Origin of the sequence: Paenibacillus sp. NPDC057967, from assembly GCF_042887015.1 — a bacterium.
GTDB lineage: Bacteria > Bacillota > Bacilli > Paenibacillales > Paenibacillaceae > Pristimantibacillus.
Map to the genome: position 1 here is coordinate 115,344 of NZ_JBHVQB010000001.1, position 114,626 is coordinate 229,969.

Annotated in this window: 114 protein-coding genes and 5 tRNA genes (2 of these 119 cut by a window edge); 29 read left to right on the plus strand and 90 right to left on the minus strand. The window is 51.7% G+C overall.

The features are described from left to right. Positions 1-5 carry the 5' end (the start) of an iron-sulfur cluster insertion protein ErpA gene (gene erpA, locus ACFVSO_RS00525; RefSeq protein ID WP_387468984.1) on the minus strand. Its footprint begins 358 nt before the window's first position, so 5 of the gene's 363 nt are visible here — the first part of the coding sequence; the start codon lies at positions 3-5; the stop codon falls past the left edge of the window. A gap of 273 nt (positions 6-278) precedes the next feature. Here erpA and mqnE point away from each other — a divergent pair, with 273 nt between their 5' ends. Next, positions 279-1,382 carry an aminofutalosine synthase MqnE gene (gene mqnE / locus ACFVSO_RS00530; RefSeq protein ID WP_387468986.1) on the plus strand — a complete coding sequence of 368 codons (1,104 nt, stop codon included), beginning with the start codon at positions 279-281 and terminating at the stop codon, positions 1,380-1,382. 60 nt (positions 1,383-1,442) lie between these two features. Next, positions 1,443-2,510: an NAD(P)/FAD-dependent oxidoreductase gene (locus tag ACFVSO_RS00535; protein ID WP_387468988.1), complete on the plus strand. Its 1,068-nt coding sequence runs from the start codon at positions 1,443-1,445 to the stop codon at positions 2,508-2,510. Positions 2,511-2,519: 9 nt separating this feature from the next. Here ACFVSO_RS00535 and ACFVSO_RS00540 read toward each other — a convergent pair whose 3' ends face one another. Then, entirely contained in the window at positions 2,520-2,789 is a 270-nt protein-coding gene (locus ACFVSO_RS00540) for a YuzB family protein (protein ID WP_387470498.1), read from the minus strand. 96 nt (positions 2,790-2,885) lie between these two features. Between ACFVSO_RS00540 and ACFVSO_RS00545 the strand changes: the two genes are divergently transcribed. After that, positions 2,886-3,131, plus strand: a complete 246-nt coding sequence (locus ACFVSO_RS00545; RefSeq protein ID WP_387468990.1) for a NifU family protein — start codon at positions 2,886-2,888, stop codon at positions 3,129-3,131. 56 nt (positions 3,132-3,187) lie between these two features. Here ACFVSO_RS00545 and ACFVSO_RS00550 read toward each other — a convergent pair whose 3' ends face one another. From ACFVSO_RS00550 to ACFVSO_RS00625, 16 genes are all read right to left on the minus strand, one after another. Next, a complete protein-coding gene (locus ACFVSO_RS00550) occupies positions 3,188-3,964 on the minus strand; it encodes an SDR family oxidoreductase (protein WP_387470500.1) in 777 nt (258 codons plus the stop codon). A 27-nt stretch (positions 3,965-3,991) separates the two neighbouring features. Then, complete coding sequence (locus ACFVSO_RS00555; RefSeq protein WP_387468992.1) at positions 3,992-4,705, minus strand: Cthe_2314 family HEPN domain-containing protein; 714 nt, start codon at positions 4,703-4,705, stop codon at positions 3,992-3,994. 25 nt (positions 4,706-4,730) lie between these two features. Further along, the gene (locus ACFVSO_RS00560) at positions 4,731-6,494 is read right to left on the minus strand and encodes a UbiD family decarboxylase (RefSeq protein ID WP_387468994.1); all 1,764 of its coding nucleotides are present in this window, start codon (positions 6,492-6,494) and stop codon (positions 4,731-4,733) included. Then, positions 6,491-7,429 (minus strand): COX15/CtaA family protein, encoded by a 939-nt coding sequence (locus tag ACFVSO_RS00565; protein ID WP_387468996.1) that lies wholly within the window; start codon positions 7,427-7,429, stop codon positions 6,491-6,493. Before ACFVSO_RS00565 ends, ACFVSO_RS00560 begins: the two co-directional genes overlap by 4 nt. A 175-nt stretch (positions 7,430-7,604) precedes the next feature. Continuing rightward, positions 7,605-7,952, minus strand: a complete 348-nt coding sequence (locus ACFVSO_RS00570; RefSeq protein WP_387468998.1) for a thioredoxin family protein — start codon at positions 7,950-7,952, stop codon at positions 7,605-7,607. A 24-nt stretch (positions 7,953-7,976) separates the two neighbouring features. Beyond that, complete coding sequence (locus ACFVSO_RS00575) at positions 7,977-9,590, minus strand: copper amine oxidase N-terminal domain-containing protein (protein WP_387469000.1); 1,614 nt, start codon at positions 9,588-9,590, stop codon at positions 7,977-7,979. Positions 9,591-9,720: 130 nt separating this feature from the next. Continuing rightward, positions 9,721-11,400, minus strand: a complete 1,680-nt coding sequence (locus ACFVSO_RS00580) for a putative polysaccharide biosynthesis protein (RefSeq protein ID WP_387469001.1) — start codon at positions 11,398-11,400, stop codon at positions 9,721-9,723. An 18-nt stretch (positions 11,401-11,418) separates the two neighbouring features. After that, positions 11,419-12,144, minus strand: coding sequence for a ThuA domain-containing protein (locus ACFVSO_RS00585; protein ID WP_387469003.1), 726 nt, complete (start codon positions 12,142-12,144; stop codon positions 11,419-11,421). 46 nt (positions 12,145-12,190) lie between these two features. Then, entirely contained in the window at positions 12,191-12,676 is a 486-nt protein-coding gene (locus ACFVSO_RS00590) for a DUF456 domain-containing protein (RefSeq protein WP_387470502.1), read from the minus strand. 81 nt (positions 12,677-12,757) lie between these two features. Beyond that, positions 12,758-13,504 carry a Cof-type HAD-IIB family hydrolase gene (locus ACFVSO_RS00595; protein ID WP_387469005.1) on the minus strand — a complete coding sequence of 249 codons (747 nt, stop codon included), beginning with the start codon at positions 13,502-13,504 and terminating at the stop codon, positions 12,758-12,760. A gap of 133 nt (positions 13,505-13,637) precedes the next feature. Next, positions 13,638-14,522 (minus strand): metal ABC transporter permease, encoded by an 885-nt coding sequence (locus ACFVSO_RS00600; protein ID WP_387469007.1) that lies wholly within the window; start codon positions 14,520-14,522, stop codon positions 13,638-13,640. Then, on the minus strand, positions 14,519-15,457 hold the full coding sequence (locus ACFVSO_RS00605; protein WP_387469009.1) for a metal ABC transporter permease: 939 nt from the start codon (positions 15,455-15,457) through the stop codon (positions 14,519-14,521). Before ACFVSO_RS00605 ends, ACFVSO_RS00600 begins: the two co-directional genes overlap by 4 nt. Next, the gene (locus ACFVSO_RS00610) at positions 15,454-16,239 is read right to left on the minus strand and encodes a metal ABC transporter ATP-binding protein (protein ID WP_387469011.1); all 786 of its coding nucleotides are present in this window, start codon (positions 16,237-16,239) and stop codon (positions 15,454-15,456) included. The genes ACFVSO_RS00605 and ACFVSO_RS00610 overlap by 4 nt, the downstream gene beginning before the upstream one ends. A gap of 32 nt (positions 16,240-16,271) precedes the next feature. Further along, on the minus strand, positions 16,272-17,237 hold the full coding sequence (locus ACFVSO_RS00615) for a metal ABC transporter solute-binding protein, Zn/Mn family (RefSeq protein WP_387469013.1): 966 nt from the start codon (positions 17,235-17,237) through the stop codon (positions 16,272-16,274). A gap of 222 nt (positions 17,238-17,459) precedes the next feature. Next, positions 17,460-19,532: a peptidoglycan D,D-transpeptidase FtsI family protein gene (locus ACFVSO_RS00620; protein ID WP_387469015.1), complete on the minus strand. Its 2,073-nt coding sequence runs from the start codon at positions 19,530-19,532 to the stop codon at positions 17,460-17,462. 42 nt (positions 19,533-19,574) lie between these two features. After that, positions 19,575-20,024: a hypothetical protein gene (locus ACFVSO_RS00625; RefSeq protein ID WP_387469017.1), complete on the minus strand. Its 450-nt coding sequence runs from the start codon at positions 20,022-20,024 to the stop codon at positions 19,575-19,577. A gap of 161 nt (positions 20,025-20,185) precedes the next feature. Between ACFVSO_RS00625 and ACFVSO_RS00630 the strand changes: the two genes are divergently transcribed. Then, the gene (locus ACFVSO_RS00630) at positions 20,186-21,364 is read left to right on the plus strand and encodes an MFS transporter (RefSeq protein WP_387469019.1); all 1,179 of its coding nucleotides are present in this window, start codon (positions 20,186-20,188) and stop codon (positions 21,362-21,364) included. 332 nt (positions 21,365-21,696) lie between these two features. After that, positions 21,697-22,068: a toprim domain-containing protein gene (locus ACFVSO_RS00635; protein ID WP_387469021.1), complete on the plus strand. Its 372-nt coding sequence runs from the start codon at positions 21,697-21,699 to the stop codon at positions 22,066-22,068. Here the strand turns inward: ACFVSO_RS00635 and ACFVSO_RS00640 are convergent. Further along, positions 22,065-22,673, minus strand: coding sequence for an SCO family protein (locus ACFVSO_RS00640; RefSeq protein ID WP_387469023.1), 609 nt, complete (start codon positions 22,671-22,673; stop codon positions 22,065-22,067). The genes ACFVSO_RS00635 and ACFVSO_RS00640 overlap by 4 nt on opposite strands. A 47-nt stretch (positions 22,674-22,720) precedes the next feature. Then, positions 22,721-23,599 (minus strand): heme o synthase, encoded by an 879-nt coding sequence (gene cyoE, locus ACFVSO_RS00645; RefSeq protein WP_387470504.1) that lies wholly within the window; start codon positions 23,597-23,599, stop codon positions 22,721-22,723. Positions 23,600-23,833: 234 nt separating this feature from the next. On the opposite strand from cyoE, the gene ACFVSO_RS00650 reads away from it, so the two are divergent. Next, positions 23,834-24,256, plus strand: coding sequence for a cell wall hydrolase (locus ACFVSO_RS00650; protein WP_387469025.1), 423 nt, complete (start codon positions 23,834-23,836; stop codon positions 24,254-24,256). A gap of 49 nt (positions 24,257-24,305) precedes the next feature. After that, entirely contained in the window at positions 24,306-24,827 is a 522-nt protein-coding gene (gene gerQ / locus ACFVSO_RS00655) for a spore coat protein GerQ (RefSeq protein WP_387469027.1), read from the plus strand. A 12-nt stretch (positions 24,828-24,839) separates the two neighbouring features. Here gerQ and ACFVSO_RS00660 read toward each other — a convergent pair whose 3' ends face one another. Further along, positions 24,840-25,136, minus strand: coding sequence for a hypothetical protein (locus ACFVSO_RS00660; RefSeq protein ID WP_387469029.1), 297 nt, complete (start codon positions 25,134-25,136; stop codon positions 24,840-24,842). 93 nt (positions 25,137-25,229) lie between these two features. Between ACFVSO_RS00660 and ACFVSO_RS00665 the strand changes: the two genes are divergently transcribed. After that, positions 25,230-26,216, plus strand: a complete 987-nt coding sequence (locus ACFVSO_RS00665) for a metal-dependent hydrolase (protein ID WP_387469031.1) — start codon at positions 25,230-25,232, stop codon at positions 26,214-26,216. Between the two features lie 127 nt (positions 26,217-26,343). On the opposite strand, the gene ACFVSO_RS00670 is transcribed toward ACFVSO_RS00665, so the two are convergent. After that, positions 26,344-26,553, minus strand: a complete 210-nt coding sequence (locus ACFVSO_RS00670) for an alpha/beta-type small acid-soluble spore protein (RefSeq protein ID WP_387469033.1) — start codon at positions 26,551-26,553, stop codon at positions 26,344-26,346. Between the two features lie 140 nt (positions 26,554-26,693). Here ACFVSO_RS00670 and ACFVSO_RS00675 point away from each other — a divergent pair, with 140 nt between their 5' ends. Next, entirely contained in the window at positions 26,694-26,894 is a 201-nt protein-coding gene (locus tag ACFVSO_RS00675; protein WP_387469035.1) for a hypothetical protein, read from the plus strand. Between the two features lie 426 nt (positions 26,895-27,320). On the opposite strand, the gene ACFVSO_RS00680 is transcribed toward ACFVSO_RS00675, so the two are convergent. Then, complete coding sequence (locus ACFVSO_RS00680; RefSeq protein ID WP_387469037.1) at positions 27,321-27,734, minus strand: O-methyltransferase; 414 nt, start codon at positions 27,732-27,734, stop codon at positions 27,321-27,323. A gap of 269 nt (positions 27,735-28,003) precedes the next feature. On the opposite strand from ACFVSO_RS00680, the gene ACFVSO_RS00685 reads away from it, so the two are divergent. Together ACFVSO_RS00685 and ACFVSO_RS00690 are read left to right on the plus strand one after the other, a co-directional pair. Then, positions 28,004-29,266, plus strand: a complete 1,263-nt coding sequence (locus ACFVSO_RS00685) for a methyl-accepting chemotaxis protein (RefSeq protein ID WP_387470506.1) — start codon at positions 28,004-28,006, stop codon at positions 29,264-29,266. Positions 29,267-29,415: 149 nt separating this feature from the next. Beyond that, a complete protein-coding gene (locus ACFVSO_RS00690; RefSeq protein ID WP_387469039.1) occupies positions 29,416-30,363 on the plus strand; it encodes a polysaccharide deacetylase family protein in 948 nt (315 codons plus the stop codon). Positions 30,364-30,366: 3 nt separating this feature from the next. On the opposite strand, the gene ACFVSO_RS00695 is transcribed toward ACFVSO_RS00690, so the two are convergent. The 4 genes from ACFVSO_RS00695 to ACFVSO_RS00710 form a co-directional block, all read right to left on the minus strand. After that, positions 30,367-31,011: a 3D domain-containing protein gene (locus ACFVSO_RS00695; RefSeq protein ID WP_387469041.1), complete on the minus strand. Its 645-nt coding sequence runs from the start codon at positions 31,009-31,011 to the stop codon at positions 30,367-30,369. 88 nt (positions 31,012-31,099) lie between these two features. Further along, entirely contained in the window at positions 31,100-31,906 is an 807-nt protein-coding gene (locus tag ACFVSO_RS00700) for a CAP domain-containing protein (RefSeq protein WP_387469043.1), read from the minus strand. A gap of 245 nt (positions 31,907-32,151) precedes the next feature. Next, complete coding sequence (locus tag ACFVSO_RS00705) at positions 32,152-33,177, minus strand: Gfo/Idh/MocA family protein (RefSeq protein WP_387469045.1); 1,026 nt, start codon at positions 33,175-33,177, stop codon at positions 32,152-32,154. Between the two features lie 17 nt (positions 33,178-33,194). Next, entirely contained in the window at positions 33,195-33,971 is a 777-nt protein-coding gene (locus ACFVSO_RS00710) for a sugar phosphate isomerase/epimerase family protein (protein WP_387469047.1), read from the minus strand. Between the two features lie 379 nt (positions 33,972-34,350). Here ACFVSO_RS00710 and ACFVSO_RS00715 point away from each other — a divergent pair, with 379 nt between their 5' ends. Next, complete coding sequence (locus tag ACFVSO_RS00715) at positions 34,351-34,578, plus strand: 3-dehydroquinate dehydratase (RefSeq protein ID WP_387469049.1); 228 nt, start codon at positions 34,351-34,353, stop codon at positions 34,576-34,578. A 72-nt stretch (positions 34,579-34,650) separates the two neighbouring features. Here ACFVSO_RS00715 and ACFVSO_RS00720 read toward each other — a convergent pair whose 3' ends face one another. From ACFVSO_RS00720 to ACFVSO_RS00760, 9 genes are all read right to left on the minus strand, one after another. Further along, the gene (locus ACFVSO_RS00720; protein ID WP_387469050.1) at positions 34,651-35,925 is read right to left on the minus strand and encodes an MFS transporter; all 1,275 of its coding nucleotides are present in this window, start codon (positions 35,923-35,925) and stop codon (positions 34,651-34,653) included. 131 nt (positions 35,926-36,056) lie between these two features. Further along, entirely contained in the window at positions 36,057-36,626 is a 570-nt protein-coding gene (locus ACFVSO_RS00725; RefSeq protein ID WP_387469052.1) for a TetR/AcrR family transcriptional regulator, read from the minus strand. Next, positions 36,616-37,350 (minus strand): MBL fold metallo-hydrolase, encoded by a 735-nt coding sequence (locus ACFVSO_RS00730; RefSeq protein WP_387469055.1) that lies wholly within the window; start codon positions 37,348-37,350, stop codon positions 36,616-36,618. The genes ACFVSO_RS00725 and ACFVSO_RS00730 overlap by 11 nt, the downstream gene beginning before the upstream one ends. A 130-nt stretch (positions 37,351-37,480) precedes the next feature. Then, positions 37,481-38,254: a YheC/YheD family protein gene (locus ACFVSO_RS00735; protein WP_387469057.1), complete on the minus strand. Its 774-nt coding sequence runs from the start codon at positions 38,252-38,254 to the stop codon at positions 37,481-37,483. A gap of 111 nt (positions 38,255-38,365) precedes the next feature. After that, positions 38,366-39,232, minus strand: coding sequence for a protease modulator HflC (gene hflC, locus ACFVSO_RS00740; protein WP_387469059.1), 867 nt, complete (start codon positions 39,230-39,232; stop codon positions 38,366-38,368). Then, entirely contained in the window at positions 39,229-40,284 is a 1,056-nt protein-coding gene (gene hflK / locus ACFVSO_RS00745) for an FtsH protease activity modulator HflK (RefSeq protein WP_387470508.1), read from the minus strand. Before hflK ends, hflC begins: the two co-directional genes overlap by 4 nt. A gap of 222 nt (positions 40,285-40,506) precedes the next feature. After that, positions 40,507-41,436: an SPFH domain-containing protein gene (locus ACFVSO_RS00750; protein WP_387469061.1), complete on the minus strand. Its 930-nt coding sequence runs from the start codon at positions 41,434-41,436 to the stop codon at positions 40,507-40,509. A gap of 3 nt (positions 41,437-41,439) precedes the next feature. After that, the gene (locus tag ACFVSO_RS00755; protein WP_387469063.1) at positions 41,440-41,868 is read right to left on the minus strand and encodes an NfeD family protein; all 429 of its coding nucleotides are present in this window, start codon (positions 41,866-41,868) and stop codon (positions 41,440-41,442) included. A 115-nt stretch (positions 41,869-41,983) separates the two neighbouring features. Further along, positions 41,984-42,808: a MerR family transcriptional regulator gene (locus ACFVSO_RS00760; protein WP_387469065.1), complete on the minus strand. Its 825-nt coding sequence runs from the start codon at positions 42,806-42,808 to the stop codon at positions 41,984-41,986. 309 nt (positions 42,809-43,117) lie between these two features. Here ACFVSO_RS00760 and ACFVSO_RS00765 point away from each other — a divergent pair, with 309 nt between their 5' ends. Further along, positions 43,118-43,645 (plus strand): acetylglutamate kinase, encoded by a 528-nt coding sequence (locus ACFVSO_RS00765; RefSeq protein WP_387469067.1) that lies wholly within the window; start codon positions 43,118-43,120, stop codon positions 43,643-43,645. 366 nt (positions 43,646-44,011) lie between these two features. Here the strand turns inward: ACFVSO_RS00765 and ACFVSO_RS00770 are convergent, their stop codons facing one another. From ACFVSO_RS00770 to ACFVSO_RS00800, 7 genes are all read right to left on the minus strand, one after another. Next, positions 44,012-44,593, minus strand: a complete 582-nt coding sequence (locus ACFVSO_RS00770) for a GNAT family N-acetyltransferase (RefSeq protein WP_387469069.1) — start codon at positions 44,591-44,593, stop codon at positions 44,012-44,014. Between the two features lie 286 nt (positions 44,594-44,879). After that, positions 44,880-44,962 (minus strand) — tRNA-Leu (locus ACFVSO_RS00775). Positions 44,963-45,020: 58 nt separating this feature from the next. Further along, positions 45,021-45,096, minus strand: a tRNA-Lys gene (locus tag ACFVSO_RS00780). A gap of 45 nt (positions 45,097-45,141) precedes the next feature. Then, positions 45,142-45,216 (minus strand) — tRNA-Glu (locus tag ACFVSO_RS00785). 166 nt (positions 45,217-45,382) lie between these two features. Beyond that, a tRNA-Ser gene (locus tag ACFVSO_RS00790) sits at positions 45,383-45,473 on the minus strand. A gap of 6 nt (positions 45,474-45,479) precedes the next feature. Next, a tRNA-Asn gene (locus tag ACFVSO_RS00795) sits at positions 45,480-45,555 on the minus strand. A gap of 26 nt (positions 45,556-45,581) precedes the next feature. Further along, the gene (locus ACFVSO_RS00800; protein ID WP_387469071.1) at positions 45,582-46,061 is read right to left on the minus strand and encodes a SprT family protein; all 480 of its coding nucleotides are present in this window, start codon (positions 46,059-46,061) and stop codon (positions 45,582-45,584) included. A gap of 117 nt (positions 46,062-46,178) precedes the next feature. Here ACFVSO_RS00800 and ACFVSO_RS00805 point away from each other — a divergent pair, with 117 nt between their 5' ends. Both ACFVSO_RS00805 and cmpA read left to right on the plus strand, forming a co-directional pair. Continuing rightward, positions 46,179-46,541 carry a hydrolase/acyltransferase gene (locus ACFVSO_RS00805; protein ID WP_387469074.1) on the plus strand — a complete coding sequence of 121 codons (363 nt, stop codon included), beginning with the start codon at positions 46,179-46,181 and terminating at the stop codon, positions 46,539-46,541. Between the two features lie 82 nt (positions 46,542-46,623). Then, entirely contained in the window at positions 46,624-46,767 is a 144-nt protein-coding gene (cmpA, locus tag ACFVSO_RS00810; RefSeq protein ID WP_387469076.1) for a cortex morphogenetic protein CmpA, read from the plus strand. A 140-nt stretch (positions 46,768-46,907) separates the two neighbouring features. Here cmpA and ACFVSO_RS00815 read toward each other — a convergent pair whose 3' ends face one another. Beyond that, positions 46,908-47,561, minus strand: a complete 654-nt coding sequence (locus ACFVSO_RS00815) for a nitroreductase family protein (RefSeq protein ID WP_387469078.1) — start codon at positions 47,559-47,561, stop codon at positions 46,908-46,910. 233 nt (positions 47,562-47,794) lie between these two features. Between ACFVSO_RS00815 and ACFVSO_RS00820 the strand changes: the two genes are divergently transcribed. Beyond that, on the plus strand, positions 47,795-48,346 hold the full coding sequence (locus tag ACFVSO_RS00820; RefSeq protein ID WP_387469080.1) for a GNAT family N-acetyltransferase: 552 nt from the start codon (positions 47,795-47,797) through the stop codon (positions 48,344-48,346). 91 nt (positions 48,347-48,437) lie between these two features. Here the strand turns inward: ACFVSO_RS00820 and ACFVSO_RS00825 are convergent, their stop codons facing one another. The 4 genes from ACFVSO_RS00825 to ACFVSO_RS00840 all read right to left on the minus strand — a co-directional run bounded on the left by ACFVSO_RS00825 (position 48,438) and on the right by ACFVSO_RS00840 (position 52,652). Further along, complete coding sequence (locus ACFVSO_RS00825; protein ID WP_387469082.1) at positions 48,438-50,684, minus strand: Tex family protein; 2,247 nt, start codon at positions 50,682-50,684, stop codon at positions 48,438-48,440. Positions 50,685-50,771: 87 nt separating this feature from the next. Beyond that, a complete protein-coding gene (locus tag ACFVSO_RS00830) occupies positions 50,772-51,416 on the minus strand; it encodes an MBL fold metallo-hydrolase (RefSeq protein WP_387469084.1) in 645 nt (214 codons plus the stop codon). 3 nt (positions 51,417-51,419) lie between these two features. Beyond that, the gene (locus ACFVSO_RS00835; protein WP_387469086.1) at positions 51,420-51,986 is read right to left on the minus strand and encodes a thioredoxin family protein; all 567 of its coding nucleotides are present in this window, start codon (positions 51,984-51,986) and stop codon (positions 51,420-51,422) included. A gap of 57 nt (positions 51,987-52,043) precedes the next feature. After that, entirely contained in the window at positions 52,044-52,652 is a 609-nt protein-coding gene (locus ACFVSO_RS00840; RefSeq protein WP_119800626.1) for a DedA family protein, read from the minus strand. Positions 52,653-52,849: 197 nt separating this feature from the next. Between ACFVSO_RS00840 and ACFVSO_RS00845 the strand changes: the two genes are divergently transcribed. Beyond that, the gene (locus ACFVSO_RS00845) at positions 52,850-53,161 is read left to right on the plus strand and encodes a dehydrogenase (RefSeq protein ID WP_387469090.1); all 312 of its coding nucleotides are present in this window, start codon (positions 52,850-52,852) and stop codon (positions 53,159-53,161) included. Between the two features lie 72 nt (positions 53,162-53,233). On the opposite strand, the gene ACFVSO_RS00850 is transcribed toward ACFVSO_RS00845, so the two are convergent. From ACFVSO_RS00850 to cls, 3 genes are all read right to left on the minus strand, one after another. Beyond that, on the minus strand, positions 53,234-53,419 hold the full coding sequence (locus ACFVSO_RS00850; protein WP_387469092.1) for an H-type small acid-soluble spore protein: 186 nt from the start codon (positions 53,417-53,419) through the stop codon (positions 53,234-53,236). Next, a complete protein-coding gene (locus ACFVSO_RS00855) occupies positions 53,419-53,601 on the minus strand; it encodes a hypothetical protein (protein ID WP_387469094.1) in 183 nt (60 codons plus the stop codon). Before ACFVSO_RS00855 ends, ACFVSO_RS00850 begins: the two co-directional genes overlap by 1 nt. Before the next feature lie 81 nt (positions 53,602-53,682). Continuing rightward, complete coding sequence (cls, locus tag ACFVSO_RS00860; protein ID WP_387469096.1) at positions 53,683-55,101, minus strand: cardiolipin synthase; 1,419 nt, start codon at positions 55,099-55,101, stop codon at positions 53,683-53,685. Between the two features lie 301 nt (positions 55,102-55,402). Here cls and ACFVSO_RS00865 point away from each other — a divergent pair, with 301 nt between their 5' ends. After that, positions 55,403-56,449, plus strand: coding sequence for a M23 family metallopeptidase (locus ACFVSO_RS00865; protein WP_387469099.1), 1,047 nt, complete (start codon positions 55,403-55,405; stop codon positions 56,447-56,449). A 47-nt stretch (positions 56,450-56,496) separates the two neighbouring features. Beyond that, positions 56,497-56,931: a bactofilin family protein gene (locus ACFVSO_RS00870; RefSeq protein ID WP_387469101.1), complete on the plus strand. Its 435-nt coding sequence runs from the start codon at positions 56,497-56,499 to the stop codon at positions 56,929-56,931. 93 nt (positions 56,932-57,024) lie between these two features. Here ACFVSO_RS00870 and ACFVSO_RS00875 read toward each other — a convergent pair whose 3' ends face one another. The 5 genes from ACFVSO_RS00875 to gltB all read right to left on the minus strand — a co-directional run bounded on the left by ACFVSO_RS00875 (position 57,025) and on the right by gltB (position 64,592). Next, entirely contained in the window at positions 57,025-57,816 is a 792-nt protein-coding gene (locus ACFVSO_RS00875) for an ABC transporter permease (RefSeq protein ID WP_387469103.1), read from the minus strand. Continuing rightward, the gene (locus tag ACFVSO_RS00880) at positions 57,809-58,729 is read right to left on the minus strand and encodes an ABC transporter ATP-binding protein (RefSeq protein WP_387469106.1); all 921 of its coding nucleotides are present in this window, start codon (positions 58,727-58,729) and stop codon (positions 57,809-57,811) included. Before ACFVSO_RS00880 ends, ACFVSO_RS00875 begins: the two co-directional genes overlap by 8 nt. A gap of 113 nt (positions 58,730-58,842) precedes the next feature. Then, positions 58,843-59,673, minus strand: coding sequence for a sugar phosphate nucleotidyltransferase (locus tag ACFVSO_RS00885; protein ID WP_387469109.1), 831 nt, complete (start codon positions 59,671-59,673; stop codon positions 58,843-58,845). A 96-nt stretch (positions 59,674-59,769) separates the two neighbouring features. After that, positions 59,770-59,940 (minus strand): helix-turn-helix domain-containing protein, encoded by a 171-nt coding sequence (locus tag ACFVSO_RS00890; RefSeq protein ID WP_387470510.1) that lies wholly within the window; start codon positions 59,938-59,940, stop codon positions 59,770-59,772. A gap of 47 nt (positions 59,941-59,987) precedes the next feature. Then, positions 59,988-64,592 carry a glutamate synthase large subunit gene (gltB, locus tag ACFVSO_RS00895; RefSeq protein ID WP_387469111.1) on the minus strand — a complete coding sequence of 1,535 codons (4,605 nt, stop codon included), beginning with the start codon at positions 64,590-64,592 and terminating at the stop codon, positions 59,988-59,990. Positions 64,593-64,913: 321 nt separating this feature from the next. Here gltB and ACFVSO_RS00900 point away from each other — a divergent pair, with 321 nt between their 5' ends. Then, on the plus strand, positions 64,914-66,260 hold the full coding sequence (locus tag ACFVSO_RS00900; protein WP_387469113.1) for a stalk domain-containing protein: 1,347 nt from the start codon (positions 64,914-64,916) through the stop codon (positions 66,258-66,260). Here ACFVSO_RS00900 and kapB read toward each other — a convergent pair whose 3' ends face one another. After that, a complete protein-coding gene (gene kapB / locus ACFVSO_RS00905; RefSeq protein ID WP_387469115.1) occupies positions 66,261-66,653 on the minus strand; it encodes a kinase-associated lipoprotein KapB in 393 nt (130 codons plus the stop codon). Positions 66,654-66,820: 167 nt separating this feature from the next. Here kapB and ACFVSO_RS00910 point away from each other — a divergent pair, with 167 nt between their 5' ends. Together ACFVSO_RS00910 and ACFVSO_RS00915 are read left to right on the plus strand one after the other, a co-directional pair. Beyond that, positions 66,821-67,936, plus strand: a complete 1,116-nt coding sequence (locus ACFVSO_RS00910; RefSeq protein WP_387469117.1) for an MGDG synthase family glycosyltransferase — start codon at positions 66,821-66,823, stop codon at positions 67,934-67,936. Positions 67,937-68,027: 91 nt separating this feature from the next. Further along, entirely contained in the window at positions 68,028-69,443 is a 1,416-nt protein-coding gene (locus ACFVSO_RS00915) for an NAD-dependent malic enzyme (protein WP_387469119.1), read from the plus strand. Positions 69,444-70,025: 582 nt separating this feature from the next. Here the strand turns inward: ACFVSO_RS00915 and ACFVSO_RS00920 are convergent. Further along, a complete protein-coding gene (locus ACFVSO_RS00920; RefSeq protein ID WP_387469121.1) occupies positions 70,026-71,225 on the minus strand; it encodes an MFS transporter in 1,200 nt (399 codons plus the stop codon). A gap of 357 nt (positions 71,226-71,582) precedes the next feature. Between ACFVSO_RS00920 and ACFVSO_RS00925 the strand changes: the two genes are divergently transcribed. Further along, positions 71,583-72,263 (plus strand): YqaA family protein, encoded by a 681-nt coding sequence (locus tag ACFVSO_RS00925; protein WP_387469123.1) that lies wholly within the window; start codon positions 71,583-71,585, stop codon positions 72,261-72,263. A gap of 78 nt (positions 72,264-72,341) precedes the next feature. Here ACFVSO_RS00925 and ACFVSO_RS00930 read toward each other — a convergent pair whose 3' ends face one another. The 5 genes from ACFVSO_RS00930 to ACFVSO_RS00950 all read right to left on the minus strand — a co-directional run bounded on the left by ACFVSO_RS00930 (position 72,342) and on the right by ACFVSO_RS00950 (position 78,992). Beyond that, positions 72,342-73,427, minus strand: a complete 1,086-nt coding sequence (locus ACFVSO_RS00930) for a C40 family peptidase (RefSeq protein WP_387469125.1) — start codon at positions 73,425-73,427, stop codon at positions 72,342-72,344. 353 nt (positions 73,428-73,780) lie between these two features. After that, the gene (locus ACFVSO_RS00935) at positions 73,781-74,698 is read right to left on the minus strand and encodes a cation diffusion facilitator family transporter (RefSeq protein WP_387469127.1); all 918 of its coding nucleotides are present in this window, start codon (positions 74,696-74,698) and stop codon (positions 73,781-73,783) included. 267 nt (positions 74,699-74,965) lie between these two features. Beyond that, positions 74,966-76,585 carry an ABC-F family ATP-binding cassette domain-containing protein gene (locus ACFVSO_RS00940; RefSeq protein WP_387469129.1) on the minus strand — a complete coding sequence of 540 codons (1,620 nt, stop codon included), beginning with the start codon at positions 76,583-76,585 and terminating at the stop codon, positions 74,966-74,968. Positions 76,586-76,788: 203 nt separating this feature from the next. Continuing rightward, the gene (locus ACFVSO_RS00945; protein WP_387469132.1) at positions 76,789-77,850 is read right to left on the minus strand and encodes a Gfo/Idh/MocA family protein; all 1,062 of its coding nucleotides are present in this window, start codon (positions 77,848-77,850) and stop codon (positions 76,789-76,791) included. Positions 77,851-77,888: 38 nt separating this feature from the next. After that, positions 77,889-78,992 (minus strand): MBL fold metallo-hydrolase, encoded by a 1,104-nt coding sequence (locus ACFVSO_RS00950; RefSeq protein WP_387469135.1) that lies wholly within the window; start codon positions 78,990-78,992, stop codon positions 77,889-77,891. Between the two features lie 219 nt (positions 78,993-79,211). Here ACFVSO_RS00950 and ACFVSO_RS00955 point away from each other — a divergent pair, with 219 nt between their 5' ends. Then, the gene (locus tag ACFVSO_RS00955; RefSeq protein WP_387469137.1) at positions 79,212-80,360 is read left to right on the plus strand and encodes a virulence factor; all 1,149 of its coding nucleotides are present in this window, start codon (positions 79,212-79,214) and stop codon (positions 80,358-80,360) included. An 87-nt stretch (positions 80,361-80,447) separates the two neighbouring features. Here ACFVSO_RS00955 and ACFVSO_RS00960 read toward each other — a convergent pair whose 3' ends face one another. The 3 genes from ACFVSO_RS00960 to mutY all read right to left on the minus strand — a co-directional run bounded on the left by ACFVSO_RS00960 (position 80,448) and on the right by mutY (position 83,640). Beyond that, positions 80,448-81,638, minus strand: a complete 1,191-nt coding sequence (locus ACFVSO_RS00960; protein WP_387469139.1) for a transglutaminase domain-containing protein — start codon at positions 81,636-81,638, stop codon at positions 80,448-80,450. Between the two features lie 134 nt (positions 81,639-81,772). Continuing rightward, complete coding sequence (locus ACFVSO_RS00965; protein ID WP_387469141.1) at positions 81,773-82,408, minus strand: bifunctional 4-hydroxy-2-oxoglutarate aldolase/2-dehydro-3-deoxy-phosphogluconate aldolase; 636 nt, start codon at positions 82,406-82,408, stop codon at positions 81,773-81,775. Then, positions 82,405-83,640: an A/G-specific adenine glycosylase gene (gene mutY / locus ACFVSO_RS00970; protein WP_387470512.1), complete on the minus strand. Its 1,236-nt coding sequence runs from the start codon at positions 83,638-83,640 to the stop codon at positions 82,405-82,407. Before mutY ends, ACFVSO_RS00965 begins: the two co-directional genes overlap by 4 nt. Positions 83,641-83,763: 123 nt before the next feature. Between mutY and ACFVSO_RS00975 the strand changes: the two genes are divergently transcribed. Then, positions 83,764-84,141 carry a c-type cytochrome gene (locus ACFVSO_RS00975; protein WP_387469143.1) on the plus strand — a complete coding sequence of 126 codons (378 nt, stop codon included), beginning with the start codon at positions 83,764-83,766 and terminating at the stop codon, positions 84,139-84,141. 476 nt (positions 84,142-84,617) lie between these two features. Here ACFVSO_RS00975 and ACFVSO_RS00980 read toward each other — a convergent pair whose 3' ends face one another. From ACFVSO_RS00980 to ACFVSO_RS01025, 10 genes are all read right to left on the minus strand, one after another. Continuing rightward, a complete protein-coding gene (locus ACFVSO_RS00980; protein ID WP_387469145.1) occupies positions 84,618-84,845 on the minus strand; it encodes a hypothetical protein in 228 nt (75 codons plus the stop codon). 58 nt (positions 84,846-84,903) lie between these two features. Then, entirely contained in the window at positions 84,904-85,302 is a 399-nt protein-coding gene (acpS, locus tag ACFVSO_RS00985) for a holo-ACP synthase (protein WP_387469147.1), read from the minus strand. A gap of 53 nt (positions 85,303-85,355) precedes the next feature. Then, on the minus strand, positions 85,356-87,473 hold the full coding sequence (locus ACFVSO_RS00990) for a copper resistance protein CopC (RefSeq protein WP_387469149.1): 2,118 nt from the start codon (positions 87,471-87,473) through the stop codon (positions 85,356-85,358). A 3-nt stretch (positions 87,474-87,476) separates the two neighbouring features. Further along, positions 87,477-88,544 carry a DUF4198 domain-containing protein gene (locus ACFVSO_RS00995; protein WP_387469151.1) on the minus strand — a complete coding sequence of 356 codons (1,068 nt, stop codon included), beginning with the start codon at positions 88,542-88,544 and terminating at the stop codon, positions 87,477-87,479. 267 nt (positions 88,545-88,811) lie between these two features. After that, the gene (nadE, locus tag ACFVSO_RS01000; RefSeq protein WP_387469153.1) at positions 88,812-89,621 is read right to left on the minus strand and encodes an ammonia-dependent NAD(+) synthetase; all 810 of its coding nucleotides are present in this window, start codon (positions 89,619-89,621) and stop codon (positions 88,812-88,814) included. Between the two features lie 13 nt (positions 89,622-89,634). Beyond that, positions 89,635-90,069 carry a BrxA/BrxB family bacilliredoxin gene (locus ACFVSO_RS01005; RefSeq protein WP_387469156.1) on the minus strand — a complete coding sequence of 145 codons (435 nt, stop codon included), beginning with the start codon at positions 90,067-90,069 and terminating at the stop codon, positions 89,635-89,637. Positions 90,070-90,234: 165 nt separating this feature from the next. Beyond that, entirely contained in the window at positions 90,235-90,537 is a 303-nt protein-coding gene (locus ACFVSO_RS01010) for a DUF3905 domain-containing protein (RefSeq protein ID WP_387469158.1), read from the minus strand. 19 nt (positions 90,538-90,556) lie between these two features. Beyond that, entirely contained in the window at positions 90,557-90,697 is a 141-nt protein-coding gene (locus ACFVSO_RS01015) for a hypothetical protein (RefSeq protein ID WP_387469160.1), read from the minus strand. 55 nt (positions 90,698-90,752) lie between these two features. Continuing rightward, complete coding sequence (locus ACFVSO_RS01020) at positions 90,753-92,432, minus strand: two-component system sensor histidine kinase NtrB (protein ID WP_387469162.1); 1,680 nt, start codon at positions 92,430-92,432, stop codon at positions 90,753-90,755. 31 nt (positions 92,433-92,463) lie between these two features. Beyond that, entirely contained in the window at positions 92,464-93,309 is an 846-nt protein-coding gene (locus ACFVSO_RS01025; RefSeq protein ID WP_387469164.1) for an alpha/beta hydrolase, read from the minus strand. Positions 93,310-93,403: 94 nt separating this feature from the next. Between ACFVSO_RS01025 and ACFVSO_RS01030 the strand changes: the two genes are divergently transcribed. Further along, on the plus strand, positions 93,404-94,672 hold the full coding sequence (locus ACFVSO_RS01030) for a BaiN/RdsA family NAD(P)/FAD-dependent oxidoreductase (RefSeq protein ID WP_387469166.1): 1,269 nt from the start codon (positions 93,404-93,406) through the stop codon (positions 94,670-94,672). A gap of 61 nt (positions 94,673-94,733) precedes the next feature. Here ACFVSO_RS01030 and ACFVSO_RS01035 read toward each other — a convergent pair whose 3' ends face one another. The 5 genes from ACFVSO_RS01035 to ACFVSO_RS01055 all read right to left on the minus strand — a co-directional run bounded on the left by ACFVSO_RS01035 (position 94,734) and on the right by ACFVSO_RS01055 (position 100,361). Next, the gene (locus ACFVSO_RS01035; protein ID WP_387469168.1) at positions 94,734-95,132 is read right to left on the minus strand and encodes a hypothetical protein; all 399 of its coding nucleotides are present in this window, start codon (positions 95,130-95,132) and stop codon (positions 94,734-94,736) included. 92 nt (positions 95,133-95,224) lie between these two features. Beyond that, positions 95,225-96,484 carry an MFS transporter gene (locus tag ACFVSO_RS01040; protein WP_387469170.1) on the minus strand — a complete coding sequence of 420 codons (1,260 nt, stop codon included), beginning with the start codon at positions 96,482-96,484 and terminating at the stop codon, positions 95,225-95,227. Positions 96,485-96,525: 41 nt separating this feature from the next. Next, a complete protein-coding gene (locus ACFVSO_RS01045; protein WP_387469172.1) occupies positions 96,526-97,812 on the minus strand; it encodes a DUF2087 domain-containing protein in 1,287 nt (428 codons plus the stop codon). A 149-nt stretch (positions 97,813-97,961) separates the two neighbouring features. Beyond that, positions 97,962-99,134 carry an MFS transporter gene (locus ACFVSO_RS01050; RefSeq protein WP_387470514.1) on the minus strand — a complete coding sequence of 391 codons (1,173 nt, stop codon included), beginning with the start codon at positions 99,132-99,134 and terminating at the stop codon, positions 97,962-97,964. A gap of 138 nt (positions 99,135-99,272) precedes the next feature. After that, positions 99,273-100,361: a lactonase family protein gene (locus ACFVSO_RS01055; protein ID WP_387469174.1), complete on the minus strand. Its 1,089-nt coding sequence runs from the start codon at positions 100,359-100,361 to the stop codon at positions 99,273-99,275. Positions 100,362-100,526: 165 nt separating this feature from the next. On the opposite strand from ACFVSO_RS01055, the gene ACFVSO_RS01060 reads away from it, so the two are divergent. From ACFVSO_RS01060 to ACFVSO_RS01070, 3 genes are all read left to right on the plus strand, one after another. Beyond that, a complete protein-coding gene (locus ACFVSO_RS01060; RefSeq protein WP_387469176.1) occupies positions 100,527-100,859 on the plus strand; it encodes a LytTR family transcriptional regulator DNA-binding domain-containing protein in 333 nt (110 codons plus the stop codon). A 125-nt stretch (positions 100,860-100,984) separates the two neighbouring features. Further along, positions 100,985-101,992 (plus strand): aldose 1-epimerase, encoded by a 1,008-nt coding sequence (locus ACFVSO_RS01065; RefSeq protein ID WP_387469179.1) that lies wholly within the window; start codon positions 100,985-100,987, stop codon positions 101,990-101,992. Positions 101,993-102,193: 201 nt separating this feature from the next. Then, positions 102,194-102,721 carry an NAD(P)H-dependent oxidoreductase gene (locus tag ACFVSO_RS01070; RefSeq protein WP_387469181.1) on the plus strand — a complete coding sequence of 176 codons (528 nt, stop codon included), beginning with the start codon at positions 102,194-102,196 and terminating at the stop codon, positions 102,719-102,721. Here ACFVSO_RS01070 and ACFVSO_RS01075 read toward each other — a convergent pair. The 9 genes from ACFVSO_RS01075 to ACFVSO_RS01115 form a co-directional block, all read right to left on the minus strand. Beyond that, positions 102,712-103,071, minus strand: coding sequence for a winged helix-turn-helix transcriptional regulator (locus ACFVSO_RS01075; protein WP_387469183.1), 360 nt, complete (start codon positions 103,069-103,071; stop codon positions 102,712-102,714). The two genes, ACFVSO_RS01070 and ACFVSO_RS01075, sit on opposite strands and share 10 nt — an antisense overlap. A gap of 255 nt (positions 103,072-103,326) precedes the next feature. Continuing rightward, entirely contained in the window at positions 103,327-105,126 is a 1,800-nt protein-coding gene (locus tag ACFVSO_RS01080; RefSeq protein ID WP_387469185.1) for an ABC transporter ATP-binding protein, read from the minus strand. A 134-nt stretch (positions 105,127-105,260) separates the two neighbouring features. Next, on the minus strand, positions 105,261-106,367 hold the full coding sequence (locus ACFVSO_RS01085; protein WP_387469188.1) for a substrate-binding domain-containing protein: 1,107 nt from the start codon (positions 106,365-106,367) through the stop codon (positions 105,261-105,263). 71 nt (positions 106,368-106,438) lie between these two features. After that, the gene (locus tag ACFVSO_RS01090; protein WP_387469190.1) at positions 106,439-107,200 is read right to left on the minus strand and encodes an SDR family NAD(P)-dependent oxidoreductase; all 762 of its coding nucleotides are present in this window, start codon (positions 107,198-107,200) and stop codon (positions 106,439-106,441) included. A gap of 180 nt (positions 107,201-107,380) precedes the next feature. Then, entirely contained in the window at positions 107,381-108,253 is an 873-nt protein-coding gene (locus ACFVSO_RS01095; protein ID WP_120108980.1) for an ABC transporter ATP-binding protein, read from the minus strand. A gap of 3 nt (positions 108,254-108,256) precedes the next feature. Further along, positions 108,257-111,130 carry an ABC transporter permease gene (locus ACFVSO_RS01100; RefSeq protein WP_387469193.1) on the minus strand — a complete coding sequence of 958 codons (2,874 nt, stop codon included), beginning with the start codon at positions 111,128-111,130 and terminating at the stop codon, positions 108,257-108,259. 78 nt (positions 111,131-111,208) lie between these two features. Further along, positions 111,209-112,237: an efflux RND transporter periplasmic adaptor subunit gene (locus ACFVSO_RS01105; protein WP_387469195.1), complete on the minus strand. Its 1,029-nt coding sequence runs from the start codon at positions 112,235-112,237 to the stop codon at positions 111,209-111,211. Continuing rightward, positions 112,212-112,904, minus strand: coding sequence for an ABC transporter ATP-binding protein (locus ACFVSO_RS01110; RefSeq protein ID WP_387469198.1), 693 nt, complete (start codon positions 112,902-112,904; stop codon positions 112,212-112,214). Before ACFVSO_RS01110 ends, ACFVSO_RS01105 begins: the two co-directional genes overlap by 26 nt. 400 nt (positions 112,905-113,304) lie before the next feature. Further along, a protein-coding gene (locus ACFVSO_RS01115) for an ABC transporter ATP-binding protein (RefSeq protein WP_387469200.1) crosses the window boundary here: on the minus strand, positions 113,305-114,626 show its 3' portion. 511 nt of this gene lie beyond the right edge of the window; the window shows 1,322 of its 1,833 coding nt (coding positions 512-1,833); its start codon lies beyond the right edge, outside the window — the gene reads right to left on this strand; it ends in the stop codon at positions 113,305-113,307.

Below are 114,626 nucleotides of genomic sequence, written 5' to 3' on the forward strand. Positions count from 1 at the left end.
ATCATCCTACATCCCTCCATTCAAGTAACGAACCATTCCTCATCACTTACACTTACTTATCCATAGTATACCCCACATTGCGCCGTTGCTCAAGGGGATTGGCCCGTGCAAGCTCTCATCCACTTTGCCGCGTCACCGCCGTATTTGGGTAACAAGACAAGACTTTCTATTGCCCCTACTACGTGTGAGGTTTATAATGGTTACAGCTTATTAAACGTTTTTTCAAGTTATTTTTTTCACAAACTTAGCTGCTTACTATCTATAAAAGGAGGCCTTCCATGAACGTCATCATCCCCACACAAGAAAGCCAGATGGGCCATATTATCGAAAAAGTGCGTCACGGACAGCGTCTAACGCTTGAAGACGGCGTCTTCCTATACCAGTCCGAGGATTTGCTGACGATTGGCCAGCTCGCCAATGAAGTCGCGCTGCGCAAAAACGGGAAAAAAGTTTATTTTATCGAGAACATGAGCCTGTATTTCACGAATGTCTGCGAAGCGCATTGCGCATTCTGCAACTTCCGCAGAGATGAGGGCGCTCCTGGCGCCTATACGCTCTCCGGCGAGCAAATGATTGAATACGTCGAGCAGCATATCCATCCGGGCGTGCGCGAATTCCATATTGTTGGCGGACATAATCCGAATGTGCCGTTTCAATATTACGTTGACTCGCTTAAAGCATTAAAGGAGAAGTATCCTGAGGTTACGCTGAAAGCCTATACGGCTGCAGAGATTGATTTCTTCTCCCGCATCAGCGGTCTCAGCTACAAGGAAGTGCTGGAGGAACTAATGAAAGCCGGCCTTCAATCGCTGACAGGCGGCGGCGCAGAGATTCTGTCCGACCATTACCGCAAAAAAATGCGCGTGGATAAAGCGGATGTGTCGCAATATCTGGACGTTCACCGCACGGCGCATCAGCTCGGACTTCGCACGCATACGACGATGCTGTACGGCTCGATCGAATCAAAGGAAGACCGGATCAAGCATTTGATGCAAATCCGTGAGCTTCAGGATGAAACGAACGGCTTCCTGGTATTTATTCCGCTCTCGATGCAGCCCATCAATCCAAAAGCGGGAATCCGCAGACGGAATTCCGCATTCGAGGACTTGAAGACGATTGCGATCAGCCGCTTGATGCTGGACAACTTCCAGCATATCAAGGCGTACTTCATCAACATCGGCGTTCAATTGACGCAAGTCGCATTGACCATGGGCGCTTCGGATGCGCACGGCACCATCGTGAAAGAGAAGATCAGCCATGCGGCTGGCGCGCTTACACCGGAAGGCATTACGCGTGAGGATCTGATCTGGCTGATCAAAGGCGCCGGAAGAATACCTGTCGAGCGGGATACGTTCTATAACGAAATCAAAATTTATGAATGATTAAACAAGAGGTCGTAGGCATAACCTACAATCATCACGAATCGTGGAGCTGGGGAACTCATGAGAAAATTAGTCATCTTAGGCGGGGGTTACGGCGGCCTTGCCATTGCGAACGATCTGCTTGAGAAGCAACTGCCGTATGATGTATCCATTGTGTTAGTGGACCGTCAGCCCTTCCAAGGGCTGAAGACGGAATATTACGCGCTCGCTGCCGGTACGGCATCGGATCTGGAGATTCGGGTTAAATTCCCGTCTGATCCCAGACTGCAGCTGGCATTTGGCAACATTACGGATATCGACTTGGAGCAGCAGCTCGTTAGGGTGGAAGGTCACGATCCGATTGCTTACGATTGGCTGGTCCTTGGGCTTGGCTGTACGGACAAATATCATGGCATTGAAGGCGCAGAGCAATATTCAACAAGTATTCAATCCTTCTCCGCTACACGAAGAACCTATGCCTTGCTGAACGACATTAAGCCATATGGCCAAGTGTCGATCGTAGGGGGCGGCCTTAGCGGCGTGGAAGTGGCTTCCGAGCTGCGCGAGAGCAGACCTGATCTGAATATTCGGCTTCTGGACCGCGGACCGAAGGTATTGTCGGCGTTCCCGGGCAAGCTGCAGGACTTTGTGGCTGACTGGTTCATGGAGCATAATGTCGAGATGCGTGGCCATGTCTCACTCACTCGTCTGGAGCAAGGCATGCTATATGACTCCAACAGCGGCGAGGAAATTCGCACAGATGTAACGGTATGGACAGCTGGTATCCAGCCTGTGGAGCTCATCCAACGCTTAGCACTGCCGAAGGATTCGCAAGGACGGCTTATGATTAACGAATATCATCAGCTGCCGGATTATACGAATGTTTTCGTTGTAGGCGACTGCGCTTCCTTGCCTTATTCGCCAAGTGCGCAAGCGGCAGGCGGACAAGGCAAGCAAATTGCAGAAGTTCTGTACGCCATCTGGCATGATAAGACACCAAGACTAGGCAAGATCAAACTAAAGGGCGTACTCGGCTCACTAGGCAAAAAAAGCGGCTTCGGCATCATGGGCGGTACCCCGATCCTCGGCCGCGTGCCGCGTCTGGTCAAGAGCGGCGTATTGTGGAAGTCCAAGCGCCATCTTGGCTAACGCTATTCATTATAGATCATCCAGCAGCTTGTCCAGCGCATCTCGGTCGGCTTGCTGCTGATCGATCGCTTTCATAATAGCGTCGTATAATTCATCTACATCATCGACAGCCACAATCGTACCGTCGACAAGCGCATAAGGCTTTAAGTAGCATTCGCCGCAATTGCCCAGGCAGCCATATTCTATGACTTCATAGGAATCATCCTGCTCCAGCCGGTTCATGATTTCATCCGTTCCATGGTGCATATTGCTGGCGCAAAATTCGATCATCGTTTTCATCATCGTAGATCACCTTACTTTTCATGATTGCGGTTTGCGAACCATTTTCAATTGCTTCGCTTTGTACTATAATAGGGGAGAAAGGAGTTGATTGCAATGAGTGAACAAGTACAAGACACAATGTATGACGAAGTGCTGGACGTGCTTGATAAGCTTCGCCCGTTCCTGCAACGCGACGGCGGCGACGTGGAATTGGTCGATGTGGAAGGCGGCATTGTCAAGCTCCGCTTGATGGGTGCTTGCGGCAGCTGCCCAAGCTCCACGATTACGCTCAAGGCTGGTATCGAGCGCGCGCTGCTTGAAGAGGTAGATGGCGTCGTAGAAGTCGTACAAGTATTTTAATGCAAAGAGTCTTATCGCTGCGGCACCCTGCTGCAGGATAAGACTCTTTTTTTGTGCTAAAACATGCCTTTAATATTGGCTCTAATGGGATCGAATCCGCCGGTTACATCGATAACATTGCCGGTCAGGAAGCTGGACTTGTGCTGGCATAAGAAGAGGATGACGCGTGCGACGTCCTCTCCGACGCCCGGACGGCCCAGCGGAGATTCTGAATCATGCTCATTCTCCACTTCCTCGATGGACTTCTCTTTATTAGCGCCCCGTATATCTCCAGGACCAATCAGATTGACCGTAATGCCGAAGGGCGCTTCTTCAACGGCAAGCGACTTCGTAAAGGAAACCAGCCCCGTCTTCGCGGCGGCATATACGGCCCGATGAGGCCATGCGCGGGCTTCATTGGCATGACCGAAGCCGAAATGAATAATACGTCCCCACTTGTTCTCGCGCATGCGCGGCAGCAAGCGATGATCCAGCAGCATGACGCTAAGAAGATTGCCGTTCATCAGTCTGATGATCGTCTCCTCATCATACTCGCTGTACAGCCTTCTCTTGCGTACGAACGGCCCGGCATTGTTCACCAGAATATCGACGCCGCCGGCCCAGCGCTCCGCTTCGTCAGCCAGCTTATGCGCGCCATCCGTCGTAGCGATATCCGCTTGCACCGTGATGGCTTTTACGCCAAGCTGCTCAATGCTGCTCTTCACCTCATGCGCTTCCTGCTCGCTCTCCAAATAATTGATAATCAGATTGCAGCCCTGCTCGGCCAATTGCAGCGCCGTTCGCTTCCCGAGCCCTTTGGCGCTGCCTGTTACGAGCGCTGTTCTTCCCCTCAGCTCCACCTATATCACCCTCTCCCGGGATTATACGGACTTGCTGCGCAGAAGCGCGCAAGCATATTGGAACGTAAGCCTTAATGATTCTATAGACATATGCAAGCAATTCGTCAAATCTTCCGACTGCTGCGCGATATTTTCCAGCCGAGCTTCCTCGCCGTACATGCGCTGGCTCTGGATCAGATCGTCATGCATTTCCGAGTTCATATAATGGATTTCCGTATTTCTGCGCTTGCGCAACCGGTTCATTGAATCCTTATATTGTTCCTTCACATCATTCAGCTTCCAGGTCAAGCCGGGATGCGCTTTCCGCTCCCGCATATTCCGCAGTACCGTAAAATAGGAAAAATGAGGTTTGATCTTCTCCGTGCGCATCCCCAGCAATTCATTCAGCAGAGTGCCCATCTTATCCAATAAGGAAAAGACCCGTATAAAACTGTTTTTATCAAAATAAACATAGCGGTCATAATCCAGCTTTTCGTCTTTGGACATGTCGTCCACCGATCTTGAAGCGACCTTATCTTTGAAGCGGCTTGCCGCATAATGGCTCTGCTCCAGCTCAATGAGCGAGGAGCGCAAGCCTTTCGTCCATATTTCATATTTGCGCAGCTTCTGGTCCGTATCCTGTCCGCTCCGAATACGGCTTGCCACCATATCTACAAATTGATCCATCAGGACGAATGTTTCAGCTAACGCGCCGTCCGCTATTCTCTCCGGTTCGTCGAACATGAAATGTAGCATGACTAACGCCTCCTGCCGCAAGCAATTATAGTTTGTATTCGTTCCAGCGTGTATCAACCAGCTTCACAACATCTTCGCGCGGGAACAGCTCATCAGGATATCCTGGCTTCATACGCGCATCGATTACGATCGGCAGCTTGTAGCCGAAGTGATGTCTCCGTACGTCAGACAACGCGTAGATATCGTCAGCCGGATTGAAGCGAGTAAATACGGTCCATAGGAAAGCGGTTTGCCCCGTCACAATATTGGCGTCATCCGCCAATATAACAAGCGGCCAATCCGTTCCCTTCTCGCTCAGTCGTTCAAGCAGCCGCTCGGCGAGTGCCGGCTCCGCTTCATAGGAAGCGCCTGACACGACCAGACAGCCCGGGCAGTACACCTGTGCGTTGTTGATCTCACCTATTGCGCCTTCTGTATAAGTCCTTGGCAGCTTACGGACAGGCTCGCCTACGCCAAGCATAACCGCCTTGCTGCCGTGATTCAGCTTGCCGCTTGTATAATCCAGCGTATCATGTGATGTCTCATCGAATACGAACAGGTCTGTCGCGGGATTGAAGCGTTCCAGCACCGTCTCAAGCAGGACATCGAAGCGCGACAAGTCAATCGGCTGGTCCGTCAGCATGAGGAATTTGGTCAGCGTCAGCTGGCCCTGGCCCAAGATGCTGAATGCCGTAGAGAGCGCCTCTCGGGAATACGATTCTCTGACGACTGCCGCCGCAAGCGCATGTACGCCGGCCTCTGCATATGCCCATAGCTCCTTCACGCCTGGCATCACCATCGGGAACGCCGGCGCAAGCAGCCGCTGCAAGTATTCGCCCAAATAGTAGTCTTCCTGTCTAGGCTTGCCGACAATTGTAGCCGGATAGATGGCATCCTTACGATGCCACACATGGTCGACCTCAAATACAGGGAAATCGTGGATCAGGGAATAATAGCCGAAGTGGTCTCCGAATGGCCCCTCTGGCCTGCGCAGATGCGGAGGTACCTTGCCGCTGATCGCAAATTCCGCTTGCGCCGGGATGCGGTGGCCGCCTTGCGGATCTTGAACGACGGGAAGCTTCTCCCCAAGAATAAGCGAAGCCATCAGCAGCTCCGGCAAGTGCTCCGGCAGCGGAGCGATCGCCGAAGCGATCAAAGCCGGCGGCCCGCCCAGGAATACGGTTACAGGAAGCGCCTCGCCCCGCTGCTCCGCTTCGTAATAGTGGAAGCCGCCGCCTTTATGTATTTGCCAATGCATGCCGGTCGTGGAGTCGTCGAAAATCTGCATCCGATACATGCCGAGATTATGTTTCTTGCGTGAAGCCATGCTCTCCGTATAGACCAGCGGCAGCGTCACGAACGGCCCGCCGTCCTCCTGCCAGCTTGTGATGGCTGGCAATCCTGCCAGCGGGCGCTCCTTCTTGAGCGTACCCAGAATCGGCGCGGAAGAAGCCGGCACATCCTTCATGCCCACCTTCATCATATCCAGAATCAATTGCTTCTCGCCCCAGATGGCCTTCAGTGTCGGCGGCATGATTCTTTCTGTCGCGCCTACGATCTGCTTCATCAGCTCTTCTGGTCTTGGTCCGAAAGCAAGGTCAACCCTTCTGCTTGTCCCGAACAGATTCGTCACGACAGGGAAAGGGCTGCCCTTTACATTCGTAAAGAGCAGCGCCGGTCCTTCCTGTTCGATGACGCGACGATGAATTTCAGCTAGCTCCAGGTAAGGATCAACTGGAGCTTCGATGATTTTCAGATCGCCGTCCTTCTTCAGTACTTCCAGAAACTCGCGCAAATTCCCGAACGTCATAGCTTCCCACTTCCTTCCCGCTCCCTAAGCCGCCATGAACGAATGACAATGTCCATTAATATGCCGAATAGGCCTACGATAATCAAATTATGAATCAAGCTCGTAAAGATAAACCAGTTCTCGTCCCCGACTGTGGATGTCAGCCAAGCCCCGCTCATCACTTGAGCAACGATTAGCAGCAGCACCCAGCCAGCGGAGCTTGTCAGGCCTTCGCCGTCGGAACTAACCTTGCGCACATGATAATACAATCCGGCGATCATGAGCGCCAATATCAATGCGGCTACCCGGTGGATAAAGACGATGCCCGTAGCGCCCGTCATCTCCGGGATGACCTGGCCGTTACATAGCGGCCATCCTTCACAGCCGCCCGCCGTTTCGGTATGACGGATGAAAGCGCCAAGGTAGATCACGACATAACAATATACCGATGTAATCAAGGCGCGTGGAAGAATGGACCTCGGCACAACAAAGGTCTTTTGCGGCCCCTTGCGCACGCGATACGTCCAGATGACGAGCAGCATCGTAGCTGCAAAGGCAATAATGGATATGCCAAAATGAATAGCCATGATTGGCGGCGATTGCGGCCATAAGACGGCAGCTGCACCCATAAACGCCTGTATAACAGTGAACAAAAGCGCAAATCCCGCATAGTAATAAGGTTCTTTGTACACATCAGGATTACGTTTGTACATGCGATACGCGGCGATCGTAACGCCAAGAACAAGGATGCCCTCCAGGGCGCTGACAACACGATGGGAGTATTCCAGCATAGACTCGAATGTGTACGCAGGAATGAATTTGCCGTGACAGAGCGGCCAATCGTCGCCGCAGCCTCTGCCAGAACCGGTATTCGTGACCAAAGCCCCGGCTAAAAGTACAAGCAGCATTCCGATGCACGATGCGATAGCAAACGCGCGAAAACGGCCGGTTACCATAAAAAATCACCTATTTTCCGTAAGTTATGACCCTTCAATTATAGCGATAAGCTTGGGCAAAAGCCATGTTGAAAATGTGACGATTCGGCCTTTCATCCCATAAAAACAAAATCCGTATGAGGCGGCTTGCAATCGCGCCGCTCCCATACGGATTTAGTATGCCAATCCTTTAACTTTAGGCTTGTGCCAGATTATCGCTAACCGCAATCGCGCGATCCACGAACTCTTCGATTTCTTCGCGGGACTTGCGCAGCTTGCTGACGAAGCGGATCAATTCCTTGCCGTCCTTGAACGCAATAAAGCTCGGGATGCCCAGAATATTCAATTCCGAGCATAGATCAGGCAGATCGTCGCGGTCGATTTCGAAGAAACGCGCACGGCCCTCATACTGCTTCTCCACATCCGGCATAAAGGGATCAATAAAGTGGCAGTCTTTGCACCATACCGCTTTGAATACAGCAATAGTCAATTCTCCGCCCGAGACCGCTTCTCTGAACTCGGCTTCCGTCTTCAATTTGTTCATGGATGTACAACCTCCAGCCCTATTTTACAATTCGCGCTCGATGACGAGAACTTTGTCTCCATCCTCGTAGAACGTTTTCCACTCAATCGTTGCCCCTAATGCTTCAGCCAGCTTCCGTGCAGGCACATAAGTTGTGCCTTCGATTACGGTGGCCGGAAGCGGCCATACTTCCTTGACGCCGTTCACGATGACCTTGTCGCTGCCCGATTGGAACTGGATCTTCGTGTCCGTGCCGCGGTCTGCAACTGTAATGGTACGCGTCTTCGGATCGTAGGTGACCTCAGCGCCAAAATCTTCCGCAACGTCACGGACAGCTACCATTGTAATATAGCCCGGCATCACAATCGGCGGGTTATAGAACGATTCTGGAAATCCATAGTAAGCCTGATACGTAATGTGCATCTTGTTTTTCAACAGGTCATAAATAAACGAATCCTCTTCAAACAGCTTCACAACATCGTAGCCTTGCATATATTCCGCTTCTTCAAGCGTAATGGCATCTTCTGTAACCACAGGCGCTGCAGGCTTCACATCGCCATTCACATCCCACTGCTCGGTGTTAAGCTTCAGCGATAGTCCTGTGAAAGGCAATCCCATCTCTTGAACGGTGTCCGCAGACGTATAACTCAGGTCATATTGTGTCTTGCGAATATGAAGGCTGCTGTCCACGTAGACGTCTACATTCAGCTTAAGCGCTTCGTTAAAGAAGGCATCAAGGGACTCCTTGTCTTCCTTCTCCAAGGATTTCATTTCATCCCGCAGGTACACAAGCTCTTCCGTAAGCATCCCAGCCGCCTCTTCCGCCTGTTCCTCCAGCGTAGGCGCGTCCAGCGTGCCCGTGCCAAGCAGATCAGTCTCGCCAAGCGACTCCAGCAGCGCCTTGTTCGATTCGAACAATTCTAATATGCCCTTGACCATGGCTTGCAAGCCTTCACGGTCGGCAATGAGCGCATCCAGGTACGAGCCCGCCCAATCCCATAGTCCTTTGCTGTCCAGACTGAACTGAACATGCATCAGCCCTGTCTCAACGCCGTTGATCGGCTCCGATACAGGCGTAACCTTCAGGTCTTTCGGGTTAGGCAGGTTCGTTATGCCGTAATGAGAAACAATATCCATCATATCAAAGCCAAGCTTAGTCAGTGACTCCTCGGCGCCTTCAGGCAAGGCTGCTTCTTCAGCATCAATCCCGTTCAGCTCCAAATATGTCTCGCCTGTCAGATCGAAGGTGAACGGCTGTTTCGCACCTTCCAATTCGACCACTAGCGTCTTCTCATCCGCTTTCGCCGAGAAGCCTACCGATACCGGTTGCTCGCCAAGCGTCAGCTTGCCCTCAACGGACAGGCGGGTATGGCTTGCCTGCAATTGGTGAAGCTCCAGCTTTACATTCGAGAACAAGCGGATCAACGCAACATCTTCGTCTGTTGCTTCTTCATTTTCAATTGCATCCTTAATTGCTTTCTCATCCAGATTCAGCTTGAATTCAAGCGTGCTCTTGCTTTCGCTGGAAGTCGTCTTCAGCGAGTTCTTCAGCGTCTGGTTGAGATCCAGTCCCCCAACCGACTGACAGCCCGCCGCGATCAAAATCGTCATGGCGAGCAGCAGCATAGATAATCGTCTGGCATTCAGCCATTTCTTCATCCCTATCTCTCCCTCTTATGTACATATAAATGAACTGAATTCATTGTACTTGAGAGGTTTGAGGATTGTAAACGTCTGGAATGTATAATTTGGCGTTTATTTCTAATTCAAGCCTTTAAATTATGGCACATTAAGCTCCCGCACGTTGAAATACGCGGAGAAGCTTGTTGAACGGCCCTCTGAGCGGCCTTGGCAGCGCCGATACGTCCTCTGGCCTAATCACTCGCAGGATGAGCAGCAGCGCAACGTACAGCCCGCCCACTACTGCCGCGGCAGCTATAGCTGCAAGAAGATACGACAGCTTGTTAGACCAAGCGCTCGTCAGCGTCAAGACGCCAAGCTCAGCACCCCAACCTGCCAAAGCGGATAGCGCCACTGCAGCAATGTACGGCAGCCAGCGCGCGCCAAGCACTTGCAGCTTCACGATGCCGTTAATGCTTCTCAGATTAAGCATGGTAACTACGATAAAACATACGGCAGAGCCGATAATAAGTCCATAGATGCCAAGGAGCGGCCCTAGCGCAATGCTGACGGCAACCTTAAGGCCCAGTCCGATTAGCGTATGAGTCATGGACAGCCTTGGCTTGCCCATACCATAGATGATCGAATTGGAGGTCATCATCGTAATTTGCAGGATAGCTGCAGCCGACAACGCCGCTACAGGTCCGCTGCCGCTTGGCCCCGCGAACAGGAGGCCCGTGACGGAATAAGATGCTACCGCCAGTAGCAGGGCAACAGGCACGCCCGTGAAGCATACGATCCGCATCACCATGGATGCCTGGCGGCGCACCTCGTCCATATTTTTCAGAGAGAAGGCGGATGAGATAATCGGAATAATGGAAGATCCAAGCGCGATAGCCAGAATGGGCGGTATGCCCGCCAGGGAGATCGCTTTAATGCCATAGTCGGCGGCAACCGCCTTCGCTTCAACCATCGTATAGAAATTATTAGTCAGCCGGTTGAACAGCATCACGTCGAATAGAAGAACCAAATTGATTGACATCGACGTGACTAAGGACGGAATCGACATGCTCAGAATCTCTTTGTAGATTCCCCGATTGGTCAACGTACCGGACGGTGTCTTAGCAGATGGGGAGCTAAATGAAGGTCTAAGCGCAGCAGAGGCCTCCGCATTCATCCGGCGGGCAGGCTTTCTGGTGGAAGCGTCCTGCTTCTTCAGCTTGCGGGCGAATCTTAGCATCACGGCGAAAGCCGCGATGCCACCGAATACGCTGCCGAATGTAATGGCCGCTGCCGCCCAGCGGTCGCCCCAGCCCAGCTCCAGCACAAGCCAGCCGAGCAGCAAGCCCAGAATAACGCGCGCGAATTGCTCCACGATCTGGGAGGTGCCGCCGACGGACATCATCTGCCGTCCCTGGAAGTAGCCCCTCATCATCGCAACGAGAGGGAAGAACAAGAGTGCCGGCGCGATCGCGCGAATAGCCATGACGCTTCCCGGCTCCTTGGATATGGCGCCATACAGCGGCGCCAGCACGAACAGGGCGACAGCCAGCACGAAGCCCGCTATAAGTCCGAACAAGAGACCTGCGCGATAGATGCGCTGGGCCTCATCAGGTCTTCCCAGCGCATACCGCTCTGACACCATCTTGCTGATGGCGCTCGGAAAGCCTGCCGTTGCGATCATAAGTACGATCATATAGACCTGATTCGCATTCGTGAAGGCAATATTGCCTTCGTTCCCGAGCATATAGTCCAGCGGAATACGCTGGAACAAGCCGAGAAACCGGGCGACGAGCGCTGCCGCCGCCAGTATGATCGTGCCCTTTAATAGGGATTCTTTCTTCAGCATAACGGTCGGCTCGTCCCCTTACGATTGGTTTGAGATCGGTTCTAGCGGCTGATGGTTGCCGCGTACAGGAGCAGCTGCCAGAGAAGGCGCCGCCCAGCGAATGCCGTTCTGAATCACTTGCAGAACTTGCGGGTTGTAATAAGTCGGATAGGTCTCGTGGCCTGGACGGAAGTAGAAGATCTTGCCTTGTCCTCTGCTGAACGTGCAGCCGCTTCGGAATACTTCTCCGCCTTCGAACCAGCTGACGAAGATCAGCTCATCCGGCGCCGGAATGTCAAAGTGCTCGCCATACATCTCTTCGTTCTCAAGCGTAATATATTCAGGCAAGCCTGCTGCAATCGGATGCGCGGGATTAACGACCCACAGGCGCTCCTTCTCGCCTGCTTCTCTCCACTTCAGGTCGCAGCCTGTGCCCATCAGTTTTTTGAAAATTTTAGAGAAATGCCCGGAATGAAGGACGATTAGCCCCATGCCGTTCAGCACGCGCTGCTGCACCCGCTCCACGATGGCATCATCTACTTGGTCATGAGCCATATGGCCCCACCAGATCAGCACGTCCGTCTCGTTAAGGCGCTCTTCTGTCAAGCCGTGCTCCGGCTCTTCCAGCGTTGCGGTAGCGACCTGGATATCGCCTGCGGCGATGCCTTTGGCCAGCGCCTGATGAATGCCGTCCGGGTAGACTTTCTTCACTTCATCATGCTGTTTCTCATGCAGAAATTCATTCCATACCGTTACTTTTACCATATCCAATAACCGCCTTTAATGTAGTCTAGTTTCTCATGCCATCCACTTAGTTGAAGATCAGCCACAATACAAACAGAATGATCATGGCGCTTTGCAGAATCACTTTAACGATGACACTTGTAAATAATCCGACCAGCGAGCCCCAGCCTACCTTAAGCGATTTCTCGAAGTTGGCGCCTGCGATCAGCTCTCCGATGACAGCGCCCGCAAAGGGACCGATAATGAGACCAAAAGCCGGAATGACAAAAGGTCCCGCAATGAGTCCGATCGTGCTTCCGATCACCGAAGCCTTCGTTCCCCCAAACCGCTTGACCCCCCATGCGCTCACCGCATAATCCGCGATGAACAGCACGATAAAGATCAGCGACTGAATGATCCAGAAAAATACCCCAAACGGCTCAAACGAAAAAAACAGCCCGTACACAAAATAAGCCGCATATATGGCGATAGCCCCCGGCAGTATCGGATAAATCGTTCCCGCCATGCCGATGATGAACAGCAATACAATAAGCGTCCATCCCAAAATATCCAAAAACATGTTTCATCTCCCCTTAAGGTTATGAAGATTCGGCACAGGCATTATCCTTGTGTCTATTTAAGTATACGGATGTCGCTACAGAACGTAGCGCTTGATCAATTCTGCCACTCCATGCTCCTGATTGGTCAGCGTAACGACGTCAGCCGCTTCCTTCACGGCATCCTGCGCGTTGCCCATCGCAACCCCGAGGCCCGCTTCGCGGATCGCTGCAATATCGTTAAGGCTGTCTCCAGCCGCTACAACCTGTGACATATCAATATCCATCCACTCACACAGATCCTTAAGCGCGCTCGCCTTGGATACGCCCAGCGGATTCAGCTCGATATTTTGCAAGGAGGAATTCGTAATTTCCAGTCCGCCCCAGCTTTGCACTTCGGCCAGAATAAGCTCCCGCGCCCGGTCGTCTTCGGTATAGTAGCCGAACTTGAGCCAGTGGAAGGAATCGTAGTTATGAGTTGCGTCGAACCAGCGCTCCTTATTGTATATCTCACCTGTCGTATAGGCCCAGAACCACACTTCGGGATATTGCTGCGCCAGCTCATGCAGACGCTGTATGTAGACCGGGCTCAGCTCCGTCCGTTTGTACAGCACATGGGGCTCTGTCCAGATCTCGCCGCCGTTGACGGTAATCATCGGTGTCGTAAGCTTTAGCTGCTCCGCATATGGCAGCGCGCTGGCGAAACCTCTGCCTGTGGAGAAGCTGACCGTGATGCCAGCGTCAAGAGCACGCTGCACCCATTCAGCGTTCTCTCTGCTGACTTCGCTCTGCTCGTTCAATAGCGTTCCGTCCATATCCAGTGCAATCAATTTGTACTTCGTCATGGTGCCCATCTCCTTATCCGTTCCTAACGTACCAGCCTATTTTAACATATTAAGACCCGAAACAACCAAACGAAAAAGAGACCGTCCTGCCCGGCAAGTCCGGAGGACGGTCTCTTCGCTTCTATAACGATCGTCAGACATTCACCGATGAAGCCATCGAGCGCTGTCTCAGCTTCCGAATAACTAAACCATGAGACGGTGAGAACAAGAAGGCCAGCACGAAGAGCAAGCCTGCCGCACATACCATGCAGCCCGCAATCGAAGCGTCCAGCAATACCGATACGCCGTAACCCAAAAATGTGCTGGCTACGCCGACGGCAACACTGATCAGAATCATGACGCTGAGCCGGTCCGTCAGCAGATAAGCGGTGGATGCCGGAATAATTAGCAGACCTACGACGAGAATTGCGCCCACGCTCTCGAAGGAGCTGACCGTTGCCATGGAGACCAGCCCCATAAGCAGGTAGTGGAAGAACGCAACCGGAATACCGATCGCCGCAGCCAATGCCGGATCAAAGGAACATAGCTTGAACTGCTTGTAGAAGAAGTAGATCACTGCGATGATGACAGCAAGCGTAACACCGAGCAGCCATACCGCTTTCGGTCCCATGCTGACGCCGCCGATCTCCCACACATTCCAATGGACGAATGCAATCTCACCATACAGAATCGCATCCTGATCCAGATGCACCTGCCGTGCGAACAAGCTGACCAAGATGACACCGATGGCGAACAACGCAGTAAATACAACGCCAATCGAAGCATCGGATTGTATGCCGCTTCGCTGGAACATGCCGATTAAGAAGGTGGTCAGCACCCCGAATACAAGTGCGGCGAACATCATCAGCAGCGAATCCCGAGAGCCGCTAATGAGAAAGGCAATCACAATGCCCGGCATAACGGAGTGGCTAATGGCGTCTCCGATCATAGCCATCTTGCGAAGCACAAGGAACACACCTACAATGCCGCAGCATGCGGCAACAAGAGAACCAGTTAGTAATATCCAAAAGTCGCTCATACAGCGGTCTCTCCTTTCATGCGTTCAGCCCGCAGCTCTCCCTCCATCATATAGCGCTTCTTCACGCGAAGGCGGAGCAGCCGTCTTGCAATCAAGCCGCGCTGAGGACCGAACAAAATCGATAGCAGGAAAAACGCGGTTGCGGCAAGCACCGTTACAGGACCTGTCGGCAGATTGGATACCGAGGAGCTGATCCATGTGCCCAGCGCACCGCTAAGTGCGCCGAATACGCCGGATAAAGCAACCATAACACCCAGACGATTCGTCCAATATCTCGCGGATACCGCTGGTGTAATGAGCAAGGCGGCAATCAGTACAACTCCAACCGCCTGTATGCCTACAACTACAGCTACTACAATCAGCAGCATAAGCAGCTGCTCCAGGAACGCCACCGGATAGCCGATTCCTTTGGCGAAACCGGGATCAAAGGAAATGAGCTTGAACTGCTTGAACAACAAGGTACAGATCGTCACTAACGCTACCGAGATGATCGACATCGTCACGACATCTGATCCTACCATTGCAGCCGCTTGCCCGAATAGAAATTTATCAAGTCCAGCTTGATTGCCGTAAGCGCCGTGTTGAATAAAGGTAAGAAGTACAATGCCTAATCCGAAAAACGTCGACAGCACGATGCCAAGCGCCGCATCCTGCTTCAATCTGGAATGGCGCGTAATGTAGCCGATGCCGAAGGTCGCGATCACGCCCGCGATTCCGGCTCCGATCAGAAACACGCCGATCGACTTGACGCCGGTCAGCATGAATGCGATACATATGCCCGGGAGCGCCGCATGCGCTAACGTATCTCCAACAAGGCTTTGCTTCCGAAGATACGAGAAGCTTCCGATCACTCCGCTGCTGAGTCCCAGCAGCATGCAGCCGAAGAAAATCCACTGCATATTGGGATCGGCCATCATCTCCATAAAGTTTTTCATGACCGATCACCTCGGCTCTGATCGAGAAATGCCAATCTTCCCCCATAGGTTTGCTGAAGCTTCTCCTGCGTGAATGTCTCAGACGTCGGTCCAAACGCCTGCAGCTCTACATTAAGCAGCAGCACGGAGTCGAAGTATTGCTCGACGGTCGCAAGATCGTGATGGACGACGATAACCGTCTTCCCTTGCTTCTTAAGTTCCTGCAGCAGCGTAATAATCGCTTTCTCCGTAGCAGCGTCTACGCCGGCGAAGGGCTCATCCATGAAATACAGCTTGGCGTTCTGCGCTAGCGCCCTTGCCAGAAATACGCGCTGCTGCTGTCCTCCAGACAATTGGCTGATCTGCCGGTCGGCGAATTCCGCCATGCCGACCTTCTCCAGACATTCCAGCGCAAGCGCCTTGTCCTTCGCTCTCGGCCGGCCGAACCAGCCGAGCCTGCCGTACGTTCCCATTAGCACTACGTCGAGCGCGTTCGTCGGGAAATCCCAATCGACGGATTCCCGCTGCGGCACATAGCCGATGAGCTTGCGCTGTTCCTTATAAGACTTGCCATAGACGAGTACTTCTCCGCTAATGGACGGTATCAGCCCGAGGGCCGCCTTCATCATCGTAGATTTCCCTGCTCCGTTCGGCCCGATGATGCCGATTAGTTCGCCTTCCTTTACTTGAAAGGAAACGTTCCGAAGCACAGGTTTTTTCTGATAAGCTACGCTAAGCCCGCTTACGGACAATGGCGCCGCAGCCTCGCTTGACGTGAACATTGATTTCGCTGTCTGACTCATAAAGGCCACTCCCTTTCTCTAACTATCAAACGTTATTTCAACGATTCAACAACCGTATCTACATTATGCTTCACCATGCCCAGATAAGTGCCTTCCGGCGTTCCCTTATCGCCCATCGCGTCGGAGAACAATTCTCCTCCGATCCGAACCTCATGGCCTAGCTTCTTGGCTCCTTCAATGACAGATTCGATCGACTTCGAGGATACGCTCGATTCGATGAATACCGCTTTGATGCTGTTCTCCACCAAAAATCCCCTCAGCTCGCTTACGTCCTTGGAGCCGTATTCCGACATCGTATTCATGCCTTGCAGGCCTGTGACTTGCAGCCCGTACGCTTTGCCGAAATATCCGAAAGCATCATGCGCCGTTACCAGAATGCGGCTCTTCTCCGGAATAGAAGAGATCTGCTCAAGAGCGTACGCATCAAGCTTCTCCATCTCCGCCAGATAAGCGCTGGCATTCGCCGCATATTGCTCCGCGTGTGCCGGGTCCTTCTCGGCAAGCGAGTCTCTGATGACTTCAACAGCGGACATCCACAGCTTCACATCGAACCAGATATGCGGATCATGCGTGGCTTCCCCCGTCGCAGCCGGATCGCCAAGCAACTGGGATTCTACCAGCCTGGAGGCAACCGCTACAACCGGCTTGCTCTTCTCCAGCTTCTCGAATATTTCCCCCATCTTGCCTTCCAGATGAAGACCGTTGTAGAAAATAATATCTGCGTGATCGAGCTTTCGAACATCGCCTTGTGATGCTTTATATAGATGGGGATCGATGCCCGGCCCCATTAATCCCGTCACTTCCACATATTCGCCGCCGACCTGCTTGGCCGCATCCGCAATCATTCCGGTCGTTGCCGTAATGCGCAGCTTGCCGCTGTCATTGGAACCCGCAGATTCGCTGCCGCATGCCGACAATACTAGAATGGATACGGTCAAAAACGCTAATGTGATCATTAATCTTTGAATAGCTGAATAACCGAATATACGCACTTTCATAAGTATGCCTCCCCATAAACCAATCACGATAAGAACTTAAATTGGATTTGCCTCTATCCATTTCATTTAGCCTAACGCCTCTTTTTTAATAATACACAAAAATGTTTCTCTTATGCAACATTTATTTTTTGGATTTTCTGACTATTCCGCCTACAAAAAAAGCCGCACGTGACGAATTCGTCACGAACGGCCTCTACATTATGATATTGTTCAGTCATCTTCTTAGTTCTGTGCATTAACGTCTCCTGCGCCGCCATTCTGGTCTTGCAGCGACAGCTTGGCTTTCAGCGCTTTGTTCGGAACGCCCGTCAATCCGATCTCTGCATCGTAGGCATCGAAGATCTGTCTGGCGATCGGAGCTGCACCGTAGCCGCCGAAGCCGCCGTCCGGCACAACTACCGCTACGGCAAGCTTAGGCTTGTCCGCAGGGGCATACGCGATGAATACGGCGTTATTCGCCCGGCGCTTCGACACCTCTTGCTCGGACGTACCCGTCTTCCGGTTGAACTTATGCTCGAAGCCTTCAAAGCCCTGCACATCAACCTTGGACATGCCAGTCTCGATTTCCTTCCAGTACTTCTCCGGAATGTCGATCGTATTCAGAATCTCTGGCGTGTAGCCTTGGACAACATTGCCGTCAGCATCGCGAATTTCACTCACGAACTGCGGCTTCACCCTTGCGCCGCGGTTCGCAAGCGTCGCGACATATTGGGCAAGCTGCAGCGTCGTATAACGGCCCTGCTGTCCGAAGGAAGCCTGGACAAGCGCAGACTGTTCACTCGCTCGCTCGGCCTCGCCAAAGTACTCAATGACCCCGGCGGACTCTCCAGGCAGTCCGCTCTCCGTCGACACGCCAAGACCAAACTGCTTCATATACTCGTCCCAAATCTCAACGCTGGACTTGCCGTTCACCGGTCCGCGCATATAAAGCGCATTGCCAATCATCGCTGCCATGAACGGATTGGACGATTTTTCGATCGCTTTTGCCCCGTCGATGGAGCCGAACACCTTGCCTTGTGAGTTACCAATCCGCACTTGATGAGTGCCAGCCCGGCCATAGTAGAACGCACCGGTATCGTTGTAGCGGGTTTCCGTCGTGAACAGACCCTCATTCAATCCCAGGAGCACCGTGAGCGGCTTCATCGTTGAGCCAAGCGGAACGATGGAAGAAGGATGGCGATTCCGCTCTTCCGTCGTCTTGTAAGGCCCGTAGACGGTACGAATGGTACCGTTCGAGAGCACGTAACCAAAGTTCTCGTAATCCTCAGGGCTAATTCGGCCGCCTGCCCATATATTGGGATCATAGTCAGGCATACTGGCCATCGCCACCACTTTGCCTGTATCTACTTCCATGGCAACCGCAAACCCGGTCTGGGCGTATTCCGCGCGCTCGTACCTGTTGCTTGAGGTTCGGATCTTCTCCAGGTGGGTCATGATTGCTTCTTCGGTTCGAAGCTGAACGTCCTTGTTGATCGTCAAGTACAGATCGGAGCCCTTCTCCGGGTTCGTAATGCGCATCGGCCCGATAATATGCTCCTGATTGTTGATCGGATAGGTCTTCAAGCCATTTTTCCCGCGAAGCACATCCTGGTACATGAACTCCAGTCCGTCCAGACCTACCTCTTCTTCCTCCAAATATTTCAGCGTAGGGTCGGTCTCATTCATCTTGTTCTTATAGAACTCATTGTCGAGGCGGACACCCTTATATTTCTTCAAATATCCGACGAGCTGCACCGCAATTGAGCTCTGGTCATAATTGCGGACGCTCTCCTCCATAATTTCAATGCCGGTGAAATCCGACAGATTCTCCATGAAATAAGCGACTTCTGCATTGGTCAGTCCCGACTTGATCCGTCTAGGCACATACAAATAATTGCGCTGGAAGTCCAGGTCCATCTGGCGAATGATATCGTCAACCGACATCTCCAGCTTCGGATCACCGAACTTCTGGAAGACTTCCTCAAGCTTCTCCGCTGTTTCCTTCGCAGCGTCATCATACTTCTTCGATCTTGTACTTGGTTGAATGCTATAGTACAAGGATTGTGTTGATGTCGAGAATGCGATCGGGTATCCATTGGCATCGTAGATATTGCCCCGTATCGGCGGAATCTGGTTTTTCCTTGTGCTTGTATCCACTCCGATCGCGCTAAGCGACGGGCCCTCTACAAATTGCAGCACCGCCAATCGGACGATGAGCAAGCTGAATAATGCAAATGTGATAAAGAAAAAAAAGTTCAAGCGGAATGTGAAATTCCGCCGGTTGTCAATATCCCGCTTCTGCGGATCGTCCTGCATGTTATCCACTCCCAACCCATGCAGGCGTAAGAAACCTGCAGGCTAACCGTTTAGCTTTGCTTGATCGATAAATGTCTGGATTACACCGTCAATCTGGAACGTAATATACGGCGCACCGTGGACAGATACCTTTACTTCCGACGCTCCGACCTCGCCTTTCAACTCTACATTATTGGTTTTGATCGTATAGGTCCCGTCTTCATTCAGGTTGTAGTCCGCATCTTTCCCGTCTCCAACCATTACATTGAGCGCTTCCTGCTTCACATTGTCCATGACCTTAGAGCCGATATCCTTGACATCGTCCAGTGTATATCCGCTGTACAGCACAAGGCCAATAACGAGTGCGGCAACGATGGCCCACTTTACGACTGTCTTCACAATTCGAATGACCAAAAACAGCACAACCAGCGCTATGACGAGCACCAGCCAGTTATCTTTGAAAAACGTTGTCCATGTCTCTGTGTCATACGATGTAAAATCCAAAAAACTCATTACGATCCCCTCCATTATATCTCGTACAAAACGCGATTACAAAATATTATAGCCTACGGGCGAAAGGGCGTAAACGCTCACTTCCAATACAGGCAGACATATCCTGTCCCATCGTGACGTACAAGTAGATAGAAGGGACCGAGCAAAGGAGATATATGCCAATGAAAACCGCTGTTTGGCTTTACTTGTTTTTGTTCGTCGCGTTTTTTGATTTGCACGCGCAATATCCGATTCTGACGCCGTTCGCCATCTCGATCGGAGCTGCTCCGTCATTCATTGGATTGATGATGGGCATGTATTCGATCACCCATCTTCCGGGCAATCTGATTGCCGGATTCGGGGTCGACCGTTACGGCAGCCGATTGTTTATCGTGTTCAGTCTGCTCGCTGCAGGGGTGATCCTGCTCTTCCAGTCCAATGTGACGGACCCTTGGCAGCTGCTGCTGCTTCGTTCGATCAGCGGCTTTGTGCTCGCTTTCCTCTCGCCTGCCTGCCTTGCGCTGCTGGCGCGCCTTACGGATGATCGAACCGAGCAGGGCAAGCTCATGGCGGGCAACGGATTAGTTCATACGCTGGCTTCTGTCGTATCCCCTGCTGCTGGAGCATATCTGGTTGCCAAGATCGGCTTCGCCGTTGCTTTTACCGTCCTGGGATGGGTCCTTGTTATTACGGCCATATGCGCTCTCTTCTTCATCAAAGATATAAACCGCAAGCTTGACGAGACGAAAGTTGCAGCGGACGGGGAACCCCCGGCGCCTGCCGCTTTGAAGAAAAAGAAGCAAGCCGAGCCCATGCCAGCCTTGCCCTGGCTTATCTTCCTGCTGCCTGTTGGTATCAGCTGCGCCCAAGGCATCCTCTCCTTCGAGCTGCCGCTTATGGCGAAAACCAAGGAAGCGATGATGACAACCGGGCTTCTCTTCTCCGTAATCAGCATAGGCGCCCTCATTACACTGAGCATGATGTTCCTTAACCGGTTCCCAGCCTTCTCCCGCACTCTATTTGGTTCGGTATGCCTGGCCCTGATGTATTTCGGCATTGCCGCCGATGTGCCACTGCCGCTGCCGGTCATGCTGCTCGGAATTGGGATGGCGAAGGGCATCGTCTTGCCCGCATTGTCTACGCTGCTGATCGAGCTGAGCGGCGGCGCCCGCTATGGCCGCACCTTCTCCATCCTGTCGATCGCCTTCTCGGTAGGGGCTTTCCTGGGGCCGATGCTGGCGGGACAGCTGCGCGGCCATATATCGCCTTATTACATTGCTTTTCTAGGACTCATGATCGGTCTTACCCTGCTGCCATTTTATAAAATAAGAACGATGACCCCAAACACCCATTTTTCCTGAATATAGGTAAATGCACAAGGCATTTGTCATCTCCGCTCATATGATACATTGTGTCAAGTGACTACCGCAGCGCGAGAGTGGCACGGTTGATGCCTTGACGTTGAATGAATGAGAGGGGTGACTCCATGGGAGGCGTAGATCACAGAGGCTTTGGTCATCACGGTCACAATAACGTAGGCACAATTCTCGTCTTGTTTATCCTGCTCGTAATCATTGTGTGTGCAGGTTTTTGGTAAACCATAGCATATAAGCAGCGGCCCGCATGTCGGGCCGTTTGCTTTTTATTCCGGCTCGCGCGATGGTACACTATAGGTTGAACAGGAGGATTGAATATGGAATACGCCATCGTAGTGGAAGGAAAAAACGACAGAAGCAAGCTCAGACGAGTTTTGAATGAAGAAGTAGGCATCTATTGTACGTACGGGACGCCGGGGACGGATCAATTGGAGAAGCTTCGCAAGGATATCGGAGGACTTGCCGTCTATATCTTTACAGATAACGATTCATCGGGCAAGCGCATTCGCGGGATGCTCCGGGATCTGTTCCCCGACGCAGAACATATCTATACGCGCCGGGGATATGCGGGCGTCGAGCATACGCCGGACGAGTATTTGATCCAGCAATTAGAAAAAGCGGGCCTCGATGCGCATATTGTGTATCCTGCGACCGATCCCGCTTCCAGGTGGATGAAAGATGAATTTTAGAGCAGCTTGTTAATCTGCTGAACGATATATTCCGGCGTCAGTTCTTCGTCATTGCCGTTAATCCATTCACGGATCTGGCCGTTCTGATCGACCAGCGTAATCACGTTGAAGTGAGCAAAGGTATTTTCTTTCTCTACCTTAATGACACCAACCTCAAAATCGCGGGCCAGCTGAATCGTAGCAGCCTCTTCGCCGCGCAGGAAGTGCCAGCCGTCCGTATCAACCGAAGTGCGTTCCGCGAACTGTCTGATCGCGTCCGGCGTATCCCGCTCCGGATCAAATGTAATCGAGATCAGCTCGACCTTGTCTCCAAGCGTGCCTTGCTCCCTCAGCATGTCCTGCGCCTCACCCAGCATAAAGGTGGTCGGCGGGCACACATCCGGGCAATTGGCAAAGTAGAAGTAGACGATACGAACTTTGCCGTTGGTCGACTCCAGCGATACCGGCTTGCCGTCGATATCATTCATCTCGAAAGCAGGTGCTGCCTGAAGCAATGGCAGCGGCTCCGCTTTCTTCGGACCGTACATATACAATAAATAAATGCCCATTGCCGCACATAATGCCAGCACGGCGATCTTAAAGCTGTGTTTGCGCAGAAAACTCATCTTTATTCCTCTCCCCCTTGGTCCTCATGCACCCGATCTGGCTCTGATTACACCGAAGTCGTATTCGCGATCATGGCAATAAAGACAACCATTAAATAATTGACAGAAATTAAAAAGTTAACCTTGGCCCATTTGTCCGTATCTTTGGCTTTAATGCCTTGCAGCGTATGGACAAGCCATACGAGGCTGAGTACGACGGAAATAATAAGAAAATAAATGCCCGCGTATCCATACCAGTACAGCAGAATGACCGACGGCAGAAGCAGCAGAACGTATGGAATCATCTGCAACTTGGTGCGCTGAATGCCCTTCACAACAGGCAACAGCGGGAAGCCCGCTTCCCGGTATTCTTCGACGCGGCGGATCGCAAGCGACCAGAAGTGCGCCGGCTGCCATAGGAACAGCAGGGCAAACAAAATCCACGCACCAGCGTCAATCTCGCCGGTAACGGCACAATAACCGATAGCCGGAGGCATGGCGCCAGATATGCCGCCAATAGACGTGCTCCATGTCGAGGTACGCTTCAGCCACATCGTATAAATGACAATATAGACAAACCATCCCAGCAGTCCAAGCCAGCCTGTAATCGGATTAACCATTAAAAATAATAACGCAATGCCCGTGACACCAAGAATAAGGCCGTAAGCCAGGACGGCAGACGGCGTCATTCTGCCCATCGGCAGCGTACGATTTCTAGTGCGTTCCATCTTCTGGTCCAATTCACGATCCCAATAATTGTTCACAACGGTAGCCGAAGCCATCGTCAGGGTGGAGCCAATCAGCATCCATATCATAAGCGCGATATCAATATCCCACTTCGAAGCTACCCAAAAACCGCCAAGCGCAGCGAACATATTCAATCGAAGGAGCCGCGGTTTCGTTAAAGCAATCAAGTCCTTCAGCACAAAGCTAGCCTCCCGAGTTATGCGACAAGACGCGCCGGGCGCGTCTATCTTTCATTGATGAATCGAATCTAATCATACCGAAAAAACAGAGCGGTGACAACGTTCATGCCCCTTGTTCATGAATTCGACACTCAAAATGTGACAAATCATTTGTAATTGAGCTGGAACCATTCTGCCCGCCCATCCATACAATAACCATGTGGCAAACGCCTATCAGATTACGACGATTTTGAAGGGATGTGAGTCCGCTCCATTATGGCCGTTATCAAAGCAAACGCGGAACAGACGAAAATGCTCGCAAGACTCATGCGGGCAGAAGCCGAGGGCGAAGGTGAGCTCGGCATGCTGATGGTTGGCAACGTCGGTGTCAACCGCGTCCGCGGCAATTGCCTTGACTTCAAAAACATACGCTCCATTCCCGACATGGTCTATCAAAGCCCAGGAGGTTTTGAAGCCAGTACAAAGGGCTACTTCTATCAGAAGGCAAGGGACAGCGACGTTCGCCTTGCCAAACGGGTAATCGGAGGAGAGCGCCAGCATCCCGCTTCCAATGCGCTGTGGTTCTTCCGTCCGTCAGGCGCCTGTCCTGACACATGGTGGGATCAATCGCATAGCGGCCGCTTCAAGGCTCATTGCTTCTATGTGCCAACGTCAGCAGATTGTCCTTCCGTTTATTAGTGTTGTCGAATTATTTCATTCTTAACGATTGAAAGCGAGGATTAACAGTATGTCGAATTACGGTTATAAGCAGCAAGTCAGCATGGCCAATGCAGGACCCAATATGGGTTATGGAGCCGCATACGGATACGGCGGCGGTTATGCGCAGCCGTATGCACAGCCGTATGCACAGCCATATGCGCAGCAAGCTGCAGTCTCCAATTATACAGCTGCCAGCACTATGCCTCCGCAGGTCCCAAGCGGCTCGGTCGTCACACCCGGCGGCGGCAATATTGTAACGGTACCCGGTAATGAAGAATCATACGTCGAGAACATTCTGCGCCTGAACAGAGGCAAAATCGGCACCTTCTACATGACGTATGAGAACAACCGCGAATGGAATGCAAAAATATTCAAGGGCAGAATTGAAGCGGCCGGACGCGATCATATCATCATAAGCGATCCCAATACTGGCATGCGCTACCTTCTACTGATGCTTAACCTCGATTATGTAACCTTTGATGAGCCGATCAAATATGAATATCCGTTCCAAGGCGCGACCGTTACTGAAAGCTCGCCAGTCAGCGAATAAAGCTAATCCTCCCTATGTCAGGCTTGATGCAACCGGCTTGAACGTCCAGACGTGCAGCTTGGCCGGTCCCCCCTCTATCCAGCTTGAGAGCGCGAACCAAGGAGAGCGTCCGCTCAAACGTTCCTCCTTGACGCGCAGGGCATGCGCCTCGTCCTTGCAATCCCAGACCTCTACGTACAAGGAAGGCTGATCCGTTCCCTCATATACATGGACAAGCTCTGCTTCCTGCAAGCGCAGCTTATCCACTTCCTTTAAATAGGCTTCCCTGTTTTCTTGCTTGATCTTATATTCTGCAAAACAAATGTACATTTGGCGTGAGTCTCCTCTCGAATCAATTGATAAAGTTCCCCTGCTTCGCCGATACTACGCTTAACATCCACTTCAATCAGGGGGGCACATCTCATGGATACTGGAACGCATCTTGTCATGGGCATTGGACTTGCCGGTCTTGCGATGGTCGATCCGATCGTCGCGGCGAGCCCGGCCGTGCACACCGCCGTGCTGGTCGGCACAATAGCCGGCTCCCAAGCGCCGGATCTGGACAATTTGCTGCGGCTGAAGGGCAATGCTTGCTATATTCGCAATCATCGGGGAATGTCTCATTCGCTTCCCGCGGTGCTGCTCTGGACGATCGCAATTACAGGCTTGCTTCAGCTCCTCTACAGAGGAAGCCTGCCTTGGCTTCATGTAGGCGGCTGGGTTCTGCTGGCGGTAGCCGTACACGTCTTAACCGACTTGTTCAATGCATATGGCACGCAAGCCATGCGGCCGTTCAACGAAAAATGGATATCCTGGAATATTATCCATATCTTCGACCCCGTTATCTTCACCGTACATCTCATAGCCATTTTACTGTGGGCGGCAGGTCTCGTAAATCCCGCAGTTTTGTTTCCGCTCATGTATCTGCTTCTGGTCGTATATTACGTATGGCGAACTTACTCCGCACGGCAAATTGTGCGCAAGCTGCCCCGGCTCGATCACGGCTATCACAAGAGCGACAGCTATATCGCCATTCCGACCATCTCGCTCTCCATCTGGAATGTCGTCAAACAATCGGAAGATCATACCTTCCATATTGGCAATCTTCGGAACGGACAGCTCAAATGGCTGGACAAAACAAAGTGTTCCAGTCACCCCGCGGTCGAAAAATCAAAAAATGATCCCGCCATTCGTTCCTTTCTGTACTTCACCAACTTCGCCTGCGCAGACGTGAAGGAGCATACTTGGGGATATGAAGTACGCTGGGCCGATGTTCGTTATCGCCATCGCAAGCAATATCCGTTCGTTGGCGTGCTGATGATGAATAAACAATTTGAAACGGTTGGATCATACGTCGGCTGGCTGAGCGATGAACGGCTGATGAAAAGGCTGCGAATGGATACGTATTGACATTGACGGAGCGGAGCCCCTTCCTGCACAATGGGAAGGGGCTCCGCTTTTAGGTTGCTTCCAATTAAAAAAGCCCAAGGTTTCCCTTGGACTTCTTGGTTAATGCAACGTTGTGTATAAGAAGCGTTTAGCGGATGCCGCCGGACAGTTGTTGTTCAGCGATTTGAACCAGCTTCTTCGTGATGTATCCACCAAGCGAACCTGCGTCGCGTGTCGATACGTTGCCATAATAGCCGTCAGCTGGAATTTGTACACCCAGCTCTTGCGCTGCCTCAAGTTTCAATTGATTCAGTGCTTGGTTTGCTTGTGGGACAATTAGTTGGTTGCTTCTGCTCATAGGGATATCTCCTTTCGTCCTCTGCACGTTGTGTGTTGCAAGCTTGCAAAGTTATTATGTGCATCGCTTCAGAATCTATGCTAATGATTCAAAAAATATTTTAACCTTTATGAAAGGTTATCTATAAGGAGTTAATCGATATGTCAAAATCACTTTCATTGTTCTTCGCCTCTCTGTCCATTCTGTTCCTTAGTGCGACCGCGATCTCCATCAGCCATAGCGTCTGGCTCGTGCTTCTGTTCGGCTTGCTCTCGCTATTCAGCGTAGGAGCCGGATTTATTGTGAAAGCCCGGCTCAGAAGACGTTCCGAACAAAGCGGCTCATCCGACAACCAGCGCTGAGGTTGTCCAACGTCGGGATTAAACGCATTATCAGCCTTTAAATAGAAGCGATACCTTTCATGCTGCTCGGCTTGCTATTCTCTGCGTTATTGCCTGTATTCGTTTCCCCGATAAGTTGATCCGCCGCTATAGGCCAAAACGCCCTCTTGCCGGCGTCATATTCGGCGCGCTGCTCGGCATGATGGCTCCGCTATGCGATTGCGGCAAAGCCTCCATTAGCCTCCATATCCTAGCCGAATGGCCGGGCAGCCTTTAATCGCCTATGGTTTTATGATGCTCTAAGCCTATATTCTCTCGCTCTGCTCCACATCAGATGCTTTCATCGTCACTGCGGCACTTCCTGTAAGGACCGCTGCTTGCCTTTCTCAAATTCGGCGGCCAAAAAAACAATGGCTCCGCATCGCAGCCATTGCTCTCTGTTCTGCGCTAATAATACTCGCGCAGCATATGCTGAGGCCGATTCTGCGGAACATAACGATTGCTCCACGTGGCCATATTGTAATTCGATTCGTACAGGATACTCGCCGACCAAGAATTGTTGCTGGGACGAACCGTGAAGTCATACAATATTTCTCCGTGGGTCCAATCCTGCCGAAGCTTCAGCGCATCGATTGCCATTTGCCTAAAGGCTTGTACCTGTGCGCTTGACAGCCCCTTCTCCGTTCCTTCAATCTTGCCGTTTCTCGTCTCGATCGGGTGATGCCGCAAGCCGAACTTCCCTACCGAGTTGTTGCGAATGTGGATTAATACCGTACCAGCCGCTGCGTTCGTCAGCTCTCCCTCAAGCTGTCTAAATACAAAGTCTACCTGACGCGCCAAAGATACCGAGCTTGTTTCCATTTCCCGTAATCCTCCTCTTTAAGTTCGACATAACGATGGTGAATCCGACAAAATTCCTCTAAATCAAACATCGAATTGCTTATAATGGTAGCATCGCCTATACGAATGTTCACCGAAAAAATTATTGGTAATTTCCGAATTCAGGATTGCGCTTTCAGACCTATTAAATTAAGACTAAAGACCCTGAAATCGCGTTCGACAATTATAGACCATTTTCGTCCACGGTGTTATAATATGGGTATTCCATATAAAGGAGCGCTTACATAATGATTCAATGGTACTATTCTCAGTCGGTACGCAGTAAACTGTTGATTACCACTTATTTCAATCTAGTACTATTTGCCATTGTCACGGTCCTGATGACTGCGATCCTCGGAGGCAACATTGTTCCGATCCTGATCGGGGTTGCCGTACTGGCGATTGCCGCGCTTCCCATTGTATCCTTTATTGAGAAATCCATTACGCAATCATTCGAAGAAATATCCGGAGCAGCCTATCGGATATCCAAGGGCGACTTCACCCAGAAGATCGACACATCCGCAAGCTCCGGCTCCGGCGAGCTTGGCCATTCCTTCAACAGTATGGTGGACAAGCTGCGCGACATCCTGACAGAGACGTCCAGCATCATCAAGCATGTCGCGGATACTAGCCGCAGCATCTTCGAGAAAAACAATCAAATTCAAACGGCGATGGAGCAAGTAGCCGCATCCGCAAACGAACTCGCAACCGGTGCCAACGAGATCTCCGAGGACGTGACCGACATGAGCGCGTCTATCACCGAGATCGAAGAGAAAGTCTCATCATACGCTACTTCTACCAAAGAAATGAACGAGCGTTCCGAGCAGACGATCCTGCTGGTGGAGAAGGGCCGCAATGCCCTTGAAGTTCAGGCAGAGGGGATGCAGCGCAACGTAGAGGCTACGGCGAAGGTCGGTGAGACCATCGAGGATCTGGCCCGCAAGGCACAAGGCATCTCGGCTATCACGACGACGATCTCCGACATCGCTGAGCAGACGAACCTGCTATCCTTGAATGCGTCCATCGAAGCGGCGCGTGCAGGAGAGCATGGCAGAGGATTTGCCGTTGTTGCTCAAGAGGTACGGAAGCTCGCTGAGGAATCGACGACTTCAACGAAGCAAGTCTTCAATCTCGTGAAGAGCATTGATGAGGGCATTCAGCAAGCCATTAATAATATGAAAGTCAACGAGGAAGTCGTTAATCTTCAGACGGAGCATATCCGCCAGTCGGAGCATGTATTCAAGGAGATTGAAGAGAGCATCGGATTTATTACGAATCAGATTTATGCGTTCTCACAAGAAAGCGATGTAATGCTGGAAAGCGCACAAAAGATCTCTGCAGCGATTCAGAATATCTCCGCAATCACGCAGCAATCAGCTGCCGGCACGGAGCAAGTATCGGCTTCCATGAACGAGCAGATCGCTTCCGTACAAGCCGTTGTCCAAGAGACAGAACGTATGCTTACGATGGCTACACAGCTGCAGCGTACGATTCAAGTGTTCAAAATGAAATAAGAAGTCGCTATCGACTCGGACCGATTACGGTTCGAGTCTTTTTTTGTTAACACCGAAACCATCATCCTGTGCATGAACCTAATCCTTGCCGGAAAGGTTATATGTAGAGCATCAAGCAAACTAAGCCAGAAGAACGGGATGAAGCAGGTATGCCAACACTAAAAACGCTTTTAAAAATCGTATTCTCAGTAACCCTAGCCACAGGCAGCTTGGCGGGAGTCGGTTCATCCGCTTCTGCCTCATCCGTAAGCGAAATCTCAACATGGATATTAGAACCGGCCAAGCAACAACTTACCAATCCGCAGACGAAACAAAAGCAGTCTACCGTACGTCAAAAAAATAAGAGCACAAAGCCAAATCAGAATCGGACAAAATCAAAGAAAGTAAATCGCTCAGGCAAGCGTAATAGCAAGCGGGCTAATAAACGCAATGATGACATGTCATGGGTCAATATGCAAAATAAATACCCCGGCACCTTCGTCATGAGCGGTTCCCGGGATAAGCGCAACGTATCTCTGACATTCGATGACGCACCTGATCCGCGTGTAACACCTGAAATCCTGGATACATTAAGCCAATATCACATTCGTGCCACTTTCTTTATCGTGGGTGACCGGGCTGCCAAGCATCCAGAGCTTGTGAAACGGATCATGAGAGAAGGGCATGTGATCGGCAATCATTCGTATAACCATGCGGTATTGTCCAAGCTGCCGCTTGCGCAATTCCAACAGCAAATATGGAAAACCGATGGTATCATCAAGCGGATTGTGGGGGTTTCTCCAAGACTGGTAAGACCGCCATACGGAGAGATGAAGCCTCAACAGATTGCGTGGGGCAAAGAAAATGGTTTCACCGTTGTGAATTGGGATGTGGATTCTGAGGATTGGAGGAATAATCCGAGCAGCGCACGCGTCCTCGCGAACATTAAGAAGACGCTGCAGCCTGGCTCAATCATTCTCCAGCATGCCGGAGGCGGGGATCGCCAGGACCTGTCGGGAACGATCCATGCACTTCCCGTTCTGATCGAGATGCTTCAGGGCAAAGGCTACAATATCGTAACCTTGCCTGAGCTGCTCGGAAGAAAAGCCTATCGGTAGACGTTACTTCAGGATATAAGCTTCTATATTCTGAACGCCGAATTTCATCGCTTGTTGTGTGGAGCCCGGTACGAAGATGTCGATGCGATTGCCTTTAATCGAACCGCCCATATCCGTTGCAGTTGCGATAATGCCTACACTTGGCAATCCGTTGTACTGGTAGCCAGTGATGAACAATTTCGTGCCTAGCGGAATCATTTTCGGATCGACTGCAATCGTGCCTACCTTCAGTCTATTGCCAAAGTAATCCACGCCGCCCCATTTCCCATTCTCGGATGCCGCTGCCGTATAGGCCGTAGCCTTGAGCGACAATTGATCCGTATAGGCGTAGTCATAGCCGCCTGGTCCTTGTACATGACCGCCACTTCCAAGCGGAACTGCAGCAGACGAGTCGGCCATCGCCTTCAAGGACTCAGTAGATTGACCCTGGCCTGGAATAGCCAGCTTCATTCCGATTTGCAAATTCATGGGGTCGACGGAAGCGTTGGCGTTCATCAGCGTTTGAAGCGGAAGTTTATATTGCTGAGACAACGTCCAGAATGTATCCTTGTTTGTTACCGTATGTGTGCCTGCCGATGCGTGTGCCGTACCAGCTGATAAAGTGATCGATAATGCAATTGCTGCGCTTGCCAGAAAAGCTTTCTTCAAAACGTAGTACCTCCAACATGATTTTAGTTCAGGTCCGGAGCGTCCGGACATTAGTCCGTAGACGCTCCCGAACCCGATTTATTATTCATTAGCCAATAAACATTTGAACCCATTTGCCATTCACATAACCGACGCCGATTTTCGTAAAGTTTTTGTTTACGATGTTGGCGCGATGTCCGGGGCTGTTCATCCAATCATTCATGACTTGTGCTGCCGTACGTTGTCCGGATGCGATGTTCTCTCCGGCATACGAGTATTTCACTCCGTAGGTACGCATCATATCGAATGGCGAACCGTACGTTGGGGACGTATGGCTGAAGTAGTTGTTCACATCCATATCTCTTGCCTTCTCAGTCGCTACTTTATTGAGCAAAGCGTCTGTTTGAAGAGCCGGCAGACCCAGCTTCGCACGCTCTTGATTCACCAGATTTACAACCTGAGTTTGCAATGTGCCCGTCTCAGGAGCCGGTGTTTGCGTTGGCGCCGGAGTTGGCGTCGGCTTCACCGTTGGTGTTGGCGTTGGCTTCGTGGTCGGTTTAGGAGTCGGCTTCACCGTCGGTGTCGGAGTTGGCTTCGCTGTAGGTGTCGGCTTTACGGTCGGTGTTGGCGTTGGCTTTGTGGTCGGTGTTGGCTTCACGGTCGGTGTTGGTGCAGTACCGCCGAAGGATGGCCACTTGATGACGATGCCATTAAATTTAATGTTCAGCTTGTCCAAGTTAATGCCGTATTTTTGAGCAATTGTATTTAAGGCTTCATAATTGATGTAGTACGTTTGGGCATTCATATCGATCGGTGTTGCATTAGCGGCATCTGCTTTCGGAGCTGCCCATCCTGTTCCGATCATCGTTGCCGCTAGAATGCTAGCTACGCCTATGCGTATTGGCTGCATTTTCATTCTTTCATTCCTCCCAAATTGCTAGAATTTATCGAATCGGCCCTCGATGTCCCTTATCTTAGCATGGGGGTAAAGCCCTTTCATGGCGCAAAAATTACCAGTCCCGCAGAAATCAGGGTGAACCTCCCGCCATTACTGCATTATGAGAATCTACTCATGGGGCTCTATACACAAAAAACAGCCTCCAACCCTATGAATAGCATAGGATTGGAGGCTGTATTCATAGCCTGAAATAGGCTGGAAAATTACCCGTTTACCGAAACAAACTTACCTGTTTCTTGAGATTCGAAGGCACACAGAATCACCTTAAGCGACGCTCTGCCTTCTTCGCCGGATACCGCCGGAGTTGTGCCGTTCACGATGCTCTCCAGGAAAGCGTCAACGACGCCGCTGGACTCCTGCTTATCGTTTGTGGAGATTGCGCCTACTTTATGCTTCTCAACCGTACCGTTGCGCAATTCTACAATAACTTGATCATCAGGATGCGTGCCGATCTTCATAACGCCGTTCTCGCACCACAGAATCGTGCTGTTGTCTTCGCCTCTATAATAGGTCCAGCTTGCCACCAGCGTACCGATTGCGCCACTGTTCATACGCAGAATACAGGAAGCATTGTCATCGACCTGCGTTCCTTCCTTATGAAGTGTGCCTACGAACGCTCCGATTTCCGCCACTTCATCATTCAGCATCCAACGGATCAGGTCGGACTTATGAACGCCGAGGTCACCCATAGCGCCCATCAATGCTTCTTCCTTACGGAAGAACCAGCTGTTCGCACCGTCTACGCTCCAGCCGTCCGGACCCGGGTGGCCGAAGGAAGTACGGAACGTCAATACTTTGCCAAGTACGCCGGATTCAAGGATTTGCTTCGCTTTCACATGTGGAGGCATAAAGCGCTGGTTGTGGCCGACCATCAGCTGTACGTTATTGTCCTTAGCCGCCTGAATCATGGCTTCCGCTTCGTCATCTGTAACCGCCATCGGCTTCTCGACCAACACATGTACGCCAGCTTTGGCCGCAGCAATACTCATTGGCGCATGAAGCGCATTCGGCGTACATACGCTGACTGCATCAGGTTTTACCTCTGCAAGCATGGTCTCATAATCGGAATAAGCCTTAGCGCCGTACGTATCCGCAAATTGCTGCGCACGCTCAATAACCGGATCAACAAATGCGACCAGCTCAGCATTCGGGCTCGCAGCATACTCCGGAATATGACGATGTTTCGAGATCGATCCGCAACCAATTACAGCAATTCTTACTTTAGACATATAGAATTCCCCTGCCTTTATTCAAATTTGGATAAATAATTTTCTTTCAGCCACGCCATGCTTGTGGCAACCGATTCGAGCGGCGGATTCGCGCATACGTCCTGCTCGACGATAATCCATTCCACGGACGACTCAGAAGCAGCAGCAATAACGGCATCCAGCGGCAAATCGCCTCTGCCAAGCTCAACCGTATCGATCTGTTTGCCTTTTTCCCCTCCGCGGAAATCCTTCAGATGAAGCAGCGGCAATCTGCCTGCGTATTTCTTCACGTAGCTCACCGGATCAATACCCGAATATTGTACCCAGCCAATGTCCATCTCAACTTGCAAATATTCCGGGGAAATCCGCTCGTACAAAGCGTCGAATACGACCTGGCCGTCCAGCTCAACCTCGAATTCGAACTCATGATTATGATATGCGAAAGCAATGCCCTCCTCGCGGAAACGCTTGCCGTATTGCTCGAACTTCACCAGATGGCCGCGCCATGCTTCCGCATCGCGTGCCTCGTGAGGCAGCCATGGACATATTGCATATTTCGCCCCGATTGTTTTCAGGTAAGCGATTTCATTCTCCAGATTGCCTTCCAGCAGATGCAAGCCGATATGGCTTCCGATTGCTTTCAATCCAAGCTCCTGCAACAGGTCGCGCATACGCTCCGCCTCAATACCACCGTAGCCTGCAAACTCAACGCCTTCATAGCCTAATTCCGCAACCTTGCGCAGGGTGCCTTCGAAATCGACAGCCGTAACATCCCTCAGGGTATACATCTGTAAACCAATGCCCATCCGTGTCATAGAAGCCGCACTCCTTTTTCGTTATATTCTGCTTACTTATGTTGTGTCGTATTTTGCCTTACGAGTTCCATTATATCGATCCTCCTTGCCGGAAAACAGTTGTCTTATTAGTTTCTTTTTATGCAATTTTGCTCTGATGCCCCAATGTCTGATTCGGTTCCCCCGTCTGTTTCTTTTTGCGGGATCGGGAAAAACAGCTTGCAATCCAATCACTTTGCAGTATACTAATTACAGCTTAAGGCGAGGATCGGCCCCGCAATCATGCATGAATACTGAAAAGTGACGATTTTGTAACCTTTTGCTCACTGTTTTTTAAGACTTATTTAATATTTATCCGTTAGACTAGAAAAAAATCCTTCGTAGGGTGGAGGTCAAAACCATGAAAACTATGCTGATGTTCCAAAATAAAACGATACCCGTATACTTAACGGATACAAACAAACAAGCGCTGGACAAGCTGTCCACTGTATTAAACCGTAAGCTCACTACCGGGAAAAATGCCTTGAAGAAATGTATCACTTCTCTTATAAGCGTCGAGATCGTAGGCAGCGAAGCTACGCTTCATTCGTACTACGAGCGGGACACGCTGACGATATCGTTATATTAAGCTGCCTGATCTAACAAGAGAGGACATCCTCCATTGCTGCAAGCAATGAGAATGTCCTCTTTTTTGTTTTAGCTATGAGGAGCCTGCCAGCCCTTTTTGGTTCCTGTTGCCGAACACGAACAGCGCCGTGCCGATCCATCCACAGATGGAGGCTGCAATCAGGAGCGTACTTAGCGACAGGCTCGATGTCAGCGATGAGCTCAGCAGCGGCCCGACCGTTCCCCGTGCACCAAATAGCATGAGATGAATGCCGAATACCATAGCCTCACGGCCCGGCACCAGCCGGAATACAAAAGCCAGAATACCGATATCCCATATCGCTTCGCCAATGCCTTGAATCGCATTGCCCGCAATAACAGCGCTATAGGTCCCCCATACGCCGTACAGCATCGGTACAACGGCATACGCCCCGATACCGATCATAAGCGTATATTTGATATGGAATCGGTCAATCATCAGACCCGCAATCCAGAACGTGAGAAGTAAGGCCGTAAAGTAAGCGACACGCGCATATCCGATCTGCACATTGGATAACTCAAGCACGTCGACCTGTGTAATTTGGTAAAGCGGGCTGGCCAGCATGTTGCCGAAGCCGGCGAATGTCGTTGCCGCAAGAAATACGGCAAGTGTTCGATTCGATACGACAAGCTCCCATTGCTCCCGCATCGAAAACTTCTGTCGCTTCCGATCCGGTTCCGCATCCGCTTTCATTGCGGGATGAGAGCTGCGCTCCACTTTCTTAGAGAGCTTGAGCGTATTAAATAAACCAATGGACAATACCCCCGCAATAGAAGCTGCAATAAGCGGTCCGGAAGGGCCGAAAGCTTCCGACCATCCGCCGACCATATAAGCGAGAGGAATCATGAGAATGCCCATAGCTACTCGGACATAGCCCATGAGCCGACCGCGAATGTCCGTGGGGTACATGCGGGATACAAGCGCAGCGTACGCTGGCGATTGAATCCCCATCAGCAATTGGAACAGCAGTGCGGCTACGACATAAACAGATGGATAGCTAAAAAACGCAGGGAGCAGCAAGAGCAGCCTGCCGATCGCATTTGGAATAATGACGAACGGCTTCGGGTTGCGAGACTTCTCAATCCAGTTCGCCCATATAGGCGAAAAGATCAGACCGACAGCAGGCGCCGCGGTAAGCAATCCAACCTGAAGGTTGCTAGCTCCTTGTTGTATCGCAAACGCTACATAGAATTGATTCATGACAACATTGAATAGACCGAACAAACAGGAGGCCCCGAGGTCAATGCGGGCATTCCGCCATACCCGGGCTGTCATCGGCATACCGAACTTTACGACGTGAGAGCTTGCTTTGGACATACGTCCCAACATGTCATCGATACCTTCTTTGTCTTGGATGTGAACGGACGGAGGACCCTTCGCACAAGGCGAAAGATCCTCACTCATCACGTCATTTGATTGGATATTACTACAGCGATTCGAAAATGTACAGTTAAAGTTAACTAAAGGTTCGGCTGTGCCAATCCTGCCAAAAATCGTCTCAGCGCGAAGCGGAAGCTCTCGTTCACTTCCAGGGGCATGCCGAACCCTCCCTCCGCTTCAATCGAGGCGAAGCCATGGAGCAGACTTCGTAATCCCCGCACAGCATGAATGCCTTGCTCCTGCGACAACTCATATGGCTTTAATGCCGTCAACAGCCGCTCTACAAGCTCGCCGCCAAGCTTTACATGCTCCTGATGCTCATGGGAGGGGGAACGTAGCGTTAAGGAATACAGTCCGGGGTGATTTCTCGCAAATGACAAGTAAGCATTCGCGATATCCATCACCGCCTCTTCTCCTTGCCGCTGTCCTGAAGCTTCCCGAAGAGCATCATTCAATTGCTCCAAACCATACAGCACCAGATGAGAACGAAGCGCAGGCAACCCATTAATGTGGTTGTAGAGTGAAGGGGACCTGACTCCCAGCTTCTGGGCGAGGGAAGCTAGCGTTACCGCTTCTACCCCTTCCGTATCGGCAAGCTGCGCCGCCGTCACTACGATTTGTGTCAAATCCAATCCGGCTCTAGGTGACATGCTTGAACACCCCTTTCTTAAGAAGACGGTGTTCACATTCGGCAATCGCCTTCCTCATGGCTTGCACAGGCTGAGCGATCATGTTGCCATGTCCCACAGCCAGCCAGGCTGGGCTCATATCGGCGAGCTTGCGCGCACTGTCAAGACTGGCTAGCGGACTCCATGTCGCAAGGGCCGGAAACGGAAAGCTAAGCTTCATATGTCCGGCTACCGCCAGTCCGCCCCGTGCCGCGAAAGCATCACCTGCGATCAACACACCTGTCCGATCATCATAGAAGGACATGGAGCCTGGCGTATGGCCAGGAGTAGACAACGCAAGAAGCGATCCGACACGATCGCCATCTTGAAGCCGTACATCCGGTAATGTCTCGATGTTCTTCGGAACATCTCCGCGAATCGGCAGCTGCTCCTCCCCTTCCAACAGCGCTGTATCCCCTCGAAGAAGCCTTGCGTCTCGGTCCGAAATATAGACGGTAACATCCGGCAGCTGTTTCTTCAATGCATCAAGCGAACCGACATGATCGCCATGCGCATGCGTCAAGACGATCCGGGTAATCGGTTTGCCTATCTCCTCAGCCGCCTTCAGAATAGCCGGTGCATTGGCGGGAAGAGCGGCATCAACTAACGTTAGGCTGTCTTTCTCCTCTACGAGATAACAGTTGACTGGAAACAAATTAGGCAGATAGGTGAGTTGAATAACTGATTGTTGATGAATCTTTCTCATTAAGCCACGTCCTTTTTTTAAAAACTAATGTCGTTAGTTTTAATATAAACTAATACCATTAGTTTTTCAACCCCAAATATGATCGCACATGAAAAAAGACCAGGATAATCTCCCGATCTTTAATCCTCCGCTATTTGGCAGTCCGTCTGCCATAATAAGACGCATACCGTTTCATTTTCTGATAAGCCTCCGGGTCAATATTTTTCAGCGGATGGAACTGAGGATGATTGGAATTCACCTCTAGCACCCATAGACTGCCAGACGAATCACGGGCAAAATCGATGCCTACTTCGTTCATGCCCGACCTTCTGCGGCAAAGTGATCTTGCGATCCGCAAGGATGCGGATGACAACGTCCGTTCTCTGCGGCTTGCCTCATCCACTGACAGGCCGAGCTTCCGGTGCAGCTTGCCGAGCGTATAGACCTTGCCGCCTTGATAGTAGTTCGTGACAATTTTTTTCGCAGCCCCTACCTTTACCATATAGCCTGTACAGACCCAATTGCCTCCCGGTCTCCGCTGCGCCATGGCTCTTATATCGTAAGGACGGCCGTTCACGCGATCCAGCTTGATGCCTTGCTGAATAATAAGCTTCCCTTTCATGCCGGATAACTTCTGGTACAGTCCCGAGAAGCTATCGTAGCGGGCGCTCCATTGCCGCTTGCCATCTACCGCTTTCAATTCATAACCTTTTCCTTTTCGTTTCACTTTGCATACGCCGATCCCTAATGATCCAATATCCGGCTTCACATATATGGATGAATAGGCATCTGTCATCATTTGCAAGTTGGAACGACTGAAGGACACCGTCCTGGGCACGTATTGGCGCAGTTCGGCATCCTTCAGCAAGTAATTGCAGACGCGCAGCTTCCCTCTAATATTGCGGCTTGCGTAGTTTTTGGCCAATCGATTCACCTCTATATAACCTATGAAGAGAATCTATCACACTCGTGTACGCTTAACCAGGGACAACCGCATATTTTTGAGAGATTGCTAGCGTCGGCAAAATGGATTTCATTATTTTCCTAACAAAATTTTCGCATAAGGCGAATCGATCGGCAACATGATGACTGGATTATCCTTCAATGTCACTACATAGCTTTCCAGCGTTCGATACAGGCTGTAGAATTGAGCGTCCTTGCCGTAAGCACTATTATAAATCTGAGCTGCTTCCTGCTCGCCTTCGGCAATGATCTTCTTCGCATCAGCTTCCGCTTGGGCCATCAGCTCCATAGCGGTCCGATCTGCTTTGGACGTAATTTTCCGGGACTCCTCGTCGCCCTCGGACAGATAACGTGCCGCAATGGATTGACGGTCGGAGATCATACGGTTGTATACGCTCTGCTTATTGCTATCCGGCAGGTCCGTACGCTTAATACGGACGTCTATAATCTCGATGCCGTAATCAGCACGCTCCAATGCAAGCGAAACATCGTTCGTAATTTCGTCATTGATATTTCCTCTTGCCGAGTTTTCACTAATAATGACATCATAATCAACTTCTGAAAGCTTTCTTCTGACAGAGTTATAGACAAACTCTTCAATCCTTTGCGAGCCCCCGCTTACTGCGTACAAGTTGCGGTAAAACTTCCCCGGATTCTGGATACGCCAAATCGTGTAGTTATCTACCAAGATCGGTTTTTTGTCCTTCGTCATAATTTGGCCCGTTTTGCTCTCCAGCGTCATTTGATACTTAGGCAGTGTCGTTGTGCTTTCGATAAACGGAATCTTGAAATTAAGTCCAGGCTCCATAACTGATCTCTTTGCTTCTCCGAAGCGGAGCACAACCTTGTATTCGCCTTCCTTAACAACAAAGAGAGAACCTGCGACAATCATAAGCACGACGACGGCGCCAATAATACCTATCCAGTGCTTTGGCTTCATTGTCCGTCACCTCCTTGCGGTTGTTGATTAGCATTATTGTTGTTATTGTTGCTGCTTGAGGATGAAGATCCGCTTCCTTTCAGAAGCTCGTTAAGCGGCAAATAGTTGACGGTATCGCTGCCCGAGTTCGTAATGAAGATTTGGGCATTTGGCAGGATTTTCTCCAGCGTCTCCAGAATAAGTCTGCTCTCGGTTACGCCCGGGTTCTTCGCATATTCAGAATAGATGGCATTGAATTTCGCCACATCGCCCTGCGCGTTCAGAATACGGGATTTTTTCTCCCCTTCTGCCTTCTCAATAAGCGCTTGCGCTTCGCCGCGCGCTTTCGGAATGCGATCATTTTCATATTTGGATGCATTATTGATCTTTGTATTCTTCTCCTCGCGGGCATTAGTGACGGCACGGAACGCGTCTTCAACCTCTCCGCCCGGTGGTTCGATATCCTGGAATTTCAAATCAATAATTTGAATGCCAGTCTCGTATTTATTCTGCAGCTCGATCAGCTTCTCGCGAACCTGATCCTGGATGGCGGTCTTGCCGTCCGTAATCGCGTAGTCCAGCTTTTGCGCCCCGATGACGGAACGGATCGACGCACTGGCCGAGTTCCGAAGAAACTGCTCCGGATTGCTGATATTATGCAAATAATTGCGGATATTGCTAATCTTCCAGGTTACGACCGCATCGGCTGATACGATATTTTCGTCTCCCGTAATCATCATAGACTCTTCATCTACCGATGTAACCGTATTGCCGTTCTCACGGTAACCGATTGTAATATGCTGAGTCAGCTCAGCAGGAACAATTCGAACCTCCTGAATTGGCGAAGGCCATTTGAAATGCAAGCCGGAAGATGTCTCGCGATCATACTTGCCGAACGTCAGTATAGCCGCGCGCTCCTGCTCCTGTACCGTGTAAAAGGATGTCGATCCCAGATAAAACAGCACAACGGCTGCTACTACACCGATCGCGATCTTCTTGACGGTTCCCGGCTTCAGCTCAGGCGGCTTGCGATTGGGATTCGGAGCCGGCTGGCCGTTCGGGTCCTGGTTCATAAAGTTCAAAACACTCTCTCCTTTCGATATGTGTTGCTCATACAGGGATATACGTTTATTTCCGCCTTTGGTCACACTTTTTTAAGGTTATTTTAAGGTGAATTTTTGAGTAACGATATCAGATTGCAGAATTTTCTCGATTTTTGTCAGATGATCCGTCAGCGAAAACAGCCTCCCTCCAAGATTGGCCGTCTTGGAGAGAAGCTGTTCATTAGGGCATTCTTACTTTTTGCTCTCCCTCAACATATCGCCGATTGCTCCTATGCTGCCAAGCGTCTCCACAGCACGCGTCGGGATAAACACCTTATTAGCCGCTCCATTCGCAATGTCGGAGAGTGCCTCCAGGGAACGATATGTAAGCACTTGCTCATCAAGACCCGCAGCACGCAGCAGCTCGATCCGATTTTTCTCCGCTTCGGCGATGGATTGAATCGCCTTCGCTTCGCCAAGCGCCTCCAGCTCCTGGGCTTGTCGTTGACCTTCGGCTTGACGGATACGGGCTTCCTTCTCGCCTTCTGCTTTTAGAATTTTACTCTGCTTGTCGCCTTCCGCGCGAAGAATCATATCCTGCTTCGCGGCCTCCGCTTCCAGAACCAAGGCGCGCTTGCTGCGCTCCGCCTTCATCTGCTTATCCATCGCATCCTGGATATCGGTTGGCGGCTGAATATCAATAACCTCAACACGTTCAATCCGGACGCCCCACTTCTCCGTCGCTTCATCCAGTGCAATCCGTATATCCGAAGAGATTTTCTCCCGGCCCGACAGTGTCTCGTCGAGCTCCATCTTGCCGATAATCTGTCTCATCGTTGCGGTACTGATGTTCCGCACGCCGTATACATAATCCGAAATTCCATATGTAGCTTGCTCAGGTCCCGTCACCTGATAAAAGATGATCGTATCGATTTTGACCTGAACGTTATCCTTCGTAATAACCGTTTGCGGCGGTACGTTAGCTTGCTGAATACGCAAGTCGTGGTACGTTCGCACATGGTCGATAATCGGAATCAGAATATTGATGCCAGGCGTCAGCAGTTTGCTGAATTTGCCCAGACGTTCAACAACGCCGACTCTCTGCTGAGGAATAATCTTCACCGACATCGCAATGAATACAACCGCAATCACAACAATAACAATCGTTACCGTCCAACCCATAGCTTAACCCCCCCATTTGTTTACTTGCAAAAAGGCGCTTCCACGGCTAATGACAATGATTGCCTCACCTTTTTTGATCGATTCGATCGACTTGGCGCTCCACGTCTCGCTGCCGATCTTTACAATGCCCGGCGTATCCGGATCAATCGCTTCAAGCACGGTTCCTTGCATTCCGACCAATTCATCGACAGCATCCCGGAACCCTTTCCCGACTTGGAATCGGCGGGTGAGCGGCTTGGTAAATACGGTAAGCAGCAATGCGACGATGCATCCAATTATGACTTCAAGAAGCCAAGCATCCGGATAAATGACATCGACAATTGCCGCGGCCAAAGCGCCGACGCCCAGCCATAAGAGATAAAAGGTCAGCGTAAGCATTTCAACTACAATAAGCACTCCCGCTACGATGAGCCAAATTAACCACAAGTCCATCTTATCCCTCCCCTTCAAATAAGTGTATTCGGCATGAAAGAGGCTAAGACCTGCTGAATTGCCCGGGAAATGTCGAAAAAAAGAGAAATAAAAAAACACTCTCCAGGGGAGAGTGTCAGCCATTCTTCTGCGCATATAGAAACTCGCTTACCGCCTCACTCTTGAAGAGAAGGAAGCTGCTTATTCCGGAGTAGGCAATTACAACTATCGAATAGATGCTAAAACCAATAAGTCCTTCACTTACACTCAATACGAGCAGTTGTACACTTAAGAATACCGCCAGCGCCGCACCGACAGCGAACAAATAGCGTACCCATGTTACCCCTGAGATCAAGCATATGGCCAGTATAATCTGAATGATTAGCCATAAGATATTGAAATTCAAGAAAAACGAAACGACCGCCATTAATATATTTGATATCGCAATTGAGTAGACAATCGTTTTCCCCCGCTTAAATTGCTTCGCCTGCCGTTCGACGAACCGGCCGTATTCCTGCTCGCGTTCCGTCTTCGTTCCTTGCTCGAATTTCCCGAAGTTCGGATTAATGTCCCTCTGCGGCAACGGCAGCTTCTCGGACATATCCCTTAGCTTGCTTGCTATGCTTGCCACATCCCGCAACTCGCCCGGAGCAATACCGTTCAGTGCATTCACAATTGCCGCCTTGGCTTTCGCATCATTGGCCAGCTTTAACTTGTATGCCGATAGCACCTCTTGGATACGTTCCGGCCGCTGCTGCATATCCTTAATTTCATCAATGGTAAAAAACAGCTTCCGAAGTCCGGCGATCGTATGCAGCTCTTCCACATCCTTCGCCGAATACTCACGGTACTCCCGCCCATTGCGGACCGAAACCTCCGGTACCACGAGTCCCTCTTCCACATAATAGCGGATCGTCCGTTCCGTAAGGCCCGTTTGTTTGCATACTTCTTTCATTTTCATGGTGTTTCCATCCCCTTTCACGAGCCAATGTACACTCTTACGTAACGGAAGTGTCAACAAAAACATAGAAAAAAGGGCTTTATACAGCCCTTTAATTGGCATATGCCAAAATCATCCTACCATATAAATGAAATATTGGCGATCATATTCTATTCATAAAACAATGACCCCTATGCACCATATTAGCTATTCGCCTATACACTATTGCTATATCTATTGAAGGAGCGTGCGATCGGAAGCATGTATGGATATTATCCGCTTCAGTATTACTATTGCAGACAAAGCCACTCACACTCATGGACATCATCCATGGTTGAACTTGATCAGAAAGTCAGAACCTTATGGGAGCAGCATATTTATTGGACCCGCCTAACGATTAACAGTATCGTGGGCCGTTTGCCGGACGAGGAGTTGACGACAGCGAGGCTATTGCGCAATCCCAAAGATTTTGCTGTGCTTTTAGAGCCCTTGTACGGTGAAGCAATAGCTTCGAGATTTGACCAGCTGTTTACGGAACATCTCGTTATTGCAGCAGAACTCGTCAAAGCGCTGCAAGCCGGCAATACAGCTGCCGCCGAAGATGCCAATAAGCGCTGGTATGCCAATGCGGATGCTCTCGTATTATTTTTAAGCCAAATTAATCCGTACTGGTCCGAGCAAGAGTGGAGAAGAATGCTCCACGAGCATCTGAAGTTGACTGCTGAAGAAGCTGCTACTCGCCTTGCAGGTAACTATAAGCAAAACATTGCGTTAAGCGATCAGATTGAAGCCCAAGCGCTGGGAATGGCCGACATGATGACACACGGAATTATCCGGCAGTTTCCTTCCGTATTTTAATATGTCGAATAATACGAAAAAAGCCGTGGGGCTCTGTCCCCACGGCTTAAAAAATATGTTCTAGTTTCATAAAATATCCATAATTATGAAGTATAGACGCCTGAAGTGGCATTCCCTCCCAGGAAAGGAGAGATGCCGAATGACGTATACAACTGTGGAAGTCATCATGCTTGGTACTTTTCTTCTTGCATTACTCAGCTACTTGAAACGAAAATAACTCGCCATTGGTTGATGGCCTGACGAGTCATTTTCTTCCACATCATTCGGAGGACATGCCGCCTCATAATGTCTTGAACAGAGAGCGATGACCTCGCTCTCTAATTTCTATTCTAAGCAGCGGTTTATCATTTTAGAAGTGAAAATTTTTTAACTTCCTGCTCTTTTTCCCGCTTCTGCGATATGCTCTCCACGACCATCAGCGATATATTCCCTCTCCAAGATGGAATAATAACATTGGTCTGTCCATTGCCCTCGCCAATATAGCTCTTCCTTGAACACCGCTTCCCTCGTCATGCCAATCCGCTCCATTAGCGCTGCGGAATGCGAATTTCTGGCATTGCACATTCCAACGACCTTATGAGCTTTCAGCTCTTCGAAGGCAAACCTCAGCAACAGCCCAGCAGCCTCCGTTCCATAGTCTTGTCCATGATATGGAGGAAGAATCGCAAAACCAATTTCCCAGCTTTTTCTGTATTCGTTATAACGCCATATCTGAGCCAGACCAATCGGTATTCGGATGTCGTCAGTCTTCAAGTAGACGACAAAATCATGATGCTCATTGTCTTCGCTAAAGATCTTATCCATATAAGACTGGCGCACAGCTTCTCGATCTGATTGAACAACTTCTTCATAGTGCCAAAGCTCAGTGTTGCATTCGATATCGCATATAAAGTCCAGATCATCAACTGCTATTCGCGATAACCTTATCTTAGCGCCGCTTATATCCATCTACTCCACCTCACTCCCATGTTAGCACATGGAGATGACTTGTTGTGGTCGTGAATAGCTATAATGAAGGTTTACATGCTTTCTCAGAAAAAATGAAAAAAGAGCCCTTAGCAAGAGGACTCTAACGTTTCAGACGTTTTCAGTATTATTAATTTGAACTACAGATGAAATCGTAAGAACAAGCTTTGATTCAATTAAATAGTTAAAATAAACATAACCAATTAACTCCATTTTTTGATCTAGTCATATAAAAAAAGCCCCTGCTTTCGCAAGGACTTTCGTTGTATGCGGTAGAGAGGACTCGAACCTCCACGGGTATACACCCACTACCCCCTCAAGATAGCGTGTCTGCCATTCCACCACTACCGCACATTTGAAGTTGTACCTATCCCTTCATCGCCAGCTGTCTTCGAGGGAAGAAGAAAACTGGTGAGCCATGAAGGACTCGAACCTTCGACACCCTGATTAAAAGTCAGGTGCTCTACCAACTGAGCTAATGGCTCTCATGACGGAAACGAACTCATAAGAGCTGCTTCTTAGAGGATGGTTGGTGACCCGTAGGGGATTCGAACCCCTGTTACCTCCGTGAAAGGGAGGTGTCTTAACCCCTTGACCAACGGGCCATATGTTGCAAGTTTATTGCCTTCGCATTTTTGCGACAAGAACGATTATATCAACTTATCCTGCATAATGCAAGCATTTTTTCAGATCATTCATGTCTCCGAACTTGAGACAAATAAAAAAGACCGATGCTCGGCCTCCTTACGCATGAGTCCTGAGAAAAAAATGTGGCGGAGAAGGAGGGATTCGAACCCTCGCACCACTTACGCAGTCTAACCCCTTAGCAGAGGGTCCCCTTGAGCCACTTGGGTACTTCTCCAGGAAATGGCTCCCCGAACAGGACTCGAACCTGTGACAACTCGATTAACAGTCGAGTGCTCTACCAACTGAGCTATCAGGGAATATTAAAGTGACTTCTAATAATTTATCATGGCCCGTCTTCCTTGTCAAGCAAAAACAGCTTTAATTTCCCCCTGCATTTACCACAAGCATAACGCGCAGGATCGACCTTCCGTTTCCGTAAATATTCCATGCCACAACGAACGCAGGTAAGCCTATATTTGAACGGCATTGCTTTTCTTGCCGATCGTTCCGGAAGCGAATTGCAATATCTGGAGCCCCCCACATGCGCAAGCAGCGTCTTGAAGTCGGCATCCCGATGGCGATAGCCCCGCTTCATTAGATGGAGATGATAATGGCACAGCTCATGCTTAATAATCTTCTCCGTCTCCTCCATGCCAAATGCAGCAAGCTGATGCGGACTAATCTCGATATGATGGGACCGGGTAAAGTACCGCCCCCCTGTTGCCTTCAGCCTTCCGTTAAATGTAGCCTGGTGCAGAAACGGCCTGCCGAATGATTCCAGCGATACCCGCTCCACCCATTGCTGCAAAGCTTGATTATCCATACTTAGCCTCCCCCAACTACTTGAATTTTAACGCGTGTATAAGCTACACTGTCAAGTAGGAATGATGATACGTTGCAAGAAATTGAGCAGCAAAACCGAGGGGAGAGCTACACCATCATGGCTACCATGCGTTATGTATTAATGAAAGAAAAGGATACCCTGTCCTTCGTCGAGATGCCGGCATCTCACGCGTACCAGCTAAGTGCGCTGAATCTGCGGCTCCATAAAGAAATCGATAAATTGACGGCAGACCGCGTGCCAAGCCTGCCGTATGCACTTGCTGAGTGCGACAACGTCGATCTGCATGAGGCTTCTATCTCCATCATTGGAGGCCTTCAGTATATTAACGGCCTGGAGAAGGACTTTGCCGGCATTGAAGAAAAGTCGTATCCGCTTATCTCGCTTTTGACTGAAATTCGCGCGCTTCAGGCTCAACTGGAGCAATGGTACGAAGAATATGAGGAAGATCAGCTAGGCTAATTCGCTTGGACCTGCACGGACATTCGCCCTCCGCCATATGGTAAGAGAACAACAGGTTAGGCCCGGAAGGAGGACGATGCGTATGCCGCAGTGGCTGTGCAACCAACTGATGCGCGCATTCCAGCAGAAGGACCGCCGGCAGATCAAGCTGCTGAACGATTGCTGGTATTTCTACCGCACCAAGCAAGCTCCGAAAGAACAGGACAGCGGTTCGGTCATGCAATGACAAACCCAATCCATACATCGGCTTCGCATCGTATCGCGTGCAGATGAGCCCCGCAGCTGCGGGCACACAAAACCCGGCCTCCTATCGGAGATGCCGGGTTTGTACGTTTTATAATGATTAGTTGTAACCACGTTTCTAGATTACATGCGGTTGAAAAACGCAACCTGCTCGATTGGCAGCCGTGTTGTCGGATGACCAGGCGCCGCAGCTTTGCCGATTGGCAGCATGAGCGTCGGTAGATAACGGCTGGATACGCCAAGCAGCTTGGCCGCCTCTTCGCGGTTGTAGCCGCCCATTGGCACGGTATCATAGCCCTTCGAACGAGCAGCCAGCATCAGCTGCATCGCAACCAGACCGGTGTCGAATACAGCAATCTCCTTCAAGCGTTCAGCAGGTATGGAGGAATACAGCTTGGTGGAGTTTTCGATCATTCGGTTTTTAATTTCCTCGGTCATATATCCCGCATCGAATGCAGCCTCATAGATCGGACCTGCCAGCTTATACATCTCCAGGTCAGCCAAAATCAATACGATTGCCGAGGCTTCCCCCACTTGCTGCTGATTGTTCGCAATCGGAACCAGCTTCTGCTTAAGCTCCGGGTCAGTTACAACGAGAAAACGCCACGGCTGCATATTGGAGGACGACGGAGCCAACGTAGCTAACTTCAGCAGCTCAATAATTTCACTATCCGATATAACAGCGCTGCTGTCGTATTTGCGCACGGAGCGGCGTCCCTGCAGCACCTCGAAGAACGAAGCATCCACCGCATTCTCCACTTTCACTTCTGTAGACATATTATTTCCTCCCCAAATCCTGTTTTCTATATTTGTATAGTTAAACTGTAACTTTTTCTATCACAGTATAATTCGATATACATTCGTTTGTCAATTAACTTACTTGAAATTACTAATTGATTTATTCAATCAATTTGACGCATCAATAGATCATTGTAATAAACGCTTATAAGCAAGACATGCTTCTTCACTTATAGTATGGTGTAGGTAGTATGCACAAGGGAGGAAATGCCATGAACTGCTGGACAGGTAGAGCCGTCCGGTTACGTGCAATTATCGCGGAGGACTGGTCCCAATTCCACGACAATGATCAGGATACGGATAGCGCCCGGTCTTCCGACTCCATCTACTTCCCGAGATCCGAGGCAGGAACCCGGCAATGGACGGAGGAGACAGCGGCAAAGAGGGCATCCGGAGATTCCATTATGCTTGCGATAGAAAATCTGGATGGCGAGCTGGTCGGATGCATCAGCGCCCATAGCTGTGACAGCCGGAACGGGACATTCAAATACGGCGTCGCCATCTTCCGCGACCATTGGCGCAAGGGTTATGCTTCTGAGGCCGCTCTACTCCTGCTTCGCTACTTCTTCCATGAGCTTCGATATGAGAAAGCCGTTGCGAGCGTCTACGGCTTCAATGAAAGCTCTATAGGGATGCAAGAGCGGCTAGGCTTTACCCTGGAGGGCCGTCTGAGAAGCATGATCTTCACACAAGGCAAGCGGCATGACGAGCTCGTCTTCGGTCTGTTGAAGTCGGAATTCGATGACTCTCATTCCCTCGAATGAATCAAGCAAACCGTAGGCCCATAACAATAGGACAGCCAGAAGGCTGTCCTATTGTTATACTTCATAGCTATGAATTATACGAAGCGCTGATTCAGTCCGGCTTCTTCATCGTCAGGCTGACGCGTCCCTTTTTCAAGTCGACACTCAGTACCCATACGGTCACCGTATCGCCCACCGATACGACATCCATCGGGTGCTTAACGAACTTGTCGCTAAGCTGGGAAATATGGACAAGGCCGTCATTCTTAATGCCAATATCGACGAATGCGCCGAAATCAATAACGTTGCGCACAGTCCCATGAAGCTCCATGCCGGGAGACAAATCCTCGATTTGCAAAACATCCGTATGGAAGATCGGTGCTGGCAGCTCCTCGCGCGGATCTCGTCCTGGCTTCAGCAAGCTGTCTATAATATCCCGCAGTGTCGGCACACCAACATTCAGCCTGGCGGCTATCTCTGCCGCATCGAGACCCAGCAGCCGCTCACGCGCTGCTTCTGATCCGATAGTGTCAGCCTTCAATTCCAGCTCGCGCAACAAACGATCAACCACCTCGTAGGACTCAGGGTGAATCGGTGTGCGATCAAGCGCGTTCCCCCCGTCGGGAATACGCAGGAAGCCGATACACTGCTCGTACGATTTGGCGCCGAGTCTCGGCACCTTCTGGAGCTGCTCCCGCTTCGCGAAACGTCCGTTCTCCTCGCGGTACTTCACGATATTTTTCGCAAGCGTGGCATTGACTCCTGCTACATAGGAGAGCAGCGAAGCCGAAGCCGTATTCACATCAACGCCCACATGGTTAACCGCAGATTCCACAACGCCGCCAAGCGATTCATCCAGACGCTTCTGGCTGACGTCATGCTGGTACTGCCCGACACCGATCGCCTTCGGCTCGATCTTGACCAGCTCTGCCAGCGGGTCCTGCAGCCGTCTGGCGATAGACACGGCGCTGCGCTCCGCAACGTCGAGCTTCGGGAATTCCTCCTGGGCCAGCTTGGAAGCGGAATAGACGGATGCGCCAGCCTCATTGACGATAATATACTTCAGGCTGCCAGACTGCTTCCGGCTGCCAATCAAGGTTGCAATGAACTGCTCCGTCTCGCGGGATGCCGTTCCGTTGCCGATTACAATCAGCTCCACCTTATGCTTGTCAATCAAGCTGTTCACCAGCTTCTCTGCTTCGGCCACCTTGTTATTCGGCGGCGTTGGATAACATACCGCTACATCCAGCAGCTTGCCGATGTCATCGATAACCGCCAGCTTGCAGCCCGTCCGGAAAGCGGGATCGACACCCAGCACAACATGTCCGCGGACAGGCGGCTGCAGCAGCAGGTTGCGCAGGTTCTCCGAGAAGATCGTAATGGCGTGCTCCTCGGCCTTCTCTGTCAATTCACCGCGCACCTCACGTTCAATCGATGGTGCAATCAGACGCTTATGGGCATCCTCGATTAAAGTCTCCAATACTTCGCTTACGGCAGGAGCAGTCCCGTTTCTGAGCAGCTTCCGCTTGATATGCTCATGTATGCGGTCAGCAGGCGTATCGAAAGCTACGCGCAGCACCTCTTCCCTCTCGCCGCGGTTGATAGCCAGTATCCGATGAGGAGGAAGCTTGCGAACCGGCTCCTGGTACTTATAATACATCTCGTATACGGATTCCGTATCTGCGTTTTTTGCTTCCGTACGCAGCAGCGACTGGTCGAACGTGAACTTTCGAACCCATGACCGAATAGCCGCATCGTCCGCGATATTCTCCGCCAAGATGTCGCTGGCGCCTTGAAGGGCATCTTGTGCCGTCGGCACACCCTTTTCTTCACTCACATACCGTGCTGCTTCGGCTAGCGGATCGCCTTGGCGTGGCTGCGACCACAGCCACAGCGCAAGCGGCTCCAGCCCCCGCTCCTTCGCCACACTGGCTCTCGTCTTCCGCTTCTGCCGGTATGGCCTGTACAGATCTTCCACCTCTTGCAGCTTGGCTGAGCTCTGTATGGAAGTGTACAGCGCATCCGTCAGCTTGCCTTGCTCATCAATGAGACGGATAACCTCACGCTTGCGTTCCTCCAGATTACGCATATACTGCAGCTTTTCCTCGATCGATCTGAGATCGTTTTCATCCAGCTCGCCGGTCATCTCCTTGCGGTAACGGGCGATGAATGGAATTGTATTTCCTTCGTCCAGCAGCGATACAGCTGACTTCACTTTCGTCAATGGAATAGACAACTGAGCCGCAATACCCGAGATGATGCGGGCGCTCTCCGCTTCCTTCTCCTCCGACGTAAGCTTTGTTTTGCCGCCCTGCTCCTCTATGGATTCGCCTGCCGGCCATTTTGTCGCGTCTGCCATCCTTCAGCACCATCCTTTGCTTCGATTCGGCAAGCCTTAAGAAGCATTCCCGAGGGGCCTTCACCGCCTTCAGAAATGCTTCCGTCGTTAAGCCGTATAGGGATTGTTCGCTTTCTCAAATCCGATCGTCGTTCTGCCGCCATGGCCCGGATAGACAATCGTCTCAGGGTCAAGCACGTACAGCTTGTTCCGGATGGAATCGTATAGATCCCGCTCCTTGCCGCCTGGCAGATCCGTTCTGCCAACGGATTGCCTGAAGAGCACGTCACCCGAGAACAAATGCCCCCCGCACAGCAAGCTGACGCTTCCCGGCGAATGGCCTGGCGTGTGCATCACGCGGAAGGTATGGCCGATGAGCTCCAGCTTCTGCCCCTCATCCAGCGCATATTCCGCCGCATCGGTCGATAGCGGAGGCGTCACATCCTGCCAGCGCATCGATCCGTTCTTGCGTGGATCAGTCAGCCAGTCCGCCTCCAGATCATGAATATAGACCGGACAACCCGCCGCTTTCCTCACTTCGTCTACGCCGCCCATATGATCGAAATGTGCATGCGTAAGCACGATCGCTTCGATCTTTATTCCCTGAATGCGCTCCAGCAGTCGTCTGGGAATCATGCCTGGATCAATAATAAAACCCCGTTCGCCTTCGCCGTCTTGAACGGTTAGGAGAAAAGCATTGGTTTGCAAAGGGCCCAGCGTGAACGTCTCTACTTTGAATGTTGTGCCGCTCATCGCTTAGAACGACTCCAGCAATTCGCGCAGCTCTCTTACGACATCGGCCTGATAGCCCGGGCCTTCGCCATAACGACGCATAATTTCCTGACGGGTTACAGTCAGGTTGTCCTGGTAATCCGCCGCTTCGCGATCCGGATTCGCCTTCTTGAATTCCACCATCGGCTCCTGCACATAAGACGGACGAGGTCCCCATTGCCCAAGCACGGAGCCGCCATTGTCCGCAAAGATCACGATCGGCACGGAACGGCCGCCCATCGTCAGGAATTGGTCCATCGTATCCAGATTTTCTTCCATAATGAGTACTTCGGTAGGTATTCCGCTGACTTCCAGCGCGCCGAATACAACAGGAATGTTGCGAACGACGTCGCCGCACCAGTCTGCCATCAGAATAAGACATCTCAGATTATCGCGGTTATTCAGCGATTCAAAGAATTGACGGTCTTCATTAGAAGTCCAGCTGAACTGCTCCATCCAGCCGATGAAGGCTTCCTTGTTCTTGGTCATGCCATCCACGAATTGCTGCGGGCTAATGCCTGTTCCCAGCTTGTCTGCCACGCTTTTACTCATATGTATCCCTCTTTCTTTATCTTGTGTAGATGAAGGTTGTCATTTGTACTATTATACTTAAAACTTGCGTGCTCTGCGAATATACAAGATCAATACAATAATAGCTACCAGCGCAATTAACGCATACGCAATATTGGAGTATACATCCATAAAATGAACGATCTCGGTCCAGTTGTCACCAACAGCCGCGCCTACGGTAACAAGGATCGTATTCCAGATCAGCGTTCCGATCGTGGTGAAGAACAGGAATGGCATAATCTTCATGCCCGACATGCCGGCCGGCAAAGAGATGAGACTGCGGATAAGCGGAATCATTCGGCATATGAATACAGCCCAGTAACCGTACTTGTCGAACCAGGCGTCTGCCTTGCGGATATCTTCCTTCTTCACGCGCAAGAAGCGGCCCCAGCGGTCCACAATTTTCTCCAGGCGTTCAACACCTAACAAACGGCCGATATAGAACAAAATAATAGCTCCGATCAAGGAACCCAATGTAGCTACCACGATAACCCCAAGCGCGGTCAAGCTCGTATACGTGGTCATGAATCCGCCGAATGTAAGAATGACCTCAGAAGGAATCGGCGGGAACAGATTTTCCAGGGCAATCATCAGCAAGATGCCCCAGTAGCCGAACTGTTCCATGAAATCGGTAATCCAACTATCCATGCGATACCTCCATCTCTGATTTGCGGTCCAAGCATGCTGAATCGCCCTTCCTATTCTATCATATGCAGGCGGCGGCCTTCCACTCTGGAACCTGTCCTGTCCTATGCGTTTTTAATGCCAATATGACTTCACTTGATAGGCCCGTGACCAACCATACCGGCGGCGCATACATTGGGAATGGAGAGGAGTCGGTTCATTTGAAGCCTAATGCGCAGAAGCATGCCTCAGCCTATCCGTCGGCTCGCAAAATCCGAAGGTCCTGCAGCAATGAACTGTACCGCGCCGCCAAGCGACTTAAGGTATGGATTCCGAAGGACAAGATGGAGCAGGCGGAAACGATTTATGTCAAAAAGGTAGCCGCCAACCTGATCTGGATATTCGAGAACCGAAGCAACCGCAAAGTACAGGCTGATTGGTGGGAGGACAACGTCAGCCCCGAAATCGCCGAGCTTTGGGAAGTGGATAGACTCAGACTATGCGAAGCATTCCGTGAAGCTTACGGCGGTTAATCCGGATAACATGGAAAAGCCCGAGCAGAACAGCGGCACGCAGGCCGCTTACTCGGGCTTTACCTATTGTTTCTATTCTTTTGCTTCTTGCAGCCGATCTACGGATACGGTCTGCGTGTTAAGGGGATTGTTGCCTACCGTAACGGTCGCCATTCCATTTTGTTCATCCACATTTTCGATCCAGACGGAATCGCCCTCCAGATGAACGGCATGCGTGCCTTTGGATTCGTAAATTTGTTTGGCTCTTGCAGTATCCATTAGAGATCCTCCGGATTTTCCGCCATGGTGTCAGTGGTTGTCTCGGCAATCAAGCCGTTATGAATCGTAACCTGGCCTCCGCCCAATCCCTCGTTCACCATACGGTCTATATCCATGTCATATGCGTCCCGCCCTTCGAGATACGGTTCAGCGCTTTTCTCCGTGTCATGCTGATCGCTCATTGAGTTCGCCTCCTGGTTATGCTGGAATTATGATCTTCCTACGAAAAAAATATACCCCATTATGTCCCGGCTCATTCATCGTCAGAGCAGCGGGGACAGAATATGCATGATGGCTTCCGCCGCTTTCTGCCTGGCAGGCCGCTGAACGAAGGTCTTGAGGTCAATCTCCTCGCTATGCGCCAGGTCGTTCATAAAGTCATGCTCCAGCCTTCGGATCGGCTTCTCGTCGAACAGCAGGGCCAGCATCTCATAATTGCTGTACAAGCTCCGCATATCCAAATTCGCGGTGCCGACCGATGCCAGCTCGTCGTCTACAATCAGCACCTTGGAGTGGATAAAGCCCTTCTGGTATCGAAAGATGCGCACTCCTGCTTCCAGCATATCATGCACATACGATAATGATGCCAGCAGCACGAGCTTGGAATCCGCAATTCCGGGGATGATCAGCTTCACATCCAGCCCTCTTCCAGCTGCGATTCGCAAGCTCATGGCGATGGCAGGATCAGGGATAAAATAAGGCGTGGCCGCGAAGATACGGCTTTGGGCTGAGGACATCGCAGCGAATAAAGCGCCGACGACTTCTTGCTCATTCGTGCCAGGTTCACCGGGTACGATGAGCACCCGCTCCCCATCCGTAATCGTTGTCTCCGGCATATAGCGCTCAAGGCGCTCCAAGCGTTCCCCTTTGGCGAGCTGCCAATCCTGCATGAACGTCTCCTGCAAATAATGGACCGCGTCGCCCTGCACCTGGATATGCGTATCCCGCCAGAAGCCGAGCTTGGGATCAAGTCCGATATATTCATCACCTATATTAATCCCGCCGATAAAACCAATCCTGCCGTCGATGATGGCGATTTTCCGATGATTGCGATAGTTCAGCTTCCGATCAAGCAACGTCCATCTTGGCGGGGCGAAGCATGCGTAAGCAGCTCCCGCTTTATGCAGGGACTGGACATATTCATCATCCAGCTTCATGCTGCCTATCCCATCATAGACAACCCGGACCTCAATGCCCTTGCGGGCTTTATCCGTCAGAATATCAAGAAATCTTCTCCCGATCCCATCATTGCGTATCGTATAGTAGTCCAAATGAATGTGATCCCTTGCCGACTCCATAGCATGCAGGATCGCTTCAAATGTAGCTTCTCCGTTCGTCAAGATTTTCGTACGATTATGTCCCGTTACGGGATAGTCGGCGAGTGCGCTCAGCGACTTCACCAATTGGCTGGTCACCCTCTCCTTATGACCAATTGTCGATCGCGCTTGCGACAGCTCAAACCGCTTGCTCGCCGAACGAATTCCTGTTGAACGGATAACGTGCTCAGGCTTTCTTCTTCCAATTAGAAGATAGGCAGCGAAGCCGACGAACGGACATGCCATACAAATCAGCATCCAGGCTGTCAAATGCGCCTGACGCCTGTGCTCCATCGTGAGCACGACTGCCAGCTGGGCCGTATAGAGCACAAGCAGCACGATAAGTCCCCACAGCCATCCCGCCACGCATGTCACCTCTTCTCCGCTCGCTCGTTCAAACGCCGATGCTTAGTTTAAGCCCCCTGCTTCCCATGTATGCAATTCAGGCAACATTTTGTCCTTTTTCAGGGTGGACAAGCATAATTCGGCGTGAGCTTGATGATTTTGCCTCATCTTCCTCGCAACCTTTTTTATCAGTAACCGCCTATGGATATCTAGTTATGCCAGTAGGTAGGAATAAGTTTTCTGGTATGTTTTATAGCTTCCAAGAATAAATAGTCATAGAACGTTCTGCACGACTATACTGCCGGCCGGAAGGAGTAAACCAGTGAAACGAGCGCGGAGGCCAACATGGTCATTTGTTGTGATGCGCGGCGCCGACAAGACAGTGAAGCAATTCTCCGTATCGAAGCGATCAGTCGTGGTCGCTCCCGTAGCCGCAGCGATTGCGGTGACTGGCGCCATTGCCGGTCTTCAACTGAAGGCCGCTTACGAACTGAGGCATCTGGAGGATCAGCTCTTCTCCCAGTCTGCACAATTCACACAAACGATTACCGGGATGGATCAGGTCATCGCCGGGAAGGATGAAGCGATCGTCTCCCTGCAGCAAGAGCTACTGGAGTTGTCGCGCCAAGCGCAAGAGATGAAGACTAAAATGAACGAGCTTGATGAGCTCGAGAGCAAGCTTAAGCTGTTTATCGAGAAATACGGAGGCTCCGTTATCGATACCACCAGCGCTGAGCCGTCGGCAGGGTCAGGCAAGCCTGTCAGCGGAATGGTCCAGACGCTAGCCAATCGTTCCTCGGAGCGGCAGACGCCTTCGTACATCGCTTCACCCGGCAGCACGATGCAGATCGCCATGCTTGCGCAGCATACATCGCTAGACTTCCAGGCTTTGAGCGAAATGGTCGATGCCATGGAAGCATCCATGGAGCAGACGCTGATCAAAGCCCAGCACAAGAGGGCGACGGTTGATGCATATCCCTCCCTCTGGCCAGCCCGGTCCAAGCGGCTGACGTCGGGGTTCGGATACCGGAATGACCCTTTCACAGGCAGAACTACCTTCCACGCAGGCATTGACATTGACGGCGAGATTGGTGACGTTGTATTCAGCGCTGCCGACGGAACGGTGAGCGATACGGGGTATGATGCCAGACTGGGCAATTATATCGTCATTGACCATCTGGGAGAGCTTCAAACCGCCTATATGCACTTGAAGCGGATTGATGCCAAGGTCGGGGATGAGGTTGTCCGCGGTGAGAAGATCGGACTGATCGGCAACACTGGAAGAAGCACAGGCCCCCATCTTCATTTTCAAATTATGCAACGAAACGAGCCCGTCAACCCATTGAAATTTCTCGCGAAGCATAGCTGAGGACGGCCTCATAGTTCCAGATACCATGCTGAAGGAGGACTTCAACCATGTTCAAGGAGAATAAGCGCGCCATCGCGACCGATACGCTGATCGGGCAAGGCACGATAGCCGAGGGCAAGATTGTGAGTGAAGCCAATCTGCGGATCGAAGGCGAATACCGGGGCGATATCGAATGCAAGGGAGATGTTATTATCGGGGAATGCGGGGTGGCCCGCTCCAATATTATGGCGCAAGACGTGACGCTAGCAGGCAAGCTGTTCGGCGATATTGAGACCAAAGGCCGTCTCATTATTGCTGCATCCGGCCAGCTTGTCGGCAACGTCAAAGCCCATTCGCTCATTATTCAGGAAGGCGGCATGTTGAACGGCAGCTGCCATATGGAGCTGACCTCCGACAATAAGCATAAGCCTCTCTCCGAGCTCGAATCCCAAGCCAAGCAGGATAGCAAGAATGACAGGTCGAAGTCACGACAAGCCGGCTAATTCACTGTCCTGAACAGCGCAAAGCCGCGGCGCTCTACCCGCTAAGGGAAGAACGGCGCGGCTTGCTTTGTGCTGCGACTACTAGTTATACGATTAAGCTGCAACATCACGTTTGTTGAAGATATACCAGGTCAGCGCCATGAACAGCACGTAGTATACGCCTAGCACAGCCAGTGAAAATCCGAGCGTCATGCCGTTATTGGATACGTTGCCGCCTACATACTTGGTTAGATCCAGGTGGACGAACAAGATATAGTCAACCCACTTGTATTTCACAAACGCCAGCAGCTGCATCAAGTTATTGACTACGATTTCGATGAAGAGAGCCGTCGCGATTGCTAGAATGCTGCTGCGGAACACGGTAGAGAGCATAAAGGAAATCGTAACCGTCATTATCGTATTCAGAAACAACAGTCCAAAATACTTGAACATATATTCCACATTGGATACGCCGGTAACCTCGCTTAACCGATCTACCGTCCCGCTGCCGAATAGTCCAAAGAAGAGCCAATTGACAAGCAGCAAGCTTCCCAGAAACACAATAGCGAAGAACAAAGCGAACAGCAGGCTGGATATGTATTTGGACAACAAAATTTTGGATCGGTTCCAAGGCCGAATCAAGAGCAGCTTGATCGTGCCCGAGGAGAATTCCTCAGCGACCGTACTCGATGCGGCAACGACCGCAAAGATCGTAATAATCCAGTAGATGAACATCGTCTCCGTAATGACGACTTCCCACATGGCGGTCTGACCTTTGTCCACCGAGAACCAAACGGCGGATATCGCAATGACGAGGCCGATTATGATGCCAAGCATGACGAGCAGACGTGGTCGTCTGAACATCTTCATGTTTTCATTGCGAATGAGATTCATGAAATCAACCAATGCCCTCGCCCCCCGTCATCTCCAAAAATTGATCCTCAAGCGACTTGATCTCCGCACGAATGCCGTATATCTTAATGCCGCTCTTAACGAAGAGTTCATTCACATGTGCTGCAAACTCCTTGTCTCCTTCAACCGCAACCATGCCTGTACCCTCGTTGATTCCAGTCAAGTCTGATGCAGCCAGTACCTCCAAAGCGTTCTCCGGGCGGTCCACCTCAAAGATGATTCGTGCAATCTGAGCACTTCTATCCGTTCCCTGAATGGAACGTACATCGATCAGCTTGCCATTCTGAATGATAGCAACCCGGTCGCACATCAGCTCCATCTCGGACAACAAATGACTGGATACGAAGACCGCGACACCTTCCTGCCGCGCCATATTACGCAAGTAGTCACGGAGTTCGCGAATGCCCGCAGGATCTAGTCCGTTCGTCGGCTCATCCAGAATGAGCAGCTTCGGATTATGGAGAATCGCTTGCGCTACGCCAAGGCGCTGCCTCATGCCAAGCGAATACGTCTTTACTTTATCGTGAATACGGCTTTCCAGTCCGACGAGGGCTACAACCTCCCTCACCCGATGCGAAGTTATGCCCGGGATCATACGTGCAAAATGGATCAGGTTCTGATACCCCGTCATATATTTATACATTTCCGGATTTTCGACGATTGCCCCTACATGCCGAATCGCCTTCTCAAACTGATTGCTGATACTATGTCCGTCGATAAGTATATCTCCTGATGTAATCGACATCAAACCAACCATCATTCGGATGGTCGTTGTTTTGCCTGCGCCATTCGGACCTAGAAATCCGAACACCTCGCCTGATGGCACATCAAGCGTCAGCTTGTCTATCAGCGTTCGGTTTCCAATTCTTTTTGTTACATCCTGCAAACGTACAATAGGCTGCCCCATCTATGTAATTCCCTCCTCCAATAGCCCGGCTTTCCGAAAAAAGCGAGCCAACTACCTCATTATATACGATTGGGGAAATCATTGGTAACCATTGTTCATTGATCTCTCATCATTCATGGCACCGCGATTCGTTCAGACAACGTGCGCCATGAATTCAGGTTTACCCAAAGCCCGTCAAACTGGATTACGGCTTTGTCCACCGAAGCATCGCATGCAAGTCCACCCTCCAAACTCAGCTTCGGAAGCATGAAGTACTGCTTATACAGCTCCTCATAATCAATCGGCAGTGCTGCTTCCGTAAGTCTACCCAACAAAAAATCGAGCTGAAAGGCATACACACCGCTGTTCCATAGCGCTCCAGCCCTGACAAGCTCTTCGGCCTCCTGCTCTCCCGGCTTCTCGCAGCAGCTCTTTACTCTCCAATCATAGCTGCTGGACTCATCGCCAAGCCCGGTATGATCGGCGAGAATATAGCCATAGCGCGTGCCGGGGTATTCCGCTGCCGTCCCCACCATCATCATAGGCGCTTCATTTTCCCTTAGAAGCTTGGGCAAGCTGCGAATGCAATGAAAGAAATCTCCGGACACATACATATCGACCGGCAGCATAACCATGGTCTCATTCGGAGATACCCCCGCTACAGAATAATAATAGGACGCCGCCAGCAAAGCGGCGGAGTAGCTTCCCCGCTGCGTCGGCTCCTCCAGCAGCGGCACATGACGACCAAGCTGTCCCTTAATCCATCGGGCTTGTTCGATGCTTGTCGCGACGCTTGCGCTTTCCAGCAAATCAGCAGACAGCAGCTGCCTCCATAATCGCTGAACCATCGATTCCGGCTTCCCTCCCGGTCCGTCCAGGACGGGGAGATACTGCTTGGGCATATTGGTATCGGATAGCGGCCATACTCTTCTGCCGGGTCCGCCCGACAACATGACGATTTTCAATGCAACATCCTCCTCAGCGCCAAATTACGTACTATTATACTTGAGGCATCAAAGGAAGCATGTCGTTTCTTGGCATCGATTGCAGACGGTACGGCTCTACTTTTGTCGATAAGGGGGCATCCGATCCTTAAGGCGAAGCCGACTGAGCCCTGCCTGTTCAGCAATATCGCTCATCTTCGTCGCAGTAATGCTCCTCAGTGTAAAAATATCTCTAGCGGCATCGAGAATTCGCTGACGCCTACCCTCGAGCTGTACTGATAAAAAAATCTCGCAATAGAGTGATTACACTCCACTGCGAGATAGTCGGTTATACCTTATTTACCGCCTGCACGAGCCAGCTCGCGCTTGTTCGCTTCGAACGCGGCAAGCAAAGCGTCTCCACCTTGCAGACCCGTATCTTCCGCTTTGCGAATTTGCTCCAGCATCCGCTTGTAGTCCTTCGGAATCACCTTCACGAATTTCGCCAGCTCTGCATTCCAATTGTTCAGGATGCGTGTACCTACGGCGCTCTCCGTATACTGGACATGTCTTTCGATCATGCCGCGCAGCTCGTTGATATCGGCTTCCTCTTCCAGACGCTCCAGAAGGATCATCTCCAGGTTCGTATGGTTGTAGAAGTCGCCGTTCTCATCATAGACATAAGCTACGCCGCCGGACATGCCCGCACCGAAGTTGCGTCCTGTAGAGCCCAGAATAACTACACGACCGCCAGTCATATATTCACAGCCATGATCGCCGACGCCCTCGACGACTACGTTAACGCCGCTATTCCGTACCGCGAAGCGCTCGCCCGCAATACCGCGAATATAAGCCTGGCCGCTAGTGGCGCCATACAAGGCTGTGTTGCCGATAATGATATTGTCTTCTGCAGCGAAAGTCGCCTTCGGCGATGGCGCAACAATTACTTTGCCGCCTGATAGACCTTTGCCGAAGTAGTCGTTGGAGTCGCCTTCAACCGATAGCGTAATGCCATTCGGTACGAATGCGCCAAAGCTTTGACCTGCGGTGCCGACGAAGTGATACCAGATCGTATCTTCCGGCAGCCCTTTCGCGCCATAACGGCTCGTCACTTCGAAGCCCAGAATCGTGCCGACTACGCGGTTCGTGTTCAGAATCGGGAACGTTCCGCGAACGCTCTCTCCTCTCTCCAGAGCAGGCTTTGCCAAAGGCACCAGCTGCTGCATGTCGATCGACAGCTCCAGACCGTGGTTCTGCTCCTGCACTTTGTAGCGTTTTGCGCCTTCGGCAACATCCGCTTCGTACAGAATGCCAGAGAGGTCAAGACCTTTCGCTTTGTAATGCTCAGTCAGGTGCTTCGTCTCCAGACGGTCCACACGGCCAACCATCTCTTCGATCGTACGGAAGCCAAGCTCTGCCATAATCTCACGCATTTCCTCCGCGATAAAGCGAAGGTAGTTCACGACATGGGACGGATCACCCATGAACTTCTTACGGAGCTCCGGATTTTGCGTCGCCACGCCGACCGGACAAGTATCCAGCTGGCAGACGCGCATCATGACACAGCCTAATACGATGAGCGGAGCCGTCGAGAAGCCGTATTCTTCAGCTCCGAGCAACGCAGCGATTGCAACGTCACGTCCGTTCATCATTTTGCCGTCGGTCTCGATCGTTACGCGGTCACGCAGATTGTTCAGCATGAGCGTCTGATGAGTCTCGGCAAGACCAAGCTCCCAAGGAAGACCCGCGTGGCGGATCGAACCCATCGGGGACGCGCCTGTGCCGCCGTCATAGCCACTGACCATAATAACGTCTGCGCGGCCTTTCGCTACGCCTGCTGCAATCGTGCCGACGCCAACCTCGGATACGAGCTTCACATTAATGCGAGCGCGCGGATTCGCGTTTTTCAGATCGTGGATCAGCTCAGCCAGATCCTCGATAGAATAGATATCATGATGCGGAGGAGGCGAGATCAGACCAACGCCCGGTGTCGAGCCCCGTACTTCCGCAACCCATGGATATACTTTTAGGCCAGGCAGCTGTCCGCCTTCGCCAGGCTTCGCGCCCTGAGCCATTTTGATTTGAATCTCGTCGGCGTTCACCAAGTACTGGCTCGTTACGCCGAAACGTCCCGATGCGACCTGCTTGATCGCACTGCGGCGGGAATCGCCATTGCTGTCAAGCGTAAAGCGTGCCGGATCTTCGCCGCCTTCACCCGTATTGGACTTGCCGCCGAGGCGGTTCATCGCAATAGCCAGGCTTTCATGCGCTTCCTTGCTGATGGAGCCGAAGGACATCGCGCCGGTCTTGAACCGTTTGACGATGGACTCTACAGATTCCACTTCTTCAAGCGGCACGGACTTACCGTCCTTCTTGAAGTCGAGAAGCGAACGAAGTGTCAAATGCTTCTTGTTCTCGCCTTGTACCAGACCAGAGAACTTTTTGTACAGCTTATAATCATTCGCACGCGATGCCATCTGAAGTGTATGGATCGTCTGCGGCGTGAACAGATGGTCCTCGCCGTCCTTCCGCCATTGGTAGTCGCCGCCGGAATCCAGTTCCTTCTCAGCGCCCTCCTGCTCCGCGAACGCGCGGTTATGGGCATGCAGCGCCTCCTCAGCAATGACATCCAGACCGATGCCGCCAATGCGGGATTGCGTCCACGTGAAGTACTCGTTGATTACGTCCTCGCGAAGGCCAAGCGCCTCGAAGATTTGCGCGCCGCGGTACGATTGGATCGTGGAGATGCCCATCTTGGACAATACCTTTACGACGCCTTTTGTTGCGGCTTTGATATAGTTTTTGACCGCTTTCTCATGCGATACGCCTCTGAGCATGCCTTGCTTGATCATGTCATCCAGCGATTCGAACGCCAGGTAAGGGTTGACAGCATTGACGCCATAACCGAGCAGCAGCGCGTAATGATGCACCTCGCGCGGCTCACCGGACTCCAGCATGATGCCGACCTTCGTACGCGTTCCTTGGCGGATCAGGTGGTGATGCAGAGCTGATACGGCCAACAGGGCCGGAATCGCTGCATTCTCCTTGTCGACGCCGCGGTCGGACAGGATGATAATATTATGACCTTTCGCAATAACGCGGTCAGCCGCCTCGCACAATACAGTCAGCGCGGAACGAAGTCCCGCTTCGCCTTCGCTTGCCGTGAAGAAGATCGGCAGCGTGATCGACTTGAAGCCCTCGCGGCGAATATGGCGCAGCTTGGCGAATTGCTCGTTGGACAAGATCGGTGTATCCAGCTTAATGTGGCGGCAGCTCTCCGGCTCCGGGTTAAGCAGGTTGCGCTCAGGTCCAATTGTAGTCGCAGTCGACGTAATAATCTCCTCGCGGATCGCATCAATCGGCGGATTCGTGACTTGTGCGAACAGCTGCTTGAAGTAGTTGTACAGGCGCTGAGGACGCTCGGACAATACGGCCAGCGGAGCATCATAGCCCATGGACGCGATCGGCTCTTGGCCGCTTCCCGCCATCGGCTCAAGCACCTTGCGGATATCCTCGAACGTATACCCGAACGCTTGTTGACGGCGCTGTACCGTGTCATGACTCGGATCCGGAAGCTCTGGCGCTTCAGGCAGATCATCCAAATTCACCAGATGCTCGTCAAGCCACTCCCGGTAAGGATGCTCGGCAGCGATAGCCGTTTTGACTTCCTCGTCGGATATAATACGGCCTTGCTCTGTATCGACAAGCAGCATGCGTCCAGGACGCAATCTGTCTTTGTACAAAATGTCTTCCGCCGGAATCTCCACGGTTCCCGCTTCCGAACCAAGAATGATATGGTCGTCCTTCGTCACGTAGTAACGTGCAGGGCGAAGACCGTTGCGGTCCAGCGTAGCGCCGATTTGCGTGCCGTCGGTAAAGCCCATCGCAGCCGGTCCGTCCCACGGCTCCATCAGGGTGCTGTGGTATTCATAGAACGCCTTGCGCTCGTCGCTCATGCTCTCGTGGTTCGACCATGGCTCAGGAACCATCATCATGGCCACATGCGGCAAGGAACGGCCTGCGAGGTGCAGGAATTCAAGCGTATTGTCGAACATCGCCGTGTCGGAACCGTCCGGATTGATGATCGGCTTGATCTTCTCCAGGTCCTCGCCGAACAGCTCGGAGGCGAACAGCGTCTGGCGCGCATGCATCCAGTTCACGTTGCCGCGAAGCGTATTGATCTCGCCGTTATGAATCAGATAATGGAATGGATGAGCTCTCTCCCAGCTAGGGAACGTGTTTGTACTAAAACGGGAATGCACTAAAGCAATAGCAGAGATAACCGATTCATCATTCAGCTCGGTATAGAAGGAACGTACTTGCTCTGTGGTCAACATGCCTTTGTACACGATTTTTTTGGAGGACAGGCTGGAGAAGTAGAACATGTTGCCGCCTTCTTTGCCTGCATAGCGAATAGCCAGTTCCGCGCGTTTGCGGATGACGTAAAGCTTGCGTTCAAATGCGAGGGTGTCTTTCAATTCAGCGTTTTTGCCAATGAACACCTGACGAACATACGGCTTAACCGCCAGCGCCGATTGGCCCAGCTTCCCATCGTCCGTAGGCACAGTGCGCCATCCGATCATAGTCTGCTTCTCTTCCGCAACAATGCTCTCAAGCTCGCGCTCAATCGCCGTGCGGGCAGCTTCGTCTTGCGGCATAAAGATCATGCCGACCGCGTAGTCCCCTTCAGCGGGCAGTTGAATGGCTTCCTTGCTCAGCTCTGCGGAGAAAAACGCATGCGGGATTTGAAGCAGGATACCCGCACCGTCACCGGTGTTCGGCTCACTTCCCTGTCCGCCGCGATGCTCCATGTTCTCTAGCAGAGTAAGAGCCTGGCGGATAACCTTATGCGATTTTTTTCCTTTAATACTGGCTACAAAGCCCATTCCGCAAGCATCTTTCTCGTTCTGCGGGTCATAAAGTCCTTGCTTAGGCGGCAATCCCAAAATATTTTCTTTCATTGTGTGCAACCTTTCTATCAGAAGATTTTTGGGCAAGCAATGTAGAATAACAGGCTTGATCACTTAATTGGCTTCATTTTTGGCTTGAACTATCATAGAATGGTAGGGGGCGAGGCACACCCGCCTGCTCCTTGCCATTCCTCTTGCCATCTACCGTTGCTAAGCGATTATTATATGATTTTAACATCAGGGCAAAACGGAATCAATTTAATATTTTTATAATTGTGATAAGAGTTGTTTGGCGGCGGCGGCTGACGGGTTCTGGGACTAGTGGTGTGTAATCTTTGTTTTCATCTATTTTATCAAAAGGATGTGTGGCAATTGTATAGCAAATTAAGGAATATGTGGAGCCGCGCTGCGATCGCGGCGGTAGTGGCAGGATGCCTGGCTTCCGCCATGACCGCATCGGCGGCTCAGGCACCGGCAGCAGGAACAGCAACAAGCGATACATACGACATTGTCGTGCTGGGCGACTCGCTGGCGGCCGGCTATGAGCTGGGCTTTACGGAATCCTCCGTGCCTTACGGCTATGCGGAGCATGTATACGAGCAAGCTCTGTTCCAAGGCCTCCGGGCGGAGTATACCAACTACGGCATTATTGGCTTGCGCTCCGAAGGGCTTAGCAAATGGCTTGATGCCGCCGCCAAGGGACAAGCCGTGAAGGAAGCCGATATTCAGGCTGGCCTGATTGATCCGCGCGCCGCCGCTATGTTCGGCAAAACGCCTCAGCTTGCGCAGGATCTCAAAGATGCCGAGCTTGTACTCCTTACTATCGGCGGTAACGACTTCCTGTGGATGCTGAACGACCTTGGCGTCGAGACGGCATTCAACCAGCTCCCTGCCGACAAGCAGGATCTGTTGAAATCACAGCTAGATGCTCTGCTTGAGAGCTTCGAGAAACAGTTGAAAGCATCGCTGGACACGATTCAGAAGCTTCAGCCTAATGCCGAAATCATGATCGCCAACCAATATCTACCTATATATATCCAAATTCGGGATCAGAAGACATACTTCGTTCCTGACTCTACCGCCAAGTTTTTAACAGACGGCCAAACTCGCCTGCTTGAGCGCCTGCAAACCGTTGTAGCTGAATATTCGAAGCAAGGCCTGAATGTGAAAATCGCTGATGCGTCTTCCGCCATCGAGAAGGATGCGCTTAAGTTCACCAGCATCCGCGCAACAGATGAGAAAGGAAATCCGAAGCCGGATATTCACCCTACCGCTGCGGGATACACAGAGCTTGGCAAAACCTTCTCCGAACCGCTATGGGGAGCTTACAAGACCGTCAAGCCGCGCAAATCCAACGTGCCGATCTCGATCGTCGTAGGCGGCAAGGAGGTCATCACTGACTATGCGCCTGTCATCAAGAAAGGCCGTACGTTCCTCTCGCTGCGCGACGTCACCGATGCGCTTGGTGCGGAACTGCAATGGAATGCTGCTACCTCCACCGCTACGATTACGCTGGAAGACCGGACGGTCGCAATTACGGTAGGGGCCGATACCATTAGCATTAACGGCAAGAGCGAGCCGCTGAACGCAGAGCCCGCGTATCTCCAGCAATTCAGCGGAGAGAAGAAGACATACGTTCCGCTGGCCGCGCTCTCCGACGGACTCGGCTTCCAAGTCGTATACCGCGAAACGTTGAAAACCGCTTTTATCAACCGCTAGTTACTTGTAGTCCTTTTGCAATCCGAGCATCGTCTCAAGGCTCTTGGCTGTCCAGCGGTTCAGACGGTCGAGGGACTCGATCTCGGCGGCAACAGCCGCGTGAAGCGACTCCCGGTAATCCGGCACCGCACCCGCGTAGCTTTGCAAATCTCTGAGAAGGACCGTTGTTTTCTCTGTGTAGCTTAAGGCGCGGCGTTCATGGAACATCGCAACATCCGGGTTGTAGGGCTGATGAAGATCACCCTGCTCCGGATGCTTGAGCACCGCCAGCACTTTGACCAGCGCACGCGGTCCGTTAAGCTCCACAACCTCTCCTACATATACGCCCGAACGGACTTTGGCCTTGACTATATTTCCTACTTCGCAGCGGAATGGTTCTTCATAATTAGTCATCCTGTTATCCTCCTGAATTTATCGTTTTTTACTTCATCCTAAATGAATTCATAAACAAGCATGTGATTACAATGTAAAGGAACGTTAATTTATTGACAAGCAGAACATCCACGCTTGTATAAACCTAACCTGAGAAGTAATATGGAAAGAGAAAAGTAGGTGAGTATATGCGCAAGAAGAGAGTGCTGCTGCTCTCAGAGGGGTTCGGCTCCGGCCATACGCAAGCAGCAAACGCGCTGGCGGTAGGTTTAAAGCAGCTATGCCCCAGCATCTCGGCTCGAGTCATTGAGCTGGGGAAATTTTTAAATCCGGTTATCGGGCCATTAATCGTATCTGCCTACCGGAGAACGGTAAGCTCGCAGCCCAAGATGGTGGGCATGATGTATCGCGGCAATTATAAGAAACCGCTGAACCGTTTTGCACAGCTTGCGCTTCACCGGGTATTTTACACGCAAACTACACAAGTAATCGCTCAGCTTAAGCCGGATCTTATCGTTTGCACCCATCCCGTCCCTAATACCGTCGTCGCAAGATTGAAGCGGCTTGGACTGGATGTTCCTTTATATACGCTTATAACCGATTACGACGCGCACGGCTCCTGGGTCAGCCAGGAAGTGAATCATTATCTCGTTTCTTCCCCCGACGTGAAGCGCCGTCTTGTGGAGAAAGGCGTATTACCGGAGCGAGTGGAGGTAACAGGCATACCTGTTCATCCCAACTTCTGGATTACATACAGTAAGGAAGACATTCGCAAGGAATACGAGCTTAAGGATATGCCGACGGTGCTCATTATGGGCGGTGGCTGGGGTATCTTGTATGAAGACAATGCCTTATCGTACATGACCAAATGGCGTGAGACGACACAGTTAATCTTTTGCGTAGGCTCCAATGAAAAGATGAAAGAAAAGATGCTGGGCGATCCCATGTTCCAGCACAAGAATATCCGCATTCTCGGCTTTACGCGCGATGTTCACAAGCTGATGGAATCAGCCGATCTGCTCGTGACCAAGCCTGGTGGCATGACCTGTACCGAAGGCATGAGCAAGGCGCTCCCGATGCTGTTTTACGAGCCGATACCGGGCCAGGAGGAAGAGAATTGCGAATACTTCATCCAGAGCGGATTCGGCGAGATGCTTAATTCCAATGATACGGTAGACCGGTGGTTCCGACTTATCCATGACAAAGAGGCAGCAACCGCCTTCCGTGAAGGCTTGCTCCAGAAGCGCGCGCTTCAATATGACCCCAAAAAGTGTCCAGAGGCCGTACTGCAGCTCATGCAGTGACGGCTTTGTTTTTCACCTCATCTTTGGGGCATAATTGAAGATGGCTTGATTGATACCGATACTGCACACTTGAAGGGAGATCGTGACAGACATGCAATCACAAATGACAGATGGCAAAACGATTATTCTCAGGCTTGAAATCGACACAGATAAAGCCCAGTTCGGCAAGGCAGCTACCGCAATCGAGCAAGCTAAAGGCGATATCGTCGCCATTGACGTTATACATACTGACAAAAATAAAAGCGTACGGGACTTAACCGTCAAAATTACCGAGCAAGGCGCCTCCGAGCGGTTGACCGAAGCGCTGCGTGCAGTGCCCGGCATTAAGCTGCTTCATATCTCGGACCGTACGTTCCTGCTTCATCTGGGCGGCAAAATCACGATTCAGCCGAAGACACCGATCCAAAACCGTGACGATCTGTCCAGGGTGTATACTCCTGATGTAGCCAGAGTATGCCAAGCTATCCATGAAGAACCGTCCAAGGCGCATACGCTTACGATCAAGCGTAATACAGTAGCCGTGGTCTCTGACGGCAGCGCCGTGCTCGGGCTTGGCAATATCGGGCCATATGCCGCGATGCCTGTTATGGAGGGCAAGGCAATGCTGTTCAAGCAATTTGCCGATGTGGACGCGTTCCCGATCTGCCTCGATACCCAAGATACCGAGGAAGTCATCGCAGCCGTCAAGCATCTCGCTCCCGCCTTCGGAGGCATCAACCTGGAGGACATCTCTGCTCCGCGCTGCTTCGAGATCGAGCAGCGGCTGCGCGAGGAGCTGGATATTCCGGTATTCCATGACGATCAGCATGGAACGGCTGTCGTTCTCTACGCCGGCCTATTGAATGCGCTCAAGCTGACCGGACGCACATTAAGCGAAGCTCGCATCGTGGTATGCGGCATTGGCGCCGCAGGAACTGCCTGCACGAAGATGCTGCTCGCTGGCGGCGCACGCAATGTGATCGGCATCGACCGCCCGGGCATTCTGTCTGCGGATGAGACGTACGATCATCCGATGTGGCAATGGTATGCGCAGAACACCAATCCGGAGCGCCGCAAGGGCGGACTGAAGGAAGCGCTGGAGGGAGCGGACGTGTTCATCGGCGTATCGGCTGGCCGCTTGCTGACAAGAGAACATGTTGCAAGCATGGCGCCTGATCCGATCGTATTCGCTATGGCGAACCCGGAGCCGGAGATTCGTCCCGAGCTGATCGAGGATATCGTCGGCGTCATCGCAACCGGACGCTCCGACTATCCGAACCAGATCAACAACGTGCTTTGCTTCCCCGGCATCTTCCGGGGGGCGCTCGACAGCCGCGCTTCCGAGATCAACGAACCGATGAAGCTGGCGGCAGCCGAAGCGATCGCCTCCGTCATCAGCGACGAGGAGCTGAACCGCATGTACATTATCCCAAGCGTGTTCAACGCCAAAATCGTAGAGGAAGTCCGGCGCAGAGTCGTAGCCGCCGCCCAGCAAAGCGGCGTATCCCGCCGTCAGCTGCGCGATTAGCTGAGTTGGGTGCCGGCTCCAGCTCGTTTGGGAGCGTTTAAGTCGGCGTGATCGACTTGATTAGGACGGGGCGGCTCGTTCCGAGCGTTTAAGTCGGTACTACCGACTTAATTGAGCCAAACTAGCTTAGAAGGAGCATTAAGTCGGTACTACCGACTTAATTGAGCCATTCTAGCTCAGAGGGAGCATTAAGTCGGTACTACCGACTTAATTGAGCCATTCTAGCTCAGAGGAAGCATTAAGTCGGTACTACCGACTTAATTGAGCCAAACTAGCTTAGAGGGAGTATTAAGTCGGTGTGACCGACCTAATTGAGCCAAACTAGCTCAGAGGAAGCATTAAGTCGGTGTGACCGACCTAATTGAGCCATTCTAGCTCAGAGGGAGCATTAAGTCGGTACTACCGACTTAATTGAGCGCTATCCCAATCCTCGGAACAATTTACTTGCATCATAATAGTAAAAAGAACCATATCTTCATGATAGGGAGTAAACTCTCTCCATGAAAAATATGGTTCTTTTTCAGTACGCTGTTTCAATCAAGTAAGCATTAATCAAGTAAGCCATAGAACACATCCCAGTTGCTACGAGCGGGCCATAGACCGCTCCCTCCTTCGCTTCATCCAGACGATCATGCCTGTACCGGCCATAATAACCCCTGTCGCTACGAAGATCGAGTGGATGCCAAGGAACAGTCCCAGCAGACCGCCGAGCAGCGGACCCAGCATGGAGCCGAACTGGTTGGCGCTGGCTGTCAGGCCGAAAGAGCGGCCCCGGAACTGCTCGTCCGTATTTTGCACCATCAGCGTATTAATGATCGGGACGATACCCGCCATGAACAAGCCGAATACAAATTGCACGAACGCGAACAGCCACAGCGCTTCTACAAAATACTGCACACAAACTACCGTCCCTGCGGTCAAGAGACACAGGATCAAGATCCGGTAATGCCCCTTCCGCTCGCCTAACCTCCCCCAGATCGGCGACGCGATAATGCCAGCGATTCCGATCAACGACAGGACAAGCCCTGCCGATAGAACCGCTCCCTTCTCGCCGCCTTTCAGGTCCGCGATATGGAGAGACAGCAGCGGCTGAATCATGTTCAGCGATAATTGAAACACAACGAGGATAAGCAGCATATGAATGAGCGTCCGATTGCGGAACGCCATCCGGTACGTTATCGGCTGCTTGTCCTTTGTGTTCGCCTGCGTCTCCCGGCTCCTGTCTTCCTTCACCCAGAAGATAACGGCAAGCGCCGCCGCAAAGATAATAACGGCTGCCACAATGAACGACCTGCGCATGCCGAAGGCTTCGGCAAGCAGCCCGCCGAACAACGGGCCGAGGATTCCCCCCGTCATCGTGCCCGCTTGCATCATGCCGAGACTCCAGCCCAGCTTCTCCTTCGGCGCGATCATGGCGACGATCGACATAGAGGCCGGAACGAACCCGCCGACAAAGCCATGCAGCATCCGAACGCCAACAAGCTGCCAAGGCGTCTGTACGAAAGCGATCAAGGCATATATGATCGCCAGACTAAGTCCTGCCCGAATCACCATCTTGCGCTTGCCGAACTTGTCCGCTAGCATCCCCCACAGCGGTGCCATGACGGCACCAACCAGAAAAGCTGAGGAATGGACAATCCCCGCCCACAAATTAACGGAGTTTTTATCCACGCCGAGGTCATACAGAAACAGAGGCAGGAACGGTACCGACATCGTATAGCTGGAGCTGCAAAACAGGACGCCGAACCATAAAATCCACATCGTTCTTTTCCAGGATTGCACGTGATGTCACTCCCCTCATGCCAAAAAACCGCACTAAATCCATCCGAACGAATGCGCGTCATGTACCACTATACGCCTACTCCTGTACGAGTTCAAAACGCGAACAGGGGAGCAAAGCTGAGGAAACGGCGGGGAAGTTCCACTTATCGCATAAGAATGCGTCTAAAACCCAAAAAAAATATTGAAACCAGCGATCTCCCCTCACGTAAGTTAACTTATGGGCGTTGTTTTGCCATCATGATCAGCCTGTGAAAACGCCATCATAGCGTCTGTGACCTGCGTCCTATATAAAAGGCGACGACTACTCAACTGTATGCTATACTTAGCAGGTATGTTGAACAAAAAGGAGCCTACCTCATGTTTCAAGCTTTTATTGATTTTCTGAAGGATTACGGCCCCTTGGGATTGTTCGTTCACTCCTTTCTCGACGCGGTCATTTTTCCGGTCCCCGCTTTTTTCTTGCAGGTATCGCTAAGCATTATGAATCCGTCAACGGCCTTATGGCTTGCTACCGTCGGATATATCGCCTGCCTTATCGGGACACCAGTCGGTTACTATTTGGGCAAAATTATGGGCAAATCCGTTCTCTACCGGTTTATTAAAACAGAATGGATCGACGCCGCGACAAGCCGGTTCCAAAAAAACGGTGAAGCTGCCATATTGATAGGTTCCTTTACGCCAATTCCGTTTAAAGTATTTACGATTTTATCAGGCGCCTTGAACTTTCCGTTATGGCGGCTGATCGGCTACGCTGCGATAGGGCGTGCGGTCAAGTTTTACGCAGTAGGCGCATTGTTCTACTTCTATGGTCGCGCGGCAGAATCAATGGTGAAGGATGTATCGCTTTATACCTTTCTTATCGCCGTACCGTTGATTGCTATTTTTCTATTCGTTCGCAGCAGAATCCGCAAGAAGAAGCAGTTGAAGCAAGAGGCTGAGGTTCAACCGGCAGACGAGAGCCAGAAGGTAACCGAGCGTCAACCAGCTATTGAGCGCCAGACCGCGGCTACCGAGCTAAAAAACGACATATCCTCATAATAGCTAAAAAGCTATCCCTCCATCTCCACATAGAGATGAGGGATAGCTTTTTCTTATTGCCGACTGGCGTGCCTGCTCTTAAAGCGCGCTACCTCCGAACAGGAAGCGATGTTCCCAATGCGTGCCTTTGATCGTATTTGTTTTTACGCCGCCGCTTTCTTTGGAGTACGTGTGCAGGATTTTGCCGTCTCCCAGATAGATGCCGACATGCGTAATTCTCGCAGTAGATTTATTAACGCCGCTGTATGAGGATGCGCTTGTCCCTTTGTAGGACATGAAGAACATCAGATCGCCGCGTTTCAGGTTGTTGATATTCGTTGTCGTGTTGCCTTTTTTCTTCACATAATCGCCTTGCTGGCGAGAATCTGCCGGGAGCGTGATGCCAAGTCCATCGATGAACGCTCTTCTTATAAAGGCGGAGCAGTCGAAGGTTTTCGTAGAATTGCGGTTCGAACCGAACTCATACGGTGTGCCCAGGTATTTCATGCCAGCCGAGATGACCTTCTCAACAGATGCGTTGGAGGAAGGGGTGGAAGGCTTGGTCGCCGTGTCACCGCTTGAGCTGCCGCCAGAGCCGTTCGACCCTGTATTCGTCGAACCGTTGCCAGTGCCTGCTGTATTGCCTAAGGAAAGGTATTGCGACTGTGTCGACACATAACCTTTTACACCATTCGAATCGAGAACCTCATACCAGCTGTTGCTGGCTTTGCCCAATACCCGAACTTGCTCGCTCGTTTTCAGATAACGAATGCGCTTGGCCGAAGTTGTCGGACCTTCGCGGAACGAAACGGATTTTTTCACAACAGCGTTCATGGCCGGAACAGCTTCCGACGAGGAACCGGAGTTCGAAGAGGAAGAATCGGAAGAACCATTCACATTCGTATATTTGGACGAGGAAGAAATATAGCCTGTTTTGCCGCTAGTATCGCTCACCTTGTACCAGCCGCTGCCCGCTTCCTCGATGATGCTCACATTTTCGCCTTTCTTCAGCATGCGGATAACCGTGCTGGAAGCCGATGGGGCCGTACGCATGTTAACTCCCCAGATCACTTCAGCCGACTGTGCGGCATAGGCTGCCGGTGCCGGGATCACCACTGCGGTGCCAAGCAACAATGCGGCCGATATCGTCGCCGCAGCGACTTTGTGCTTCATGGTGTATTTCATTCAATACGCCTCCTTGTATGATGATTGCTGTGCCGGTGTTCGGCGTGTACAACAACCATTGTAAGTTTGGCGTCTCCATGCAAGCATCGACCGTTGTTCCTAAATGGGGGACTAGCGAATTGGGAGTATGGAATTACCCAAAAATGCTAAGAAAAAATTAATAAAAGGCGCCTCCATCCATGGAGACGCCTTCCTTTTTCACTTTTTCCAAACCCTGCTTGCTTAGAGCCTGTTGGGCTAAATACTAACTATGAGAATTCTCATAAAGATTAGGGTTCTCTCATACACCTAATAGGACTAAAGACTCAATTTCTAATCACAAAATAAAATTTGGTCCTATTTACCAAGCGGCCTTAGCGGCCTTCCGGCAGTGGATTTAAGCCATCATTGGCGGCCTTATGATCCTGTTCCAGCGGCTCGACATGGACATGAACACCCATAATATTGTGCTTCCGACCCATTCTTCGTTCAATTTCATCGCAGATCCGGTGACTCTCAATCAAGGATAATTCGGGATCTACCAGCACAATGACGTCCACCAGCACATTGCTCCCGTGAATTCTGGCCTTAATGTCCTTAATTGCGATAACGCCTTTGGTCTTGGCGATGGTCGCCCGCAGCGTCGTAAGCTCCTTCTCGTCGAAGCCGTCGGTAAGCGCATGGGTCGAACTGTAGAAAATGCTCCACGCTGTCTTGCATATAATAAGGCCGACGAGTAGCGCCGCAACCGGGTCCAGCCAGGGCATGCCGAATTGGGAGCCGATAATGCCGACCGCCGCCCCGATACTCACCAGAGCATCCGACAGGTTATCCTTGGCCGCAGCCATCAGCGCCTGGTTATTAATCTTGCGGGCCAGACGGCTATTGTACAAGTAAACCGCACCCATACATACGGCTGAAAATAGAGCTACCCAAGCTGTAATCATATTAGGTGTCGTGTGCTCGGCTGCAATAATCGATCTTACGGCGGTAATAAGGACCTGAATGCCCACCGTCGCCATAATAAAAGACGCAATAAGTGCCGCGATCGTCTCCGCCCGGAAGTGGCCGTACGGGTGGTCTTTGTCGGGCGGCTTCTGCGAAATGCGCAGCCCCACCAGCACCGCGACGGAAGCCACGATATCCGTTAAGTTATTGTATCCGTCTGCTACAAGCGCTCCAGATATGAACCAATAACCAATTGCCAGCTTCAAGGCCGATAGGGCGACATAAGCAGCTATGCTTACCCAAGCACCCTTCTCGCCTTCCTTAATATCCTCATACTGTGTCAAAATGCCAAGCCTCCTGCCAATCTCTTCAAAACGTCTCTCGATATCATACCCGAGCAGTGCCGTGTGGGTCTAGAGAAACAGTGTTGACCTTATGCGAGCTTTTATGCCTCAGGGCAAAAGAGTGAGACAAGGGCCAGAATCGGGAGCTGCCCGTTGGGGCCGATGCAGTCTCCGTTAGAATGGACGCAATGGATGCGAATCATTCCCATTCCGCGCAAAAAACCGTCCCGAATAATAGCTTCGGGACGGTTCATGTTTGAGCAAATTTTAGACCGAGTACATACGCTCGCGAATCGCTTTCACTTCCGCGCTCTCCAGGTACTCGTCGTACGTCATCATACGGTCGATTACACCATTCGGCGTAAATTCGATAATACGGTTGGCAATCGTCTGAACAAACTGATGGTCATGCGATGTGAACAAGATCGTGCAATCCGTATCGATCAAGCCGTTGTTGAGCGCTGTAATGGACTCCAGATCCAAGTGATTCGTCGGTTCATCCAAAATGAACACGTTCGCGCCTTCCAGCATCATCTTGGACAGCATGCAACGGACCTTCTCGCCGCCGGACAGTACGCTTGCTTTCTTCATCGCTTCATCGCCAGAGAATAGCATACGGCCTAAGAAGCCACGAAGGAATGTCTCATCCGGATCTTTGGAATATTGGCGCAGCCACTCCACCAGATTAAGGTCAACACCCTCAAAATAAGCGGAGTTATCCTTAGGGAAATATGCGCGAGTCGTTGTCACGCCCCACGAATACGTGCCAGCCTCCGGCTCCAGCTCGCCGGCAATCAGTTGGAAGAACGTCGTCTTCGGCAAGCTGTTCGGGCCGACAAAAGCGATCTTGTCGCCTTTGTTGATCGTAATCGTCAGGTTATCGATGAGCTTCTCGCCTTCGACCGACTTGGACAGGCCATCTACAAGCAACAGCTGCTTGCCCGCTTCACGCTCGCCTTTGAACAAAATAAACGGGTATTTGCGGTTCGACGGACGAATATCGTCCAGTGTAATTTTATCAAGCAGCTTCTTACGCGAAGTTGCTTGCTTAGACTTCGATTTGTTGGCGCTGAAACGTTGAACAAACGCTTGCAGCTCCTTAATTTTGTCTTCCTTCTTCTTGTTCTCCGAACGCATGAGCGAGAGAGCAAGCTGGCTGGACTCGTACCAGAAGTCGTAGTTGCCTACGTACATTTGGATTTTGCCAAAGTCAATGTCCGCAATATGCGTACATACCGTATTCAAGAAGTGACGGTCATGGCTGACTACGACTACTGTGCCTTCATACTTCGCGAGGAAGTCTTCCAGCCAGCGGATCGATTCAATATCCAAGTGGTTGGTAGGTTCGTCAAGCAGAAGTATATGCGGCGTACCGAACAAGGCTTGCGCCAACAGGACGCGTACCTTCTCGTTGCCGCCCAGCTCGGACATCAGTTTGTCATGCAGATCCGTTGAGATACCAAGTCCGTTCAGCATCTCTGCCGCCTCGGATTCCGCTTCCCAGCCGTTCATATCTGCAAATTCAGCTTCAAGCTCGCCCGCGCGCATGCCGTCTTCATCCGTAAAGTCAGCTTTCGCGTAGAGCGCGTCTTTTTCCCGCATCACTTCATACAGCTTCTTATGGCCCATAACGACCGTCTCCAGCACTTTGAAGCTATCGTATTCGTAATGGTTCTGCTTCAGTACGGCAAGACGTTCGCCTGGCGTAATATGAACTTCGCCCGAGGATTGCTCCACTTCGCCAGAAAGGATTTTGAGGAACGTAGACTTGCCCGCCCCGTTCGCTCCAATCAAGCCGTAGCAGTTGCCCGGCGTAAACTTGATATTGACATCTTCAAAAAGCGCGCGCTTCCCAAAGCGAAGCGTTATGCCACTTGTGCTAATCATAGTTATTAATCCCGTCCTTCACTACAAAATCGCATTTTCTCGAACTATTATAGCACAGTCTCTTATAGAAACGAACGATGAAAGCGGCTTATATGGAAAAGATAACGGATTTATGCCGCAATTCGGGCTTTCTGTGCAAAAAAACCTCTCCCCGGCATACATACGCGCCAGCCGGCGAAGAGGTTCCTTCAATAAACATAATTTTATATTAGCTCCACTTCATGACCGGTACGGGAAGATTCGTAGATGGCATCCAGAATCCGATTGGTCGTATAGCCTGACGAAGCGTTGGCGGCAGGCTGCAAGCCATCCCGCACGCATTCCACAAAGTGGCGGGCCATCAGTATGCGATCCTCTTCGCCAGCAAACGGCGCAATCTCGCTTTCAGCAACCTCGTTGTTGCGATGTGTCGTATATGTCCCTCTCTCGCCTATGATCGAGATGCCGCCCTTCGTGCCCATCAAATACAGGAACGGCTCCTCCGGCAAGCCAGCCGCATGCGCCGCCCAGCTGACTTCAAGCGATAGCGTCGCCCCGTTCTCCAGCTTGATCAGTGCCGATGCGAAATCCTCTACATTGAAATAGCCGTTCCAGTCAGGCGTACCCCAGCTGCCGATGCCTTCGCGGTTCGGTCCAAACTCCGCGTAAGTCGAACCGTAGACGGATTGCGGCTGCGGATTGCCCATCAGATACAGCGACAAGTCAAGCATATGGACCCCGATGTCGATAAGCGGACCTCCGCCTGCAAGCTCCTTGCGCGTGAACCATGAGCCCCAGCCGGGAATCCCCTTCTTGCGAAGCCAGCCCGTCTTGGCATGATAAATACGGCCAAGCTCCCCTCGGTCCACGATCTCCTTCACTGCGCGGCTTAATCCCTTCCATCGCATCTGATGCGCCATCATGAGCACTTTGCCCGATTGCTCCGCCTCCTCGACTATGGAGCGCGCAGCCGCTGAGTCGATGGCCATTGGCTTCTCCAGAAGCACATGTTTGCCCTGTTTTAGCGCCTCTATCGCATAAGGCGCATGAAATTGATTCGGGACGGCTATGACAACCGCGTCCACGTTCTCATCCGCCAGCAGCGCCCACGGGTCGGCGTGAATCGTCGCAATGCCATATTGCCCCGCTCTCTGCTGCGACATCGGAAGAGATGTATCCGCAACTGCGGCCACTTCAGCCCCCTCCACCTTGGCGAAGGTTTCGATATGGACGCCGCCAATCCCTCCAGCTCCAATCATGCCGATCCTCAGACTTTGATTTGTCATAGGAAACCTCCTAATGGAAAATCTCTATCCTTCGCGAATCAAGACGTGGAGTGATCATCCGAGTTCTTCGTGAGCTTCCATGTCTCTCCGAGCGGGAGCACAACGATACGCTCTTCCTCCAGACATCTCCGGCAGCGTTCCGCTTCCAGGCGGTCGAGCGCTTCCCGCGGCGTGTCGTCCGCGAGCTTGAAGGCACCGTAATGCATCGGAACGAACCACTTGGCACCAGTGTCCTCGAATGCCTGCAGCGCCTCCTCCGGCGATACATGCTGCGGGCTCATGAACCATTCCGGCTCATACGCGCCGATCGGCATCAGAGCCACATCGATCTGGAACCGGCTTCCGATCTCCTTGAAGCCGCGGAAGTATCCGCTATCGCCCGCAAAATAAATCGTCGAAGCAGGAACAGCAGGCCGCTCAGACGGTCTGTTCTTCCCTTTCTCCGGCTTCTCTGTCTTCCAATCGGAGGCTGCCGCAGTCTCTTGATACGAAGCGCTCATCACCTGGGCTGTTTCTTCTCTATTATGCGTCTGCATAACGGGGCGGTGAGCGCCCGCCGTCTCCATGACCCAGCCTCCCCAATGAGAGCTGTTCGTATCCCATGGATTGCGTCGCGTCCAATGCTGGGAAGGCACGAATGTGAATTTGACGCCTTTGATCGTAACAGACTCCCACCAATGCAATTCCTTGACGCTGCTGAATCCCTTCATCTTCAGCTTGGCGCTCAGCCCTGCCGGCACGAGCAGCTGCCTGCCGCCTGTCAGCCGCCTTAACGATGCGATGCTCAAATGGTCATAATGGGAATGAGACACAAGCACCACATCCACGGGAGGCACGTCCTCAATGGGAATGCCGGGCGGAGCCAGCCGTTTCTGGAAAGCCATTTGTCCCGACCATACGGGGTCCGTTACAATATTCAATCCCCCCAGCTGAATCAGGAAAGTGGAATGACCGACCCAGGTAATGGACGGAATCTCTCTATTGCCTGTTAGAAAAGGCAAGTCCGGTTCCGCTTGGGGTACCCTATACGAATAATCCTTCAGCTTAAGCTTACGGATTCGTTCTTGACGCCATCTTTTAAATTGCTTTAAGGAATTATGCTGTTCAACCTGATCCTGATTGACATATCTTTTGTTTCTCAAGTTGCGCTTTCCCTCCCTGTTTGCTTGTGGCATACCCTTAAGATAACAAGTCATGGGCATGCATTGCAAATTCCGACGAACAACGCCCTCTCGTATCCAGTCTACTCAGCTTTGCCCTCACACGGTATCGATTACTGGGATTATCCGCAGCTGTCATGGTATAGTAGAGTAGATGGCATTGTACATGCGTATAACTATCTTTAAGGAGGTTTCGCTCAAATGAAACTGTTATCCATAGAACCAACGCCGAGTCCCAACTCCATGAAGCTGAACGTAGACGAGATGCTCCCGCGCGGCAGAAGGCTGACCTATAAGGTGTCCGAACAGGGCACCGCACCAGAGCCGCTCAAAGGGCTGCTCGCCATAGAAGGCGTCCGAAGCGTATTCCGAACCGCCGACTTCATCGCGCTGGATCGCAAGCCGGGAGCGGACTGGGCCCGCATCTTAGCGGACGCCCGGCAGCTCCTGCAAGCTGGGGACGGAGATGCTGCGACGGCAGCAGGCGACGGCATCGCCACTGGATTCGGAGAGGCACAAGTGCTTGTGCAGATGTTCCGGGGCATCCCGATGCAAGTCAGAGTACGGATGGATGACCGGGAAGTGCGCTCCGCCCTCCCTCCGAAATTCACTGACGCCGTCAGCGCAGCTGCCGGCTCTACCATGATCCGCGAGCGTAAGCTGGAAGAATTCGGCGTCCGTTACGGAGAACCGGAGGAAATTGCCGCTGAGATCGTGCGCGAGCTTGAAGCGACTTATACGGAGGAACGGCTGAATATGCTCATCGAGGCTTCGTTGCAAGCCGGTCCCGGCGAGCAGGAAGCAAATGTCGCGCCAAGACCTGCTCCACTGTCGCTGGATGAAGCGCTGGAGCAATTCAAGTCAGATGACTGGCAGATTCGTTATGCTGCATTAGAGCGCTATGTAAGCGAGCCAGACGGCATTCCGCTGCTCCAGAAGGCTATCCATGACGATAACGCGTCGATCAAGCGTCTGGGCGTTATCTATCTGGGCGACCTCAAGACGCCGGAATCGATGCCGCTGCTGTTCGAAGCGCTGAGGGACTCCTCCTCATCCGTAAGACGTACAGCGGGAGATACCTTGTCCGATATCGGAGATCCTGCAGCGATAGGCCCGATGATTGATGCGCTGAAGGACAAGAATAAGCTGGTCCGCTGGAGAGCGGCACGCTTCCTCTATGAGGCAGGCGACGAATCGGCTATCGAGGCGCTCGAAGAAGCCGCAAAGGACAGCGAATTCGAGATCAAGCTGCAAGCTCAGATTGCGCTGGAGCGCATTCAGCGCGGCGAGGAAGCAGCCGGCTCCGTATGGCAGCAGATGACCGCCGCACGGAATCAGGAAACGCAATAATCCTATAGCAAGAGCCTGCGGGATCTGTGTCAGAAGACACTTCTCTCGCAGGCTCTTTTTGCAGGGGGACATGCCCTTCTTCAATAACTAGGGATAATTCAGATGCAATTGAACGAGCAGCGAATCGCCGCTGCCGAACTTCTCATAGCTGGCTCTATAGCCGACAGCTACCCCGACACCCTCGAATGCCGCCTTCAGCTCATCCGGGAAGTCTGCGCCTTGCTCGTAGCGGAACTCCAGCTTGCCCGTGCGGGAGGATACAGCTGACCGGATGCGCTCCTTAAGCTGGACGGCATCCGCTACCGTATGCTCTTCCTCCAGCCAATGCAGCCCTATCGCGACTTTAAGCTTCTCGAATCGGTCGGCGTCAGCCCCGCCGCTCCCTTCCGCCAGCCCCTTCAACGAGTCGGCATAGCGGGTGGAAGCCTCCGGATAGGTCCTGATCCATTCATGGTCGGCTCTAAGCTCCTCGTCGGTCTTCAAGTAATACGTATACCGAATCCGGTCATCCTCCGCGCCGACGGGATCATCCCATGTCAGATCCAGATGGTACCATCGCCCGTCGAGCTGCACCATATTCCAGGCATGCTCGCCGGTATTCACCTTGCCCTCCGCAATAAGCACCGGTATTCCCGCTTTCTCCAGCATCAGATAGCCAAGCAGCGAATACCCCTGGCATACTGCCTTGCCGAGTGAGATCGCATTATATGCGGTATAGTAGCTGAGCGACTGATCGTACTCCACATTCGTAACGACCCAATCGTGGATGGCCTTTACCTTCTCGTGCTCGTTCATGCCAGGCTTCAAGATAGCGGCAAGCGCCGCATCTGCTGCCTGCTCCACCTGGGCCGTCTCCTCCGGTGTCTCCCGGTACTTCGCTTCCACCGTTATGGTAGACTTGTTGCCCCAGCTCCGAATCGTATATAAGTATGACTCCAGTATGTAAGCGGAGTAATCGTCATGCGTAAGCGCCGCTCTAATAATTTCAGTCATCTTGTCGGACAGCTCTGACTTGTCGCCCGTATAAGAGGCTGAGAACCGTTCGTCCCGCTCCTTGAATCCCTTGGCCAGCTCAAGCTCAAGCTTCTCGAAGCCGCCTGGCGTCTCCTTCTCGTCGGCGACGGCCAGCTTACTCGGCGCTTCGACCGTTCTGGCAACGGGGGCCGGCTCCTGGTTCGAATCTGCACTCGTCGGGAACAAATTCAGTTTCAAATTCAAGCTGTACACGCCAGCAACAACAATCGCGATGGCCAGCAGCTTGAGTGCTCCTTTACGCATAGGCTCCTCCTTCAATCTCTCTTGCGGCATTAGCTGCCTCTCGAATGGCGAGAGCTTGCTCGCTTTCCTAACATCATATGTTCGTCCACGGGAATGATGCCAGTCCAGCGGCAAATCGGCTCCCATTCAGAAGGTTAGCCAAGCTTGCTGACCGCATGAGTGAACGCATGAGCACGCTCGGCAATCTTATGGAACTGGCCTTCCTTCACCCATTCCATATGGACCAGCTTGCTGCCGAGACCAACTCCGTTCGCTCCGGATTGGAAGTACTCCCCGATATTATCCAAATCGACTCCTCCGGTTGCCAGAATCGGTACTTCCTTAAGCGGGCCGCGAATTTCTTTCAAATAGTTAACTCCCAGCGATCCCATCGGAAACAGCTTGACCGCCTCCGCGCCAGCCTTGACCGCTTTCACGATCTCGGTAGGCGTCATCACACCTGGCCAGACGGAGACGCCATGCTCCCGGCCGTATGCAATTACTTCCTCATCCAAATTAGGCGAGATCAGAAACTGGGCTCCCGCTTGAACCGCTTGCTTGGCGGTATCCAGGTCTACGACCGTTCCGGCTCCGATATGAGCCTCGCCGCCGAATCGCTCGCGCCAGCGGCTGATCATAGCCGCCGCACCGTCCGTATTCATCGTAATCTCCATCAATCGGATGCCGCCCTCGATCAGAGCTCTGGCCGTATCATCGGCCTTGTCATCCTCGATCCCCCGCAGGATGGCTACAATTCTATGCTTCAGCAATTCATTCAGCATGCCGCTCATTCCCATTCTACCCCTTTTCCACCTGATGATTTCCTGCTCCAATAGTCATTCAGCAGCTTCAAGAACAAATTCGGGAATGGAAGCTTGTCCATCTCATCCCGCGCAATCCAGCGATAGCGGCTTTGTTCCCCTGCAGGCAAGTCCTCCAGTGCGGCTGCCGACTCGCCTGCTGAAGAGCTTGCCAAATACAGAGCCGCTCCTTCTGCTGCCATCCCGCTGTCCGCAATGCCCATATCGGCAGCATATACTCTCATTCGCCAATGGATATGGCTAAAGATATGATCCGCGTCCGCGAACCATCCCGTCGGACGAATCAGCAGGCCGGCATCCGTCTCCACCATTCGAATAACTTCTTCAGCCAGTTCGCCCTGCTCCTTCGGAGCGGTATTAACGAACATGCCGCTGCGGCTGCCGTCCAGGAGCAGATGCGGCAGTTCCCACATCTGCGCCAGCAGTCCCGTTTCGGGACGCTGTCTGACCAGTACTTTCCCCGCATGCTTGCCAGTTCCCTCGACAATGACCGCCAAGCGGTATTCCTGCCGCGGCGGCTTGGCCTTGGACTTGATTGGAAGCTCAGTCTCGCGTCCCTCCATGCGCGCCGCACAATGCTCCATGACCGGACATGGCAAGCAGCTTGGCGACTTGGGCGTACAAACGAGTGCGCCAAGCTCCATAAGCGCCTGATTGAAGTCCCCCGCCGCTCCTTCCGGAATCAGGCTTGCGGCTAGCTTTTCGATGCCTACTCTCGTAGACGGCTTGGCAATATCATCTTCCAGGCAGAAATAGCGGGAGAGCACCCTCATGACGTTGCCATCCACCGCAGGCTCCGGACGGTTGAAGGCGATGCTCATAATCGCGCCAGTCGTATACGGCCCGACTCCCTTAAGTCCCGCTACGGAATCCTTATCATCCGGAATGATGCCATTGTAACGCTCCATGACCATCCTTGCGCCCGCCTGCAAGTTTCTCGCTCTGGAATAATAGCCAAGTCCCTCCCAGCACTTCAGCACCTCGTCCTCCGGCGCTTCGGCTAGCGCCTGTACGGTCGGAAAGTTCGCCATGAATCGCTCAAAGTATGGGATAACTGTATCGACCCTTGTCTGCTGCAGCATAATCTCCGATACCCATATCCGGTAAGGGTCCTTATTCCGGCGCCACGGAAGATCCCGATTGCCTCTTTGATACCAGGCCAGCAGCTCCCGGCTGAAATATTGCTTTGCTTCATCTTGCATTGTCATACTATCGTAATCCTTCCCGTTCTCGGAGTGGTTGTTTGTTCTCTCTTATTCCTCTATTATACGAATTATACGCATATATTCCTATGAATAACATGGAAGAGAAAGGAGAGAGTTCCGTTGCTTACTCCCAAACTAACCATTCAACTAGCGAAATGGTCCGCCATTCTGGCCTTGGTTTTATCATTGGCCGCATGCGGCGGCAGCCCGACAGGAGGCGGCAATCCTGCAGGAAGCGCTCCAAAGGGCGACTACTTGAAGGACGCCCCGTCTGATATTGCAGCTGTCTACAAGTCTCGCTGCCTAGGCTGCCACGGCACCGATCTGCAAGGACGCGTCGGCGCCAATACGAACCTGCAGCAGGTCGGCTCCCGTATGAGCGCCGAGGAGATTACCGCTCAGATCGAGCAAGGAAAAGGGCTGATGCCGGGATTCGCCGATTCCTTATCACAGCAAGAAATCGATGGTCTGGCCGAATGGCTGGCTTCCAAGCAATAATACCTTATCAGATGCGCCCGGCGGTCAAGTTATGCCCTGGCCGCGAGGCGATCAATCTATCTAAATAAGAATGCTCACGCTGCGCAACACTAGTTTCATCGATAGAACGGTTATTCGTAAATAGTGGTGCCAAGTAACATTAAATGCACGAAATCACTCCAAAAGGCGAAATAATGTTGCCACACACCACTATTCGTGCCAAAGGACGAAAACTCGAAATTAGGGTTGCAGAGAAACGTTAAAACTCCAAAATCGCGCGATAAAGTAAATTAGTGTTGCCACACCACTATTCACGCCAAAAATGTGAATAGCGTTACTAGCTTGGGATGGGACTCATTACTCGGAAACAAAAAATGGCGGTGGCAGGAATATCATCCTGAACACCGCCATTTTATTATTTTTACACGTATTTCACCAAGCGAACTGTCTCCATAAGCGAAAGTGGCTGCTTATGGGAATGCCCCATCTATATTGTCTCAATAACCGATGTAATGCCCATTGGACTTCGGAGACTTGTGATCGTAATGGACTGCGGGACCTGCATAAAACCAATGGGTTTCTCCCATTTGGGGGTGGGTCGGGAATAGGTCGCCTTGAACGAGCAGCAGATCATCGCCCCAATCATTGGAATACATACCTTCATATTGCACCCACTGACCTGTCTTGAACCGCCTCTTCGCGCTTTGCTGACGCCCTCTGTTCATTGCCATTCTCCTCTCGCCGCATCTCTACTGCTATTACATTCGCAGTATGGGCCAAAGGTTACAGTTTTATCCGTTCGACAACGGCAAAAGCCGAAGCAAGAGCGCGTTCATGCGTAATCGTAATGTGAATGACAGTATCCTCTTCGCTAAACCCTAATCGGTCCCACGCTGCAGCAGACAGCTTGCAAATCGGCTTGCCTGAAGTATCCCGTCCGATATCTATATCTCCAAAACCAAGCAAAGCTCCAATGCCGCAGCCGAATGACTTGGCGATCGCTTCCTTGGCAGCGAACCGCCCCGCAACATACTGATGCAGGCGCGGTCCGCCATATACCGAGCAAATCTTCCGTTCGCCTGGAGTCAATATACGCTGCATGAATCTGTCGCGAAGCTTGCTCTCCAGCATCTCGGAGACTCTCGCCACATCTGTCAGATCATGTCCGATTCCTATTATCATGCCTGCGCCCCCTCTTTCATGATGGAGACATTAGCAGATGAAGCAATCGTTTGTCAAGGCGTCAGACTTGCATCGTTCAGAGGCTTCTCGTAAGCGAAAGCTTCGCCGCTCTTATCCTTGAAGCTTACCTTCAGTCGGCCCCCCTCGGCTGCGCCAAGATAGGCGCCTTCCGCTGAATAGCTGTACTTGTTGAATCCAGGGAAGCCGAATGGATCGCTGCCGCCTTCTTGCAACTCTACTGGAATGGCAACCGTTCCCGCTGCATCTCCAGTCTCCGGTACGAACTCCACTCGAAGCTCATCCGGCTCGCCTTGATCTTCGCGCAGCCAGACATCCAGCTTCACTACCTGCGAACCGCCTTTGCTCTCATTAACCCGCAGCGTCATATGCGCATGCTCACCCATGACATGCCAGTATACAGGCTCTCTGGCCGCATTCAGCGGTGAATAAGGCGGAGGGGACGTTGTCGACAGCCAGCCGGCAAAGACAATCAGCGCGACCGCAGCCACAATCTCCGCACGCACACCCCATATAAGCGCACGTTCACCGGATGCTTTGCTCCTCAACAGCCGATGAACGGCCGCTATGCCAACGACGAGCAGCAGCAGGACGATTTTGACAAGAGCGAGCCTGCCGTAATCGCTGCTCCACAGCTGGCTCCACGAAGAGAGATGATCCAGCGTCAGCCATATTCCACTGATGATAATGAGGACGATGCTGGGCAAGGCGTACATGGCGAACTTGTCACCAGCTCGCAGCAGGGTTTCACTCCCCGCAGGACGGTAAGTGAGCATCCATAGGCCGGTCAATCCGCCGAACCAGACGGCCGCTGTGCCCATATGAACCGTATGGGCGATAATGGCAACCATTGCGTCCTCAGCTGCCGCGTAGGCATGGCCCGTCAGCGGGAAGGTGACAATGATGCCCGCCGCCAACAGCCATTTGACCGGATTGGCCCATACCTCCTCGCGTTTCGGGGCAAAAGCCAGCAGCAAAATAATAATGGCGGCAGCCGGCCTCATGAAGGCGACCTTGCCTACCACAGTCTGCGATAAAATATCGTTCCATGCGATGCCGCTGAATTGCGAAGCCAGCATGTCAATTCTGCCCCAGCCGGATGCAATCCAGATGACGGCGGCGGCAGCGATGACATATTGCTCCGCTCGAAGCGAAAATCCGATCGGTGGCTCTCCGCTCTCTGATCTCCACAACGCATAGCGGAAAAACAAAATGCCGCCGACAGCCAGTGCAGCCAGCACCTCTGCAATGCGCAGGAACACCATAAGAGCATGGCCTCCGGCATGGTTATGCTCCTCACCGCTGCTGCTTGCAGCATTCTCGCTTGAATCACCGCTTGCACTTGCAACAGGCGGCTCCGTCTCGCCTTCAATGACGCCGCTGGCTTCTTCAGCTTCATCCGTACCGGCAGGCTCTGCGTCCACAGGCTCTGACGCAGTCCCGCCGCCTTCATCATTCTCTGATTCCTGACCGGATATCGGCTCATCTGGCGATGAAGCGTTAGTCTGGTCAGGCTGCGCCGGCTCTATGCTTCCGGCTGCGTCTAGAGTCGGGGTTGGTATCGGCGTCGGACTCGCTGAGCCAATAGCCGTGGACGGCTCCTGCTTCGCAGGGCTATCCGGTGACGGCGTCACGGAAGGCTTCGGCGTCACAGCCGTGCTTGCCGGAGGCGCAGTAATCATAGGGGAGGGAGAAGGCTTGGCAGTGGCAGTCGGCTTGGCAGTCGGCTTGACGCTGCCGCCAGAACCGCCATCCAGCGACGCCGTATCATCCGGCGCCTTCGTCTCCAGCTCCACTCCGATAGAGAATTGGAAGGAACCGTCCGTCACATGCGTGTCCAGGGACAGCACCTGCCATTTGACCTTATACACGCCCTGCTCCAGCTTTGGTATCGTCAGAACAAGCGTTAAGTCGCCATCGCTGCTGAGCGTCCCCTTCACTTCTCCGCCCGCGCTGTTTTCAAGCGTAATGGAGCTCATTTTGGTATCGATTTTTTCGGTAAATGTAAGCTTGATCTGAGATGGCGAGCTATCCAGAACCGCATTGGCCAGCGGAGAGGACTGATAAATATAGGCATGTGCCGAGACGAAGCTCGGCAGGCATGCCCATACTACCAGCAGAATAGCCAGTAAGGAATAACTTTTTTTCATCATGCGTTATTTCGAGTAAATCGCAACTGCGGCTCTGGATTCGCCAACGGCCGGGAAGTATTCCACGGTCGCGCCTGCCGCCTCTGCTACAGCGCGAAGTGCGCCTGCTTCCTGGGAAGCGTAACTTGGATCGATATGATCGCGGATGAAGTCAGCGGATGCTTTCGTCACGCCCTTCTCTACTTTGACAGCTCCATCCTGTGCGACTGCAACACCGTCAACATAGACATGCGGTGCATTGGAGGACGGCTTGCCCGGAAGCTTCGGCGATTCATTCTGAACGGTGAACGTCATCGTCGCTTCATAGCTCGTCTGATCATATTCGCCTTCCTTGGCTTCCTTCGTTGCCGGCTTGGCACGAACGAGGTAGTAGTCCGCTGCGCCAGTCTTGAACGTAATCTTGCCGTCTTTGTCTGTTACAAGCTCAGTTGGCTCCGAGTTGCTGCGGCGAATCACATCCACGTTCGTGTCAGCCAGCGGCTCGCCCTTCAGCAGCAATTGAATGGATACTTCTTCGCCAGCTGTTACAGCAGCCGGATTGAAAAGCGGAATAAGCTCTGCGCGGTCCGGGCTTACTTCCTTCGAGAAGCCTTGAAGCGCCTTCACGCGTTCAATTACCGGAATGTCGCTTACGGCAACAAATGACTTTGCGCTGCGCAGCGTGCGACTGCCTACGCCGCCATGCTTGAAGATGCTGTCGCCTTCAACCGAAACGATATAAGCGCCAGGCGTATTCGACTTGAACGATGCAACAAAATAATTGTTGACCGCAGGCTCCGTCTCCGTAGCTGCTTCGCCTGTATAGAATGTGGTTCCCGTAATGTCGGACTTCACGCCGCCCGGCGTCGTAACGAACACCTTCGACGTATCCGTGCTCCATTGTCCCGCAATGCGATAGCTCTTGTGCTCATTGGAATGATTGCCAAGCATAAGTTCCACATAAGATACTTGCCCTGGCGCCACTATGGGCGAATTGGTCTGCGACCAGCCGTCATGGGCGAATACCGGTATTGCCGCGCTAACCGTCAATACGGCTGCGAGAAGCGCGCCTGTCATTTTCTTGCGAATAGACATCCTACATCAACCTCTCTTATCAAATTAATATTAACTTACATATTGTAACAACAACAGCCGATAAACACATGACCCGAACGAGTCATCTAATTGTGAACAAATTGTGAACGAATGGATTTCATTTTCATTTATTTTCATTAGCGTCTTTCCCTAAAGCATGCAATCCGTTAATAACGCTCCGGTACGCAGAAAAAAACTGCCCCTCGGAACCTGTACAGCTCCAAGGGACAGTCTGTTAATCCAGCTACAGCATTCAGCGAGAATGGCTTAAATGCCGGGAATAGCCGAACGTTTATGCTCGGTCTTCAAATATTGCTTTTCTAGCTTTTCACGAGTCTGTGGCGCAATATCCTTGCCTTCCAGATAATCGCTGTTCTCATCGTACTTGATGCCAAGCTCGTCCTCGTCCGTCTGACCGTCCCATAGGCCGGCTGTCGGCGCTTTGTGCAGCACGCTGTCGGGAACGCCCAGATGTGCAGCCACAAGCCTCACCTGGCGCTTGTTCAAGGTGCTAAGCGGCGTAAGATCAACCGCTCCGTCGCCCCACTTCGTATAGAAGCCGGTCACGGCCTCCGAAGCATGATCCGTCCCGACTACAAGCAGGTTCATATCGAAGGCGAGCGCATATTGCATGACCATTCGGGTTCTCGCTTTGACGTTGCCTTTGCCTCCACGGCTTATATGGCGGTGAATGCCAAGCGACTTGAAGCCATGCTCGACCTCAAGAGCAATCTCATCAACAGCTTCGCCGATATTCGTCTCTACCTTATGCAATAGGTCGAATGCTTCTGCAACCGCATAGCTGTCGGCAATATCTACTTGCTTGTCATAAGGCTGGAAGACGCCAAGGGTCATATATTCTTTGCCCGTCTCTTCGCTGAGCTCATCCGTCGCGCACTTGCACAGACCTGCAACAACCGCACTGTCAATGCCGCCGCTAATGGCGATGAGCAGGCCGGCTGCATTCGCGTCTAGTACATATTTCTTCAAGAAATCGACCCGTTTGCGAATTTCGGCAGCCGGATCAATCTCGGGCTTTACGCCGAGACGCTTAATAATTTCCTCTTGTAAAGTCATCTGGCAGCTCCTATTAACCGCAATATTTGTTGAATGCGTCCGTCAAGTCTTCCGCAATATCAGCTGCGGAACGATTCTCGATTTGGTGGCGCTCAATAAAGTGAACCAGCTCTCCGTCCTTCATCAGTGCGATAGAAGGGGAAGAAGGCGGATATGGCGCGAAGTATTCGCGTGCCTTCGCAGTAGCTTCCTTATCTTGGCCTGCGAACACTGTAAACAGGTGATTAGGCAGCTTCTCGTTCTGCAACGCTTGGGCTACGCCCGGACGGCATTGGCCTGCCGCGCATCCGCACACGGAATTGATTACGATCAGCGCCGTTCCTTGTGCCCCTGGCACATGCTCTTCTACTTCTTCCGCTGTGCGAAGCTCTTGAATCCCCAGCTTCGTAAGATCGTCACGCATTGGTTGAACCATGTCCAACATATATCTCTCGAATGACATCGACATGCTAATACACTCCTTCAAGGACTATTTTAAGCTATTATACCGTCCCTTACGAAAATAAAGCAACCGGAGTTGCTACTCCGATTGCTCCCTTTCCCGCGGCTCTGGCTCCGGTTCCGGCTGATCGGCTCCGCTTGCGGCATCATGCTCCGGATGGAAGAATGTACCTCACTCCGGCTCGATGCCGCGCTCGAACCAATCGCGGTTCTCCGCAGTCAGAAAACCGATGTCCTTGAAGGGATGCACCCATTGATCGCCAGCCATGACAGCAGGATCGGTATCGATGCTCCATTGCTCCAATGGAGAGTGCGGGGATTCATACATATGATCGCCGATCACCACCCCGTAATCATTGAGAAATGGAGCTTCCGGCCCTCTGCCCTCGCGGAATTGCGGGAGAAACTCGATTTCGTAAGGATCAAGGGCGGGATCATCCTCCGGCTTATGCTGGTTAGAATGGTTGTCGCTCAACGCTGTCCCCTTCTGCCGATCAGGTCGACGGACGGTTGGGCCCGTTCAGCTTCTTGTCTATGCCGGCACTGTCGTCCGCTCCGCTGGCTTTGGATGCGTTCTGAGCCGCTTGCGACTTCTGCTCCAGGGAGCTTCCGTCTTGCTTCGTTCTCTCGGACATATTGTTCTGCCTCCTTCGCGGATTACGGCGCCTTGAGGCGTCCGCTATTATCCATTCATGGATTAGAATGCCCGGCGTCCTCTTCCGTTATGTTGAAGGTGACGATAAAAGTTGTGCCTTCCCCTTCGGCTGTCTCGACATCGATTCGCCCCCCATGCCGCTCCGCGATGCTTAGACAGAGCGGCAGGCCGAGTCCCGTACCACGGGTCTTTGTCGTGAAGAAGGGCTCAAACATATGCTTGAGCTTATCCTGCGGAATACCCGCGCCTTCATCCGATATATACACGCTGATTTCCCCTTCCCTATAGTCGGTTTTAATACGCAGATTCCCCTTTTCCCCCATCGCCTCCATCCCGTTTCTGGCGATGTTCAGCAGCATCTGCTTAATCTCTCGATCATTCAGCTTCATATGCGGCACATCCTTGCATAACATCACTTCAAGCGACTGCCCTCTTAAGTTGGCATCGGCATTCAGCAGGGGAACCAAGTCGCTAATCGTTGTATTAATGGACGCCAGCTCCATCTTGAGCTCTCGGTTTTGGGCAAGAGATAGAAAATCGCTAATAATCAGATTGGCGCGATCCAGCTCTTCCATTATGATGCGGAAGTACTCATGCTGGCTTTGCGGGCTTCTCTCCTGAATCAGCTGTACGAACCCCCTGATGACAGCCATGGGGTTGCGGATCTCATGCGTAATGCTGGCCGCCATTTGTCCGACGAGGCTGAGTCTCTCCATTCTGCCCAGCTCATCTCTAAGCTGGCTTAGCTCCGTCACATCCTGTGCAATCAAGGCGGCACCCGCCACCTCGTGGCTGCCAGTATCCCGCAGCGTCACCGTTGTGTACAGCAGCATGGCGCCTTCCTCCATCTGGGGAACGGTTGTTGTCGTCATGCCGTTCAAGGCTTCATCCAATAGAGGAATGCAGGCATGGTCTGCGCCCTCCTGAAACACATTCCGATACGGTCGCTTCTTCACGTCCTCGACCGAGCCGAAGCTATCTTTCATGCCCAGCAATCTGAAGCTTTCATCGTTCACATGCGTAATTCTGGCATCCCGGTCAACCATCATAACGGCTATTGGAGCTTTATCAATAAATTGCTGCAGCTTCTCTACTTCATTCAAATAGCTTGCCGACAGCTGAATAACTTTGTCATGCAACTGCTGCTTCTCCTTCAAGCCTTCTATTATGTAGATGGACAGCCAAACAGCCAGCAGGAGACCAATTGTGGCCATCAGCACGTTCAATGAAACCGTTGACGTCCATGGAGCGCCGGCTTGGCTCATCAATACATAAATAATGCTTATTAACACGACCAGCAATATACTGACAATGAATACACCAATCTTTTCCTTCTTGGCGGCAGCAGCTTTCTGGAACGGACCGATCAGAAATAATAAGATGACCAGGAACACAATCAGGTACACCAGAAAACCGTACATCTCTTCCATATAATCTACGGTCGTCATGCGCAAGCCTGCATAAAGAACCGTAAGCGCTGCCAACGCACGATATCCGCCATATAATGAACCGATCAAATACGGCACCACACGAAAATCAATCTCATATTCATGAACAGATGATGTCGTAAGCAAGCACAAAACCATCGAGATACCGCTCGTTACAGTTATGAACAGCCTGAATCCGTTCCAGCCACGTTCTTTGTCATGCCAAAGCAAGAATGCAAATACGGGGAGTACGGATAAAAAAAATTGGAGCAGCAAATCCTTCAGCACGAAAAGCCGGCCTCCTTCATGAAGCAATTAGTCAGTAATATGAAAGCCTCCGACGAATCCAATCGATGATAAAATTCAACGTTTCCTTGCCGTCTATATCGTTGTGCAGCTCGTGCAGCCCACCCTCCTTGGGATACCAATCGCAGCGGCTCCCCAGATCGCTTGCCAGACGTCTGCTTGCTTCAAATGAGGTAATCCGGTCGCTGTCCCCATGCAAGAGCAGAAGCGGCACATGCAAATCTGTTCCATTCCTTAGCGCCCACTCGCCAGCCGTTTGTACCTCCAAATAGGCTCTAGGTGTTATAGTTGTATGATTAAGCGGATCTTCGCCAATAGGCGGAATGCCCAAATCGCTTGGCCGGAACAGATCCTCCGGCTTCAGTCCAGTCGACATCGGCAAAGTCGGGAATATTCTCGCCACGCCTTTCCCCATCCATTCCTTAATAGCCGGAGGATTAAAAGCCAGCTTGAGCCAAGGACTTGTCAGAATGAGAGCGGCGATGTCCGGCTTCCTGCGAATGGCGCAATTAAGCGCAATATTTCCTCCCATGCTGTGTCCGTACAAATAAACCGGAATATCGGCATGCCGCTCCTTGGCTTCCTCCATAACACGAAGCGCATCCTCAATTGCGGCGTCCATCGCGCTCATATGCCCGCGCTTCCCTTCTGAACGCCCGTGTCCCTGCAAATCATAAGCGACTACGGCATACCCGGCCTCTGTCATCCGCTTGGCAGCATAGCGATAACGCTCTCCATGCTCTCCATGGCCATGGACAATTAGAATAAGCGCCTTGGGCTTCTCCGCCTCTGGCAGCCATTCTCTTACATACAGTCTCTTCGCTTCCGTTCCAAGCACTTCCCATTCTTCACGAAGCATAATGAATCGACCTCCTTGCCCGAGTAATATAATTAAATTATACTGGAAACCATGAATTTGAATATAGAGAATGTTTTAATATAGGAGCAATGTCATGGATTATGATGTGATTGTAATTGGGGCCGGCTCATCCGGTCTGATGGCGAGTGTAGCCGCAGGAGAAGGCGGAGCAAGAGTTCTGCTGCTAGACAAGGGCGACAAGCTGGGGCGCAAGCTCGGCATATCCGGCGGCGGCCGCTGCAACGTCACGAATGCGAAGGAACTGGATGAATTAATCAAAAATATTCCAGGTAATGGTAAATTTTTGCATGGAGCTCTTGCGACCTTTAATAATAGGCATATTATTGCATTTTTTGAAGGGCTGGGCATTCAGCTTAAAGAAGAGGACAATGGCAGAATGTTCCCTGTAAGCGACAAGGCGAAGACAGTCGTGGATGCACTGGTGGGCAAAGTCCGTTCCCTTGGCGTTGATGTAAAGGTGAATAGTCCTGTAAGCCGGGTCATCTATGAGACTGGCCGGGCGGCCGGCGTTTTGCTGAAATCAGGGGAGACGATTCGGAGCGGAGCTGTTATCATTGCAGTCGGAGGAAAGTCTGTGCCGCATACCGGCTCTACCGGAGACGGCTATGCCTGGGCCGAGGAAGCCGGTCATACCATCACAGAACTCTTTCCGACAGAGGTGCCCTTAACGTCGCAGGCATCCTTCATCCGCAGCAAAGAGCTGCAAGGATTATCCCTTCGCGGGGTCACGTTATCCGTATGGAATGGAAAAGGCAAAAAATTAATTGAGCATACCGGCGACATGATCTTCACGCACTTCGGCATATCTGGGCCGATCGTTCTCAGATGCAGTCAATTTGTCGTGAAGGAGCAATGGAAAAACGGCGGTACAGCCGTTAAAACATCAATTGATCTCTTCCCGGAGCTAACTGCCGATGCGATCTATGCGCAGACGATGGCTCTGTGCAAGGAAGAGTCCCGAAAAGCCGTCAAAAATGCGCTGAAAGGTTTTTTTCCGGAAAAGCTTATTCCACTGCTGCTGGGACTCTCTGGACTCAAAGAGGACATTACGTACGACAATATTCCGAAACAAGCCTGGATGGAGCTTGCCAAGCTCGCCAAGTCGTTTCCCGTTTCGGTTAACGGCACGCTCTCTATTGAAGAAGCATTCGTCACAGGCGGAGGCGTCAATCTGAAGGAAATCGATCCTAAGACGATGCAATCCAAGCGGATGGATCGCCTTTACTTCTGCGGAGAAGTGCTGGACATTCACGGCTATACGGGCGGCTACAACATTACGGCCGCTTTCACAACAGGCTACAACGCCGGCAAGCATGCGGCGGAGACTATGGAATATTCCTGACATAAAAGGCGCTGTCGAACCAAGTTCGACAGCGCCTTTCCCTTCCTGCTTAGGCTGCGTCCTACGTATGGACATCGCCTGAGAAGTGATTATAGGTTTCGGAATCCGGGAGGAATTCCTCTTCGTTAATCGTGCCGGAATCCCGATTGTGAAGCCCCGATTCCTCTTCATGAATCCAGTCCTCATTCACCACATGGGCTGGAATCGTAATCCCGTCCAGCGCGTAGGCCGTATTAGTGATCGCTTCTTCTTCGATTGCCGCCTGTTCGACCAATTGGCCGCCATGTGACTGCGCAATCTCCAGTGCGGACGTCAGATCGCTCCCATCCACATGAATATGCAGTTGGCGGTCGTTATGCGTCACGGGATCATAGCCCAGCTCCTGCAGCATGTTCCTCGCCAGCTCCGCGCTTTTGTTGTCGCTAAAGTCGAATAAGATTGCCGAATGCAGCTGTGACAAGCACATCTCCCTTTCGTCAGTTGGAATGGTAGGCTCCTTGCTTCTCATAGCATGCCAACTTATGGGGAAAATCATGTCATGCTCATCAACCGTTATGCAGCCGTCTCCCTCTCCCCTGTCCGGACTTCCGCACGATATTTGAATAACGGCACCAGCAGCAGCATCGCAAGAAACATTAGCCCTGCAGCCGTACAATAAATGCCGACAAGTGGAAAGTGCTGCTTCAGCTTGGCCGCCACCAAGGTCATGACGACCATCATGCCCATAAACATAGGCGATAGAACGCCGTTGACACGACCGATAAATTTCTCTTCCGTCCATTGCAGTATCATCGTGCTGATCCCGATTTGAATACAAGGGAATCCGAGCCCGCCTATAAATTGCAGCGATAGCGACAGTGGAACGCTGGTGGACAAGCCGATCCCCGCCATTGTGAACGAGCTGAGCAATATCCCGATTGCAAGCAGCTTCTGCGGTGAAATCTTCTTGGCCATCATCATAACCAGCCCGCCGCCAAGCAGCATCGCAACGCCATTCACCATCAGCACATATTGCAGAAACTCCTTCGGTTGGCCAAGGCGCTCGATGACTACGAACAAACCCAGCGTCTGCGTCGTGCCGACCGCAACGCCTGCAAGCGCGAACGTGCCGCCGAGCGATCGGAGTACCGGACTGCGCCATACGTACTTCAGCCCGTCGCCAAGCTCGCTCCAGAAGCGGCCCTTCTCGTTCGCATCCTTCTTCTCGATCTCCTTGTCCCGCGGAATGCGGAACAACACGAGAGCAGAGAGCAGGAAGGCAACACCCATGATGCCTACGGAAATCTCAATTCCAAAACGGTGATAGCTGATTACGCCAAGCGACGGTCCGACTACCATAAAGATAGCGACCAGCGATTGGAACATCGCCATCGCCTGCTGCAGCTGTTCCGGAGCGATGTGCTGCTTGAACAGCTTCATGGCTGACGGCTGCGAGAATTGCGACAAGATCGCAGATACAAAGGTAACCAGATAGACCATATGCCAGGAGCCGTACATAATTGTAATCAGAACGGCAAAGACGGATACGGCCGACAACAGGTCACACCAGATCATTGTTAATCGCGGCTTCCACCGGTCGGCGAACGTCCCCCCGATAAAGGAGAAGACAAAGATGGGCAGAAGCTCCACAAATGTCATTAGTCCTACCGCAAATGGATCATTGCTTGTTTTGTCTGTGACATACATCAGAATCGCAAAATTTCGAATCCAGATTCCGATTTGCAGCAACACGTTGGACAAAAGTATCGTTTGAAAAAAGGTATTGCCTAATAACTTCCCTGCCGGCTGAGCCGGCAATGCCTGTTCAGACATGATCTCCCTCCGCTGCCTATCCAATAATTTTCCAGTCCATTCTAATGATAACCTTGTTCTCCAAATGGCTTCAGCTTCTCCAGCCATTCCTCCTTCAGGCTTTCCACCTTGCGTTTGTAGTCTCTGGCCACATTCGCTAGCTCCTTGCCTTCCGCATCGTATACATCTCTGTAATCATAGCGGATATCTTCCTCAGTTTTAACCGTCTCAAGGATGAGATACGCAAAGGCCTCCCGCCCGAATTGCTTCCATTCCTGCTGCAGTTTTTTGTTCATATGGGACCCCAGATCCAGGATAAATTGCTCCTTGTTCCATAATCCGTCCATATTAGTAGAGGCGCCAATAAACATTCGGCCGTTTTCGTTATTTTTGATTCCGTAGACGCCCATCTTACGAACCCGGTCCTGATATTCGGCTGTCATCGTCTTGCGAGCCGCTTTGTCCGGCTTATTCTTGCCCTTCTTCTCCATCTCGCCGCTGCCGATAGCCGCTGCTTCCGGTTGTACCTTCGCTTTTTCTTTTTCTTTTTCTTTTTCTTTCAACTTGACCCCATCCTTCCCGTTAATCGGAATCCAATAAGCGGAACCGTCGTCCTCGCGGTCCAAATATCCATATTCCACCAAATATCTGCGCAGCGATACATAATGGTCGTCGGAAAATCCCATCAGCCGCACATTCACTTCATCTTCCGTGTACCGCTCGCCAAGCTTAAAAAACGACGCCATATGGCGAAGCAACGCTACTTTGCGTTTCTCTTTGCCCGGTATGGACGCGAGCGGGCCCTCAGGACCTTCCGGCAAATACTGCTGAAGAATCTTGTCGTACTCCTCTTCTGTAATTGCAAACCGCTCATCCATCACCGTAGCCGTCCGGTGAACGGGCATAAACTTCGGGACGCTCTCCTCGCCACCCTCCATCAGATCCATGACAGCCAGTAGCACCTTCGCTTGCTTGGCCTTCTCCTTCAAGACGAAGCGATGATTGCGAATGGTGGAGGCGCTGCCGCCCGTACGCTGTACAATCTCGCGGTCCGACAGCCCTTGCGCAAAGTCGCGAACAAGCTGCTTCTGCACATCCGTCAATCCCGAGGCTTTCTTGTCCAGGCTGAGCAAATAGTCCAGCATGGAGCCATGAGCGGATTGAACATGGTATCCTGCATACTTCGCCGCGGTAAACAATCGATCTGTGTCCGGCAGCTTGAATATTTCCCCTTCCTCGAACTGCTCTCCGCAAAGCAGGCAACAATAACTCTGTGTGCGGCCTTCATATACGTAGCCTTGCTTGATCTCCTCGCTTGAAGCGTTCCAGAAGCGTTCATCCAGATTCATTTTCATCCACACCTTATATAGACTAATTTAATTATCGTTTGCTTATTATATAGACATAATATCAAAACGTTTGTTTTATTGCAATATGGCATCATAAAAAAAGCTGAACCAATTGGTCCAGCCCTTCAAGTAAGCATATCGCCTGCGCCTTACAGCGTTTCCTTGCGATCCTTCGGCAGCCATAACGCCAGCATTCCAAAGAGCGGCAGGAAGCTCGCAAGCAGCATGACAAATTCCATACCTTGCACATCCGCCACATTCCCCAAGATAACGGAGCCAAGCGCCCCCATGCCGAACGCCAAGCCTGTAATGAGGCCCGAAGCCGTGCCAACCTTGCCCGGCATAAGCTCCTGCGCATACACGACGCTGACAGAGAAGCCGGATTGCAAAATAAAGCCTAGCAAAGCAATGACGGGATAAGCCCAGACAAGCGGCAAATGCGGCAAGATCAAGGCAAACGGCGCCGCTCCCAGGATGGAGATCAGCATCATCTTCTTCCGTCCGATCCGGTCGGCAAGTATACCGCCCAAGAACGTGCCAAGAACGCCAAAGATCATGAACAGGAACAGCAGTACCTGTGCCGACTGGATCGTCAGCGCATAAGTATCCCTAGCGTAGAACTGATAGAAGCTCCCAATCGCCGCTCCATACCACGACCTCGCGAATACGACCAGCAATAGAATAGAAAGCGCTATGGCTACGACTCTATTATTCGCTGCGCGTCCAGCCTTCGAATCGGATGCCGCCGTTTTTTTCTTCGGCACTCTGCCTCCATGTTCCGCAAGCCTTGCGGCGTACCATGGCACCACTTTAAACAATACCGCAATCGCGAGTGCAGCCAGCAGCATCCCCCACGCGGCTCCACGCTGTCCCAGCGGAATAAATATCGCTGCCGTCATGATGGGTCCGAGCGATTGTCCGAAGTTGCCGCCAACCTGATAGATCGATTGCGCGAACGCACGCCGGTTGCCGGCAGCCATATGAACGACGCGAGAACCTTCCGGATGAAAGACGGCGGAGCCTAGCCCGACGAACACGACAGATAACAGCAGCAGCGCATAGTTAGGCGATACCGCCAGCCCTGCCATGCCGGCCATGCTGCACAGCATGCCCACCGGCAGCATCCATGGGCGCGGCCATCGGTCCGACAATGCGCCTACAACAGGCTGCATGATGGAGGATGTCATATTGAGCGTAAAGGCGATCCATCCGATCTGACCGTACGAAAGCTTCAGAGACTGCTCGAAAATCGGGAATAGCGCGGTAACCACAGTCTGCATGGCATCATTAAGCATATGTACAGAGCTGATGGCAAACAACATCGTATAGACGGTTGCGGAACGCAGCGTATCTCCAGCCGTTTTTGGCGCTGGTTGGTTCGTAGACAAAGAATAGGACCTGCCTTTCATACCTCTCTTGGTGTTATCACTGGGTGATTGTTGCGCTACAACATGCTATTGCTATAGGCCAAACCGGATGCAGACCGGAATGTTCAGCTCAAGCTCATGTCCCGTCGGGGATAAGGTCCCTTGCTCCTGATCTCTGCGGAATACGGCGATATTATTGGTTTTTCCATTCGCCGCCAGCACATACGCACCATCTGGCGTAATGCCGAAGTTGCGCGGCAGCTCGCCGCCGCAGCTTATATGCTGAATCGGCGAGAGCTCGCCCGACTCAGGCGAAATCGCAAATACGGCAATGCTGTTATGTCCGCGGTTGGAGCTGTACAAATAACGTCCATCAGCAGAAACGTGAATATCCGCCGAGTCATTGTACCCCTCATAGCCTTCCGGCAAAGTGGAATAGGTATGCTCTACGCGGAGGACGCCAGCATTCCGATCTATTCTAAGTAACGTTACGCTGGATGCCAGCTCATTCGCGACATAAGCGACGTTAAGCGAGGGATGATACGCAATATGCCTGGGTCCCGCTCCGCGGAAAAATGCAGTCTCGTCCGTCTTAACCAACGTCCGTCCCTCTTGACGGTACGTCACAACCGCATCCATACCCAGGTCAACCGCGCATACATAAGGTGTTCCGGGTACTGGAGACACACAATGGGCATGCGGCTTCTCTTGCCTGTCGGCGACAGGCCCGGGCTCGCATTCATGCTGCATGACAGCGCTAGCCGCCTCCAGTTCCCCGTCAGCCGTGAGCGGATGAAGCGAGATGCTTCCCCCTGTATAATTAGCGGCGTAGAGCGCTGTTCCCGCTTCGTTGACGCTGATGTAGCAAGGATGTGCGCCTACTGTAGAAGCCAGGCTCGTAACTTCGCCCAGCAGGCCGGAATCCGTCTGAATGGCAATTGCGACGACTTCCCCGCCGGCAACGCCATTCGATGCTTCGATTTCCTTGGCGGCATACAGCCGCTTCCCGTCAGGATGCAAGGCGAGGAACGAGGCGTTCTCGACTCCATTCACACGCTGTACGATGCTAAGCGCTCCTGTTTCCTTGTTTATTTTACATACATGAATGGTCGCATCCTTCTTCTCGCCGTACGACCCTACATAGAAAATCCCTTCGTTCCAGCCGTTAGCAGACGTACTCATGACAACCCAACCCTTCTCCTATTAATTCCCTACTGTGAACATAGCACATGCCATGAAGTCATACAATGTCTTTTTTCAGAATATAGCTTCACATTTAGACGATAATGTGTTACAATGTAAGCGCTAACATTTCAGGTGATCAATTTTCTTAAGGGGGATTTTGTGATGAATGTTGCGCTACAGGATCGGAATGTATACGAGGAATTTGATGTGGAGTCGGATGTGCTTTATTTCAAGCTCGGGATGCAGGGGCTCGTGAGCTTCCATGGCAGAAATTATAATAGAAAAAAAAGAATGACTGCCGACGAATTGAAGAATCTGATTTCCAAACAGAACTTTGTGCAAATCAGCTCTTCCTGCTACATAAACACCGTAAAGATTGCCTCGGTGGTCAGCGGGACGGTCTACTTCGGCCCGGAGCATTCCGACGCGAAGCAACTGCCGGTCAACCGCAGGAAGCAGCAAGAAATTAAACAGCTCATCTCCAAGCGTCAATAGCAGAAGGCCAATTGAACTCGTACGACAGACAACCGTCCGATTCCTCTGAATCGGACGGTTGTTCAATTTCCCAGGTCCTGCTATTCTAGCAATAACCGCTACTTAATCGAGGAGGACTACTGACAATGACAGTACATAGCAAAGCCTACGAGCAATCCTACTACGACGAACCCGCCGTTTGGCTGGAATGGGGGCCTTACCAGGCGGCCGTACTGCCTCGCATGGGCGCCAATCTGATCGCCTTCCGCGATACGGAGAAACATTACACCATCTTAAGAGAACCGGCCGCCGATGAAATGGACCTCTTCCGGTCCAATTCCGTCATTTACGGCATTCCGGTATTATTTCCTCCGAACCGTTATAAGGATGGTACATTCACATGGAATGGCCGCACCTATACTTTCCCTATCAATGAAGAGCGTACTGGCAACCATCTCCATGGCTTCTTCCTGGATTCCATCTGGAACGTAGACAGCTACGGCACGACCGATCAAGAGAGCTTCGTGAGCCTCAGCATTACGGTTGAAGAAGGTCACCCGATCTATGCCTACCTCCCTCACCGGTTTACCATTTCGCTGCGTTATTCGCTTAGCGAACACGGCTTGCTGCAGCATGTTATCGTCAAAAATAACGGCGAAGAGGCCATGCCATGCATGCTCGCTTTCCATACGACGATCAATGCGCCTTTCGCGCCAGAGAGCGCGCCGGAAGATTATCGCTACACGATGACGATAGACAAGCGCTGGGAGCTCGATGAGCGTATGCTTCCTACAGGCAAGCACCAGCCGCTTCTTCCGGAAGAGGTGCTCATGAAAACAACCGGTCTGTCTCCGTTCTGGGAGCCTATGGACAATCATTATACAAGCACCGCGAACGCAAGCGGCCGCCATGCAATGGAGCTGACCGATACGCGCGAAGGCGTCACGCTTGTCTATGACGTTGGGGCTGCGTACAAGCATTGGATGATTTGGAACAACAAAGCCACCCCGGGCTTCTTCTGTCCCGAGCCGCAAATTAATCTGGTCAATGCACCTAATGTCGACCTGCCGCATGAGCAGACGGCGCTCCTGGCGCTTGAGCCGGGGGGCATATGGGAAGCGACCAGCCGCTTTTATTTCCGATCCGCTAAGTAATTTATAGTTAGAATGGTTCATCCGAATCCAACAAAGCGCCCTTTTCCGGGGCGTTTTTTTGTGCAGAAATATAGGATTCATGCTGAAAATCAAATCTAAAACTAACCTTTAGGTAAGTAGATGAAAAAAATGTGCGTACTTACGAAGCTATCGTGGTAGCTATATACTCATCATGCACGAACCAATAAGGAGGAACACGTTATGAAAACACTCGTAATCGTCACACACCCGCATATGGAAAACTCGGCCATTAACAAAAAATGGGTAGAGGAGCTTACTAAATATCCAGAGAAGTACACGGTTCATGAGCTTTACAAGGTGTACCCCGATGGAAATATAGATGTGGAGCAGGAACAGAAACAGATTGAAGAACATGGCAACCTCATTTTACAATTCCCTGTTTACTGGTTTAACTGTCCGCCTCTTCTGAAGAAGTGGCTGGATGAAGTATTTCTCTACGGGTGGGCTTATGGTTTGAAGGGTGATAAACTTAAGAACCGAAAAATAGCCCTTGCTGTCTCTGCCGGGATTAAACAGAAGGATTACAGCCCGAGCGGAAAATATAAATTTACATTAGAAGAAGTTTTGGTGCCCTTCGAAACAACCGCAATGTATTGCGAGGCCGACTATCGTTCGTTCTTTGCCATATATGGTACTGAACACGGAACTTCCCCCGAAGATCTGGCAATAAGCGCAAGAGATTACCTGAGCTTTATTGATCAATTGTAAGTTGCAGCAACTTCCTGCAATTTGTTGTTTTCTCCCCACTCGCACATCAGATTAAGCAAAGGAATAAGGGAGAGACCGCGATCAGACAAAGAATACTCCACCTTCGGCGGCACCTGAGGATATTCTTTTCTAATAATAAGCTTATCCGCCTCAAGTTCCTTCAGCATCAGGCTTAGCGTCTTAAATGAAATGGTGCCTATGCTCCGTTTGAGTTCGTTATGCCGCATAACCTTATTTTCAGATAACCAATACAAAATAATCATTTTATATTTGCCGCCAATCAGGGACAGCGTATGCCCAAAGCCGGTCGCTTTCATATCGACACCTGTCGGTACACAGGTTTTATCCATTATTACACTCTCCTTTTATCCTATATACGTACTTTGTAATCATACGATATATGATAACACTTCAGCCTCCTTTATGAGATGGATTCTATGAAATACCAAGTCGGCTTCTATCAGAGTGTCATTCGGCTTCTGAACGACATCGATCGCGGACTCCTGGCTGATTGATGGCGGAAGAAGCTTATGCAGTCCCAATAATAAAAGGACGGGCCAATGCCCCGTCCTTTCCCCGTTTATTATGCTTTAGGTTAATAATAGCTATAGCTGAAGCTTCTTCAATTGATAGAATTCGCCTTCCGCCGCCACCAGCTCTACGAATGTCCCCACTTCCGCAATCCGCCCTTGCTTCATCACTACGATGCGATCGGCATCGCGGATTGTAGAGAGACGGTGAGCCACGATAAATGTCGTCCTGCCTTTGATCAATTGCTGCATGGCCTTCTGGACATGGAATTCGGATTCATTGTCGAGAGCGGAGGTCGCCTCGTCGAGTATGATCACCTGCGGATCACGGATAAGCGCCCGCGCGATCGCAATACGCTGCCGCTGGCCGCCGGACAGCTTGCCGCCATGCTCGCCGACAAGCGTATCCAGACCATCCGGCAGACGGTCGATGAAATCTCTCAAATTCGCCATCTCGACAACGCGCTGAATCTGTTCCTCTGTAATCTCGTTCAGGCCATATGTAATGTTGTCGCGGATCGTACCTGAGAACAAGATGTTCGTCTGCGGAACGACGGCAAGATGCTTCCGGTAGCTCCGCAAATCAATGGAGGACAAATCGATGCCGTCGACGAGCACCCTTCCCGCTGTTGGCTGCAGAAACCCGATAACCAGATTGAGAATCGTCGATTTCCCTGCGCCCGAAGCGCCTACGAATGCGATGCACTCGCCGGGCTTAACAACAAGCGAAACCTGCTCCAGCACATGATGCTCGCTGCCGGGATACGACAGCTCCACATCCTCGAACCGGAATTCGCCCCGCACATCAGACAGCTTCATCTTGCCTTTATTGTCCTCAATATCCTGCGACATCAGAATTTCGCGTATCGATGAGATCGATTCCAATCCCTTGGCGAGCTGAGGGTAAATCGTAATAAGGCCCGTAATGGATGTCAGAATCATGCCGAAATAGCCTTGATAGAGCACGACATCGCCGACAGGAATTTGGCCCGAATAGGCCAAATACGCGGTGAACATTAAGCAGAATACCTGAAAGATTTGGAACGATACCCAGTTCGACGCGCCGAAGTACGCTTCCACGATATCCAACTGATAGCCTTTGCCTTGAATGACGCGCAGCGTGGAATCAATCTTGCGGATTTCGACCTTTTCAAGTCCATGCGCCTTCGTAACGGGAATCATCTCAACCATCTCCGATACGCGCGAGGACATTTGCTCGATCTCTTGCCGGAATTCCTTGTTCTTTTGCTTGATCTTGCGTCTGAATATCGTAACAAGAAACACAGACATCGGAATCGTCAATATAAAAAATGCCGATACAAGCCAGCTGTATGTTGCCGTAATTGCAAAAGCGATCACGATATTAAGAATCGCGGGCATCAGCGCGATCATAATTTGCTTCGACATCATCTCGACTGCCTCTACGTCGCGAAGCACCTTCGATTGAAGCTTGCCCGCCGGCAGCTCTCGGTGCGAGTTGATGGACAGCTGCTGCAGCTTGCGCACCAATGCGCTTCGCAGGCCCGCTTCCACGAATCGGATGGCCCGGCTGAGAAATGAAATATATGCCGCATGGGTAGGTATATTTTGCAAAATAACGACCATCACAACCGCAAAGTTGATCCATAATCCGCTAACGGGATGATTCACAGGATCCGTCGCGATATTAATAATATTGGCCGTAACGATGGGTAACACATAGACCGGCGAACTCTTGATCACAAGGAATAAGAGCGATATCGCCAAGTTTAAAAAATTCCCCTTGTAAATGGACAGCAAAAACTTGAGGGGAGTGGCTTCCCTCTCGAGCGCCGCCTGCTCCAGCGTGCTTCCCAGTGAAGCGCCCGGCCTTGTTCCGGCTATGCTTTCAGCCATGCATCTCATCCTTCCGCAGCTTGCCTATTCCGTCAATCGCTCTTAACAGTAGGCTACGGCAACCATCATACGCCCAAAAGGATGAGGTGTAAATGTGTGATTGTGCGATGCTTTTATTCAATTGTGCTCTATGGTTATGGCTTGCCCGGCAAGCGGTGTCGTTTGGCAGTCTTATCCTCGTTCACTGGATAAGTCGTCCCGCGGTACAGCAAATCGCAGGTTAGCATAATTTTTTCCAGCGGTTCGTTTTTGTTTGCAATTCGGCCGAACAGCCGCTCTACCGCTTTTTTCCCCAACGCTTCCTTGGGCACATGCGCAGTCGTCAGCGGCGGATCGCTACGATAGGCATCCTCAATATTATCGTAGCCTGTGACCGAGATGTTCTCTGGCACAGATAGACCAAGCTCCGCAAGCGCTTGTATCGCCCCGATGGCAATCCGGTCATTAGCGCATACCAGTGCTGTCGGCAAGTCATTCCGGCTCATGCTTTCAATAGCCCATTGCTTGATGGCTTCTACCAATTCAGCTTGCTCCAGCCCATCTAGAGACAGCAACAGATCATCCTTGGCCAGCTTCCTCGCCTCTGGCAGGCGTTCCTCTAACGCGGAGCGAAAGCCTAGGAAGCGATCCAGAAAGCTGCGTGAATACGCCACGTTTCCAATGAACACCATCCTCCGATGTCCCATGCCAATCAGATGCTTCGTAAGCCGGTAGACGCTTTCGTAGTTGTTGGCAAACACCGTATCCGTCGGAATCAGTGCATCTTCATGATCTACCAGCACCATTGGCAGGCCGATCCGATGCACTTCCAGCAGTAAGGAGGTCGATATCTCCCCTACACCGATTAAGCCCAAAATTCCGCTCGGATTGAGTATATCCACGAAATGCTCCACGCTCTGCTCCGACACGATAATCATACCGTAACCGTCCTGTTCCAGTCTGGACGAGATACCATCCATGACTCGTCCCCAATATAGCGATTCTTTCGTCTGGAACCGGATATTCGGCATCAGCAGCAGTACCGACTGGCGGTTTTTGGACGGATCTGCTGTCGGCTCCGTCTTCGCAGCATGCATATACGCATGCTTCTGTGTGAAATATCCCAGTTGGGCAGCCGCCGCAATAACGCGCTCTCTCGTAGCCTCGCTTACGCCTCCCTTGCCAGAAAGCGTCTTCGATACGACGAATTTCGATACGCCCACCGAATCTGCAATCTGCTGCATCGTAATTTTGTTAGACACGGCTTGTTCACCCCACTTTCGACTTTGTTACACTCTGTTCATGGTCCGTCATTTGACTTCTGATCCGAATATTAGATCGCTGGCATCACATTGCCGCCATTTACTGGAATGTACGCCCCTGTAATAAAACTGGATAAGTCCGATGCCAGGAAGGCTACTGCATTCGCAATTTCCTGATCTGTCCCTCTCCGCTTCAGCGGCACGCTGCTGCTGTACGCCTCGTTAATCTCGCTATGGTTATCCCTGTCCCGATCGCTAATCGTCCAGCCGGGCGCAATTTGGTTAACAGTAATTTGGTGCTCTCCTACTTCCTTCGCAAGTACTCGATAAAGTCCGTCCATTCCCCGCTTGCCGGCAGTGTACGCGGACTGTGTCGCGAAGTTCTGCATCGCACATTCGGTATTGATGCCGATCAGCCTGCCATATCCGGCTTCCTTCATCGCCGGGAGGAATGCTTTTGCCAGAAAGACGCTTTGGAGTACGCAGGATTCGAATTGGCTGATGTAATCGGCAGCAGGCTGCTCCAGAACGGTCGTCCATTGATATTGAACAACTGCATTGGCTACTACAATATCGATTGCGCCAAGGCTTGCGGTTATGTCTTCTTTCATACGGAGCACATCGTCTTCACGAGTGACGTCCGCTTGCACCGCAATCGCGTGTCTGCCCTTTATCTCGATCTCTGCCTTTAGCTCGACAGCTTTCCGTTCATTCGAGTGGTAATGAATGGCGATATTCGCTCCGCAGTCAGCCAGCGTGCGAGCCATGACTCGCCCAAGATCCCCCGTTGCACCTGTTATCAGCACATTTTTGCCGCCTAATTCGATCTTCATATCCGATGCTCTCCTCGTCTTAACGTATTGGTTAGATTTGTTATATTACTAATTATCGATCACACTAACAAATTGTCAATAAGTTATCGCCGAAGAGAACGGAGAAAAAAAGCTTATTCGCCGCAGAATGCCAGCTCTGCATGCAGCCTGACTTCTAATGTCGAATAAGCTTCGTTGATATTACTCCTTGTCTTCAGGAGGAAGAATGACGATCTTGCCTTCATTCATCTCCACTCTTACTTTATTGCTATTCTTCAGACCGATCGTCTCCAGATAAGCTGCCGGTACCTGAAGCCTTCCCGCCTTGTCCAGAATCGCATATTCGACATGCGAGCTTCCTTCCAGCTCCAGCTCTGCAAGCTCCTCCGCATATGATCGCTTGCGCAGCATTTCCGAGGAAATCTTCCCGTCCCGAATCGCAGCTACCCGATCTACCTTCTTCGCCAGCTCCGGATCATGCGTGACAATAACAATCGTAATGCCGATGGACCGGTTCAACTCACGGAACAAATCCAGAATTTGATTCGACATCTTCGAATCGACGGAGCCCGTCGGCTCATCCGCAAGCAGCAGCTTGGGATGATTCGCAAGGGCGATTGCAATCGCTACGCGCTGCTGCTCGCCGCCGGAGAGCTGGTACAGCTTGTTGTTCGCCCGATGGCTCAGCCCTACCGCCTCCAGCAGCTCCTTCGCCCGATAGCGCTTGCGGCTGCCTGTCAGAAGAATGGGCAGCTCGACATTCTCTTGTGCGGTCAGATACGGAATCAGGTTGCGCGCGTTATTCTGCCAGACGAACCCTACGCTCTGGCGCTTGTAGCGCACCAGATCCCGCTCCTTGAACTTCAGCATATCCTTGCCGTCGACAATCAGCTTGCCTGCGGTCGGCCGGTCCAAGCCTCCAAGCATATTCAGCAGCGTCGACTTGCCGCTTCCGCTATTGCCGATAATCGCCATCAGCTCGCCGGATTCGATCTGGAGATCCAGGCCCTGCAGCGCAAACACTTCCAGGTCCGCCGTTTTATATATTTTCACAAGTCCTTCGCAATGGATCATCGCTTAATCCTCCCCGAGTTTCAGAGCCTGATGGATGCGGAGTCTGGACAGCATGTATGCCAGAATGCCGATGCCTATAGTGAGCATCATGCCTACCATCCAATAGATGCGCACCATGTCGCCCGGATCAATCTGCACGAGGAACGGCGGCACGAGGCTGCTTGGATTAAATACGATCTGGAAGTTCGGCACATATAGCATGCTCGCCAGGTTGCCGACGACGATGCCGAGCAAGACGGCAACGCCGGATGTAAGCACCTGCTCGACTGCCAGCATAGCGATCAGATTGCCTACCGATAATCCAATGGCTCTCAATATGCCGTTCTGCAGCGTCCGGCCGCGCAGCGACAATACCCAGTAAAGCAGGAAGCCAATAAAGCTGACCAGCAAAGAAATGACGAAGCCAAGCGTCAGAATACCGTTAAGCGCCAGCAGGAACGGATCATTTTTGGCAAGAATCAAATCCTCTTTTGTATTGGTAATTTTGCTGACTGCCAGCTTGCTCTCTTCAATGCCCTTGTACAGCTCCGCAGTCGTAGCGTCAGGCTTCAGCTTAAGCCATACTTGATACGGCTCCATTGCCAGCTGCAGCTGAATGCGGGACAGGTGGCCGACAATCAGCATCGGAGCTCTATTCGTGCCTACAGGAACAATGCTTGCTGTCGGCATAGGATTAAAGGTCGGGAAGTAATCGATGACTCCGAATACACGGAAAGGCTGCTGGGTTACGCCCTCCCAGCCAATCCAGATCGTATCCCCCGCCTTGACTTTCTTCTGCTCGGCAAGCGTGCTTGAAATGAGGACCGCGTCCGATTCAGCCGCCATCAGATTCAAATAATCATTAAGCGGATAATCCATCAGTGAGTCACGGAACCAGGTGGTCATGCCGAATTGATCCGTCTCGATTCCCATTAGCGTCACTTCAGCCGTATCTTTGTTGAACGTATAAAAAGCCTTTTCTTTTGTAAATACCTTCGCTCCATGCTCCACTCCAGGCAAATTCAGGAACGGCTCGAATGGCGGCTCCAGGTAGTTGACGCGCTTAGGCACCGAGGCGGTATCTCCGCCGCCACCCGGACCGCCGCCAATCGTCGGAGGAGGCGGCGCGTCATTGATCCAGTTCACGTTCAGTACCATATCTGCCCCGTTGCCATATTGAATCCGATCCTCGGAGTTCAAGTTGATTGTTCTTGCCGCTGAAGCGCTGAATACGCCCGTTGCAATCGTCATGATCAAGAAGATCATCAGAAATTGATATTGGCTGCTGGAGCGGCCTACCTGAATCAAAGTGGCATAGATCGACGGAGGCCACCATTTCTTGCCGATCCAGTAAACCAGCCTAAGCACCCATGGGTACAGTCGCAATAGCAGTAAGCCGCTGCCCATTATGAACAAGGCAGGCACAATGAATTGAAGCGGATCAATATTCAGATCCGTGGTGCTGAGTCCCAGCGATTGCAAGTCCTTCAACCGGGTCTTGAAGGTATACAGACCATATATCGCAAGTCCCAGTGCGATCACATCCAGAAACAGCTTATGCCAGATCGGCGTCTTCACAAGCCTTGCCATCTGCTGCTTATGATCGACAATGGAGACCCGTGTCGCAAGAATAATGGGAATAAGGATAATAATCAGACATGCCCCTGCTGCAATAGCGCCGTACAAGTAGGATTGTTCCGTAATCCGGATCGGCAGATTAACACGCTGAACAAACTCCATAAAGCCGTTGGACGCCCCCAATATTCGGGTGAGCCCTCCTCCCAGGAACGGGCCGACCAGAAGCGCAATGCCGCATAACATAAGCCCCTCTACGAAGTAAGCCGCAATGACCTGCCATCTTGCTGCGCCCCGGCTTCGCAGGACGGCGATTTCGCTCTTCTGCCTGCTCGCGATCAGGTTGGATACCATGAACATATAGAATGCTAGCATGATAAGTACAGGGACGTTCAGCGCCCACATGAGCAAATTCAAATTAGCAGCCCGGTACAGGTAATAATCGATCGTATCATGCGCGACCGCGTCCACCTTCATCTGATAAAGCGAGACGTTTCGCAGAAGCGCCTGACGCATCTTTTCATACGTGTCCAGATAGGCGTTTACATGCATAAACTCCATTTTGGTATAATCCATAACGAGATACCAGCCGGCGCTCGTAATCGGTATGCTCTGGTCACGCAGCATAAGCTGCTTGCCCGTCTCGAACGGTAGAATCAAGCTGGTGCTCATATCGCTCAGGTTGCCGTAGCGGAAGTAAGGATCATCGTCCTCCAGCTTCTCGAAGACGCCAACGGGCTTGAACTTGACAGGAGCCGGCATCTTGTCGCTATGTACCATGAACTCGGTATTCAGCACCGTCTTGAACTGAACGAGCGCACGCTCAGTTACCAGCACCTCGTATACGCCGTCAACGGGGGTTGCCGAAGGCATCTTGCCGTCCTTCAGCTTAATATGCTTCTCCAGATCGCTGAATCCTTTGACCGTGACCGCCTGCGAATTCCGGTCGGTGATCTCCTCGGGATCATCCGCCCGCTTCATCCGGAGCGAGGTAGACGCCACATCGTTCACCAATTCCTGCACAGGGAGCTGGAAGCCAGGCGCCCCTTCCGTCTTGATGAAGGTGTCGTAGCGCTCGAACATCCCGTTGAAGCGATCCGGCTTGTCTGTGAAGCTCATCGTGGAATAGACGGCGCCCGGGTATTGATTGGACACTTCCTGCCAGCGCTCCAAATCCTTCTTGAGCATGCGAGACAATATGCCTTCCGAATAGATCGGCATGCTGCTGACAAGCGCCACGGACATGAGAATGCCGATGAGCAAGCTGAAAACAAGCCATTTGTTCTGTACCATTTTGCGGATAATCATAACAAACAAAGCCATGCAATTAACCTCCCAGGTCCAAAGGCATTACAACAAACAGCTGAACGAGTCCGTCGTCCCGCGCATCATTCCTATCTATTACTGGAGCACGATCAACTGGCCTTCCTCAAGACCCTTCGTAATTTCTACTTCGGTCGAACCCACAATTCCCTGCTCGACATCGACCTCGCGTATTTTGTCCCCTTCTTCCAGAATGCGTACGAAGGTACGGCCCAAGTAATTGCGCAAGCCGCTGCGAGGTATGAGCAGCACGCCTTCCTTCTCCTGAAGACGAATCGTCACATCCGATTTCGTGCCGATGGTAGCCGACTCCGGGAGCGCGTCTGTCTCGACATACACATGCGTGCTATAACGGGATCGCAGAATCTCATCATCTGTCTGCGGCGCGCTGCTCGGCGTCTGCGTAACTTTGCCCTCAACAAGCTCCGTTCCGAATTTCAACGAAGCGTTGAAGCCCACAGTGACCTTCATCGCATCGGAAGACGTATCGATCTGGAATGATACGCGCAGCTTGGAAGGATCGGATATCATGACGATGGTCTCGTAAGGCTTGACGACATCGCCTTCCACGATCGGCGCGACAAATGTAACCCTTCCGTTCATTGTCGCAACCAGTTGCTTGTTACTATACGACTCTTGCAGCCGGTTATATTTGATTTGGTCAATCTCGTATTGCAGCTGCGCAATGCGCAGTCCTTCTTCGTCCTCCGCAAGCTTAGCTTCCCTAAGCTTCTTCCGGGATACGAGCATATTCATCTCAAGCGTACGCAAATTGACATCCATATCGCCCACGTCCAACTGGACAAGCGGATCGCCCTTCTTCACATCGTCCCCGGCCCTGACGAACACTTCCTTGACGCGGCCGCCTTCGGCTGTAAATTCAACGGCGTCGGAGAAATAGGATTCCAGCGTGCCGTTGCCCTTTACTTCTTGAGCGATCGCTCCCTTTACGACAGGTGTCGTACGGTAGTTCTCTTGCGGCGGTTTAACAAGCGGCGGCTTAAGCGGCTCCTCCTCCGCCGGAAGCAGCGAACAGCCGGATAACGCGATTACGATTATAAGTGCTAGGAATGCTTTGGATTTAAGTCGGAACCACAATTTGTCCATCCTCCAATTCATACACATGATCAACAATCTCCATAATAGCGGGATCGTGGGTGGTCATGATGATCGTCATCCCCGCTGTCTCCACCAGGCTGCGGAATACTTTCATAATTTGCAGCCCTGTTCGGCTGTCGAGCTCGGCTGTCGGCTCATCTGCCAGAAGCAGGCTTGGCTTATGCGCAATAGCCCGGGCAATAGCTGTCCGCTGCTGCTCGCCCCCCGACATCTCGAATGGGCGATGGTGCATCCGTGGGGTCAGACCCACATGGTCTAGCGCCGCTATGGCAGCCGACTTCCTCTCCGACGCAGGATAACCCGATACCCGGAGGACAAATTCTACGTTTTCATAAGCCGACATTAAGGGAATTAGTGCAAACGATTGAAAGATTAGCCCCATTCTCGTACGCCTAATAGTATCCCGTTCCCGATTCGATAGAGAAGACAGCTCCTTTCCCTCGAACAATATCGAGCCGTCGCTTGGACGGTCCAGTGCGCTTAGCAGATTGATCAGCGTTGTTTTGCCAGAGCCCGATCTCCCTTTAAATGCGATAAGACTCCCTGAGGGAATATGCAGATTGACACCCTTTAGCACATGAACAGCTCCTGAGCCTCTCCCGAAAGTTCGTTTGATACCGCTAGCTGCAATGATGTCCGATGATGCTGGCTCCATCGCTTTCGCCTCCATCTCTCGTTAAAAACGTTTACATTAACCTTTTCCTACCATTCTACCCTTCCATACTTGGGAGTACAAGTGATTTTATAGCAACTTATTAGCATAAATACACTAACAGGAAATCTTCCATAAGTATAAAAAATCGTCCATAATTATCAATTTATAATGACTTCTTTTTCGCTTTTTGAACGCCGCTTTTACATTCGTCTTCCCTGCGCCATATTTGTGTGTCATTTTCCTTCTTTCAGGAGCTAATCACAATACGTTCGTTAGTGCCTGAGAGCTAACAGGCTAACGGGTTTGATCCTACGATACTGTCATTGCATAAAAAAGAGACTCCCAGCCTGCCTATTCGCATGGTCTGAAAGCCTCTATTTCCTACATTAAAGAGAAATGATTATGGCGTATTCGCTACCGGGAACTGCATGTCATAGAGCTCGCTGTATCTGCCACCTCTCTCCAGCAGAGAGGCATGGGTACCATGCTCCTCAATGCGACCGTTCTCCAGCACATAGATCCTGTCGGCTTGCTGAATGGTGGACAGACGATGGGCAATGACGAGGCATGTTCGATCTCGGAGCAGCTCCGCCAGTGCGGTCTGGATCATTTGCTCCGATTCCGTATCCAGGGAGGCTGTTGCTTCGTCTAAAATAATCATTTTCGGATTTTTTAGCAGAGCTCTCGCAATAGACAGTCGCTGCTTCTGGCCGCCGGACAACTTCACGCCTCGTTCGCCTATTTGCGTATCGTAGCCATCCTTGAAGCTCTCGATAAATTCAGCAGCATGGGCAGCCCTGGCAGCAGCCATTACCGCTTCTTCCGTCGCATTCTGATTGCCGTAGCGGATATTTTCTCCTATCGATCCGTTGAACAGTACGATATCCTGCGTGACGATACCGATCTGCTCCCTTAAGGAGTCCAGCGACACATCGCGTACATCGTGTCCGTCGATCGTAATACTCCCCTCGCCTACCTCATAGAATCTGGTGATCAGATGAGCGATCGTCGTTTTGCCCGAACCGGATGAGCCTACCAGTGCTGTCACTTCGCCCGGCTTCAGCTCCAAATCGAAGCCGCTCAGCACCTCGTCCTCCCGGTTGCCCGAATAGGAAAAGGTCACATCATGGAACTGAATATGGCCTTTCATGGAAGGCAGCACGACTGCGCCGGGTTTGTCTGTAATCTCCGGCTCCGTGTTCATAACTTCAACGATACGTTCATATGCGGCAGCCGCTTGCTGAATGGAATTGAGAATACGGCTGAAATGGCGAATCGGGTTTTGCAGCAGACGAAGATACGCAATAAAAGCAACGATCGTACCGACAGTCATCGATCCTTTCATCGCCAGCCACGCGCCGAATACGAGCACGATAGCGAGGCCTACAAAATTAATAAAATCAATGATAGGCTCATATGCCGCACGCAAGCGGGTCACTTGCACGTTCGCATCCATATTGCGCTTTGTCCGCTGGGAGAAACGCTCCGACTCATAGTCTTCGGCCGTGAAGGATTTGATCATGCGAATGCCCGTCAGCGTATTTTGGAGGTGATCGCTTACATCCGCGAGCGACTCCTGAACCTTGCGGAACGACGAACGGATGCGCTTGCCGAATACGCGGGTCGTCATAATCATGAATGGAAACGTCGCAAGCAGCATTAAGGTTAGCTTCCAATCGATCAACATCATATAGACGGCAATAGCGGTAAAGGTAAATACGT

Coding starts and splice junctions, on each gene's coding strand:
- mqnE (WP_387468986.1), top strand. CDS start 279: ATGAACGTCATCATCCCCACACAAGAAAGCCAGATGGGCCATATTATC.
- ACFVSO_RS00535 (WP_387468988.1), top strand. CDS start 1,443: ATGAGAAAATTAGTCATCTTAGGCGGGGGTTACGGCGGCCTTGCCATT.
- ACFVSO_RS00540 (WP_387470498.1), bottom strand. CDS start 2,789: ATGAAAACGATGATCGAATTTTGCGCCAGCAATATGCACCATGGAACG.
- ACFVSO_RS00545 (WP_387468990.1), top strand. CDS start 2,886: ATGAGTGAACAAGTACAAGACACAATGTATGACGAAGTGCTGGACGTG.
- ACFVSO_RS00555 (WP_387468992.1), bottom strand. CDS start 4,705: ATGCTACATTTCATGTTCGACGAACCGGAGAGAATAGCGGACGGCGCG.
- ACFVSO_RS00560 (WP_387468994.1), bottom strand. CDS start 6,494: ATGACGTTCGGGAATTTGCGCGAGTTTCTGGAAGTACTGAAGAAGGAC.
- ACFVSO_RS00565 (WP_387468996.1), bottom strand. CDS start 7,429: ATGGTAACCGGCCGTTTTCGCGCGTTTGCTATCGCATCGTGCATCGGA.
- ACFVSO_RS00570 (WP_387468998.1), bottom strand. CDS start 7,952: ATGAACAAATTGAAGACGGAAGCCGAGTTCAGAGAAGCGGTCTCGGGC.
- ACFVSO_RS00575 (WP_387469000.1), bottom strand. CDS start 9,590: ATGAAGAAATGGCTGAATGCCAGACGATTATCTATGCTGCTGCTCGCC.
- ACFVSO_RS00580 (WP_387469001.1), bottom strand. CDS start 11,400: ATGCTGAAGAAAGAATCCCTATTAAAGGGCACGATCATACTGGCGGCG.
- ACFVSO_RS00585 (WP_387469003.1), bottom strand. CDS start 12,144: ATGGTAAAAGTAACGGTATGGAATGAATTTCTGCATGAGAAACAGCAT.
- ACFVSO_RS00595 (WP_387469005.1), bottom strand. CDS start 13,504: ATGACGAAGTACAAATTGATTGCACTGGATATGGACGGAACGCTATTG.
- ACFVSO_RS00600 (WP_387469007.1), bottom strand. CDS start 14,522: ATGAGCGACTTTTGGATATTACTAACTGGTTCTCTTGTTGCCGCATGC.
- ACFVSO_RS00605 (WP_387469009.1), bottom strand. CDS start 15,457: ATGAAAAACTTTATGGAGATGATGGCCGATCCCAATATGCAGTGGATT.
- ACFVSO_RS00610 (WP_387469011.1), bottom strand. CDS start 16,239: ATGAGTCAGACAGCGAAATCAATGTTCACGTCAAGCGAGGCTGCGGCG.
- ACFVSO_RS00615 (WP_387469013.1), bottom strand. CDS start 17,237: ATGAAAGTGCGTATATTCGGTTATTCAGCTATTCAAAGATTAATGATC.
- ACFVSO_RS00620 (WP_387469015.1), bottom strand. CDS start 19,532: ATGCAGGACGATCCGCAGAAGCGGGATATTGACAACCGGCGGAATTTC.
- ACFVSO_RS00625 (WP_387469017.1), bottom strand. CDS start 20,024: ATGAGTTTTTTGGATTTTACATCGTATGACACAGAGACATGGACAACG.
- ACFVSO_RS00630 (WP_387469019.1), top strand. CDS start 20,186: ATGAAAACCGCTGTTTGGCTTTACTTGTTTTTGTTCGTCGCGTTTTTT.
- ACFVSO_RS00635 (WP_387469021.1), top strand. CDS start 21,697: ATGGAATACGCCATCGTAGTGGAAGGAAAAAACGACAGAAGCAAGCTC.
- ACFVSO_RS00640 (WP_387469023.1), bottom strand. CDS start 22,673: ATGAGTTTTCTGCGCAAACACAGCTTTAAGATCGCCGTGCTGGCATTA.
- ACFVSO_RS00650 (WP_387469025.1), top strand. CDS start 23,834: ATGGCCGTTATCAAAGCAAACGCGGAACAGACGAAAATGCTCGCAAGA.
- gerQ (WP_387469027.1), top strand. CDS start 24,306: ATGTCGAATTACGGTTATAAGCAGCAAGTCAGCATGGCCAATGCAGGA.
- ACFVSO_RS00660 (WP_387469029.1), bottom strand. CDS start 25,136: ATGTACATTTGTTTTGCAGAATATAAGATCAAGCAAGAAAACAGGGAA.
- ACFVSO_RS00665 (WP_387469031.1), top strand. CDS start 25,230: ATGGATACTGGAACGCATCTTGTCATGGGCATTGGACTTGCCGGTCTT.
- ACFVSO_RS00670 (WP_387469033.1), bottom strand. CDS start 26,553: ATGAGCAGAAGCAACCAACTAATTGTCCCACAAGCAAACCAAGCACTG.
- ACFVSO_RS00675 (WP_387469035.1), top strand. CDS start 26,694: ATGTCAAAATCACTTTCATTGTTCTTCGCCTCTCTGTCCATTCTGTTC.
- ACFVSO_RS00680 (WP_387469037.1), bottom strand. CDS start 27,734: ATGGAAACAAGCTCGGTATCTTTGGCGCGTCAGGTAGACTTTGTATTT.
- ACFVSO_RS00690 (WP_387469039.1), top strand. CDS start 29,416: ATGCCAACACTAAAAACGCTTTTAAAAATCGTATTCTCAGTAACCCTA.
- ACFVSO_RS00700 (WP_387469043.1), bottom strand. CDS start 31,906: ATGAAAATGCAGCCAATACGCATAGGCGTAGCTAGCATTCTAGCGGCA.
- ACFVSO_RS00705 (WP_387469045.1), bottom strand. CDS start 33,177: ATGTCTAAAGTAAGAATTGCTGTAATTGGTTGCGGATCGATCTCGAAA.
- ACFVSO_RS00710 (WP_387469047.1), bottom strand. CDS start 33,971: ATGACACGGATGGGCATTGGTTTACAGATGTATACCCTGAGGGATGTT.
- ACFVSO_RS00715 (WP_387469049.1), top strand. CDS start 34,351: ATGAAAACTATGCTGATGTTCCAAAATAAAACGATACCCGTATACTTA.
- ACFVSO_RS00720 (WP_387469050.1), bottom strand. CDS start 35,925: ATGTTGGGACGTATGTCCAAAGCAAGCTCTCACGTCGTAAAGTTCGGT.
- ACFVSO_RS00725 (WP_387469052.1), bottom strand. CDS start 36,626: ATGTCACCTAGAGCCGGATTGGATTTGACACAAATCGTAGTGACGGCG.
- ACFVSO_RS00730 (WP_387469055.1), bottom strand. CDS start 37,350: ATGAGAAAGATTCATCAACAATCAGTTATTCAACTCACCTATCTGCCT.
- hflC (WP_387469059.1), bottom strand. CDS start 39,232: ATGAAGCCAAAGCACTGGATAGGTATTATTGGCGCCGTCGTCGTGCTT.
- hflK (WP_387470508.1), bottom strand. CDS start 40,284: ATGAACCAGGACCCGAACGGCCAGCCGGCTCCGAATCCCAATCGCAAG.
- ACFVSO_RS00750 (WP_387469061.1), bottom strand. CDS start 41,436: ATGGGTTGGACGGTAACGATTGTTATTGTTGTGATTGCGGTTGTATTC.
- ACFVSO_RS00755 (WP_387469063.1), bottom strand. CDS start 41,868: ATGGACTTGTGGTTAATTTGGCTCATCGTAGCGGGAGTGCTTATTGTA.
- ACFVSO_RS00760 (WP_387469065.1), bottom strand. CDS start 42,808: ATGAAAATGAAAGAAGTATGCAAACAAACGGGCCTTACGGAACGGACG.
- ACFVSO_RS00765 (WP_387469067.1), top strand. CDS start 43,118: ATGGTTGAACTTGATCAGAAAGTCAGAACCTTATGGGAGCAGCATATT.
- ACFVSO_RS00770 (WP_387469069.1), bottom strand. CDS start 44,593: ATGGATATAAGCGGCGCTAAGATAAGGTTATCGCGAATAGCAGTTGAT.
- ACFVSO_RS00800 (WP_387469071.1), bottom strand. CDS start 46,061: ATGGATAATCAAGCTTTGCAGCAATGGGTGGAGCGGGTATCGCTGGAA.
- ACFVSO_RS00805 (WP_387469074.1), top strand. CDS start 46,179: ATGGCTACCATGCGTTATGTATTAATGAAAGAAAAGGATACCCTGTCC.
- cmpA (WP_387469076.1), top strand. CDS start 46,624: ATGCCGCAGTGGCTGTGCAACCAACTGATGCGCGCATTCCAGCAGAAG.
- ACFVSO_RS00815 (WP_387469078.1), bottom strand. CDS start 47,561: ATGTCTACAGAAGTGAAAGTGGAGAATGCGGTGGATGCTTCGTTCTTC.
- ACFVSO_RS00820 (WP_387469080.1), top strand. CDS start 47,795: ATGAACTGCTGGACAGGTAGAGCCGTCCGGTTACGTGCAATTATCGCG.
- ACFVSO_RS00825 (WP_387469082.1), bottom strand. CDS start 50,684: ATGGCAGACGCGACAAAATGGCCGGCAGGCGAATCCATAGAGGAGCAG.
- ACFVSO_RS00830 (WP_387469084.1), bottom strand. CDS start 51,416: ATGAGCGGCACAACATTCAAAGTAGAGACGTTCACGCTGGGCCCTTTG.
- ACFVSO_RS00835 (WP_387469086.1), bottom strand. CDS start 51,986: ATGAGTAAAAGCGTGGCAGACAAGCTGGGAACAGGCATTAGCCCGCAG.
- ACFVSO_RS00840 (WP_119800626.1), bottom strand. CDS start 52,652: ATGGATAGTTGGATTACCGATTTCATGGAACAGTTCGGCTACTGGGGC.
- ACFVSO_RS00850 (WP_387469092.1), bottom strand. CDS start 53,419: ATGGATACTGCAAGAGCCAAACAAATTTACGAATCCAAAGGCACGCAT.
- ACFVSO_RS00855 (WP_387469094.1), bottom strand. CDS start 53,601: ATGAGCGATCAGCATGACACGGAGAAAAGCGCTGAACCGTATCTCGAA.
- ACFVSO_RS00870 (WP_387469101.1), top strand. CDS start 56,497: ATGTTCAAGGAGAATAAGCGCGCCATCGCGACCGATACGCTGATCGGG.
- ACFVSO_RS00880 (WP_387469106.1), bottom strand. CDS start 58,729: ATGGGGCAGCCTATTGTACGTTTGCAGGATGTAACAAAAAGAATTGGA.
- gltB (WP_387469111.1), bottom strand. CDS start 64,592: ATGAAAGAAAATATTTTGGGATTGCCGCCTAAGCAAGGACTTTATGAC.
- kapB (WP_387469115.1), bottom strand. CDS start 66,653: ATGACTAATTATGAAGAACCATTCCGCTGCGAAGTAGGAAATATAGTC.
- ACFVSO_RS00910 (WP_387469117.1), top strand. CDS start 66,821: ATGCGCAAGAAGAGAGTGCTGCTGCTCTCAGAGGGGTTCGGCTCCGGC.
- ACFVSO_RS00915 (WP_387469119.1), top strand. CDS start 68,028: ATGCAATCACAAATGACAGATGGCAAAACGATTATTCTCAGGCTTGAA.
- ACFVSO_RS00925 (WP_387469123.1), top strand. CDS start 71,583: ATGTTTCAAGCTTTTATTGATTTTCTGAAGGATTACGGCCCCTTGGGA.
- ACFVSO_RS00930 (WP_387469125.1), bottom strand. CDS start 73,427: ATGAAATACACCATGAAGCACAAAGTCGCTGCGGCGACGATATCGGCC.
- ACFVSO_RS00940 (WP_387469129.1), bottom strand. CDS start 76,585: ATGATTAGCACAAGTGGCATAACGCTTCGCTTTGGGAAGCGCGCGCTT.
- ACFVSO_RS00945 (WP_387469132.1), bottom strand. CDS start 77,850: ATGACAAATCAAAGTCTGAGGATCGGCATGATTGGAGCTGGAGGGATT.
- ACFVSO_RS00955 (WP_387469137.1), top strand. CDS start 79,212: ATGAAACTGTTATCCATAGAACCAACGCCGAGTCCCAACTCCATGAAG.
- ACFVSO_RS00960 (WP_387469139.1), bottom strand. CDS start 81,638: ATGCGTAAAGGAGCACTCAAGCTGCTGGCCATCGCGATTGTTGTTGCT.
- ACFVSO_RS00965 (WP_387469141.1), bottom strand. CDS start 82,408: ATGAGCGGCATGCTGAATGAATTGCTGAAGCATAGAATTGTAGCCATC.
- mutY (WP_387470512.1), bottom strand. CDS start 83,640: ATGCAAGATGAAGCAAAGCAATATTTCAGCCGGGAGCTGCTGGCCTGG.
- ACFVSO_RS00980 (WP_387469145.1), bottom strand. CDS start 84,845: ATGAACAGAGGGCGTCAGCAAAGCGCGAAGAGGCGGTTCAAGACAGGT.
- acpS (WP_387469147.1), bottom strand. CDS start 85,302: ATGATAATAGGAATCGGACATGATCTGACAGATGTGGCGAGAGTCTCC.
- ACFVSO_RS00990 (WP_387469149.1), bottom strand. CDS start 87,473: ATGATGAAAAAAAGTTATTCCTTACTGGCTATTCTGCTGGTAGTATGG.
- ACFVSO_RS00995 (WP_387469151.1), bottom strand. CDS start 88,544: ATGTCTATTCGCAAGAAAATGACAGGCGCGCTTCTCGCAGCCGTATTG.
- nadE (WP_387469153.1), bottom strand. CDS start 89,621: ATGACTTTACAAGAGGAAATTATTAAGCGTCTCGGCGTAAAGCCCGAG.
- ACFVSO_RS01005 (WP_387469156.1), bottom strand. CDS start 90,069: ATGTCGATGTCATTCGAGAGATATATGTTGGACATGGTTCAACCAATG.
- ACFVSO_RS01015 (WP_387469160.1), bottom strand. CDS start 90,697: ATGTCCGAGAGAACGAAGCAAGACGGAAGCTCCCTGGAGCAGAAGTCG.
- ACFVSO_RS01025 (WP_387469164.1), bottom strand. CDS start 93,309: ATGCTTCGTGAAGAATGGGAAGTGCTTGGAACGGAAGCGAAGAGACTG.
- ACFVSO_RS01030 (WP_387469166.1), top strand. CDS start 93,404: ATGGATTATGATGTGATTGTAATTGGGGCCGGCTCATCCGGTCTGATG.
- ACFVSO_RS01040 (WP_387469170.1), bottom strand. CDS start 96,484: ATGTCTGAACAGGCATTGCCGGCTCAGCCGGCAGGGAAGTTATTAGGC.
- ACFVSO_RS01045 (WP_387469172.1), bottom strand. CDS start 97,812: ATGAATCTGGATGAACGCTTCTGGAACGCTTCAAGCGAGGAGATCAAG.
- ACFVSO_RS01050 (WP_387470514.1), bottom strand. CDS start 99,134: ATGTTGTTTGCCATCAGCTCTGTACATATGCTTAATGATGCCATGCAG.
- ACFVSO_RS01055 (WP_387469174.1), bottom strand. CDS start 100,361: ATGAGTACGTCTGCTAACGGCTGGAACGAAGGGATTTTCTATGTAGGG.
- ACFVSO_RS01060 (WP_387469176.1), top strand. CDS start 100,527: ATGAATGTTGCGCTACAGGATCGGAATGTATACGAGGAATTTGATGTG.
- ACFVSO_RS01065 (WP_387469179.1), top strand. CDS start 100,985: ATGACAGTACATAGCAAAGCCTACGAGCAATCCTACTACGACGAACCC.
- ACFVSO_RS01070 (WP_387469181.1), top strand. CDS start 102,194: ATGAAAACACTCGTAATCGTCACACACCCGCATATGGAAAACTCGGCC.
- ACFVSO_RS01075 (WP_387469183.1), bottom strand. CDS start 103,071: ATGGATAAAACCTGTGTACCGACAGGTGTCGATATGAAAGCGACCGGC.
- ACFVSO_RS01080 (WP_387469185.1), bottom strand. CDS start 105,126: ATGGCTGAAAGCATAGCCGGAACAAGGCCGGGCGCTTCACTGGGAAGC.
- ACFVSO_RS01090 (WP_387469190.1), bottom strand. CDS start 107,200: ATGAAGATCGAATTAGGCGGCAAAAATGTGCTGATAACAGGTGCAACG.
- ACFVSO_RS01095 (WP_120108980.1), bottom strand. CDS start 108,253: ATGATCCATTGCGAAGGACTTGTGAAAATATATAAAACGGCGGACCTG.
- ACFVSO_RS01100 (WP_387469193.1), bottom strand. CDS start 111,130: ATGGCTTTGTTTGTTATGATTATCCGCAAAATGGTACAGAACAAATGG.
- ACFVSO_RS01105 (WP_387469195.1), bottom strand. CDS start 112,237: ATGGACAAATTGTGGTTCCGACTTAAATCCAAAGCATTCCTAGCACTT.
- ACFVSO_RS01110 (WP_387469198.1), bottom strand. CDS start 112,904: ATGGAGCCAGCATCATCGGACATCATTGCAGCTAGCGGTATCAAACGA.